Source organism: Pedobacter sp. KBW06 (genome assembly GCF_003852525.1).
Taxonomy (GTDB): domain Bacteria; phylum Bacteroidota; class Bacteroidia; order Sphingobacteriales; family Sphingobacteriaceae; genus Pedobacter.
Genome location: NZ_QAJL01000003.1, coordinates 1513358 through 1628700 on the forward strand (window position 1 = coordinate 1513358; position 115343 = coordinate 1628700).

The 115343-nt window shown below is 43.0% G+C and carries 90 protein-coding genes, 2 tRNA genes and 1 pseudogene (2 of these 93 running past the window's edge); 33 read left to right on the forward strand and 60 right to left on the reverse strand.

All coding sequences use genetic code 11. The annotated features are described in order from the left end of the window. From DBR43_RS21045 to DBR43_RS21055, 3 genes are all read right to left on the reverse strand, one after another. A protein-coding gene (locus tag DBR43_RS21045) for a nuclear transport factor 2 family protein (RefSeq protein ID WP_124584386.1) crosses the window boundary here: on the reverse strand, positions 1–732 show its 5' portion. Its footprint begins 384 nt before the window's first position; 732 of the gene's 1116 nt are visible here — the first part of the coding sequence; it begins with the start codon at positions 730–732; the stop codon falls past the left edge of the window. A gap of 105 nt (positions 733–837) precedes the next feature. After that, positions 838–1869: a helix-turn-helix transcriptional regulator gene (locus tag DBR43_RS21050; protein WP_124584388.1), complete on the reverse strand. Its 1032-nt coding sequence runs from the start codon at positions 1867–1869 to the stop codon at positions 838–840. A 126-nt stretch (positions 1870–1995) separates the two neighbouring features. Beyond that, positions 1996–3231 carry a thioredoxin family protein gene (locus DBR43_RS21055; RefSeq protein ID WP_124584390.1) on the reverse strand — a complete coding sequence of 412 codons (1236 nt, stop codon included), beginning with the start codon at positions 3229–3231 and terminating at the stop codon, positions 1996–1998. A 427-nt stretch (positions 3232–3658) separates the two neighbouring features. Here DBR43_RS21055 and DBR43_RS21060 point away from each other — a divergent pair. Continuing rightward, positions 3659–4626 (forward strand): annotated as a pseudogene (locus tag DBR43_RS21060) (PDDEXK nuclease domain-containing protein). A 111-nt stretch (positions 4627–4737) separates the two neighbouring features. On the opposite strand, the gene DBR43_RS21065 reads toward DBR43_RS21060, so the two are convergent. From DBR43_RS21065 to DBR43_RS21135, 15 genes are all read right to left on the reverse strand, one after another. Next, positions 4738–5883 (reverse strand): efflux RND transporter periplasmic adaptor subunit, encoded by a 1146-nt coding sequence (locus DBR43_RS21065; protein ID WP_124584392.1) that lies wholly within the window; start codon positions 5881–5883, stop codon positions 4738–4740. 13 nt (positions 5884–5896) lie between these two features. Further along, positions 5897–10255, reverse strand: a complete 4359-nt coding sequence (locus DBR43_RS21070) for a CusA/CzcA family heavy metal efflux RND transporter (protein ID WP_124584394.1) — start codon at positions 10253–10255, stop codon at positions 5897–5899. A 96-nt stretch (positions 10256–10351) separates the two neighbouring features. Continuing rightward, a complete protein-coding gene (locus DBR43_RS21075) occupies positions 10352–10693 on the reverse strand; it encodes a hypothetical protein (protein ID WP_124584396.1) in 342 nt (113 codons plus the stop codon). Between the two features lie 89 nt (positions 10694–10782). Beyond that, positions 10783–12384: an endonuclease/exonuclease/phosphatase family protein gene (locus DBR43_RS21080; RefSeq protein WP_158622566.1), complete on the reverse strand. Its 1602-nt coding sequence runs from the start codon at positions 12382–12384 to the stop codon at positions 10783–10785. A 22-nt stretch (positions 12385–12406) separates the two neighbouring features. Beyond that, positions 12407–13498 (reverse strand): alkaline phosphatase family protein, encoded by a 1092-nt coding sequence (locus tag DBR43_RS21085; protein ID WP_124584400.1) that lies wholly within the window; start codon positions 13496–13498, stop codon positions 12407–12409. Positions 13499–13501: 3 nt separating this feature from the next. Further along, complete coding sequence (locus tag DBR43_RS21090; protein WP_124584402.1) at positions 13502–14812, reverse strand: DUF5690 family protein; 1311 nt, start codon at positions 14810–14812, stop codon at positions 13502–13504. Between the two features lie 15 nt (positions 14813–14827). After that, the gene (locus DBR43_RS21095; RefSeq protein WP_124584404.1) at positions 14828–16060 is read right to left on the reverse strand and encodes an NAD(P)/FAD-dependent oxidoreductase; all 1233 of its coding nucleotides are present in this window, start codon (positions 16058–16060) and stop codon (positions 14828–14830) included. A gap of 29 nt (positions 16061–16089) precedes the next feature. Continuing rightward, complete coding sequence (locus tag DBR43_RS21100) at positions 16090–17250, reverse strand: TIGR03364 family FAD-dependent oxidoreductase (RefSeq protein WP_233603126.1); 1161 nt, start codon at positions 17248–17250, stop codon at positions 16090–16092. 6 nt (positions 17251–17256) lie between these two features. Continuing rightward, entirely contained in the window at positions 17257–18702 is a 1446-nt protein-coding gene (gene phnY, locus DBR43_RS21105) for a phosphonoacetaldehyde dehydrogenase (protein WP_124584406.1), read from the reverse strand. A 53-nt stretch (positions 18703–18755) separates the two neighbouring features. Beyond that, positions 18756–19997 carry a phosphonoacetate hydrolase gene (gene phnA / locus DBR43_RS21110; RefSeq protein ID WP_124584408.1) on the reverse strand — a complete coding sequence of 414 codons (1242 nt, stop codon included), beginning with the start codon at positions 19995–19997 and terminating at the stop codon, positions 18756–18758. Between the two features lie 114 nt (positions 19998–20111). Continuing rightward, the gene (locus DBR43_RS21115) at positions 20112–21608 is read right to left on the reverse strand and encodes a SusD/RagB family nutrient-binding outer membrane lipoprotein (protein ID WP_124584410.1); all 1497 of its coding nucleotides are present in this window, start codon (positions 21606–21608) and stop codon (positions 20112–20114) included. 5 nt (positions 21609–21613) lie between these two features. Then, positions 21614–24784 (reverse strand): SusC/RagA family TonB-linked outer membrane protein, encoded by a 3171-nt coding sequence (locus DBR43_RS21120; protein WP_124584412.1) that lies wholly within the window; start codon positions 24782–24784, stop codon positions 21614–21616. 321 nt (positions 24785–25105) lie between these two features. Further along, complete coding sequence (locus tag DBR43_RS21125; protein ID WP_158622567.1) at positions 25106–25627, reverse strand: CAP domain-containing protein; 522 nt, start codon at positions 25625–25627, stop codon at positions 25106–25108. A 50-nt stretch (positions 25628–25677) separates the two neighbouring features. Then, entirely contained in the window at positions 25678–26457 is a 780-nt protein-coding gene (locus DBR43_RS21130; RefSeq protein ID WP_124584416.1) for an Fpg/Nei family DNA glycosylase, read from the reverse strand. Positions 26458–26505: 48 nt separating this feature from the next. Next, on the reverse strand, positions 26506–26862 hold the full coding sequence (locus tag DBR43_RS21135) for a winged helix-turn-helix transcriptional regulator (RefSeq protein WP_124584418.1): 357 nt from the start codon (positions 26860–26862) through the stop codon (positions 26506–26508). A gap of 178 nt (positions 26863–27040) precedes the next feature. Between DBR43_RS21135 and DBR43_RS21140 the strand changes: the two genes are divergently transcribed. After that, complete coding sequence (locus tag DBR43_RS21140) at positions 27041–27982, forward strand: MBL fold metallo-hydrolase (RefSeq protein ID WP_124584420.1); 942 nt, start codon at positions 27041–27043, stop codon at positions 27980–27982. A gap of 57 nt (positions 27983–28039) precedes the next feature. On the opposite strand, the gene DBR43_RS21145 is transcribed toward DBR43_RS21140, so the two are convergent. Continuing rightward, a complete protein-coding gene (locus DBR43_RS21145; protein WP_124584422.1) occupies positions 28040–28633 on the reverse strand; it encodes a DUF4291 domain-containing protein in 594 nt (197 codons plus the stop codon). A gap of 81 nt (positions 28634–28714) precedes the next feature. On the opposite strand from DBR43_RS21145, the gene DBR43_RS21150 reads away from it, so the two are divergent. Then, complete coding sequence (locus DBR43_RS21150) at positions 28715–29272, forward strand: thioredoxin family protein (RefSeq protein ID WP_124584424.1); 558 nt, start codon at positions 28715–28717, stop codon at positions 29270–29272. 191 nt (positions 29273–29463) lie between these two features. On the opposite strand, the gene DBR43_RS21155 is transcribed toward DBR43_RS21150, so the two are convergent. The 7 genes from DBR43_RS21155 to DBR43_RS21185 form a co-directional block, all read right to left on the reverse strand. Beyond that, positions 29464–31536, reverse strand: coding sequence for a glycoside hydrolase family 2 protein (locus DBR43_RS21155; protein WP_199757098.1), 2073 nt, complete (start codon positions 31534–31536; stop codon positions 29464–29466). Positions 31537–31550: 14 nt separating this feature from the next. Beyond that, positions 31551–32990, reverse strand: a complete 1440-nt coding sequence (locus tag DBR43_RS21160) for an alpha-L-fucosidase (protein WP_124584426.1) — start codon at positions 32988–32990, stop codon at positions 31551–31553. 111 nt (positions 32991–33101) lie between these two features. Further along, complete coding sequence (locus tag DBR43_RS21165; protein ID WP_158622568.1) at positions 33102–35060, reverse strand: heparinase II/III family protein; 1959 nt, start codon at positions 35058–35060, stop codon at positions 33102–33104. Between the two features lie 25 nt (positions 35061–35085). Continuing rightward, positions 35086–36828 carry a RagB/SusD family nutrient uptake outer membrane protein gene (locus tag DBR43_RS21170; protein ID WP_124584430.1) on the reverse strand — a complete coding sequence of 581 codons (1743 nt, stop codon included), beginning with the start codon at positions 36826–36828 and terminating at the stop codon, positions 35086–35088. Between the two features lie 9 nt (positions 36829–36837). Then, on the reverse strand, positions 36838–39891 hold the full coding sequence (locus DBR43_RS21175) for a SusC/RagA family TonB-linked outer membrane protein (RefSeq protein WP_124584432.1): 3054 nt from the start codon (positions 39889–39891) through the stop codon (positions 36838–36840). A gap of 24 nt (positions 39892–39915) precedes the next feature. Further along, a complete protein-coding gene (locus DBR43_RS21180) occupies positions 39916–41556 on the reverse strand; it encodes a RagB/SusD family nutrient uptake outer membrane protein (protein WP_124584434.1) in 1641 nt (546 codons plus the stop codon). Between the two features lie 17 nt (positions 41557–41573). Beyond that, entirely contained in the window at positions 41574–44441 is a 2868-nt protein-coding gene (locus DBR43_RS21185) for a SusC/RagA family TonB-linked outer membrane protein (protein ID WP_124584436.1), read from the reverse strand. A 484-nt stretch (positions 44442–44925) separates the two neighbouring features. Between DBR43_RS21185 and DBR43_RS21190 the strand changes: the two genes are divergently transcribed. Then, positions 44926–49017: a two-component regulator propeller domain-containing protein gene (locus DBR43_RS21190; RefSeq protein WP_124584438.1), complete on the forward strand. Its 4092-nt coding sequence runs from the start codon at positions 44926–44928 to the stop codon at positions 49015–49017. 1 nt (position 49018) lies between these two features. Here the strand turns inward: DBR43_RS21190 and DBR43_RS21195 are convergent, their stop codons facing one another. From DBR43_RS21195 to DBR43_RS33540, 7 genes are all read right to left on the reverse strand, one after another. Then, entirely contained in the window at positions 49019–50035 is a 1017-nt protein-coding gene (locus tag DBR43_RS21195) for a glycosyltransferase family 2 protein (RefSeq protein ID WP_158622569.1), read from the reverse strand. Continuing rightward, a complete protein-coding gene (locus DBR43_RS33015) occupies positions 49938–50807 on the reverse strand; it encodes a hypothetical protein (RefSeq protein ID WP_158622570.1) in 870 nt (289 codons plus the stop codon). Before DBR43_RS33015 ends, DBR43_RS21195 begins: the two co-directional genes overlap by 98 nt. A 4-nt stretch (positions 50808–50811) precedes the next feature. Next, on the reverse strand, positions 50812–52320 hold the full coding sequence (locus tag DBR43_RS21200; protein ID WP_124584441.1) for a hypothetical protein: 1509 nt from the start codon (positions 52318–52320) through the stop codon (positions 50812–50814). Positions 52321–52326: 6 nt separating this feature from the next. Beyond that, complete coding sequence (locus DBR43_RS21205) at positions 52327–53457, reverse strand: TlpA family protein disulfide reductase (RefSeq protein WP_233603129.1); 1131 nt, start codon at positions 53455–53457, stop codon at positions 52327–52329. 106 nt (positions 53458–53563) lie between these two features. Further along, entirely contained in the window at positions 53564–53818 is a 255-nt protein-coding gene (locus DBR43_RS33535) for a TIGR04149 family rSAM-modified RiPP (protein WP_124584443.1), read from the reverse strand. Between the two features lie 126 nt (positions 53819–53944). After that, positions 53945–55612 carry a vitamin K epoxide reductase family protein gene (locus tag DBR43_RS21215; protein WP_124584445.1) on the reverse strand — a complete coding sequence of 556 codons (1668 nt, stop codon included), beginning with the start codon at positions 55610–55612 and terminating at the stop codon, positions 53945–53947. Positions 55613–55751: 139 nt separating this feature from the next. Then, positions 55752–55982 (reverse strand): HTH domain-containing protein, encoded by a 231-nt coding sequence (locus tag DBR43_RS33540; protein ID WP_124584447.1) that lies wholly within the window; start codon positions 55980–55982, stop codon positions 55752–55754. A 515-nt stretch (positions 55983–56497) separates the two neighbouring features. On the opposite strand from DBR43_RS33540, the gene DBR43_RS21225 reads away from it, so the two are divergent. Further along, positions 56498–57394, forward strand: a complete 897-nt coding sequence (locus DBR43_RS21225) for a lysophospholipid acyltransferase family protein (protein ID WP_124584449.1) — start codon at positions 56498–56500, stop codon at positions 57392–57394. On the opposite strand, the gene DBR43_RS21230 is transcribed toward DBR43_RS21225, so the two are convergent. Next, positions 57395–57859, reverse strand: coding sequence for a VOC family protein (locus tag DBR43_RS21230; protein ID WP_233603131.1), 465 nt, complete (start codon positions 57857–57859; stop codon positions 57395–57397). It lies immediately after the preceding gene. Positions 57860–57868: 9 nt separating this feature from the next. Next, a complete protein-coding gene (locus DBR43_RS21235) occupies positions 57869–58327 on the reverse strand; it encodes a GNAT family N-acetyltransferase (protein ID WP_124584451.1) in 459 nt (152 codons plus the stop codon). Between the two features lie 144 nt (positions 58328–58471). Between DBR43_RS21235 and DBR43_RS21240 the strand changes: the two genes are divergently transcribed. Beyond that, complete coding sequence (locus DBR43_RS21240) at positions 58472–59116, forward strand: hypothetical protein (RefSeq protein ID WP_124584453.1); 645 nt, start codon at positions 58472–58474, stop codon at positions 59114–59116. A gap of 111 nt (positions 59117–59227) precedes the next feature. Beyond that, positions 59228–59590: a hypothetical protein gene (locus DBR43_RS21245; RefSeq protein ID WP_124584455.1), complete on the forward strand. Its 363-nt coding sequence runs from the start codon at positions 59228–59230 to the stop codon at positions 59588–59590. Between the two features lie 141 nt (positions 59591–59731). On the opposite strand, the gene DBR43_RS21250 is transcribed toward DBR43_RS21245, so the two are convergent. Further along, entirely contained in the window at positions 59732–60178 is a 447-nt protein-coding gene (locus DBR43_RS21250) for a KTSC domain-containing protein (protein WP_073233468.1), read from the reverse strand. A gap of 207 nt (positions 60179–60385) precedes the next feature. Here DBR43_RS21250 and DBR43_RS21255 point away from each other — a divergent pair, with 207 nt between their 5' ends. The 5 genes from DBR43_RS21255 to DBR43_RS21275 are packed head-to-tail and all read left to right on the forward strand — an operon-like array spanning position 60386 to position 68040. After that, positions 60386–61069, forward strand: coding sequence for a response regulator transcription factor (locus DBR43_RS21255; RefSeq protein ID WP_124584457.1), 684 nt, complete (start codon positions 60386–60388; stop codon positions 61067–61069). 21 nt (positions 61070–61090) lie between these two features. Further along, positions 61091–62449, forward strand: a complete 1359-nt coding sequence (locus DBR43_RS21260; protein ID WP_124584459.1) for a sensor histidine kinase — start codon at positions 61091–61093, stop codon at positions 62447–62449. A gap of 58 nt (positions 62450–62507) precedes the next feature. Beyond that, positions 62508–63776: a TolC family protein gene (locus DBR43_RS21265; protein ID WP_124584462.1), complete on the forward strand. Its 1269-nt coding sequence runs from the start codon at positions 62508–62510 to the stop codon at positions 63774–63776. A 5-nt stretch (positions 63777–63781) separates the two neighbouring features. Then, positions 63782–64876 (forward strand): efflux RND transporter periplasmic adaptor subunit, encoded by a 1095-nt coding sequence (locus tag DBR43_RS21270; RefSeq protein ID WP_124584464.1) that lies wholly within the window; start codon positions 63782–63784, stop codon positions 64874–64876. A 29-nt stretch (positions 64877–64905) separates the two neighbouring features. Then, complete coding sequence (locus tag DBR43_RS21275) at positions 64906–68040, forward strand: efflux RND transporter permease subunit (RefSeq protein ID WP_124584466.1); 3135 nt, start codon at positions 64906–64908, stop codon at positions 68038–68040. Between the two features lie 60 nt (positions 68041–68100). Here DBR43_RS21275 and DBR43_RS21280 read toward each other — a convergent pair whose 3' ends face one another. After that, the gene (locus DBR43_RS21280) at positions 68101–69522 is read right to left on the reverse strand and encodes an alpha-L-fucosidase (RefSeq protein ID WP_124584468.1); all 1422 of its coding nucleotides are present in this window, start codon (positions 69520–69522) and stop codon (positions 68101–68103) included. Positions 69523–69695: 173 nt separating this feature from the next. On the opposite strand from DBR43_RS21280, the gene DBR43_RS21285 reads away from it, so the two are divergent. Further along, a complete protein-coding gene (locus tag DBR43_RS21285) occupies positions 69696–69947 on the forward strand; it encodes a hypothetical protein (RefSeq protein WP_124584470.1) in 252 nt (83 codons plus the stop codon). After that, entirely contained in the window at positions 69944–70633 is a 690-nt protein-coding gene (locus tag DBR43_RS21290; RefSeq protein WP_124584472.1) for an SRPBCC family protein, read from the forward strand. Before DBR43_RS21285 ends, DBR43_RS21290 begins: the two co-directional genes overlap by 4 nt. A 6-nt stretch (positions 70634–70639) precedes the next feature. On the opposite strand, the gene DBR43_RS21295 is transcribed toward DBR43_RS21290, so the two are convergent. Further along, complete coding sequence (locus DBR43_RS21295) at positions 70640–71374, reverse strand: LytR/AlgR family response regulator transcription factor (protein ID WP_124584474.1); 735 nt, start codon at positions 71372–71374, stop codon at positions 70640–70642. Between the two features lie 49 nt (positions 71375–71423). Further along, positions 71424–72437 carry a sensor histidine kinase gene (locus DBR43_RS21300; RefSeq protein WP_124584476.1) on the reverse strand — a complete coding sequence of 338 codons (1014 nt, stop codon included), beginning with the start codon at positions 72435–72437 and terminating at the stop codon, positions 71424–71426. A 200-nt stretch (positions 72438–72637) separates the two neighbouring features. Here DBR43_RS21300 and DBR43_RS21305 point away from each other — a divergent pair, with 200 nt between their 5' ends. Beyond that, positions 72638–75055, forward strand: a complete 2418-nt coding sequence (locus DBR43_RS21305) for an outer membrane beta-barrel family protein (protein ID WP_124584478.1) — start codon at positions 72638–72640, stop codon at positions 75053–75055. An 83-nt stretch (positions 75056–75138) separates the two neighbouring features. Here DBR43_RS21305 and DBR43_RS21310 read toward each other — a convergent pair whose 3' ends face one another. After that, complete coding sequence (locus DBR43_RS21310) at positions 75139–75609, reverse strand: hypothetical protein (protein ID WP_124584480.1); 471 nt, start codon at positions 75607–75609, stop codon at positions 75139–75141. Between the two features lie 101 nt (positions 75610–75710). Here DBR43_RS21310 and ychF point away from each other — a divergent pair, with 101 nt between their 5' ends. Continuing rightward, on the forward strand, positions 75711–76805 hold the full coding sequence (ychF, locus tag DBR43_RS21315; RefSeq protein WP_124584481.1) for a redox-regulated ATPase YchF: 1095 nt from the start codon (positions 75711–75713) through the stop codon (positions 76803–76805). A gap of 61 nt (positions 76806–76866) precedes the next feature. Here ychF and mgtE read toward each other — a convergent pair whose 3' ends face one another. The 5 genes from mgtE to DBR43_RS21340 form a co-directional block, all read right to left on the reverse strand. Further along, positions 76867–78240: a magnesium transporter gene (gene mgtE / locus DBR43_RS21320; RefSeq protein ID WP_124584483.1), complete on the reverse strand. Its 1374-nt coding sequence runs from the start codon at positions 78238–78240 to the stop codon at positions 76867–76869. A gap of 245 nt (positions 78241–78485) precedes the next feature. Continuing rightward, entirely contained in the window at positions 78486–79133 is a 648-nt protein-coding gene (locus DBR43_RS21325) for a nucleotidyl transferase AbiEii/AbiGii toxin family protein (RefSeq protein ID WP_233603134.1), read from the reverse strand. A gap of 1 nt (position 79134) precedes the next feature. Beyond that, positions 79135–79632, reverse strand: a complete 498-nt coding sequence (locus tag DBR43_RS21330; RefSeq protein ID WP_124584485.1) for a transcriptional regulator — start codon at positions 79630–79632, stop codon at positions 79135–79137. 73 nt (positions 79633–79705) lie between these two features. Further along, positions 79706–80368: a hypothetical protein gene (locus DBR43_RS21335; RefSeq protein ID WP_124584487.1), complete on the reverse strand. Its 663-nt coding sequence runs from the start codon at positions 80366–80368 to the stop codon at positions 79706–79708. Positions 80369–80550: 182 nt separating this feature from the next. Beyond that, a tRNA-Arg gene (locus DBR43_RS21340) sits at positions 80551–80622 on the reverse strand. Positions 80623–80831: 209 nt separating this feature from the next. Between DBR43_RS21340 and ccsA the strand changes: the two genes are divergently transcribed. After that, a complete protein-coding gene (gene ccsA / locus DBR43_RS21345) occupies positions 80832–84182 on the forward strand; it encodes a cytochrome c biogenesis protein (RefSeq protein ID WP_233603136.1) in 3351 nt (1116 codons plus the stop codon). A 39-nt stretch (positions 84183–84221) separates the two neighbouring features. Here the strand turns inward: ccsA and DBR43_RS21350 are convergent, their stop codons facing one another. The 4 genes from DBR43_RS21350 to DBR43_RS21365 form a co-directional block, all read right to left on the reverse strand. Further along, complete coding sequence (locus DBR43_RS21350; RefSeq protein ID WP_124584489.1) at positions 84222–84719, reverse strand: DUF1772 domain-containing protein; 498 nt, start codon at positions 84717–84719, stop codon at positions 84222–84224. An 80-nt stretch (positions 84720–84799) separates the two neighbouring features. Beyond that, the gene (locus DBR43_RS21355; protein WP_124584492.1) at positions 84800–85096 is read right to left on the reverse strand and encodes a hypothetical protein; all 297 of its coding nucleotides are present in this window, start codon (positions 85094–85096) and stop codon (positions 84800–84802) included. 150 nt (positions 85097–85246) lie between these two features. After that, positions 85247–85684 (reverse strand): SRPBCC domain-containing protein, encoded by a 438-nt coding sequence (locus tag DBR43_RS21360; protein ID WP_124584494.1) that lies wholly within the window; start codon positions 85682–85684, stop codon positions 85247–85249. A gap of 115 nt (positions 85685–85799) precedes the next feature. Continuing rightward, positions 85800–86363 (reverse strand): Crp/Fnr family transcriptional regulator, encoded by a 564-nt coding sequence (locus tag DBR43_RS21365; RefSeq protein WP_124584496.1) that lies wholly within the window; start codon positions 86361–86363, stop codon positions 85800–85802. Between the two features lie 148 nt (positions 86364–86511). On the opposite strand from DBR43_RS21365, the gene DBR43_RS21370 reads away from it, so the two are divergent. Both DBR43_RS21370 and DBR43_RS21375 read left to right on the forward strand, forming a co-directional pair. Next, the gene (locus DBR43_RS21370; RefSeq protein ID WP_124584498.1) at positions 86512–88983 is read left to right on the forward strand and encodes a YfhO family protein; all 2472 of its coding nucleotides are present in this window, start codon (positions 86512–86514) and stop codon (positions 88981–88983) included. Between the two features lie 289 nt (positions 88984–89272). Then, a complete protein-coding gene (locus DBR43_RS21375; protein ID WP_124584500.1) occupies positions 89273–91648 on the forward strand; it encodes an ABC transporter permease in 2376 nt (791 codons plus the stop codon). Here DBR43_RS21375 and DBR43_RS21380 read toward each other — a convergent pair. Continuing rightward, positions 91634–92605 (reverse strand): glycosyltransferase, encoded by a 972-nt coding sequence (locus DBR43_RS21380; protein WP_158622571.1) that lies wholly within the window; start codon positions 92603–92605, stop codon positions 91634–91636. The two genes, DBR43_RS21375 and DBR43_RS21380, sit on opposite strands and share 15 nt — an antisense overlap. Positions 92606–92827: 222 nt before the next feature. On the opposite strand from DBR43_RS21380, the gene DBR43_RS21385 reads away from it, so the two are divergent. Together DBR43_RS21385 and DBR43_RS21390 are read left to right on the forward strand one after the other, a co-directional pair. Beyond that, positions 92828–94456, forward strand: coding sequence for a dihydroxyacetone kinase subunit DhaK (locus DBR43_RS21385; protein WP_124584505.1), 1629 nt, complete (start codon positions 92828–92830; stop codon positions 94454–94456). A gap of 2 nt (positions 94457–94458) precedes the next feature. Further along, positions 94459–95529, forward strand: coding sequence for a serine hydrolase domain-containing protein (locus tag DBR43_RS21390; RefSeq protein WP_124584507.1), 1071 nt, complete (start codon positions 94459–94461; stop codon positions 95527–95529). Between the two features lie 3 nt (positions 95530–95532). Here DBR43_RS21390 and DBR43_RS21395 read toward each other — a convergent pair whose 3' ends face one another. After that, positions 95533–96051, reverse strand: a complete 519-nt coding sequence (locus DBR43_RS21395) for a GNAT family N-acetyltransferase (RefSeq protein ID WP_124584509.1) — start codon at positions 96049–96051, stop codon at positions 95533–95535. Between the two features lie 133 nt (positions 96052–96184). Between DBR43_RS21395 and DBR43_RS21400 the strand changes: the two genes are divergently transcribed. Further along, positions 96185–96616: a DoxX family membrane protein gene (locus tag DBR43_RS21400; protein WP_124584511.1), complete on the forward strand. Its 432-nt coding sequence runs from the start codon at positions 96185–96187 to the stop codon at positions 96614–96616. Positions 96617–96662: 46 nt separating this feature from the next. After that, positions 96663–97385, forward strand: a complete 723-nt coding sequence (locus DBR43_RS21405; RefSeq protein WP_124584513.1) for a siderophore-interacting protein — start codon at positions 96663–96665, stop codon at positions 97383–97385. Here DBR43_RS21405 and DBR43_RS21410 read toward each other — a convergent pair. After that, positions 97382–97810: a VOC family protein gene (locus DBR43_RS21410; protein WP_233603137.1), complete on the reverse strand. Its 429-nt coding sequence runs from the start codon at positions 97808–97810 to the stop codon at positions 97382–97384. The two genes, DBR43_RS21405 and DBR43_RS21410, sit on opposite strands and share 4 nt — an antisense overlap. A 128-nt stretch (positions 97811–97938) precedes the next feature. Here DBR43_RS21410 and DBR43_RS21415 point away from each other — a divergent pair, with 128 nt between their 5' ends. The 3 genes from DBR43_RS21415 (at position 97939) to DBR43_RS21425 (ending at position 100793) form a co-directional block, all read left to right on the forward strand. Beyond that, positions 97939–98919, forward strand: coding sequence for a GlxA family transcriptional regulator (locus DBR43_RS21415; RefSeq protein ID WP_124584515.1), 981 nt, complete (start codon positions 97939–97941; stop codon positions 98917–98919). Positions 98920–98930: 11 nt separating this feature from the next. Then, on the forward strand, positions 98931–99719 hold the full coding sequence (locus tag DBR43_RS21420) for a helix-turn-helix transcriptional regulator (RefSeq protein WP_124584517.1): 789 nt from the start codon (positions 98931–98933) through the stop codon (positions 99717–99719). Positions 99720–99839: 120 nt separating this feature from the next. Then, positions 99840–100793 (forward strand): nitrilase family protein, encoded by a 954-nt coding sequence (locus DBR43_RS21425; protein ID WP_233603139.1) that lies wholly within the window; start codon positions 99840–99842, stop codon positions 100791–100793. A 76-nt stretch (positions 100794–100869) separates the two neighbouring features. On the opposite strand, the gene DBR43_RS21430 is transcribed toward DBR43_RS21425, so the two are convergent. From DBR43_RS21430 to DBR43_RS21440, 3 genes are all read right to left on the reverse strand, one after another. After that, positions 100870–101943, reverse strand: coding sequence for an META domain-containing protein (locus tag DBR43_RS21430; RefSeq protein ID WP_124584519.1), 1074 nt, complete (start codon positions 101941–101943; stop codon positions 100870–100872). A 139-nt stretch (positions 101944–102082) separates the two neighbouring features. Then, positions 102083–102790: a DUF4198 domain-containing protein gene (locus DBR43_RS21435; protein WP_124584521.1), complete on the reverse strand. Its 708-nt coding sequence runs from the start codon at positions 102788–102790 to the stop codon at positions 102083–102085. A 15-nt stretch (positions 102791–102805) separates the two neighbouring features. Continuing rightward, positions 102806–104056, reverse strand: a complete 1251-nt coding sequence (locus tag DBR43_RS21440; RefSeq protein WP_124584523.1) for a PepSY-associated TM helix domain-containing protein — start codon at positions 104054–104056, stop codon at positions 102806–102808. Positions 104057–104440: 384 nt separating this feature from the next. Between DBR43_RS21440 and DBR43_RS21445 the strand changes: the two genes are divergently transcribed. Continuing rightward, the gene (locus tag DBR43_RS21445) at positions 104441–104863 is read left to right on the forward strand and encodes an SRPBCC family protein (protein ID WP_124584525.1); all 423 of its coding nucleotides are present in this window, start codon (positions 104441–104443) and stop codon (positions 104861–104863) included. Here DBR43_RS21445 and DBR43_RS21450 read toward each other — a convergent pair whose 3' ends face one another. The 3 genes from DBR43_RS21450 to DBR43_RS21460 are packed head-to-tail and all read right to left on the reverse strand — an operon-like array spanning position 104864 to position 108074. After that, positions 104864–106027 carry a TIGR03364 family FAD-dependent oxidoreductase gene (locus DBR43_RS21450; protein ID WP_124584527.1) on the reverse strand — a complete coding sequence of 388 codons (1164 nt, stop codon included), beginning with the start codon at positions 106025–106027 and terminating at the stop codon, positions 104864–104866. It abuts the gene before it with no gap. Between the two features lie 21 nt (positions 106028–106048). Further along, positions 106049–107386, reverse strand: coding sequence for a DUF5690 family protein (locus DBR43_RS21455; RefSeq protein WP_124584528.1), 1338 nt, complete (start codon positions 107384–107386; stop codon positions 106049–106051). A gap of 7 nt (positions 107387–107393) precedes the next feature. Further along, entirely contained in the window at positions 107394–108074 is a 681-nt protein-coding gene (locus DBR43_RS21460) for an HAD hydrolase-like protein (protein WP_124584530.1), read from the reverse strand. 146 nt (positions 108075–108220) lie between these two features. Between DBR43_RS21460 and DBR43_RS21465 the strand changes: the two genes are divergently transcribed. Further along, complete coding sequence (locus DBR43_RS21465; protein ID WP_124584532.1) at positions 108221–108697, forward strand: TspO/MBR family protein; 477 nt, start codon at positions 108221–108223, stop codon at positions 108695–108697. Positions 108698–108778: 81 nt separating this feature from the next. Beyond that, entirely contained in the window at positions 108779–109309 is a 531-nt protein-coding gene (locus tag DBR43_RS21470) for a hypothetical protein (protein WP_124584534.1), read from the forward strand. On the opposite strand, the gene DBR43_RS21475 is transcribed toward DBR43_RS21470, so the two are convergent. Beyond that, positions 109306–111708, reverse strand: coding sequence for a BamA/TamA family outer membrane protein (locus DBR43_RS21475; protein ID WP_124584536.1), 2403 nt, complete (start codon positions 111706–111708; stop codon positions 109306–109308). The two genes, DBR43_RS21470 and DBR43_RS21475, sit on opposite strands and share 4 nt — an antisense overlap. Between DBR43_RS21475 and DBR43_RS21480 the strand changes: the two genes are divergently transcribed. From DBR43_RS21480 to DBR43_RS21490, 3 genes are all read left to right on the forward strand, one after another. Then, positions 111699–112448: a TrmH family RNA methyltransferase gene (locus DBR43_RS21480; protein ID WP_124584538.1), complete on the forward strand. Its 750-nt coding sequence runs from the start codon at positions 111699–111701 to the stop codon at positions 112446–112448. The two genes, DBR43_RS21475 and DBR43_RS21480, sit on opposite strands and share 10 nt — an antisense overlap. 48 nt (positions 112449–112496) lie before the next feature. Continuing rightward, positions 112497–112567, forward strand: a tRNA-Cys gene (locus DBR43_RS21485). Positions 112568–112607: 40 nt separating this feature from the next. Next, positions 112608–112784: a spore protein gene (locus DBR43_RS21490; protein ID WP_069377966.1), complete on the forward strand. Its 177-nt coding sequence runs from the start codon at positions 112608–112610 to the stop codon at positions 112782–112784. 109 nt (positions 112785–112893) lie between these two features. On the opposite strand, the gene DBR43_RS21495 is transcribed toward DBR43_RS21490, so the two are convergent. Continuing rightward, entirely contained in the window at positions 112894–113922 is a 1029-nt protein-coding gene (locus DBR43_RS21495; RefSeq protein ID WP_124584540.1) for a quinone-dependent dihydroorotate dehydrogenase, read from the reverse strand. 241 nt (positions 113923–114163) lie between these two features. Here DBR43_RS21495 and DBR43_RS21500 point away from each other — a divergent pair, with 241 nt between their 5' ends. Beyond that, positions 114164–115343 carry the 5' portion of an ABC-F family ATP-binding cassette domain-containing protein gene (locus DBR43_RS21500; RefSeq protein WP_124584542.1) on the forward strand. Its footprint extends 737 nt past the window's final position, so the window shows 1180 of its 1917 coding nt (coding positions 1–1180); it begins with the start codon at positions 114164–114166; its stop codon lies beyond the right edge, outside the window.

A 115343-nucleotide genomic window follows, 5' to 3' on the forward strand; every position in this document is an offset into this window, starting at 1 on the left:
CCCCCCGCCGATATAATGTACTGCTTTGTAATTTCTATAGTCTGTTTCTGCAGGTTTTTGGGTATGCTCCATCGCGTACATAAAGCCCTGATCATACAGGTATTCTTTTTGTAAGGTATCAGAGGTGTTGATATATGCCAAAGGAATGCTTCCTCCTTCAGGGCTTAGAAAATCTACCGTATATCCTTCGGTAGCAAAAGTATGATAGGCATTGACAATTTCCGAGAAACTATTTCCTGTAGCAATCGCAGATTTTCCATAAAAATGTGCGTTAGATACAATAAACAAGATGCGTTTCCCCGATTTATTTGTCGGCATACTGCTGGCTGATTTACTGATGATTTTCCATTCGCCCTGAAGTTTCTTCAGTAAAAACATATCCATAAATTCCTGCTTCCGCTGTGGGATGAGTATCTCGGCCTGGGCGATGGCGATATCATTATAAACCTCTATTGAAATAACCCGCCCCAGGCGGCCATTAAACACCCCTTGTTCTCCTTTTTTAAACCATTGCGTATATTCAGCAGCAGGCACCAGCCATACCGGTTTTTCTTTATGACTTAGAAATAAATTAGCCTCCGGATAGAAAGCTTTGGCGATACTGTCAGGCAGGTTATAAGAAGTGCCTTTCAGATAATTTTCGATAGTTTTTTGAACAGCTGCCTGCTCAGATTGTGCGAATAGCAATGCTGCCTGTAGTATAAGCAACAAAGAAAGAAACATTTTTTTCATATACTTTTTGAAATTTTATTTTTCACAAAACTATATGAGGCAATGCCCTAAGTGATTACAAGTGTATAATAATGAAGTACTATTGTATAATTCCGGAGTAAAAACTCATGTTTCCACATAATTAGAAGGCGTGGTTCCGGTGATTTTTTTGAAAGTACTGTAAAAGGTACTGCTCGAATTAAATCCACATTCTATACCAACCGCGTCTATTTTTAAATGCACATCTTCTTTTAGTAGCCTCTTAGCTTCTTCCACTCTATATTCATTGATAAATTGATTGAAGCTTTTATTCAGGTTATCGTTTAGGAACTGCGATAAAAACTGAGGTCTTACATTCAATTCTTTAGCAAGTATGGTAAGGGTAAGATCAGGTCTTTTATAAACTTTTTGCTCCTCAAAAACAGTTGTTATTTTCAAAAGGATATTCTGGGCTAAACTTTCTTCTATCTTGTTCGAATAGCTTTCTTTTTTGAGGACGGAAACGTTGAGCGTCTTATTTCTTTCATAGAAAATCACCATAAGGGATAAATAAAAGATAAAGGAAAATGACAGGGCACCCGAAATGTAGGAAGTATACCTTGCGGTATAATAAGAAGCCCATATGACAAAAATACCAGATATTACGGTTAAGATCCACACTTCATCGTAACTCATCTGCCTGGAACGGTCAGCCAGTTTAGCAAATGTGGCTCTGGCAGAATAAAAGGCGAGTAAAATGAAGAATAACCACTGTGCATTGATCACATAGTACACAGGCTTCGTCCACCAAATGGTGTATCCTTCATAGGGAAACAACCAACCCAGAATAATCAGGAGCAGGAGCAGCCCTGCAAGGCTGTATTTTGCTATTGTGATGTTTAAGCGCTCTTGCTTTGATTTTACGTAAAAGAACAATAGTGGCCCAATTAAAAAACAAGCCGATAAGCCAATTTGCAGATAAATTTTAGACAGTTGAGGATGGAAATAAAACAATACTGATTTGCCCACCCTAATGCTCAAAGCAGCAAGCAACCCTCCTAAAAACACATCGGTATGCGTTTTTTCCTTTTTAAAAACCGCAAAATACAAACTCAAAACAACACCGTTAAAAGCACCGAGTGCGCTTAAAAAGAATAATATTTGCTTGCTAAAATTCATTTTTTTGAAAAAACATGGATGGTTTAGGCTCAGCCCTAAAATCGGGGTTTTATTATTGTAAAGGTATTAAAAAGCCCCGGATTTAAGGTCCGGGGCTTTTCCATTATCGTATAATATGATGTTGATCTATTTTTTATCCCAGGTTTTCTCTCCTTTTTGCATTTTGTCAAGGGTAGCCTGGTAAGTTGGTTTATCTGATGCCGGAACAAGGGCAATCGCTTTCTTTTGTATGGCGATGGCTTCGTCTTTCTTGCCCATTTTATAAAGCAGATTGGCATAGGTATCCAGGAAGGCAGGCTCTTTGCTTTGTGTGTCCTCCACACTTTTCTTGCTCCATGCCATGGCAGAAGCCACACATTCTGCGTCATGACAGTTTTCGAATACCGTCCAGGCGAAACTGTTCAACATGGAACCGTCTACTTCAGTGCCATATTTTTTCATATAGGCCAATACTGAAGTTTGAAATTTCGGCCAGTTATTTTTGCTTTGATAAAACTGAACCTGCAGCAGGTCAGTGGATTTGTTCAGGTCTACTGTAGGGTATTTTGATTTTGCCACCTTAATCAACGAGTCCAGGTTGGCAGAAGGTTTTCTCAAATGAGGATAAACTTCTTCCTGCAGGATCACGCCGCTCAGGACTTGATTTGATTTACCTTTACCCAGTACGGCATCAACTTTTCCAGGTTCTTTCAGCATCAGCTGAAATCCTTTGCTTTTGCTGCTTTTGGTAAACTTACCCAAAAAGTCCAGGTTGTCTTTAGTGTACAGGTTGCTTTGTGTTTCCAGGTAAGCTGCAGCTATTTTCCCTGCATTCTCCTGATCGTAAGCTTCCTCAGCAACAGAGGCCAATTGCTTTAAAGTCTCCGGAGCGGCATTGCCTGCTTCGTATTTTTTTAGCAGGGTATAATACTGTGTTTCCGGATTCAATGCTTTTTCCGCTTTGGCAATAAATTCATCTGCATCACCGCCACCTACAATCCGGTGAACCAGTTCGCCCTTAGGTGAAAAGATCAGAAAAGTAGGGTACGCCTGAATTTTATAAGCTTTATTGATGGCATCCGCATCGGCATACCAGCTTTTCACTTCTTCGTTATCGTCCTTGGTTTTATCGAACTGGACTTTTACATTCACAAAATTCTTATTGAAAAAAGTACCCATTTTCTCCTGAGGGAAGATGGTGCTGCTCATGTATTTGCAGGGACCACACCAGGTGGTAAAGCAGTCGACAAGCAGGTATTTATTTTCCTTCATTGCCTTTTCGCGAACCTGTGCCCAGGTCAGCCCATGTTCAAAATGTGTTCCTTTATCCTGTGCAAGCCCTAAGAAAGGGATCAGGAGAAATAATAAAATTAACTTCTTCATTTGATTGTTTTTTTATGATACGCCAGATTGTTTTTTCTAATACCCAAGATAACAACTCTCTATCATATAACGATATAGCTTTTAAACATTTAACGAAAATAGTCCAGATATCCCCCTTCTTCTAACCCTTTCTTCTCTTTTCAACGGAAAAATCACAAGAGAAACACAAAATATCCTATATAAACATAAAATTATTAAAAAGTAAAATAAAAAACACAAACACTGTGATATAACAAAATATATTACTCAACATTGCACTAAATAAACATTTATGCAAAGTGTTAAGAAACATCAAAAATAAATGAAACAACCTAAGCATCCAATCCAGGCAAACCCACTAAGAAACAATTTCCAGCCGCTTCTTAAAAACATTAAGGCCATTATATCGGAGAGTCAGAACCAGGTTGTCCAGAGTATTAACTCAGCGATGATTCTAGCCTATTTCCAGATAGGCAGAATGATTCTTGAAGATGAGCAGGCAGGAACTCAACGTGCAGCATATGCAAAGGAAACCATCCTGTGTTTGAGTAAAGAATTAACAAGCGAATTTGGAAAAGGCTATTCCACAGACAACCTTGAAAGGTGTAGAAAATTTTATACTACTTATCAGCACAGGATTTCCACATCGGTGATGCGGAAATCTTCCAGTCGATCAAAATCGGTCTCAGCGATCCGGAAATCAAAGAGTCCTGATCGAACGGAATTTCCATTTCGTTTAAGCTGGACGCATTATATTCAGCTCTTAAAAATTAAAGATGAAGATGAACGGAGCTTCTATGAAATTGAAGCCGCAGAAAACAACTGGTCAGTCAGAGAGTTACAACGGCAATATAATTCGGCGTTATTTGAACGACTGACCTTGAGCAAAGACAAGGAAAGCGTACAGAAGCTGATTAAAAAAGGGCAGATTCTTGAAAAACCAGCAGATGTTCTAAAAAGTCATTACGTATTGGAGTTTCTTGGACTAAAAGAAGATTCCGGATATTCTGAGAATGATCTGGAAACTGCGATTATCGACAAGTTAGCATATTTCATGTCTGAATTGGGAAAAGGATTTTTGTTTGAAGGCAGACAACGAAGATTCACATTTGAAGGAGACAGCTTTTTTGTGGACCTGGTTTTCTATAACAGACTGTTAAAATGTTTCGTTCTTTTTGATCTTAAAATTGGCAAGTTAACCCATCAGGACGTCGGCCAAATGCAGATGTATGTAAATTATTACGACAGAAAAATAAAGAATCAGAGGAAAACCCAACCATAGGCATTATTCTATGCAAAGAAGAAAACAGAACCATTGTAGAATTCACCTTGCCCGAGGATAATAAGCAGATTTTCGCAAAAGAGTATAAGGCTGTTTTACCGAGTAAAGAAGCACTAAGAAAGCAATTATTGTAATGCCGTTGTGCTTACCTGATCATCGGATGAAGCTCTGCTCCCGATATCGCAATAAAAAGGCCTCAAGATTTCCGCNNGCGGAAATCTTGAGGCCTTTAAAACGGATGAAGTTTACTCTCCCTCCTCTCCTCCGTTTTTCATCTTCATCAGGATCGCATAAGCGTTTTTCATGACAATATTCTTCGCAGGCAATGGGGATTTGATCTCTGTAAAACCTTCGCTTAAAATGCCAGGCTCCACAGCGATCATTTTGTACTGATGGTTTCCTTCGTCGGTAAATACATAAAACTTGTTCTCCCATTTTACAACCGCTTCATCAGGGACCGCAGTAACACTGGTATGGTTCAGCTTTACCGCAGCATTCAGATACGTTCCCGGCAACAACTCTTTGCCGTAGTTTTCCAGGTCACAATGTACACTGATGCTTCTGTCTTCTCCAATAGCAGGACTGATCAGATGAATCGTGGCCAGGTATTTTTTATCCGGATTTCTGTTTGTCGTACATACAATTTTCTGTCCTTCTTTAAGACTCGAAGCATCATTTTCCAAAACGGTCAGGTTCACATGAAGCTTCTTCGGGTTGATCAGTTCAAACAGGACATCCGTTGCATTTACATATTTCCCCGTATTTACATTTACTTTGGTGACATGCCCCTCAATAGGGGAATAAATCTGAATGCTGCGGGAAATATTACCTGCAGTTAAGGTAAGCGGGTTGAGTCCGATCAGCTGTAACTGCTCCGCTAATGATTTCACCATGATCTTTTGCTGATTAAAATCGCTTTCTGTCTGCTGAAAAAGTTTATCACTCGTCGCTTTTGTAGCATTCAGGCCTTTTTGTCTGATGTAATCTGATTCCGCAAACTTCAGTTTGTTTTTTGCCATCAGGTAATCCTGTTGCAGCTGTACATATTGCTGATCTTCGATCGTTGCCAGTACTGCGCCTTTGCGGACCATCATTCCCGGAATAAGGTTCGTCTTTCTGATATAGCCTCCTAATGGAATGCTGATGGAAAAGACATTTTCCGGTGGTACATCTACCAGTCCGTTTACGTTGAGCATGCTGCTCATTCCCCTTTTCTCAGGTAGCCCTGTGGTAATCCCTGCAATTTTTTTCTGCTCAGCAGTAAACTGAACCAGGTTCGTTTCCTGTTTAACTGCTGATTTCGGTGTTTCTTTGGCCGCTTCTTTTTCTGCATTTGTGCAGGACATAAAAAGGAGGAAAAGAGAGAGGCTTAATATGATGTTTGTCTTCATGATGATGTTCTTTTTATTTGCTGGCACTGATTCTTTCGATTTCAAAAGCAGCTTCGTTGAACTGCTGAACGGTATTAAAATATTCACTGCGGATCTGGATGCTTTGGTTTAAGAGCAGCGCCCAATCCAGGTATCCGATTTCGCCCGCATTGAGTTTCTGCGTAGCAGTAGCGATGATCGCCCTTGCATTTGGCAACAGCCTATCCTGGTAAGACCTGATGAGCTTCTGCTGCTGCTCATATTGCTGATGCGCTTCCTCCAGTTCCATGCTCAATTGCTGACGCGCCAGTTCCAGCTCCTGCTGCTTTTGAAGGATCAGCACATTTGAAGCTTTTATTCTGGATTTTTGTGCGCCGAAGAAGAGCGGAATTCCGATCCCCAGACTAACAGAAGAGAAGCGTTTGCTTCCTCCATAATACTGCTCCGTTCCCATCGCATTGGTTTGCCAGCCGATAATGCTCGCGTTGTTGTAACCGAGGCTAAGCGAAGGCAAGAGCCTGCTCTTCTCCAGCTGCATTTGTTGCCTGGACAATAGCAGTTCCTGTTCTTTTAAGCGAAACCCCGGATTTCCGTTTACCTCAGCAGCCGGGGAAACCAGGCCATAAACTGCCGCCTCCGGAGCAGGCTCCAGCTTTACACGGGCATTCAATAAGATATTGAAGCGGTTTAAAAGTAAACGGTAATCTTTTTTCAGCATCTCCAGCTGATTGCTGATCTGAAGTTTCTGGTTTTCCGCCATATTCAGCTCCAGAACATCCACGTCTCCCGCCTTATAGCGCTGCTTTGACTTCTCCAGGAACTCTGAGTAAACCCGATCTGCTTCCAGCAGGAGCTTTTCCTTTTCCTGAATAACGAGCAAGCCGTAATAACTCAGCTTCACACTGTTTTTCACATCCAGAGTCTGTTGCTGCAAGGCGATCTCACTGAGCTTTACATTGGTTTTAAGTACAGCCGATTGCCTGGCATATACTGCAGGAAATTCCAGGTTTTGGGAGATGGAGAACTTATGGTCATTTGCCAGGCTGTTAAACTTGCCATATTCAACACCAAGATTTGTTTTCTCCAGATCAAAGCTGCTTTTCTTTAAAGCCTGCTGATAGCTGACCTCTGTAGCTGAAACCTGTAAGGAGCGGTTATTTTTGCTTGCGGTATCCAGTGCTGCGGCTAAGGAGATCCGCTCCTGCGCTTTTACATTTCCAAAAACACCACAGATCAGTACCATGGCAGTGATCATTCTTTTTCCCGGTTTAAAATAGCCGAAACCTTTCTCAAATACGATATAAAGCATGGGTAAGACAAATAAAGTTAACATGGTAGAAATGATTAAACCTCCGATGACCACGGTGGCCAGTGGCTTTTGTACAGCACCTCCTGCCCCTGTGCTGATGGCCATAGGAATAAAGCCCAGAGAGGGAACCAGTGCCGTCATCAGTACTGCACGCAATTTAGATTTGGTTCCATGGACCACAATCCGTTTCACGTCATCCCATCCTTCCTTTTTCAGGCGGTTAAATTCTGAGACCAGCAAAATTCCATTCAGCACAGCGACACCGAACAAAGCAATGAAGCCTACCCCCGCCGAGATGCTGAAAGGAAGGTCTCTCATCCAAAGTGCGAAGATGCCGCCGATTGCGGAAAGCGGAATGGCCGTATAGATCAGGAGTCCCTGTTTTACAGAATTAAAAGCAAAATACAACAACAGGAAAATCAGAAAGAGCGCGATGGGAACCACAATGCTCAACCTTGATTTCGCGGCCGTCATGTTCTCAAAAGATCCCCCATAGGCGATGGTATATCCCTTTGATAAATCCAGGTCTTTGGCTGCTTTTCCCTGAAGCTCCTGAACGATCGACTGGACATCGCGGTCTTTCACATTAAAGCCGACAATGATCCTTCGTTTCGTATCCTCCCGCTGAATCTGATTGACCCCCTCCACTTCTTCAACAGAGGCCACCATGCTTAGCGGGATCTGCGTCCCATTACCGGTAGAGATCATCAGGTTTTTGATATCGTCTACGTTCTTGCGGGCATTTTCCGATAGCCGGACCACCATGTCAAAGCGTTTCTCCCCTTCATAAACCTGTCCTGCAATCTGTCCTGCAAAAGCAGTATTGACCACCCGGTTGACTTCGCCCACGTTCAGGCCGTATTTGGCCATGCCGTCCCGGTCATATCTGACCACCACCTGAGGCATCCCTGTTACCTGTTCTTCGTAAATGTTTACCGCACCTTTTACCGTTCCGATAATTTCGCCAAGACGATGTGCATACGCTGCAAGGGAATCCAGGTCCTCCCCAAAGATCTTACAGACCACATCCTGTCTCGCCCCGGTCATCAGTTCATTGAAGCGCATCTGAACGGGAAACTGAAAGCCTACCGTAATGCCCGGAACAGCTTCCAGTGCTTTTGTCATTTTCTCACTTAATTCCGGAAAAGATCTGGCAGAGGTCCATTCCTTTTTATCCTTTAAAATTACCATCATGTCTCCTGCTTCGAAAGGCATCGGATCGGTAGGAACTTCCGCACTTCCGATTTTGGTGACCACCTTTTGTACTTCAGGAAAATCCCTGATCAGTATTTTAGCTGCCTGCTGTGTCGTCTGAATTGTATTGTTCAGGTTACTTCCGGTCAGTAAACGGGTTTCTACTGCGAAATCCCCTTCTTCCAGCTGAGGAATAAACTCTCCTCCCATTTTACTCAGGACAAATAAAGAAAGTCCGAATAAGGAGATCGTCACCAGTAAAATGGTTTTTGGAAAACGAAGCAATGCGCCAAGTAAAGGCTGATATTTTCTTTCCAGCCAGATGATCAGCTTATCGGTCAGGTTTTTCTTATGCTGTAGTTTTTTATTCAGGAATAAGGCCGACATCATCGGGACATAGGTAATGGACAGTATAAATGCACCGAGAATGGCAAAGGCAATCGTGAAGGCCATAGGCTTAAACATTTTTCCTTCAATCCCTTCGAGCGATAATATCGGCAGGTAAACGATCAGAATGATAATCTGGCTAAACACCGCAGATTTGATCATAGCGCCTGTTGATTTGCTCACCTCTATATCCATCTGTTCCTGATTGATCCGGTCCAGTTTCCTGAAATGTTTGGAATGGGAGAAGCGGTGTAAAATGGCTTCGACCACAATCACAGAGCCATCCACAATGAGGCCGAAATCTATTGCCCCTAATGACATCAGGTTTCCGCCCACACCAAATTTGTTCATCAGAATGATCGCAAAAAGCATGGATAAGGGAATCACCGAAGACACGATCAGTCCGGCTCTGAGGTTCCCTAAAAAGAAGACCAGGACGAAGATCACAATCAATGCACCTTCCAGTAAATTGGTTTCCACCGTTTGAATGGCATTGTCCACCATTTTTGTCCGGTCCAGAAAGGATTCTATGACTACGCCTTCGGGAAGCATTTTCTGAATTTCAACGATCTTCTCTTTTACACGTTTTACAACCACGGAAGAGTTTTCGCCTTTAAGCATCATCACCACTGCTCCTGCCACCTCGCCCTGATCGTTATAGGTCATGGCGCCGTACCTGATGGCAGAACCCAACTGTACCGTTGCCACCTGACTCATCAGCACCGGCATGCCATTATTTAACTTTTTAACAACGATTTTCTGAATGTCTTCCGGAGTTTTCGTCAGTCCTTCGCTGCGGATATACAATACGGTAGGCCCCTTCTCTATATAAGCGCCCCCGGTATTTTCATTGTTCTTTTCTAAAGCATCAAAGATATCAGTGATGGTCAGGTTATAGGCTTTTAGCTGTTCCTGTTTAACCGCAATTTCGTATTGCTTTAATTTCCCTCCAAAGCTGGACACCTCGGCCACACCCGGTGTTCCGAGCAGCTGACGGCGAACAATCCAATCCTGTATGGTGCGGAGTTCCTGCTCGTCATATTTACCTTCATATCCTTTGAGTGGTCTGACCACATATTGATAAATTTCGCCCAGACCTGTAGATACAGGGGCCATCTGTGGTGCGCCGATTCCCTGGGGGATCTCCTGCTGCACCTGCTGTAACCGCTCGCTGATCTGTTGCCGGGCCCAGTAAACATCTGTTTCTTCATTAAAAACAATGGTAACCAGGGAGAGTCCAAAACGGGAAAAACTCCGGATTTGTTTCAGGCCTGAAATACTGCTGCAGGCCTGTTCTATGGGAAATGTAATGAGCCTTTCAATGTCCGGTGCACCAAGGGAAGGTGAAACGGTAATTACCTGAACCTGATTGTCTGTAATATCAGGAAGGGCATCTATGGGTAATTTTGTAACCTCGTAAGTACCCCAACCCATCAGGGCGAGTACAAACAAGCCAATAATCAGCTTATTCTTTACAGAAAAGCCAATGATTTTATTTAGCATAATCATGGTGTATTAATGAAACCGACAATATAAACCCTGTCTGATCAGGAGGAATAGCCCTGCAAACAATGGGAAAAAGAAAAAATTAATCTCGGTTTATGCCCTTGGTGGCTTAAAGAAGGTTCCCTGTTCGGGATTAGAATGCAGGTATTTTTGGATACTCCGGTTTTGATCTGCGATCAAAACTGAGCTTGCTTTCTGAATGGTGATTTTTCCTGCCGGAATCGCCAGGTGGATGATGGTAGGGCATTCTAACTTCTTAAAGGGAAGCTCCATATCCTCTTTTTGGTCGTCGTCGTCAATGTCCTGCCCCAGGTAATGCATGGCGATAAAATCCAGCACCCCGATCCTTTTATCCAGCTCATGGTGTCTTAAAAAATGAGACACCAGCTTTGGCATTTTAAATACTTCAATGAAAGAAGCATTTAAGATGAGCATGGGAAACAAGATGAATAAGCAGGCCTTTTTCACAGGGCAAATATAAGTCAACCTATTTAAAAAGCAAGGCCCGGCCTGCCTCATTCCCGTTACTTTTTCAATTGAAATACCGTCATCAATGCCGCATGGTCTGAAGGAAACATGACCGGGTGGTAATCAATGACCCTGGATTCGATGGGCTCAAGTCCTTTCCCTTTATAGTAAATGAAATCAATTCTATCCCTTAATCCATATAAATCCGTTGTTGGTGCCGCCCTGACTCCCCAGGTCAGTCCCGGGTTTGATAAAGGATTGACATGGAGCTTCCGATAACTATCGGTAAACCCTGCGTTGAGCATTTCCAGACTTTCAGGCCATTCTACCACCAGTCCGTAATGAATGGCCCTGGTTTCTTCCGTCCAGTCCAGGTGAGATCCCATATTGAAATCACCACCCATGATGACCGGCAAATGATCCGCATTTTTCAGATAAGGATTGATCTTTTTCAGGATCTCTTTTATTTCTGCATGCCGGGTTGGCCCTTCCTCTTTGATCAGGGTCTGTGCATCTTTTTTCTCTTGTCTGATGCTGGCATCTACATCCGGCAGGTAATCCAGCCAGGTATTCAGATAGACCAGTTTTTTATCCGGGCCTAATTTTAAGACGACCCCACCAAAATTAGAGGGATGGAACTCCCGGATCGTTTCCTCAACCGGGTAGCGGCTCATGATGGAAAGGTTGGCACTGATCAGGTAAAAATAATACCCCAGCGAATCGGCAATCACTGCTCCAGAGCCATAGGTTTCTATGAGGCCTACGACATCAGGATTCGTGGATTTGATGGTTTCAATCAGGCGTTCCAGTCCTACTGCCTGTCCGTACCGGTGCCCTCCATGCCAGATGTTCCAGGAAAAGACCTTCAGATGAGCAGGAGCGGGTGCCTCTTCTTTGATCAGATCCGGAAAGAACTGTAAATATTCCTTTTGCGCTTCAGCGGAAGAAATGGCGCGGTTCCAGACCTTTACTTCATCTACAAAGCCGTTAAAGGCATTCCATTGCGCATTCGATCCATATTCCCATTTCTCGTCCGAACCACCGGCGACTGTTGAGAATTTGGTTTCCAAACTGCCAAGGCCGGGTGTATTGTAGATTGCGATATTTTTTCCGTCCAGGTAAATCCAGACTTCATGTGTTTCTCTTTTGACGGTAAAAAGAAGCTGATGCCATTTGCCATCATTGATCCTCTGCCTTTCTGCAGTTGGTTTATAGTCATAACGTTGTTTTCCGTCGTTTAACAGCAGTGCCCAGGCTCCGTTTTCCTGGGTATAGATCTGCCATCCTATCGTGGAGCCGTCCTCTGCGATCTTATTTCCCATGATTGGCGTTCCCATCTTTGCATTCGCGATGGTTTTTACCCAGATCTGTACCGAGAAGGAAGCCTTTTCTGTGAATTCAGGCAAGCTTCCTTGGTCCAGCTTAACCGGCCTTCTCAACATCGCATTTGCAGAAAGGTCCAGTGCTTTTCCGCTCAGGCCTTTAGCATATTGCGATTGCTGCAAATCAACCCCATAATAGGCACTGTCTTTAGGAGTGATGTGTTCCTTAAAACTAAAATCATCAAAGTTCAGCCGATACCTGGGTTCCTGGGCCTTTGCCCTGTTCTGGCCAAAGGCCAGGGCTGAGACTAAGATCAGTACTAAATTTAGTCTCATTCCGGATTTCATGACCATCGTCTTATTTTTTCAGGATGCTTTCAATTGCCGCTCCGATTGGGTTCACCGAGCTGAATTCAAATCCCAGTAACTTGCCCATCGTTTTTGCCAGCTGGTCCTGATAAATCTGACCTTCCGTTTTCAGCTCTCCTAAAGGTTTAATCCCGGGGCCCATTGCAATCAGCCAGGTATCGTTGGCATGTGGAATGCTCGAGCCATGGCTTGTCCACTGGCTGCCTTCTCCCCTGCCATGATCCGGCATGATCATTAGCGTCGTTTTTCCTTTGTAAAAAGGATCGCTTTGCAGGTAATTCCATAAGCTGCCAATCATGGCGTCGATGTTTCTGGCAGCATCCAGGTAGAAATCATATTTATCCTCATGTCCGTATTCGTCCGTATCTGCAAGGTCCAGGTACAGCACTTTAGGATGTCTGGCTTTGAGGTAAGATTTTGCCAATGCATAAGTTGTGGCATCCAGGCGCTCTTCATTGCCCCATATTTCGGGCTCGTAATGCTGGATTTCATTGGCCAGTGTTTCTCCTTCGCTAAGGTTTTTTCCGCTGAGGTTCTCGCCGGGAAGGTTCACCAGCAAACCATTCCGGTTTCTGTTGATGATCCTGCCAACAGCGCCCCAGGAAGCAAAGCTGACCACTTTACCTTTATACCCTTTTTGCTGATCCAGAAATTCCAGGATGTTCCGGTTCTCATTGTCCGGATGTCCATTCGACTTCACTTTTGGATCTGCATAACCGGTCAGGTTTTCACTGCGACCAGGATAAGAGATCCAGTAAGGGTTTTTAACGTTTACCTTATTTCCCAAATCCCTGTTTCCATAAATTTGTCCGTTCTTTACGATCGTCGTCCACAGGAAGGGCATTAAACGCGTTCTTCTTTGCTGCAGGTCTTCAGACCAGTATTTTTTAAACCGTTCTGCGGAATCCTGAGAATTGAATTTCTTATCGAGCAGCAGTTCTTTTTCTGCTCCTTTGAAGACTTCTCTCCACCTCAGGCCATCGATTGAGATGATCATTATGTTCCCATCAGGAGCTTTACTTTGTGCAAGAGTTCCCTTTACGCAAACCAGTAACAGGAAGAATAGTATATTTTTTTTCATGTTTTATTTATTTAATGGGATCCGGTCCAGGATCCCGGTGATTGGTCCTTTAACCCCTATTTTCCGGTTAAAGAAGATGGCAGATAATATGAGCAGCAGCATGCAGATCACGGTAAGGAAATAGCTGAACTGCATGAGCACTTTTGCCCAGCTTAAATCCTTCATAAAAAATTCCTTGTAAAGCAAGAGACCAACGCTGCCCAGATAACCCGCAGAATCGCACATGTATACAAAGAAACCCGCATTGGCCTTGATCTTGAATAAAGCAATCATCCGCTCAAATAAGACCACCTGAATTGGTGTGTAGGCTAAAAACAAGCCCAGTCCAACCAGGAGCATCCAGAAAAAAGGGCTCAGCAGATGAAGGTGAAAGAGCAAGGTACTTCCACCGCTGATCATCAGGCCCAGTGCCACCAGATATTGGGTTCCCCAAAAGCCTTTGATGTTGTTTCGAATCAGTGATAAACATCCTATGGCAATCAACACGACCACTCCGCTGATGGCTTCGGTGAGCGAAAAGACGGTTTTATCCCAATGTGGTGCAATTTCATTCCAGATCTCTACGGAGAAATTATCCCGGAAATCCCGCATCGTGGTCAGCATTGTGTAGACCAGCCCAATGCCTAATATCGCCGGACCATATTCTTTTAAGGCCAGGCGTTTGTCTGCAGCCGTCATAGGAAGGCGTTCTACCCTTAATAATTTATCTGTCTCATCCGGTTCGGGAATTACGGAGAGCATCCATACAAATAAGAGGAAGGCAGGTAAAAAGAGTAAGCCCATGACACAAGGCATCCAGAATTCATTAATGAAGGGGAGCCATTCGTGTACCATAAAATAAATGGTTTTGATGATTCCTGAAGACACAATGAGACTGATGCTCATTCCCATGGCCAGCATCTCTGTGAAACGTCTTCCTTCGAGGTAGCTAAAAATAATGCCCCAGACCATTCCTAAAGGCAAACCGTTCAGAAACAAAAAGAAAAAGTTATAGGGATAAGGTACCAGGCCGAAGAGCAGCAGGGAAACTTCCGAAAAGAGGATCAGGCAGATGATGAGTTTTTTTCTTCCCGAGGCTTTGAGCTCAGAGATCACTTTGATGCCCAGAAATTTAGAGACCATATACCCGAATACCTGGGCAATGATCAATACGGCCTTATAGTCCAGATCCCAGAGGCTCATTCCGGCATACGTACCACTGGTAAAGGGCTTTCTGAAGGCATACATACAGAAATAAGTACCAAAGGCAGCAATCATACACCAGAACACAAAGAATACTTTGGAATGGCTCAGCAAATGTTTAAGTCGGTTCATTCTGATGGTTTAGGTTTAGCCACTTACTTTTGTTGATCTCGCACGCGCACATCTTTCCAGCCATTCCGGACTGAAAGCATCGACCTCCCCAAAGCGCTGAAGGTCAAAAGCAGAGAAGTCGTAAGGGTTTGCTTTTCCTGCTGCAAGTTCGGCAAATGCCAGTCCTACTCCCCCGCTCACGGAGATTCCTGCGCCCACACATCCGGTTGCCATCAACAGGTGATTTACACCGGGAGCAACGCCCATAGACAGGTTATTGTCCGGCGTATATCCGGAAAATCCGGCTACATAATACTTCATCCCGATATCGTAAACTTTGGGAAAGAAACGGGCCAGCTTGTCGATCACTTCTGAAAGGTCCTGAACGCCTTTATCAGGGCTAAAAGAGAAGTCATTGACATTCTGTGGAATCAGATCGGCGGAGACACTCAAAGAGTTCCGTTCCCTGATACCAAACAGCAGGCTGCCACCTTCCGGGCGTGCATAGGCCTGGGCATCCGGCAACAAGACAATCGGCGAATTTACCGGAAAAATATCATTCTTTTCTGTGATCCAATATTGGCTTCTGGTGGGGGCCATTGGCAAACTCACCCCTGCTTCACGGGCAAATTTTGGTGCCCATGCACCCGAAGCTACAATGGTGGTCCCGGCAGTGATGTCCCCTTCTTTGGTATGAACACCAAGGACATCATTGCCGTCCATGATCAGATTTATGGCTTCCAGGCCCTGAATAAATTCTGCGCCCTGCAGTTTCGCACATCTGGAGAAGAAGGTGCCCAGCAGATAGGGATCACAATAGGCTTCATCAGGCATATAGCCAATGCTCAATGCCTCATCTGTCTTTAGCCATGGCGACATTTGATGTGCTTCCTCCGGGGAGATATAATGCGCAGGCTGATTAAATTCAGCCGCAATTTCCATTAGTTCTTTCAGTTCTTTTTCCCTTGCTTCAGAAGCTGCGAGGTGAATCACGCCGCTGAATTTCATGTCCATAGATTCGCCCAGGATTTTCTCCATTTCGGCAACCACCTGATAAGTTTCGAGAGAAAGCGGGATAAAAGGCTTTTTAGCCCTGATTTTGGTCACCAATGCTGCAGCATGACTCGTGGCAGCATTGCAAAGTTCATTCCGGTCGAGCACGATAATTTTCTTTCCCGGATTGTTCCGGGTATAATAATAGGCGATGGCACAACCAAAGACACCTCCCCCAATGATCACCGTATCGGCGCTCTTATATTGTTTGTTCATACTCAATTTGGTTTTAAAGGTCTTGTTGTTTACTGGTATATCTTTTTAATGCTCGCTTCGGCATAGCCGGCAGCGGAGGTCATCCCCTTTCCGCCTATTGCGGTCCGAATGTGGATCCGGTCATCAATATCGTACTCGACGATTGGCCTGGTCTTGTGCTGGGGATAGAATCCCGCCCAGGTTTCCGAAATCTGACGGACATCAAAGTTCACAATACGCTGTGCTTCCCTGATCATCAGTTCATTCAGCTGGCAATTGATTTTGAAGCCAAGGTTGTCTGTTTCATTTACCTCCGCGTATTCATGGGAATCTCCGATAATGATGGAGCCATCTATCCCCTTTTTGAACAGGATATGGATGCCCCATTTTCTCAGTTCTTCCTGATCTTCGGGATTTGAGAGCTTTTTAAAGGAAAGACATTCCTGAAAAGATTCGTACCTTCTGATGGAGAGGCCAGTCAGGATATTTCCTTCCAGCTGTACTTCCGGCATGGGGAGGGTTTTCATCATTTGCAGCTTACAAAGCGTAATTCCACTTTCCTTAAACAGGTCGGCAAAAAGCAGTTTAAATTCCCCTCCGTTGCAGATCACCACTTTCTCTGCATGGATGACCTCTCCCGCAGCGCTGACCAATCTAACCTGATCAGCGAGCGCCTGACATTCCACAATTGCTGTAGCAGGTTTATAGCTGAGGTCAGGATATTTTCCGCTGGCCCAGGTAATCAGCCTGCGGATCATCTGATCCGGCTCTACACTGACTTCCTGAGGGAAGAAAAGTCCTCCTTTGCAGTATTCTTTGTCAAGAGATGGATATTTGGCGATACATTCTCCGGCAGATAACAATACCGATTTATAATCCGCCTGATCCATTTTGGTTTTTAATTCCAGGATTAGTTGCAGTTCTTCCTGATCAGAGGGGATATAGAGTGTCCCGTTATTGCGGACACTGATGTCAAATTCCTGCTGAATTTCTTTATAGAGTTCAGTTGCCCGCAAGGCGTAAGGGAACCAATCGGAGGCCATTCCTGAAGGCACCACCTGACCAAAATTCCTGACCGTAGCATTTACCGGATACTGGTCTTTTTCTGTCAGCAGGACTTTCTTTCCCATCCGGGCAGCATGGATCGCATGAAAGGTTCCGAGCACCCCGGAGCCTACAACTATTAAATCATACATCGGTGTTTTCATCATTTTATTTTACCAGGGCATAGAAAATGTTTTCACATAGGAGAAGCATTTGATCGCTTCTACCACTCCTTCTTTGATACCAAGACCGGAATCTTTGATTCCTCCAAAAGGAGAATTCTCTATCCGGTATCCCGGCACTTCGTTGATGTTGACGGTTCCTACTTTCAATTCTTTCACAAAGCGGATGGCATGGTCCATATTGTTGGTCACCACGCCGGAGGACAAACCAAAAGCAGTAGAATTAGACAAGGCGATGGCATCATCGACATCTGTGAAAGTCAGGATTGGCGCTAAGGGTCCAAAGGACTCCTGCACAACCATTTGCGCATCTCTAGGCACCTTCACAATCACGGTAGGTTCCAGCAGCGCACCATTGCGTTTGCCGCCAAACAGCACTTCTGCGCCTTGTGAAACCGCCATGGCGACCACCTTTTCCAAATAAATGGCGGAGGCTTCATCGATGACTGTACCTACTCTGGTTTCCGGATCTGCAGGATCGCCACAAGTGTATTCTTTTGTTTTTTCAACGAGGCGTTTGGTGAACTCATCAGCGATGCTTTCCTGAACCAGGATTCTTTTTACCGCAGTACAGCGCTGGCCGGAATTCCGGTATGCACCTTCGGCAGCCAGGCCAACGGCAAGATCCAGGTCTGCATCTTCCAGAACAATCAGCGGGTCATTACCACCAAGTTCCAGGATTACTTTTTTATAACCCGCAGTGGCTGCGATTTTTTTCCCTACCGCCACACTTCCCGTAAAGGATACCAGATCAACTTCCGGAGCCTGGACCAGGACTTCGGCTACTTCTTTGGTTTCCCCAAGCAATACGCTCAGCATGTATTCAGGTAATCCCGCTTCGTACAATAATTCCACGAAACGGATTGCCGTTAAAGGTGTTTTTTCTGAAGGCTTCAGGATCACCGGAGTTCCGGCCGCCAATGCAGGGGCAATTTTATGTGCCACCTGATTTAGCGGATGGTTAAAGGGGGTGATGGCCACAGCAAGCTTTAAAGGCTCACGAAGGGTAAATATTTTACGTTGTTTTCCATTGGGGGAAATGTCACAGGAATAGATTTGTCCGTCGTCTTTGAGGCATTCAATCGAGGCAAACAGCAGCACATCGTGTGCTCTTCCAATTTCATAGTTGGCTTCCCTGATGCACAAACCTGATTCCGCAGTAATCAACTGCGCAAATTCTTCTTTCCTCAGCAAGAGCAAAGCCCTTGCTTTGTCTAAAATGCTATACCTTTCATAACGGCTTAAAACGGGTCCTCCTTTGAGGGCAAGGGCTATCGCATTTTGGGTATCCGACTGGCTGGCCATTTCTACAGTGCCTACCAAACGCCCATCGTAGGGGCTGTTTACCGCTAACTGTTTTCCGGAAGAAACGGGTTGGGCAGCAACAAGGGAAGCTAGTTTAATGATATTATCAGTGGCGGTTAATTCTTCTTTCATATACTTATTTTAAATTGGATGCAGATCCCCCCTGCAATGGTGTCTGCTAAATATTAATGAGTACCATTTACGGTAAAATCAAATACATCGAAATTGCGGGGATCACCCTGTGCTTTCATTTTGTAGGTTGCATTGAGGGCATGAGAAACCACCAAAGGAACCATTTCTTCATATCTTCCGCCATGGGAACGCAGCGTTCCATCCAGGGCCTTCAGGTCGTGATCAGCAGGCGTTTTTCCGACTACCACATCACGTGCAGATAACACAAAAAGATCACCTGTCCTGTCTGCCGGTTGTTCCAGCAAGCGGCAACCTTTTTCTTTGTTGTACACTTCTGTAATGCCTGGTTGTGCCGCCAGCCATTGTTCTACTTCATTGATATCTGAATTGTTATTTACATAGACCAGCACATAAGATCCGAGTGCGCCATGGTGTTTCACATAAGGATCGGTAATCGGGCAAATCACGCGGAATCCGGCACCAAATTTTTCGGTCAGCATGGTTTCGATAAACAGGACATTTGGAGATCCATCAGCTTTCACTTTAGCGTTCATGCCATGATCTGCGGTAGCACCGATAATGGCGCCCATTTCCAGCATTTTTCCGATTTCCACATCCTGAGCTTCATAAAAGGCAAGGGATTCTTCCGTATCCGGAGCATAAGTATGCTGCATATAATCCGTCAGGGAAAGGTATAAGAAATCGGCCATGCCGTTTTTAATTAATGCCACCCCTGCACGCAGTACGAACAAACTGGCTTCGGCACTATAGATGGCAGGAGTTTTATGACCGATCACTGCTTCAGCATTTTCGATGCCATGGGTATCCAATTTTGCCTGGTCAGCTTTTTCTGCGGAGAAAGCAATGCCTTTCAACTGATAAGAAAGGATGTCGCGCAATTTCTCTTTTGCCGTGACCACCGCTACTTTACGGCCTGCGTTTGCTGCGGCAGCTAATAAAGTCTCTGCTCTGAGGTATTCAGAAGAGTTCATCATCACTTCCTGATCTTTTTTAACATCGTAAAAGAAATTACCGCAAATGCCATGCACGGCAGGACTAACCCCGGTAACGATCGAAGAGTTGTTGACATTGGTAAAAGAAGGCAAAGCACCACGCACCATCCCTCTATACCCTTGCAACACCATTTTTTTAAGGTTCGGCATCCTGTCGTGCGCCATGGTCATATCCAGATATTCATCTGCAGAACCATCCATGCAGATCACGACGATTGGTTTTGCAGGTGGGTTATAATCTATACCGTTGACTGAAAAGGGGGTTGTTGAGATATTGTTCATTTCTGTTTTATTTTATACTGATGATTATATTTTAATTTACGATTATGTTTTCATTAAAAAGGGAAGGACCGCGACCAAACGGTCCTAACCCAACGTACTAACCTAACTTATTTTTTATTTTAACAGCCACATGATCTGGTCTCTATCGTCTACTTCTGTTCCAAATTGCGCACGCAATGCTGCCCTGTAATTTTCTGTATTGTCCGTATTTTCGGCGGATGGATATGCCCATCTGACCGGAAGTTTAGTGACGCTGTTTACTCCTGAAAATTTAAATTCAGGAATTCCGGTACGGCGGTTCTGGAACCAGGCTTCCGCGCCTGAGTTTTCGGCCAGTGAAAGGTACATCTGCTCATGAATCAGTTTTAAGCCATCAGGACCTCCGATATAAGGGGCTTTGGCGCTCAGGTAATCTCCAATCGGCGCATTATAAAAAGCCATGGAAGCGGTGACGCCGTTGTCATAATGTGTTTTTGCATTCTCCGCAATCCAGCCTCTGTTTGCTGCTTCTGCAATGTTTAATTCCTGCTCTGAGTAGCCCAGAAAAATGGAAGGTTGACCAACGAAATTCCAGAACCTTTTCTCATTTGGTTTGGAAAGTTCTCCATTGTTTTTCCGTTGGTTATTGACAATTGCAGTAACCGCTGCACTTGCGCCTGTATATGAAGCAAAGTCTGCCCTGACAGCAGTTTCATTTGTAGGGTTGGCTGCCAGCGCTTTCGGTGTAGGATCGGCTACGACCTGTAATCTTGGATCCAGGTATTTTTTAAGCAGGTCGATATAAGTATCCACATACAAAACCCCTTCCCTTAAAATCCCGGTATTCGGGTTATAGGTTCCCCTAAAGCCATCCTCATCTCTGTGGCTGAGCTGCATGTTGTCGGCCAGGCTGCTAAACAAAGGATATTTCGCCGGGTTTTGAACGATATTCTGGAAGCGGCCTTTTACATTCAGCTCCGCATCACCTTCTTTTTTACTCAAAAGGATTAGCATTCTGATCGTGTAGGCATTGATTGCTTTTTGCCATTTTTTAAGGTCTCCGCTAAAATAAATATCACCGTCAACGGAAGCACCCGGATTGGCCAGAATGAAGGCTCCCAGTTCGTTGTTTGATTCGTCCAGCCATTTTAAGCATTGGATGAATACCGATTTTTGGGCATCATATTTAGGTTTTGGAAACTTTGCACCCTGCATTGCTTCTGATAGTGGGATGTCTCCCATTTGCCTGGTCATGATGCTATAGTAGTAGGCTTTTAAAAATTTAGAAAGAATCACGTAGACAGGCGTATTTGCTTTTTCTGCTTCCTGAATCATTTTTTCGATATTTCTCAACGCACTGTTTGCTGCTGAGGATGCTCCAAAATAAAAGGTTCCTCCTCCGTATTTATAGCTCAACGGCCCTGAGTCTGCGGTAGCAAAAGTATGGTATTGCGGGTCCTGATAAGCATCTGAAAAGGCGCTTACCGGAGCTGGGGTCACGGCAGTAAATAATAAACTCGGCGGTACGGAAGCCGGATTATTTGGATTTTCTCTTAACTCATCATATTTCAAACAACTGCTTGCTGTTACCAGGAGTAAACATAAGCCAAGCATTCTATATATAGTTTTCATTCGTATTAAAATTTAAGATTGATATTGAAACCGTATGTTCTTTGTGCTGGCTGCTGCAAATCCGTATCGCCGGTACTCATGCTGTAAGTATCGAGGTCGCCGAAAGTTTTGTCTTTGGTCCAGTAATATAAATTGCGGCCAACAAAGGATAGAGAAGCAGCCTTTAAAAATTTGTTTTTCAGGAATGCGGTTGGTACGTTATAGGTGAGCACAACTTCTCTCAGCTTGATAAAAGTTTTATCGATCACATTGTTTTGCCATGCCGCCATGTATTGTTTTGCCCAGGTCTGATAATCTACTTTATAATCATTCGGAGCAAATACCCTTGTGTCTGAAAGCATCTTTCCATCCGGATCATACTTCGCTTCTCCGCTTACAATTTTTACCCCGGGGATGAGCATTGTTCTGGGATCAGTACCATTTGCATAAGCAATATTCGAGAGTTCTCTTTCGGGCGCAATGGCATCAGGATGAGATCCTGATCTCCAGAGATCACGTTCAAATCTATCGTAGGTAATCCCACCAAACCTGCCATCCACCAGGAAGGAAAGAGAGATGTTTTTATAGCTGAATGTATTGTTCATACTCACAGAGAAACTCGTTTTCTGATTTCCGATATTCAGGTCATAGTCGGTAATCCTGGGCAATCCATCTGCGTTCATGATGAGTTTTCCATCCGGAGATCTTTCCCAATCCGAATACCAGTAATCATCCAGTCGCCCGCCAACAGGCGTTCTTCCTTCTTTTAACTGCGGACTTCCATCTGCAAGCGCTGGTAAAGATTTCAGGTAATCTTTTCCGCCATCTACATTGATCAGGGCTATCCAGGAGAAATTATCGGTTCTAACCGGAGTGGCATTGAAAGAGAAATCAAAACCTCTTCTTTGTGTGGTCCTACCATTCAACCTGATTCCCGTATACCCGGAGGTTTGAGAAAAGATTTGCGTAAAGATCTGGGGACCATAATTATTACTATAGTAAGAGAAGTCGAACCCTAACCTATCGTTCAGGAACCTTGCTTCTACTCCATATTCGTAAGTGGTATTGAACTCTGGTTTCAGGTTGGGATTGTCGATGATCCCCGGATAAGCTGCAATTGGTAAATTTCTATTCCGGCTACCGGTAGTGTAGGAATTCACGGCATTGTAAACGTCATAATCATCGCCATCATCTCCAATCTTATCACTACCTACTTTTGCATAAGCAGCTCTCAGTTTTAAGAAACTAATCGCCTTCGGTAAATGAAGCATATCACTAACCACTGCACTTAAAGATAAGGAAGGGTAAAAGAAGGTGGAATTTTTTGCAGGTAAGGTCGATGATTTATCCACCCTTCCGGTCATGCCCAGGAAGAGCTGATTTTTGTAAGCCAGGTCAATGGAGGAATAAGCACTGTAAATCCCTTTTTGATCTTTGTAGCTCGTAGGCAAAACTTTATCTGTAGAGTTGTCCAGTTTGAAAATCCCCGGAACAATCAGTTTAGTGGTAGCCGCATGTGCTTCTCTATTGCTTTTATAGAGTTGATTTCCACCAAGGGTAGCGTTTACATTAAAATTATCATTGAAAAAGTTGTCATGATATTTAAGGAGGAAATCTGTATTGGACTCCAGCATCCCAAATTCATTATGTCTGTATCTGCCACCACGATCGGAGATGTCATAATCATAGATATCCATAGAAATTTCTTCATCCTTAGTCAATGAATAGGTATTTAAACTGGTCCTGACATGAGCATCAAATTTATCGCTGATTTTGTAATTCAGTTTCAGGAAACCCAGGACATCATTTTTGGTGTAGGGCCTTTTCCACTCGTTGGCCAGCATGTATGGATTATTGTACCTCCAGTTCTCCACAAAGCGTTGTTTAATGCCTTCCTTACCAGGAACCCAGTAGTCTTTAAAATCCCTGATGTCGAAATGAGCTCCACCCCAGATGCTCAGGTTATAAATCGGCGAATGTGGCCCATAATTATTTCTCGGCAGGTTACTTGCATACTCATAGGTATGTTGTAATGACCCGTCTACAGACAGCCTGTCTGATAAGTTTAAATTTCCATTTAAGCGGAAAGTATTGATGTTTAGTTTGGCACCAGGTACCGATGCTTTTGAATATTTATAGGTATCGGACAGGGTAACACCACCGCTTTCACCTTTGCTTTGCACCGAGAAGTTATTTGAGGTAACCAGTCCGGTTTCCATAAAGTTCCCCAGGTTATCTTCGCCTCTGGAAAGCCATGGTGTAGGGATTCTTTTTCCCGTCGCCGCATCGATTGGAGAATCATATTGCGGCAATAAGCGTCCATCAAACTTAGGGCCCCATATCGAATAATCAAAGTCGTTGATTCCTCCGCCTCCGGGACCTCCCGTACCAAACGCATACTCCCCTGCATCACCGGGGCCATATTGTGTTTGTGCCTTAGGGATCCTGATGAACCCACCCTGAAAGGTGGTAGAAGAATTAAAGGACATCGTTGTTCCTTTAGCCGCGTTGCTGCTGCTTTTAAGACTGATCTGTACCGCACCGTTCAATCCTAAGGAGCCATATAAAGCAGAAGCTGCAGCTCCTTTTAAAACGGAAATATTTTCAATATCATCAGAACTGATGTTCCACATATCTGTGGTGGTACTTGGCACCCCATCAATTACAATTAAAGGTTTTTTCCCTCTTAAATACAATTTAGGATCAGAAAAGAAATCACTGCTGTTGGTTACCGTAAGGCCGGCGACTTTTCCCGTCAGCGATTCCACCACATTTGGGGAAATGGCTTTTTGCAAGGCATCTCCTTTCACTTCCTGAACTGCATAGCCCAGTCTCTTTTTCTCTTTTTTAATTCCCAGAGCGGTGACGACCACCTCATTTAAGTTGGCCTGATTGGGTTCAAGTTTCACATCGATCTGAGTTTGCGTACCAATAGCAATTTCTTTTGGCTGATAGCCGATAAAACTAAATACTAAAGTTGCATTTGCCGGTACTGCTAAACTAAATTTCCCATTGGTGCTGGTGGTACCACCATTCTTGCTTCCCTTTACCTTGATGGATACACCAGGCATCGGTTGATTGTTTTCGTCGGTAACCGTTCCGGTAACCGTACTTTGTGCGTAAGTCGCGCTTAGCGCTAACAGCCAAACTAACATCGTCAGCAGGCATGCTCTTTTTGCCGTGTAGAAAGATTTCATATTTTCAAAAGTTTAATTTGGCTAGACTTATGTTTAGTATTTATACAAAAAAAGAATAGTATTTGTAAAAACAATGTTAAGTAATGCTAAACTTTTAAAATATTTTTCCAGGCAAGGATTTAAGAAAAAATCACATAACTAATTGTAAAATAGTTATGTACAGCAATTAATTAAAATAAAACGGATTAACAAAAATTAAACGAAGAACTCTTATTTAGTATTTATAAACAACTAAATGTTAGTTATATATTAAGAAACCTATCCATTTCATCTTAAAAAGATCAATGAATAGGTTTCCCTATCTACCAGAAATTGTGGATTTTATAATTTTGCCGCCAGGTCCATCGTCCAGGAGTTATTTGCCCGGGCAACGCCGATTTCTTTTGCCCTGCTGTCCATGATATTTTTGCAGTGCCCCTGGCTGGTCAGCCAGTAAGCAACGACCCCTTTTTCATCCGTATTGATGATGGCTATGTTTTCTCCATAGAACCTGTAGGTATAACCAGCCGCTTTTATGCGGTCGCCGGGCGATTTTCCTTCTTTGTTTACATGGTCAAAGAAATTGTTCTTTACCATATCTTCGGAATGTAGCTTCGCGGCAAGCGCCAGCTGATCATTCCAGGTCAGGGCCGGAACGGCAGGCATCTTTTCCCCGCTGCAGTCACATCCTGTTGCCCTGATTGCATTCACGGCCTGTAACATCAGTGTATTGTTCAGGTTGGTACCGACATTGTCTTTCTGCGGGTTAGACTGATCGCTCTCCTCAGTGGAAGAGTCAGATTTTTTACAGTTCGAAAGCAGGCAAATCATTAAAAACAGCGGCAGGATCAGTAATTTTTTCATAGCAATCATCATGTAACAAAAACGCTACCTGTAGCCTTTAATTGCCCTGGCTAGCTAAAAAGTTCCTGTTCCTCTGTATAGTAGGTCTTTCTTGCGCCTGCTTTTTTAATGATGATTTCTCCTCCTGCAGGGCTTTTGCTGTGTTTCTGTGTATGAACTTTCAGGAAATCCCTGAACTCTCCTGTAATGCTTCCGGGATGAGCTTTTCTAATCTCTGCGATGGCATCGTTCAAGACTTCGACTATGGCCTGATGTAAATCTTTCAATTTTGCTTCCGGAATTTTTCCCGCAATTGAAAAGGGAGAAATCCCGGCCTTCCATAAGATCTCATCGGCATAAGCATTTCCAATGCCCCGGATTTTGTTCTGGTCCAGGAGAATGGCCTTTATTGCGGCCTTCTTTCCTTTGAATTCTTTGCTAAAGAAATCTGCGCCAACACTTTCATCCAGCGCATCAGGGGCATCCGCAGCGGAAGGATTTAAAGTCGGTGTTGCGATCTTCTGGAAATCAGACATCACCAATCCTGTTCCACCCTCGAAAAAAAGTTCGATGACAGGAGATTTGATCGCATGGTTTTCTTCAAAAAAATGAAGCTGCCCCCGCAGCATGAGGTGCAGGGCAAGTACATCTCCTTTTTCAAAGTTGAAATGTAGTTCCTTACCCGAACGGCTCACCGATTTGAGCTTCTGCCCGGACAGTACTGCTCTCAGTTCATCACTGGAAACATTTAATTTTTTATCGTTGGGGACTTGTACTGTAGTCAGTTTTTTTCCTGCAAGACGTTCGTCAAGATTTGCACTAAAAACTTCTAAATCTGGTAATTCCGGCATAGTTTAAGGATTAATGTGGGAGTAGAACAATCTAAGGGATTTAAAGTTTTAATCGTTGCTTACTGCCAGCAGCTCCATCACCAGTTCTTTATTTTCATCGCCCCATTTTTCCATTAAACGGACCACAGGAAGCAGTGATTCTCCAAATTCCGTTAAAAAATATTCTACTCTTGGCGGCAATTCGGCATATATGACGCGACGAACAATCTTGTGTTCTTCCAGTTCTTTTAATTGCTGGTTTAGCACTCTTCTGCTTGCAGCGGGATTCTGCTTTTGTAATTCTCCAGGTCTCCTCCAGCCATTGCTAATGTTATAAATCAGACAGGTCTTCCATTTACCTCCGATCACCTCCATGATCACAGATATCCCACAGTCTAAAGTTTTTGGAATTTTTCTCTCATACATAAGCATTCTTTTAGGGCTTCAAAAATACGAATTATTCCTGCCCTCAGACCTCATCAAGCCAATTGGGCGGAATTCCCCCCTATATGATTCGTAAGTACGTACTTGCAGGAAATCCGGGCCGGGTCTAGTTTTGCAGGGCATTCCTTCCGGAAATGTCTATTTATAATTTAAAAAAAACATGAAAAACTTATTTAGGTGCCTGCTCTCCATCCTGCTATTTAGTCAGCCCATCATCGCTCAAACTTTAAAAAAAGCGGAAAAAGCACAAGCTGGTTATTACCGGATGAAGTTTGGAGATTATGAAATCATTGCGTTATCAGATGGAACGCTTCCGCTTCCCGTTAAAAACATCCTGCTGAATACTGCTGAAGGGCAGGTCGAAAAATTACTGGCAAAAAATCACCTTACTAAACCCGAAGCATCCATTAACGCCTATCTCATTGTTACCGGTTCAAAACTAATCCTTATTGATGCAGGAACCAGCGAACTCTATGGCCCATCTTTAGGTTTCCTTCCCAATAGCATCCGGGCCGCAGGTTACCAACCCGAGGACATTGACATGGTCCTGATCACACACATTCATACCGACCATACGGGAGGACTGATGGATGGAAACCACATGGTTTTTCCGAATGCCAAAATTTATATCAGCAAGGCCGAGGTTGATTTCTGGCTGGGGAAAGGTCAGAAAGAAAAAGCAGCCAAAAGATTGGCTCCGTTCTTTGATGAAGCCCATCTGAAGGTTGACCCCTATTTGAAAGCGGGCAAAGTGGTAACTTTTAACTACGATCAGGAAATATTCCCGGGAATCCGACCAATAGCGACACCAGGCCATACTCCCGGTCACAGTTTTTTCTCTTTAGAAAACAAGGGAGAAAAAATGATGTTCTGGGGTGACATCATGCATGTGGCCGAAGTTCAGTTTTCAGATCCCGGGGTAGCCATTCTTTTTGATGTAGATCCGGCAGCTGCGGTATTACAGCGTAAAAAAGCTTATGCGGAGGCCGCTGAAAAGGGGTATTGGATTGCCAGTGACCATATTTCTTTTCCCGGAATAGGACATATCCGGGCAGAAGGAACCGGGTATGTATGGATCCCGATTTCTTACAGCTATCAATGATTTGTAAACTGGAGGATAAACCTGGGCCGTCTGTTGACCGCCGGGTTTAGGGGGAATTTAGCTCAACTTAATATTCAGGGCGATTGGATCAGGTAAAGGATACAACTGTTCAAGGGGCAACAGGCTTTTAGCTTCCTCAACTTTATTTTCAAGAAGCAGCCGGTGAATCCCTTTTGAATATTCCGTAATGTCTTCAATTTGCACGATCCAGTCTGCACAATATTTTTCGACGGCAATACCAGACAACCCGATCTGAATAGAGCGATAAGGCAATGCCTGCAGGAAGATGTCCTTTTCGGGATCCCATTGAACCCTCACCGGCGATCCCGATAGTTTTTCTTTCCAATCTTCCGGAGAAGCATGTACGCCGGCTTCAAAATGAGACAAACAAGCCTCTTGCAGTGCCCATTCAAATCCTGATCTCTTGATTTTAACAGCCAGGATATGTTCCTGATTTTCTTTAAGTGCCCATCCCGAACGGTACATCATCCAAAGAAAGGATGGCTTGATCCAGGTCATTCTTTCTTTTTTGAAGGGGGGAGAAACAAAGGTCTGGGCTGCGACTGCACTTTCCGCAATGTGGCGGTTGTAAGCCTGATAAACAGTGATCGTTTGCTCATCATTTAAGGCTCGGATTACTCTTTCATTCATTGTTATTTTTATATTTAATCATCCTCAAATCTAACCATTAGCTATAAAAATTTAACTAAATTAGCTTTAAAAAGATCCCCCATGAAAATTAAACAAGTATTATTTACGGTTTGTGCGCTGCTTTTTTTCGCGACAAGCTATGCACAGGAACCGGCAAAACCGGCTGATGTGATTCTCAAACAAGCGTATAAACAAGCCGCTAAAGAAAAGAAAAAAGTATTTGTCATCTTCCATGCTTCCTGGTGTGGCTGGTGTCATAAACTGGATACAGCAATGAATGATGCCAGTTGCAGGAAATTATTTAATGATAACTATGTGATCTCTCACCTGACGGTATTGGAGAACGATAAGAATAAAGCACTGGAAAATCCAGGAGCAATGGACTTTCTGAAAAAGAATGGCGGCGATAAACAAGGGATTCCTTTTTGGCTGGTTCTTGATGCAGATGGCAAAGTACTCGCTGATTCTCAGATCAGACCAGATGGAGCGCCTTTAACTACGCCAGGACAGAATATTGGCTATCCCGGATCAACAGAAGAAATTGCTGCTTTCCAAAAAGTATTGAGAAAAACATCAAAACTTACAGAAGCTCAGCTGAGCCTTATTGGCGAACGTTTTTCTGCACTGAAAGGGAAGTAGGTAAGGTCATGTTCGGTTACAATAGTTAACCGGAACATACCTCAGTCAGCCTAAAGATGTATCAGGAACGTCTTTTCGATCGAAAAGACGTTCCTGATACGTTCCTGATACGTCCATGGGACGTTCCAGTTAACTGTTGTGGTCGAACGAGGTACGAAGGAAGACAGGCAAATCTCCCCGCTTCCACAGGGTTACTTTAAATTCCAGTTTACCCGGTCGCTGATCTCGTTTTTACCGGCAATTGCTTCAATACGGTTACTTCCTTTTTGAAGTTTAACCTTTTCAAAAACATAGTGAACCGCAGTAGTACCCTTTTTTACACCCGTTATTTTTTTACCATTCACGATTAGTTCGGGTGTTCCTGTATTGGAATAAACCGTTACTGTCGTTAAAGCATTGACTCTTTTATTGTTCCGTCTGCCTGCGATGTATACCATAGGCTCCGGATTCCAATTCGCTTTATACCAGTAAAAGGCATCTTTCTTAACTTTTCTATCATAGGTAACCAGGCCTTTCATATTTCTTGCCGGTACCCCTCCCCCATTTGCAGGAGGCACAGCGAAGTCGAACATATTCCAGACATAGGAAGCTGCGATATATGGATGTTTCTCAATGATTCCCCATTGGATTTCATGGAACTTCTGCTGATAAGCTTCCGGCCAGAACTGCCCCGAAGGGTTGCCCGTATCTCTGCTCAGTTCTTCCTGCTGGTCAATATTTGCTTCTACTCCATATTCTGAAAGCACCAGCCTGTTGTCCGGGTATTTTTTCTCTAACCCTGACACCCATTGTTCCAGATCGCCAATATGACCTTCATACCAGCCATAATAGCGGTTCATTCCCTGGATATCTGCATTTAAGTTGGTAGGACGATCCATTTCTCCATAACCACTTACACTCACGGTATAACGGTCCGGATCTTCCGTTTTAGCGATATCATCCAGCTCTCTGGTTAATACTGCCGTATAATCGTCTGGTGTTTTTCCGTACACTTCATTGTGAAGCCCCCATACATAAATTGAAGGATGGTTATAATTCTGGCGGATCAGTTCCCTTAGCTGGTGCTGCGCATTTGCGGCTTCTTTTCCCGAAACGGCATTTACAAAAGGAATTTCGGCCCAGATGACAAAGCCCATGCTATCGCATTTGGAATAAAGATATTCAGATTGCTGATAGTGCGCAAAGCGGATGGAAGTAGTGCCCATTTCCCGGATGTCCTTTAAATCTGCTACATGTTGTTCGTTGGACAAGGCATTTCCCTCATCCTGTTTGTCCTGATGCCGGCATACGCCAAGCAGGCGGTAAGGCTCATCGTTCAGGAAAAAACCTTTGCCGGGTTTCATTTCAAATTTACGAATCCCTAAAGGCTGAGTCACCTCATCCAAAACCTCATTTCCATCCAGAACCCTGGCTACGAGTTTATAGAGGTAAGGATCTTTAATTCCATTCCATAAATGCGGATTTGTGAGGTTCAGACTTTGGCTAAAAATTTGTTCTCCCTGAGTAGAGACATTGATCGGGCTGTTTTCTTCCTTAACCAGTTTACCTGCTGCATCATAAATTTTTGCAGACAAGGTCAGCGCCGCCGCCTTATCTGATTTATTCTCCATCTTTACTTTCAGCTGAACATCAGCCGATTTTACCGAGACATTTTTCTGGCTAATGTAGATTCCCGGCGATGCAAAATCGGTTACGGCAATGTTTACTTTATTGGTTACGATCAATGAAACCGGGCGATAGATTCCTCCATAGATTGGAAAAAGACGGTTGTTAATTGGGATGATATCTTCCCTTTCCTGATTGTTAACCCGGACTTCAATTTTATTTTTCTGTCCATATTTCAAGGCGTAGGAAATGTCAAAGGCAAAAGCAGCATAAGATCCTTTATGTTCGCCGATGAATCGCTCGTTGACGTACAGGCGGGATTCCGATCCTACCCCTTCAAAGCGGATAAATATCCGTTTTCCCTTCCAATTGGTATCGACCTGCAGTTCTTTTCTATAAGTAGCATCTCCGGCATAAAAGCCATTTCCCGACTGGATGTCTTTGTCATTCCAGGTATGTGGAATATTTACATTTTTCCATTTCAAATCTGTTAAAGCAGCATCTCTCCGGTTGGCATCTTTTTTAAACTGCCAATCGTTATTTATGGCAATAACTTGTCTTGCCGCCTCTTTCGCCTTCGTCTGTGACCTGGCTGTGGTATGAAAAAGCACCATGGATGCCATCAATACCAACAGAGATCTCCCGCGTTTTATCATCATATCTGTATTTCGTTTTAAATTTTAGCTTTCTCGTATTTAGTCCCACTGTCCTGCCCTGCTTTTATGGTTTCCAGAACAATCACAAATGGTTTTGAAGGTGTATTTTTTTTCAGATGCAGGAAATATTCATCAGCACTGATCTCTTCCGGAATAAAACTTTCCTGTGCATCCGCCAGTATATATGCTTTTTTGATTGCCGTTTTTGAGGGCGTCTTTATTCTTAAAGCACCAGATAGCGGCACATTAAATACCAGCATATAGACCTTATCGGTACCGGTTTTTCTGGTAAAATAACCCCAATCCTGTTTATTGAAGCCTGCATATTCGCAATTGTAGATCGCTTCCTGATTAATTTTCATCCAATCACCAATTTCCTCTGCCAGTTTGATTTCTTCCTGACGGATAGAGCCATCTCCTTTAGGGCCGAAGTTGAGTACAAAATTACCACCCAATGAAACGCACCTGGCCGTCATCTCTATCAGCTCGTTCCCGGTTTTTAGGTGTCCGTTCCAGGCTGCATTATATCCCCATTGGTTTTCAGGGACGGTCATCACACAATCCCAGTCGTTGCCATGAACATCTTCTATTTTAGCAGGTATTTTTCTTTCCCATCCCTGCTCATAATCGCCCATCAATACACCGTTCGAATCAAAATGACGTTTTCCGTTCTCATCTGCCCTGAACCTGCTGCCAATGATGAGACCGGGACGAAGCCGACGCATTTCTGTTTCCAGTTCATCCGCAAAAGCAGCCTGTTTTACCCAGGATTTATCCCAGGTGCCATCAAACCACAAACCTTTAACCGTAGGGTAATTGGTCAGCAATTCAATCAGCTGGTTGCGGGTGAATTTTTTAAAGCGCTCAAAAGCAATGCTGTCCTCTTTGGTTTTAATGTCATAGCGCCAATCCGGATGATTCCAGTCCATCACGGAAAAATACAGGATCACATCGATTCCTTCCTGATCATAAGCATCCACTACCGCCTTTACGATGTCCTTTTTATAAGGGGAATTCTTTACGGTATATTTCGTGTATTTACTTGGCCACAGACAAAAGCCATCATGGTGTTTCGTGGTAAAAGTCACATATTTTGCTCCCATTTGTTTGGCTGTTTTTGCCCAGGCTTTGGCGTCAAATGCAGTTGGATTAAAACTATAGTTTAGCGAATCATAAGTAGATTTAGGAATTCCATCCCATGACCTGATCCATTCTGCGGCACCATTGTATTGTTTTCCTTTCCAGGCTCCGCCAGGGATGGCGTACAGTCCCCAATGGATAAACTGACCAAGGCCATAGCCTCTCCATTTTTCCATTGTTGCATCCGTTCTTTTTCCTACTCTATGTGCGCCATGCAGTAAGGCTATCTTTTCTTTTGTGCTGCTCTGCTGTGCAGAGAGCGGCTGTAAATTCATCAGAACTGAAAGTCCAAATGCTGCAATCATCAATCTTTTCATCAGTATATATTTGCTTTTTTTCGATCTTTTGCGATCATGATCTTGCCATACGCTTCGTTGTGTGATTGGTAAGGTCATGATGGTTTCTTTGTGGGTTGTAATTGGCTGATATTATTTTTTATAGAATTTAAGGACAACCTGATCCTTTAATGATTTACTTTTAAACCGGAGCTCCACCCGATATACTTTTTCGCCCCAGCTATTTTTAAGGCGCGGGTCTTCGAGCAATTTCTCTATGACCTTTACCTCAAATTTCGAAGGGTCGTATTTCAGGGCCAGGCCTGTTTTGCCGAAGGTCAACTCTCCCGGGCTTTGCTGTACCGGTGCCGCGGTCATAAAATTCAAGACCGAGGCTTCCTTAAATTTCTTCAGCTGATACGACTCTGTTAAGGTTAACATTTCTTTTGCCGGATAGAAATCCAGGTTACGCTTCCATTGTTTGACTTCCGCTGTTTCAGGATAAGCCGCAGCCAGGTCCAGATGCAGGTTTTCATGATCCGCTTCATGCGAATAGGTAAAATCCTTAGCCGCATATTTTTTTCCATCCGACTGTGGAATGCCGTTGATGACCGGGCAGTTGTGCCATTGAGACTGCAGGTTCCAGAGCTCATAACGTTGTTTACTAAATGTCTTGCTGGTATAGGTTCCCACCCCCACATCAATAATTGCGGGTTTCCCGTCCATGTATATGATAAAATTGCCAATATCATTGTGGTTATGGCTTTCGGCATTGTTCCCTCCTTTTATCGCCACAAACATTCCTTTGCTGCTTCCGGCTTCAGACCTCATTGTGAGTACCTGCAATTGTGGAAGTAAGGAAATTTTCGGATAAGCTGCGGTCGCGGGGATTTTCAATAAGTCGGCATAAATGGCTACCGACTGTACAAAATCCGTTACATCTCCGGATGGAAGTTCCTGGTGTTCCTGTTTAAACTGAAAAGCAGCAAACTGCTTTAAAACCGGGTCATTAAACAGCATTCCAAACTGATAGATGCTTTCAAAGTCAGGGGTAGAACGTGCCGTAGCATCGGCAAAATTCACCATGTAATCATCGGCGATGTGCATTTTATAAATATAATTGCCCATCTCATGAATCAAAGGCTTATCCTCCCAGTTGAGCTTGCCTTTAGTTGCACTATTTAACAAGGTTAATAATCTGATCAGTTTTCCTCCCGCTTCTCCCCAATAACTCGGGCCTTCATCACAGCCTCCATCCAGGGGATACTGATTCAGAAAATTATCGGTGCTGCGCATAATTTTCTCTGTAAATCTGTTCAGGGAATCCGGAGTTTGCATTGCCAGTAAAGCCGTATGCATACAATTGGTATTTACCCATGCATTCCAGTTGTTTACCGCATTTCCTTTGAAGCCCATCCACCAGAATTGATTGTATTTCATGTAGGGTTGAAAAATTCTTTTGTCCAGTTCAGACAAGATCCGTTTATTGATCACTTTTGAATAAGTATCCAGCTCCGGAGCCAGCAAATGATAAATCATGGCTACCGTTACTGCCGTACGTCCGGCATTCAGATCGATGTAGCCCTCTTCAGGATTAGGAAGGTCTGCACCTTCCTTTTGCACCACAATGTGTGCGGGTGCTACCCAGGTGCTTTCCTCCAATACCAGCCAAAGACCGTTGACCAGCTGAGGAATAAAGCGTCCTTTTCTTTCGATCAGCTCCCCGATGACCAGGTTTGATAATTTCCTTCGTCTTTCCGACTGCAATTGTTCGTAGTTTGTCCTTGTTCCGGTATGCTTATAGTCCAGGTAAAGGCTGGCAGGTAAAGAAGGCCAGACATACAAATTCGCCTGCTCCGCCTGTTTGACGAAAGCTGATTTTATGTGTTCCGGCAATGCATCAATCTTTTGAAAGGTTTGCAATTGCTGTTCATTTCTCCATTCCCCGATCTGATTGAAATCAACACCTTTTTTAAATGCTGTACTCAGCCAGTTTCCCGGTGTTTCTTTCTGTGCAAGCCCCAAATGGAAACTCAACATCAGCAGTACAAATAATATCCATTTCCCCGGCCTTAAACTACTTTTATTCTCCGCTGTTGTTTGAGTTTCCATAATTATATCTATCATTTTTATACGTTTACCATCCTGGGTTTTGGATGAACAAATTGTTTTTATTGATCTCTTTCAGTGGAATCGGATGGTAATACATCTGAGGACTATTAAATATCCTTGTTTCAAATGTGATCCTGTTCCCGGTAAAGGTACTGCCCGTTTTTGTCCACCTCATTCCATCCATTGGTCCATTTAACAGGGTTTCGGCAGTCTTCCATCTAAAGATATCAAAAAGACGGTGTCCTTCTTCAGCAGCGAACTCAATTCGTCTTTCATGACGGATTACCGTACGCATTTCTTCTTTACTCATCCCTCTGTTGATGGCAAAAGGAACCAGGCCTGCACGTTTGCGGATCGCTTCCACTGCATCATATACTTCTGAAGTTGGCCCCTGAAATTCATTGGTGGCTTCTGCAAATTCCAGCAGGATATCCGCATATCTGGAAACCACCAGTCCGATCTGGCTTGTTACGCCATAATTGCCTCCGGCATTCTCATTACAGAATCTTCTCCAAAGGTATCCGGTAACTGTATTGTAAGCTGCGGTACCCATACCATCTCCTGGTGCCAGTGCATAAAGATCTACCGGTTTTTTGGTTAAGCTCGTCCTGTCCAGCCAAAGTGCCTGATTATAAATCACCGTATAATAGAACCTGGGATCACGGTTCAGGTATGGACTTGTGGCCACATATCCTGATCCCTGCTCAGTGATCATTTTCCCATTGCTCATTGCATAATCGTCTACCAGTTGCTGGGTCGGGTTTCCGTAGTTTTGTCCGCCACGGGAAGCAGGCAACAGGTACTGCTCGTAAAAGCGTCCGGTATTCATCATGATCTGGAAGATGTATTCGGAATTTTTACGCTGGATGCCCATGTCATAATATCCATATCCTGGTGCCGTAGTATTGTCTTCTACCAGTCTGTAAAGACCGAGGTTCATCACCTCTTTAGCAGCATCGGCTGCTTTCTTCCAACGGCCTGCATCATAAGCTTCATAGCCAAGAAGTACCTTTACCGGTCCGGAATTGGGATTACTTTCATTAAAAAGCGGACTTGCAGCTGTCAGCAACAGCTTTGCTTTTATTGCAAGCGCTGCTCCTTTTGTAGGTCTGCCAAAATCCTCCGGAAGGTGTTCCAAAGGCAGGATGACCGCCACGTCATTGAGTTCTTTCTCAATATAGTTTACGTTTTCCGCAAAGCTGTTTCTTGGCAACAGGAAGTTGTCCTCAAGGTTATACTTTTTATCTCCAAGCAGCGGAACACCTCCAAATGTTCTCAAAAGATGAAAATAAGAATAAGCCCTTAAGAATCTGGATTCTGCCCTGAGCCTCGTTTTTTTCGCGGCAGAAAGCGGTGCACGTTCAATGTTGTCCAGGAAAACATTTACCCTCCTGATCATCGCATAGCAGCTGTTCCAGGTGCTCAGGCTAAATACGTTATCTGCTCCTCCTGCTACGTTTGCACGGTTGAACCCCTGAGAAAAGCCACTGGACCAGCGGGCTTCCCCATCATCGGAAGCATCGGAAAAAGCCCAGATTCCACCTCCGGTAATTCCATTTTGCATGAAATAAGTTCTGGGCAGGTCTCCGTATACAGAATTCAAAAACTGAATACTCAGGGCACTATCGGCAAAAACCGTTTGCTCATTGATTTGTCCTATATCCGTAGGATCCAGGAAACTTTTATCCGTTGCTTTTTTACAGCCCGCAGTCCACACTGCAAATCCTAAACCTGCAGTGATCATGATATATTTAACTAATTTTTTCATGGTTTCTTCTTAAAAAGTTACTTGTAATCCAAAATTGACAATCTTCATCTGAGGATAATTCTGATAGGCCTCCACACTTCCTCTTTTAGATTCCGGATCCACGTCATAAATTTTCAATTTATTAAAAGTGAGTAAGTTGAGTCCATTCGCATAAAATCTAACATCTTTCAATCTCAATCTTTGTGTAAACGGCTTCGGCAGGTGATAACCCAACTCCACATTTTTAAGGCGGAGGTAATCTGCTGGTCTCAGCCAAAATGTAGAAGCATCAAAACTCACACCTCCCAAACGGGGATATTCAGCAGTATCTTTTGTTTCCGGCGTCCAGCGTTTCAAATGAATTGCTGCGGGTATTCCATTGACATTTCCAATTTGAAGTAAGGTATTGGAACTGATGCTGCTTCCTGCTGCTCCCTGCAGAAGGAAGGAGAAATCGAAATCTTTATAGCTGAATCCGGCAGAGAAACCATAGGTCAGCTCCGGAGTTTCCGGTTTTCCGATGGCAGTGATGTCTTTTCCGTCAATGATTCCATCTCCGTTCACGTCCCTGTATTTCAGGTCACCTGGCATTACCGTCTTTCCTAACACTTTCGGACTGTTTGCGATATCTGCATCATCACGGTAGAAACCTTCTGAAATATAGCCAAACAACTGACCTACAGGACGTCCGGTTTTCTTCAGGTTTGCCGCCACTGCATCCGGTTCATCCCTGAAAAGAATTTTATTCCTCGCAAAGGAAGCATTGGCACGTATGAAATACTGAAAATGATCATTTACCGCGTTACGGTGATTGACTTCCAGCTCAAATCCCTTATTGCTCACCCTACCCAGGTTGACAGGTGGAAGGCTTAAGCCCGTATATCCGGGTACAGTTTCCCTATTGGTCAGGATATCATACCTCAGGTGGTCAAAATAGTCGGCCGTAATTTCAAGTTTGCTGTTGAACAACTTCATGTCGACACCAATATTTGCTTTACGTTCCTTTTCCCAACGCACATCGTTGTTTCCCAGCGTTCCCGGCGTTACTCTTGGCTGTCCCGTAGGGCTTTCCCCAAAATAATAGCCGCCCGGTGCCACAGCATACACCTCATTGTATAAGTACCTGTTTCCCTCTACCACATCACTTCCGACCGTACCATAAGAACCTCTGATTTTCAGGTAATTGACCACCTTTATATTGTCCTTAAAGAAAGCTTCTTCACTGATGTTCCATCCTCCGGAGATGGCAGGAAACAATCCAAAACGATTTTTCGCTTTAAAGCGGTCTGAACCATTATAACCCGCATTGAACTCAATTAAATAGCGTGACTTAAAGTTATAGCCCAATCTTCCGGCATAACCCTGAAAGTTACCCGGCGCATTGGATCCTTTAATGTCTCCGGTACGGTTCGTTAACAGTAAACCATAAACATTATGCTGTCCGAACTGTCTGTTGTAATTCAGGATGGCCTGAAAATTCAGCTTTCTGAAAGGTGCTTCATAATCTCCGCTACCCCGAACCAGTGGTTCAATCCTCAACAATTCAGGATATACCGGGTCCAGCGTACTTGTTCCCGGAATCAGGGTATACACCGGGAAACGCCCACGACCAAGCTCTCTGTTAAACTCAGATTTATTCGTGTAAGCCAGTACTCCTTTCAGGGACAAGCCTTCAGTGATGAAATCCAGTTTATGGGTAGCGCTCAAATTCAGGTTCAGGTCATTGCTGTAATTCCGTTTGTATCCCCCATATTCCAGGGCACCAACAGGGTTCAGTGAACCACCCCTCACCCCACCATAACTTCCGTCGGCATTGCGGACCGGATACACCCAGGGACCGAGTAATCCGCTCGAAATTCTACGCCAGAAAGGAAGTGATCCTCCCGGCATCGGATCCGGTAAATTAGGCTCATTGATTTCACTGAAGCGTGTAGAAAGGTCTAATTTCAGGCTTAGGTTTTTGTTGACATCCAGATCAACGTTAGATCGGATATTGTATCTTTTTAAAAAGTAATTGTTGTCAAAATCTTCTTTTCGTTTTACATCTTTAAGGATTCCATTTTGATAAAGGGAACCGGCAGAAATGAAATAACGAAGACTGTTTGTTCCCCCGTTGATGTCAATATTATTGCGCAACTGAACTGCGCTTTTTTTCATCACTTCATCGTACCAGTTTACATTGGGGTAGCGGAAGGGATCGTCGCCCCGGCGAAAATGTTCCAAAGCCTCATCGCTTACCAGGCCAGGATAGGCAACATTAGGATCCTGACCGGAATTAACCGCCTGTTCTTTCAACAATTGCAAAGACTGGTAAGAATCCAGTGACTTTCTTAAAATGGTAGGCATTTGCACACCAGCTTCTGTTCTGAAGGTAATCACTGCGGGGCCTTCTTTTCCTCTTCTCGTTGTAATTACAATGACCCCATTTGCTCCTTTAATCCCATAAATTGCAGTTGTGGATGCATCCTTAAGGATGGAAATACTTTCTACCTCATTCGGATCAATCTGGTTCAGCTGGGCATACTGGAATTCCACATCATCCACAATCACCAATGGAGTACTGCTGTTTCCGGCAAATGAGCTCACTCCACGGATATAGATATTGGCGGCATCTTTTCCCGGTTGTCCGCTGGTTTGCTGCTGGAACAATCCCGGTAATCTTCCGGCCAATGAGTTCTGGATACTTGCCGCAGGACTCTGGCGCAATTCCTTTCCACTAATGGTGGAAATGGAGCCGCTATTGGTGATTTTCTTTTGTTTGGCAAAGCCCACCACCACCACTTCATTCATCTGTGAATTGTTATCCAGCAGTGTTACGACAATGGCATGCTTATTTCCGATACTGATGGTTTGTACTTCATAACCGATGCTGCTTACTTTAATTTGCTTTCCGGTTATTTTCAGGCTAAAATCGCCGTTGTTGTTACTGAATGTTCCGTTTTTTTCATTTCCCGTTTCAGTAATCGTAGCACCTGGAATAGGACCGCCGTCTTTGTCGGTCACCCTGCCGCTCAGTACGATCTGTTGCGCAAATGCCACCGTGCCCAGGCATAGCATAAAGCATATAAGAATTATTTTTCTCATTATTTCTGTGTTTGTTTGGAGGAATTAATAAGTATATCCCGGATTTTGAGTCATGTTTGGATTGGTCTGGATTTCCGAGTAAGGAATTGGGAAAAGATAGTTTTTCGAAGCATCGAAAACTGCAGGAGCAATATCCAGGATGGTATAATTAAAAGTCCCGTCTGCATTTTTAACAATGTTCACTCCTTTCAGTGGAGCATTGAGCACCTGCTCCGCGATTTTCCATCTTCTGATGTCCCAGAACCGTTGCTCTTCAAAAGCCATTTCCACGCGACGTTCATTTCTGATCAGGCTACGCATCTGATCTTTCGTGATGCCAGCAGCGATGCCATACCTCGCATCCGTTCCTGCCGTAATTCCCGCTCTTTTTCTTATGGCTGTAATGGCGTTCATCACCTCGGCTACCGGGCCGTTGACCTCATTCACTGCCTCTGCATAATTCAATAAGATCTCTGCATAACGAAACAGCATGACATGATGACTCTGATTGCTGTAAACACCGGAACTTTCAAATTTACCCATGAATTTACGCAGGTAATACCCAGTTTTGGTCTGGACCCTGCTTCCTCCCGGGCGGTCTAAACCACCATTGAATGTTTCTACCGGTCTGTTCAGCCATTTCGTGGTATTGAACATAATTGTTGCCGCAAACCTGGGATCTCTGCCTGCGTATGGATTTGCAGCGTCGTATCCTGACCCCGTTTCCGTTGGCATTTTACCATTTTTCATTGGAAAAGCGTCTACCAGATTTTGCGTAGGACTTGTTGTTCCGTTGCCAATAGTATATCCAATCGGCCCGTTATTCGTTTCCACCGTCTGGTTTTGGCTCTGTTCCTTCATGAAAATAATTTCCGTGTTCTTCGTTGCATTAAACAGGGCAATGAAATCTGTTCCCAATGAGTAATTACCCAATTGCATCAGGTCTTTTGCCGCATCAGCGGCTGCCTGCCAGCGTTGCAGATCTCCGCCAGGGTTCGAAAGCGGGCTTGCACGATATAATAATATTCTTGATTTTAAGGCAAGCGCAGCCCCCTTATTTGCTCTTCCGATATTCTGATCAGCAACTACTGCCGGCAGTAAAAGGTCTTTTACCGCTTCGATTTCCGAAAGGACATAATCATAACACTCATCCGCTGTATTTCTTTTCAGATTGACATTATCGTTAAGGCCAAATATTTTATCGCCGATCAGGGGCACTCCCCCCCATCTCTTTACCAGTTCAAAATAAAAGTAAGCACGGAGGAAACGCGCTTCTGCTTTCCACTGGATTTTCAGTTCAGGAGTAGTGGGTACAATATCGATTTTGCTCAGGAACATATTCGCCCTGCGGATCCCCGCATAATTCCTTGCCCACTGGTTGTCTGGTACATTTTGTCCGGACACCAGTCCGGTTCTGTAGCCCTCTACCGGACTTCCATCTTCCGAAGAGACCGCATCATCAGTTCCTACATCCAGAAAATTCCCGATCACCCTGTTGTATCCGTCAGGTAATTGTGAATAGGTACCATTGAGAAACTGTTTCGCATAATCTGCATTCTTATCTATATTATCGAAAACCAGGTCTTCCCCGATTCTTTCCAGCGGTTCTTTTTCCTGGGATTTGGAGCAGGAAGCTATGATGGCAAGCAAGCTCAGTCCTGTAATTATATTTTTTATACGCTTCATTACTTTAAGGTTCAGGTTTAAAATTGTAGGTTGATTCCAAAATTGAATACGCGTTGGTTTGGATAATCCCAGGCAACGACTTCAGGATCTACTCTTTCCAGCGGGGTAATGGTGAGCAGGTTGCTGCCATTTACAAAGATTCTTGCCCGGTCCAGTTTTACAAAACTGATCCAGCGCTGCGGTAAAGAATAAGCGAACTCTACATTTCTAAGACGCAGGTAGCTGCCATTCTTCAACCAGAAAGAAGAGTTTCTTTGGTTGTTAATGTTGTTTCCAACTGTTAAACGCGGGTAAGTTGCGGTCGCTGCAGTTGCAGGTGTCCAGCGGTCCAGGTGATGGGCAAATGCCTGTCCGGAACCTCCAACTCCTACCGATTGAAATTCATAAGTTCCGGCTCCGTTTACAAAAACGTTTCTGTTGGCTACGCCATTCCATACCATAGAGAACTCAAATCCTTTATAGTTAAAGCCTGCTGTTAGTCCGTAAAAGATCGTTGGTTTGGTGCTTCCTATCGCCTGCTCATCAAAAACATTAATCACCCCATCTCCGTTCAGGTCCTTATACCTGATGTCGCCAGGGACCGCCTTATATCCGTCCACTTTGGCACTGTTGTCAATTTCTGCCTGATTGTTAAAAAAGCCATCTGCCACCATTCCAAAGGGCTGTCCTACCGGAAGCCCGGTTCTCTTCATCCATTCATAAGGTCTGATCACCTCGTCCATATAGTCGATCCTGCTTTTGCTCAGTGAGGCATTTCCATTTACAAACCAGTTCATGCTGCCTGTTTTACCGTAATAGCCTGCGGTTAGCTCTAAGCCGCTATAGGTTCGTTTTCCAATATTTTCATTAGGTCTTGTATTTCCCAGAACTGTACTTGCATTTGTGCCGCGTGGTTGTAAAATGCCGCTGTAGGCATTGTGGTAATACTCTGCGGTGAATTGAAGTTTATTCTGGAATGCAGAAATGTCCAGACCAAGATTCAGCTTATCTGCAGTTTCCCAGGTGATGTTGGGGTTGGCCAGAAGGGCTTCAATAATAGAACTGTTGCCGGTTGCCGGGTTGCCAAAATAAACCGTATTGGAAGAGGTATAGAATTGCTGATAAACGAAATTACCCGCCCCGCTATTGTCGGCTGTACGTCCGTAACTTCCTCTTAATTTAAGGGTATTCAAAGATTTGAAAGATTTCATAAAATCCTCCTTTGACATGTCCCATCCTAAACCTGCCGCAGGAAAAAATCCCCACTGATGATTGGTTGGATAGCGGTTCATTCCCATATAGGAAGAGGCCAGCTCCAGGAAATACTTTTTACTATAGTTATACTGAAATCTTGCGGCAAGCGCAGTATTGTCCATACTCAGATCAGAACCGTTTACAAAGCTATCCATGTTATAATTCAGGGAAGCGTTCAGTTCATGATTTCCAAAGACCCGGTCATAGCCTGTCATAAACTCCGTATAGATCTGCCTGTTCGTTACATTCTGGGAAGAGCTATTGTTCTGGGAGCCGTCTGTACCAAATTTAACGATGTCTGCCGCTCCTCCCGGTTTGGGGGTATACTGATAAACTGCGAAGGATTTGCTCCGGTTGATCAATTCAGAATAATAGGTATTAAAGGATCCTTTTCCCTGTACATACCATCCTTCCAGCAATTCGTCCAGCTTCTGTTTCAGGCTCAGGTCAACGCCAAGGTTGCGGTTGTAACTAGGTCTGTAGCCCGAACCGATCACCTGTCCGTATAAGTTATTGCCGAACTGTTGATTTCCTCCAAAAGAACCATCCGGATTTAACATCGGATACGCATTGTTTGGTGTTCTCAAAAGACTTGTATAAATCAAGTCTGAACCGGTAATATCTGTTAAGTAAGCATCAATGGCTCCAGGTTCATTTCCATTTCTGATTCTTCCAAAAACATTGAGGGAAAGCAACAGGTTTTTAGTAAGGTCAGCATCTATATTCGTTCTGAAACCATATCGTTTAAAGGAGTTATTGGTCTCGTAGGTGTTCCTTTTGGGATCAGAAACAAAGAAACCATCCTGATTCAGGTAATCCAGGTCTACAAAATAGCGGGCTTTTTCGTTTCCTCCTGAGAAGTTCAGGTTGTACCGCTGCAGGCTGGCCTGTTTTTTTAGAATACTGTTGTACCAGTCTACATTCGGATACAGGACAGGATCAGAGCCATTGCGGTATTTCTCTATTGCTTCGGCTGTGTATATGGGTTGTTTTCCATCGTTTGTCAATGCTTCATTAAAAAGTGTAGCATAGTCACCTGCGTTCAGAAAAGACGGGATATTCAACTGTTTCTGGATCCCTGTTTGAGCCGTGAAAGAAATCTTCCGGGGAGCAATACCGCCTCTTTTCGTCTCGATCAGGATCGCCCCATTGCTTCCCCTCATTCCATAAACAGCAGTCGCCAATGCATCTTTTAAAACGGAAACGGAAGCCACCTGCTCAGGGTTAATGCTATTCAGATTTCTGGGTACCCCATCTACGACGATCAATGGGTTTCGTCCCCTCAGAAAAATAGATGCCGCATCTTCTCCTGGCTTGGCCGATGGCTGAACCATCGATAAACCGGCTAGTTTACCATATAAAGTTCCCTCAATCTGTGCTACAGGGAAGCTGAGCAGTTCATCTCCGCTCACTATTCCCTGAGATTGTAACAGTTGTTCTTTGCGTTGTGTGCCAAACCATACCGGAATCTTGCTGGAAGGCAATTGAAAGGAATAAGAACTCCTGACTGCCTTTCTTGCAGAATCGTTCAATGCTTTCTTATTGAAAGTACTGTCCTGGGATTGGGCATACGCAGTCTGTTGAGACCATGCCGTTAAGCACAGCATCCCCAGCCCCAAATTTCTAAATGAATTGCGTAGTTTTTCTCTCATATATCTGGTTTTAAGTTTTGGTTGAGATCATTTGATATTACAGCAGTTAAATAGAGCCCTCCGTTGTTGCGACCAAACAACAATCGAAGGGCATTCAACCTAACCTTAGTTTTATAATTATTTTTGCAACTGCGAGCTGCGAATAATGATCATTACAGAATGATCAGGTACTAGCTACCTTGCGATTTCCTGATGTAGCCGGATTGGGGAAGAGTAAAAGTTTGTGTCATGGTTTGGAGGTTTTGGTTTGGTTAGTTGGTTAATTGACTTTTTGATCGGAAGACCCAATCTTGTTTTTTTGGTTGTACCAAAGCTGTAGGATAATTCTTTTTTAAAAGATGAATATTCTAAAGGAATAGGTAGAAAAATCAAAAAAAAGCGCATTCAGAAACAATTCAACAATATTTTGCAGATAATAAGAATGAATAATCGGATATTCACAGCTCAACAAAACCAATATTAACAGCCCTTGGGGGGAGCCGGTATGAAACTTATAAAAAGGAGCTTTGATCTGTCATGGCTCTGCTTTCTTATTTTATTGCAAGTCGCGGCCTATGCACAGAAAAGCATCCGTTTCAGTAACCTGACACTGGAGAACGGACTTTCTCAGAATTCTGTAATGGCCATTACCCAGGACCACCGGCAATTTATATGGTTTGGCACCAAACATGGCCTGAACAGGTATGATGGCTATCAGTTTAAGGTTTATAAAAATAACCCCAATGATCCGGGCAGTATTTCAAGCGATGAAATCACGTCCATTTTAACTGATCATGCAGGTGTTCTTTGGGTGGGAACCGTGAAAGGCCTCAACAAGTATGATGAGAAAAAAGATGCCTTTACCCGTATTAACGCCAATCCGAAACTCAAAAACAGCATCAGCAGCAATGCCATAGAGCACATTTATGAAGATAAAAAAGGACAACTCTGGATCAGCACATTGTATGGGGCCAACCTGCTCGTTAACCGGGAAGACAACAAATTCAAGACCTACCTGTTTAAGGATGCCCGTTCCAACAGGGGCGTAAACAACGTTTACGCAGCTTTGAGGGGCCCTGATGATCAGATGTGGTTTGCCACGAGCGATGGACTGATCCGCATGAACACTAAAAACGGACAATACCGGATCTACCGGCATGAGCAGGCAAAGGCAGGCAGCATCAGTTCCAACTACATTACGAGCCTGACTGCCGATGCACAGCAGAACATCTGGATTGGCACCGATAACGGCTTAAACCTGTTCAATAATGCCGATGGATCTTTCTCTGTTTACCGGCATAATGACAGCGGCAATTCACTTGTTCACAACGACATTCGTGAAATCATGCTCGACCAGCAGGGCATGCTCTGGATCGGGACCCAGGAGGGGCTGAGTATTTTCGACCCCGGCAACAAGCGCTTCAGCAATTATCAGCACAATCCGGAGTTAAAAGAAAGCCTCAGCCATAACTCTATTCACAGCATCTTTCAGGACCGGAACCACTGTACCTGGATAGGGACTTTTTATGGAGGTGTAAATATCGCTTACCCCTTCCCTACGGAGTTTCATGCTTATAAAAACAGTAAACTGCGGTCCAGCATCAGCAGCAATATCATCAGTTCCATTGTAGAAGATCAGTATCAAAACCTGTGGATAGGTACCGAGGGCGGCGGTTTAAACTATTATAACCGAAGCAACCAGACCTATTCAAATTATAAGATCAGTCTGAACAATAAACAAGGGCTCAGCTCCAATCTGATCAAAACCATTTGTAAAGACAGAAACGGAAATTTATTAATAGGGACCCATCACGGTGGCCTCAACATCTTTAATCCTAAGGACAAAACATTCAGGTCTGTCGTCAATGTGAAGGATACGAGTAACAACATCAGCACTGCCGAAATCATTGCCATTTGCGAAGACAGCAACCGCGACATCTGGGTGGGCTCTTATTCAGGACTCAATCTGATGAAATGGAAAAATGGGGAAACTGCGTATACGATAAAGAGCCCACTGGAGAAAAAGCTGCAGAACAAACACATACAGGTCCTGTTTGAGGATAGGGAGAAGAACCTTTGGATTGGTACGCAAGCTGGCCTGCATGCCTACGACCTAAACACCAGGCAACTGTATTCTTTCTTTAAAGACAAAAACAACCCGCAGAAACTTCAATCCGACTATATCAACTGTATCGTGCAAACCACATCCGGGAGCCTCTGTTTAGGTACTTATTTTGGTGGACTCAGCATTTACAACCCCAAGACAAAACAGTTTAAAACCTATACCGAAAAGGAGGGTTTATCCAACAACAATGTGCTCGGTGTGATTGAAGATGAAGCGGGAAGTTTATGGATCAGCACCGATAATGGTTTGTCAAAACTTAATCCGAAGACTGGAAAATTCAGAACCTATACCAAGAGTGACGGGCTTGCAGGTAATGATTTCAATGTCAGGTCTTATTTTAAAGACAGTAAAGGAGAACTCTTTTTTGGTGGTTATAATGGCCTGACTTCCTTTTTTGCTCAACAAATAGAAATCAACCGGTCTCAAAGCCCGATAATTTTTACCGGATTAAAGCTGTTTAACCTTCCTATTGCGGTAAATGGTCCTGATGAGCTGTTGAAAGAAAACATCAGCAGCAGCAAAAGCATCACCTTTGGTCATGATCAGAATCATTTTACACTTGGCTTCGCCTTGCTAAACTACGTCAAACCCGACAAAAACAGGTATGCTTACCGGCTGCTGGATTACGATAAAGAATGGAACTACACCAATGAACCGACTGCAACGTATTCCAACCTTCCCTCCGGGAATTATACCTTTATGGTGAAAGGAAGCAATAACGATGGCATCTCGGGTGCCGGCATTGCCAGTATAAAGATCCGGATCAAACCGCCCTTATGGGCAAGCTGGTGGGCCTATTGCCTTTATCTGTTGATCTTTGGTGTTATTCTGTTCCTTACCATCCGTTACATCGTGGTACGGGCACTATTGAAGCGATCTGTAGATTTACAACAGATGAAGCTGAGCTTCTTCACCAATATCTCTCATGAGATCCGCACGCCTTTAACACTCATTCTGGGACCACTGGAAAACTTATTAAAGAACACTCAGGACAATATGGAAGTCCACAGGCAGGTTATCCCGATCAAGAACAATGCAGACCGCTTAATGCGGCTGATCACTGAACTAATGGATTTCAGAAAGGTAGAAGCAGGACATTTAAAACTGACAGTCGGCCGGGAGAATATTGTGACTTTCAGCAAAGAGATCTTTCTGGCCTTCAGCCATATTGCCATCAGCCGGAACATTCAGTATACCTTTGAATGCACAACTGAATCTATTCCGCTTTATTTTGACAAGGCGCAATTGGAAAAAGTATTATTTAATTTGCTGAGCAATGCTTTTAAGTTCAGTGATGATGAGGGACAGATCAGGCTTTCTATTGTGGAGCATCCTAATTTTGTAACGCTGAAGGTAAGGGACAACGGAAAGGGCATCCCTTATGAAAGCCAGAATAAGTTGTTCAGCGACTTTTTCCAGGTAGATGCGCAGGGCTCAAGTCATATTGGTTCGGGAATAGGTCTTGCTCTTTCCAAAAGCATTGTGGAATCTCATCGTGGAAAAATTGGCATAGAAAGCCACCCCGCCGCAGCCGAAAAGGCCGGAGATACCTGCTTTACCGTAACACTTCAAAAAGGGAAGGCTCATTTTAAACCAGCAGAGCTGATGGAAACCATTGGCTATGACCTGGTCCTGGAAAGTCTGGCTCCTACCCTGCTGAACGATGATCCGACAACGGCAGAAGAGATTAAAAACACAGCGCAGCATGAAACTATTTTGGTAGTCGAGGATAATCCGGAAATCAGGCAGCTGATTTCCGGATTATTGAGCAAAAATTATCAGATCAAAGAAAGTGAGGATGGATCAAAAGGATGGGAAACAGCGATAGAACTTCTTCCTGACCTGATCATCTGTGACATCATGATGCCGGTAATGGATGGGCTTGAACTCTGCAGGAAAATAAAAGGCGACGAAAGGACCAGTCATATTCCGGTGATCTTATTGACGGCAAGGTCCACGCACATCCACCAGGTAAGTGGACTTGAGACTGGCGCAGATGCTTACCTTACCAAACCTTTCAGCACGGAATTACTGGCCCTCAATATCAAAAACCTTTTGAATTCCAGGGCCACCATGCGACAAAAGTATGGTCAACAAGTGACTTTACAGCCTCAGAACGTACTGATCGGATCGATGGATCAGGCTTTCATGACCAGGGTATTAAAGTATATCGAAGAGAACATGGCCGATCAAAGTTTTGCTGTTCCCGACCTCGCCATTGAAGTCGGGATGAGCCAACCTGTCTTATACAAGAAGATCAGGGCGATTACAGACCTCTCCGTAAATGATTTCATTAAATCTATCCGCCTAAAAAAGGCAGCTCTGCTTTTGGAACAAAACGTCTATACCATATCCGAAATCTCTTATCTGGTTGGGTTTAATGATCCTAAATATTTCAGCAGGGAGTTTAGAAAACAATATGGAGAAACGCCGAGGGGTTTTATCAATAAGCTCAAAGAAAATGAAAAGTGAGTTAAGCCATTTTGTTGAATAGCCGCTGAACTGCATCTATCTCTTCTACTTCCAGATTCAGCATATTTAAGGTCTCCATATAAAGTTCTTCCCAGGGCAGATCTCTCCCAGTTACGTTATTTATGTAGTTGATCAGCTGCCTTTCGATCAGCTGCTGAAAAGACTCCTGAAGTTTGATTTTATATTCCTCTGAAATCCAATCATTACCCAGTAATGGATGATAATAGTCTTTAAGGATTCTGCAAAAGCCAAACCGGGCAGCCTTTTTCTTTTCGTCCGACATGGGAAGGAAGCGATAGAAACTGTCATAATCGCCAGTCGCGAAATAAATAGCTGGTTTTTGAAGAACTGCTCGTAAATTAAGCTCAATATCCTGAAGCCGTTCATAATCTTCATTCCAGCCGCCTGTTTTTTGTAAAAAATCCTTCCGCCAAACCGGGGACATGGTATGCCAGGGAACCTGATGCTTCAGCAGCCGGTATATGATGTCTTCGATATTCGGATCCGGGTTGCTGAAGGTTCCTTTGATATTTTTATCATTATCAATAAAAGCAGTCTTAAACACATACATGTCATTTGATAAATTGGATTCAATAGCGAGCATTCTATTTTTCAGACAATCTTCTTCCAACAAATCATCCGCATCTAAAAACATCACCCAATTTGTAACTGTCTGTTTCAGGCCGAGGTTTCTACAACTATTTGCGCCTTTTTTTAGCGTACGATCTTTGCGTTTGATTAAGAGAAACCGCTTGTCATTTGCGATGTATTCCTGCGTCAAGTCAATTGAATGGTCAGTTGACCCATCATCTATAATTATACATTGCCATTCCCGATAGGATTGGAACTTAACGCTATTCAATGTCTCGATCAGATATCTTTCCGCATTGAATAGTGGAATTACCAGGGTAATGACCGGATTAATTGCAGGATAACTCAAAAGATCTGACATTGGTGTATAAAATGAATAGTAAATGTTTGCCCTTTTCGCTTTGCCAATAGGACTGATCTTCTTCATAACGAAGACGTGGTTGTGGAATAGAAAAACATACTTTTTCCCAAATGGCAATTGTGGAAGCATTTTTATATTTTTCATTCAGCGCCATTTTTAGATCCAGATAAGCCTTGGTTATTCTTTCTGTCCAATGGGAATTTTGATACTGCTTAACGCAGACCAGAAATTTCAGCAAACTAATCATTAGCCCTTCAGTGAAGCGGGTTGGTTCAGTGCCATTAAAGTAAATGATTAGCTTTTCAATCTGACTATAAAATGCCTCTTCAACAAGGGTTTCTATAATTCCAGATTCGGCCAGATAACTATACTTTAGTAAAATATTAATTTTCGTACACAGGTTTTCATCGTCAACAGGAACTTCAGACAAGAAAGCATTCAGCTTTTCTGTTAAGAGCTTCATACACTCAAAGTGACTGAATTTACGATAGAAATTATGGTTGGCGATGCCATCTGTAAACCTTTGCTGATAGAAGGTAACCAGCTCCAGCAGTTGGTCAACATTTGTTGGTTCACTTAAAATGGATTTTATAGTAAACTTATAAATGTTATCATCAACGTCCTCCAGTATTTCATCTACGTTTCCCCCGATATGTTCCCTTTGAATCAGAAAAGCGATAAGCCAGCCTAAACCAGTCACACCATTGTCAAAGGTGTAGTTGTTTATTGTGGTTACTTCTTCGGCCCAGCGATCCAGTAAGGCATTTGATGAACCCTGGTCAATTTTTGAGGGCAAAAAGCGGCTCAGCACCGAGTATGTATTTTCTTCAGAATGCATCTTTTCAGGTAAGATTAAAAGCCATCAGATCCATATCAGGATCGTTTATTAGCCCGACTGCAGTGTTAGATTTCTCCATCAACAATTTGAATGTATTCAGGCTTTCTTCGTTTAGTTCTTTCAGTTGGCCATTAATTAGCCACACAGACTTACCGATCGTCTTACATTCCATGTTAAACTTCCCGAGGTTCTCGTAAAATAAAGCGTCGTCCAGCATTTTGGAAAATGCGGCTACAAACAACTGGTCAATTTTATAGATCTGCCTGAAATGAAAGTTTTTCATTTGCCGGCGGTCTGATATCGGAGAGGAAAGTATTTCTGAGATTTTCGTTACATCAATTAACCGATTAAATGGCATCCATAATATCTTTTTTTTCTTATTTAACCGGGACTCAGAATCCTTGATCACCAGGCCATCTGCTCCGAAGAGGAATACCTCTATATCCAGATTCTTTGTGATATAGCATTTTATAATCTCGTATGTTTCCAGCAGCTGAGCGGATGGATATTCTGTTTCCAGTACGATACAACTGTCGGGGAAGCGGGTCCGCTGCTGATCTATTTCCGTTCTTCGTCTTTTGATCAGACGAACAATTTCATAACTGCAATTGCTATCCGGGATGCTGTTTAAGGCGTGATCATACCAGGGCATATAGTTCGCATATTCATTTTTTTTGAAAAATACTCCCTTCTCTTTAATATTACCTGAGTAATGCTGAATGGCGAGTTTCTTCCAACTCTCAATTGGACTATAGGGCCAGGAGAAATGCAGCTCCTCATGAATTTCTACTTTTTTATTAAAATACCAGAGGTTCCATAATACCGCCCACATGTCTGCACACCAGGCCTGAATTCCTCTTTTCTTACTTCGAAACTCTCCTTTTACTGGATATTCACGTTCCCATAGCTCATTATTAAAAGCTTTCATTGCCATATACAGCGACTCTGAATCTTTTTCTACCTTTTGCCAGAATTCTGAGGTGATGCCTTTTAAGATGTATTGTGCACCGCCTGCATTTGAATCTTCTCTTTTCAACAGCTCTTTTGAAATCCCTACCACTTCCAGCATCTGATCCAGTAAATCCTCCGACCCTACCTGTCTGATGTATTTTATATCGAGATAGTTACGGGTATCAGAAACATAACAGGCTTCGGTATTTTCAATATCTGGGATTTGTGGAATCCGGGAAAAAAGGATATCCGAATCGTGGTAAAACAAGACTTCTTCCTTCAGATAGGCATGTGTTTCAAAATGTTGCTTTAATATATTGGGCCGAATGGACGATGTATATACAGGTTTTTCCCGCAGATCCGGATAACAATAAAAATTCGCAAAGGAGTTGTGCTGCGTGATGAAGTTTTTAAACTCTTTTCTTAATCCCAATTTTTTATGGTATCCCACAAGTACATGGACCTGATCCCTGCTGATATTTAAGGACCGGAAATTTCTCAACTGAATTTCCAATTGCCATATAAAATAGATGGAATCAGGCTGGGCAGATATATATATCATCAGGTATCAATCCTTAAAAATACTTTTCAGCTTTTTTAAAAGCTCCTGCCCTCTCAAACCTCTGGCAATAACAACACCATTGGGATCCAACAGGAAATTATCCGGAATAGCCCGGATGAACAGGCTTTTGGCTACTGAATTATTAAGTCCTTTCAGATCTGAAACCTGCGTCCAGGTCAATTGATCATCCTGAATCGCTTTCAACCACAACGCTTTTGACTCATCCAGAGAAACGCCAAGGATATCAAAACCCTTTGCTGCAAACTGTTTGTGAGCTGCTATTAAATGTGGATTCTCTTTTCTACAAGGACCACACCAGCTGGCCCAAAAATCTACGAATAGGTACTTCCCCCTGAAATCAGACAATTTGACTGGTTTTGAAAGGGTATCAGGCTGTACAAAGTCGGGCATTGTCTTTCCAATCCCAACCAAATTATTAACCTTGATGCGCTGAACTGTTTCTTTCCCCAGATAAGTGTTTTTAATTTTAGCCGAAAGCCTGTTTATTAATTTCTCAACAAATGGATAGTCTGGCTCTGAATATCTTAGACGGTTATTGAGCAGGTATATGGAATAATAATTATTTGGGTGCTGAACAATAAAATTAGTCTCGATACTATCGACAAGCCGGGCACGAACCAGGCTGCTTACTGATTTCCCTGTATTTTGTTCCAAAGTTCTTAATGCCGCCCCATAACTTTCTCTATAAGCACGCTCGATCACTTCGGTATCCGAATTCCGGATATCGAATTTTTTAGAATTGGTAACCAGCCCTCTCGCCCCTTTCAGCAGCCAGCCCGTTTTTCCGGTAAAAGATATGATCTTTCCGGGCTCAACCCAAAAGGTGTAAACATAGCTATTACCCATAAATAAGGGATTGACCGTTTTAATCATCAAATTAAAGATCGTCGGTTCCGTGATGGTTCCTGTATACCTAAGCCTACGCTGCGCATCTAAAGAAACTGTATCGTACTTAACCTTACCTTTTTGAAAATAGGTAATGAAATAAGTTGCGTGCGGGACAGTATCTATTACACCGTTGACTGTAAATTTACCAGCGGATTGGGCCCTGGTTTCCACTTGTACAAACAGGACCAGCACAGTAGTCAGTAACATGGAGCATATTTTTCTTTTCATTCTAAATCAGCAAAATTGGAATCAAATCGTTAGCACTATCAGACCTAAAGGTAGTCAGAGACCGCCTTAAAATTTTAAAGCGGTCTCCTTTTCAGGCTATTTATCTTTAACCCGCTGTGCCGTCCCAGTCACAGTATCCATGATAGCTCGTGCCGCTAGAGTCGCAGCCCCCCATACAATCCTGCGGCTTTTGGCCCGGACTCGTTGGACAATCGACCTTACTGTTACAATTGCATTTTGACTCAGGAGGAACAGTTGCATCGGTTCCGTCAGTTGATCCACCCAATACATTTTTTAGCTGCTCACGGGATAATTGTTCCAATTCGTTTAGGTTCAGATTTTTTAGACTAATCTTTTTCATAATATTGTTCTTATTTGGTTTAGATGTTCATTTGCTCCTGAACATGATAGGAGGGCCTCTAAAAAGCGCCTTTTGTTTTGCACTGGTGTGGCTTGCAATCCCACCGGGCTTACTACGTAGTATTTTTTAGAACAGGTTTTTTAATTCGTCGATTCGATAATCATCTGGAAATTCATATCCATCGATGATTAAGGTGGGGGTTGCCCGAATTTTAAATTTAAAACACCATTCGTTCATTGAGACTGTTTTGTGTTGTTGTGCCATCAGCTCTCCATTGATAGGATACTTAGTGGAAAACGTGTCATAGTCCTTTATGGCGGCGCCGTACCAGTCATCCACAGCCCTCTCTGCTGCTTTTGCACCGTATTTTTCCTGAACGGCCAACAAATGCTGAGCTGGAATTGCTGTCGGATCGTCAGCTCTGCCGGAAGATTTAAAAATGATCCGAACTTTAACATCCTGGTTATTCCTGACAATATCTTCCAATATTGGGTGTGCCTTTGAGCATGGGCCACAGTAGGGGTTACAGACTTTTATAATTTCATGTTTTGCGTTGGGGTTTCCCATCACGATGCCCAGGCTTTCGGGAACCGGACTGAGGTATTTACCCTTTGAGAGGATTAAGCGGAAAACATCCGGATGAAAGCGCAATTTCTTCCATCGTTTCTGATAGTTCCTGCCATCACGGGCCTGTTTGATCAACGGGATCGCGTAATAACCGAGTAACAACATGCAAATTCCCAATACCACTGTTGCGTAAATGGTATAGCCTTCAATTGCGACAGAAAAATCGACTGCATACAGGAGAAAAAAGGACAACAATGCATTTAAGAACAAGATGCATTGTACCGCTAAACAAAGGGGGCACCATTGCTTAACGATTTTTGACTGGTAGTAGATTGAATATATGATATATGGACTTGCCAGTAGCGAAAGAATAGCCCACAGGTGATGGTAAGTGATTTGATTGGCAAACAGAATCTGACTGAGAAAAAAAGCAGCAAAATAACTCATGCCCCAGACAGACCAGCTAATTCCCATAAACATGGCGCCTGAGGAGCCTAAAACGGCATCACAGTTTGCCTTTTTTCCAAAACCACCACAGACTTGTTTGATAAAAGGATTATGTGCGTCAATTTCGTGCCAGAGCAGCAAGGATGAAATTGCTAATCCCGTAAAACTCGTGCATAAAAAAACGATACTTATCCAATTCAAACTTGAGGGACTGCTGTATAGTTTAAATGCGGTAAAAAAAAGAGCGCATATCATAAGGCAGGCAGGAATCCGTTTGATTGATTTTGCGACGCGCTCTTTTTTTTTATTTTCCGCATAAAAAACTTCGTCTTTTTTAGCTGTCCCATCCAGTAAGAGAATAATTTCCCTGTCTATTTTTTCAAAATCTAAACTGGAAATTTTAACCAATGTATGATCCAGGGGATTTAGGTATTCAATTTCTTGTTCGCTGGCAGCGGTAACTACTGTAAAATTAGCCTGGGCCCAATCTTCCTGTTGTATTGCACAAACAAAAGGAGTTTCAAAATCATGGTAAAAATGATTTCCTTTTTGGATTGCACCTGATGCGATACCATAGTCAAACAGCACGTCTTTAATTGTAAGAAGAGAGGGATATTCTACATGATTTAATATGCGGTATGCAAGATGGGCATCAGTTGCTTTAACCTGAAAGTACCTGATGATGAATTTTGTTGTAAGAAATAGGTTGTTCTCCTGGTTTTTATTTAAGATGGAGCCAATAGCTCCAATTAAGCCTGATTTTCGTACAAGTAATTTCATCGCCTACTATTTTATTTTAATTTCTACAATCGTTATACTACAATCGTAATAACATAAATATAGAGCTGGCAAATGCAATAAAAATGCATCGGAGATGCCATGTTGTATTATTGTAGTTACAACATGGCCAACACAAACCTTATGTTTGAATAAAACGAAAATTAAAGTAACCGGAACACTCGTAATAATAGCTTCCTCTATGGCGGCAATATTTTATTTCCGCACCCAGTGATTTCAGGATGTCTATATATTCGAATACGGTTCTTTTAGATATATTCATTTTTCTTGCAAGCATATCTGGTGTGCCGGTAGATTTACAATTAATGAGTTGGTCCAGATATTCCAATCTGTCAAAATAGTGCTTGGGCATGGAGCAGGTTAATTAGCGTTAAATTTGGTTAGTGCAAATCAGTTGAAATAGATTTACGTTAATCAAAACTCTAATTTCCTACATTGAAAAAAGGTGAATTTTCCAAGCATTTAGGTAGAAAATCCATAAGTACCAGCTGCTCCTCCATTATAAGAAAGCAAAAATATTTTTTTCTACCTGTCGTAGGGGTAAAAGCAAATGCTGTTGTCTTATAGACAAAGAACGTAATGCGCTGTCATGAAAAATCAATTCCGGCTAAATCCTTTCAAAACATCCGTTCGTGGATATATTTCCACATCTGGTCAATTTTTTTTCTATAACCGGAAAGTATGGATTAATTTCGCCCCAGTTGATTTTCACTGAAGAATAAAGACGTTTTAAATTAAAAAATCTAATGATACGATTAAAAATCATGACAATACTCACCGCAAATCCATATTTTTGGATCCTCAGCATCTTGCTCATTGCAATGGTGTTAATGATTGTTTTAATTGCTTATTTACTAAAGATTATCCATGAACCCTGCGAAGAATAATCCGCTAAAAAAATTCCTGCACGATTGCTCATTTCTCTCTGTTTGCTTTCCGGTTTATTTGCTTGGATTACTCCCGCTTCAGGTTGCCAATGGCACCATTGGAAAAATGCTTTATTTTCTCTCTTACCGGGTCTTCAGGTACCGTTATAGTGTCGTTTTACAAAATCTTTCCCGGGCCTTGCCTACAAAATCGTATGCAGAAATTCAGGAGATTTCAAAAGACTTTTACCGGCATTTATCTGCAATGATAGTGGAGACCACAAAATTATTTTCCATCAGCCGGGGCGAGCTTCGCAAAAAGGTAACGCTTTCCAACGTGGAAATGGTATTAGATTATTATCAGCAAAACAGAAGTATCATTGCTGTTCTTGGGCATTACGGCAATTGGGAGTACCTGAATATCCTGCCATCCTACCTGCCCTTTAGCGTTAATGCCATTTATAAGCCCCTCAGCAATCCTGTAATGGGCAAACTTATTCAGCACATCAGAACGCGCTTTGGAATGCGTTTAATCCCCGCAAATCAAGCATTAAGATATCTTTTGAAACAGAAAGGACAACCACAGATGTCGATTTTTATCGCAGACCAATTTCCGGGAATTAATGAAGATACCAAATTTGACTTCCTTCATCAATCAACGAATATGTTCAATGGTGCGGAAAAATTGTCTATCGCGACAGATGCCGTTGTTGTTTATATTGATATGAAGAGAAAGCCGAACAACTGCTGGGAGGTCAACTTTTCCCTGATCACAGATGCCGCCAGGGAAACCGGGGATCATCAGATCACCAGGTCCTTTGCCGGTAAGCTTCAGGAAACGATCAAAGAACATCCGGCTTATTGGTTATGGTCGCACAAAAGGTGGAAGGTCGCCTAACTAATGATCGTCATTCACTTCCAGCCAATGTCCGTCGGGATCCTGAAAATAGATCTGTTTGATCCCATCAACCCTTAAGGTAACAGTATTAGCTGCTCCTGCCCAATTTTCATAGGCAATATCCTTGGCCTTAATCTTTTCAATAAAGGTTTCTATTGAAGCCACACTGAAACACAGGTGCTCGTTTTTATCGAAGTTCCCCTTGCCTTTCGCTCCCTGAATCAAATGAAGCTGGCCTGCAGGACCTAAACTAAACCAGGTATGCCGGCCATCATGAAAAGGTTCAGGAATCTGGGTAAATTCAAAAACATCTTTATAAAACGTTGTGGATTTCTCCAGATCGGTAACATATACTGCAATGTGATTTAACCTTGCAGCTACTTGGTTTTTTTCGGTTTGTGCCATGGTTTTATGAAAAGGACTAAGGGCAATCAGGGCGGTAGAGATCAGGACAGTTATTTTCATTTTTTTTCTTTAAACTAAGTTTACATCACGGTCTAACCTGTACAGATCAAAACCCTCATCCCAGTAATCTTTCACTACTTCTCTAAGCTCCAGACCAAATTTTGCATAGAACTGATGGGCCAGCTGAGAGGTTCGTACAGAAACCGTCTTTATTCCTTCTATTTCTTTAATTTTTTGAATCCTGAACTTCGTTAATGCAGAGCCGAGGCCTTTACCCTGACTTTCAGGATGGAAGAAATCCCAGGATAACTTTCCTGTTTCCCCGTCTTCCGACAAATTAAAACCACCGCAGCCGAAAATTATGCCATCCAGTTCCACTACATAATAATTGTCGGCATGATGGTCTAAATAATCGATCAGATCGGCTTCCTCATTTGGAGAAAAATATTCAGGTATGTTTAATTTCAGCAATTCCACAATGCGGCTGCGATCGGCAGCTTCATGTTTTCTGATGACTATATTATTCATTTTAAATCATTGCTTGATGGTAAAAAAACAAAATAGCAAAACAAGATTAAGAACGGAAATTTCATGAATAAAAAAAGAGGCGGTAATTTTGTTATTCCATTGCTTTTAAATAGTTTTAGTCGCAAACCTCCTGAATAAGCATTAATGTATGAAATCGTAGAAACCGGTGGCGCAAACATTGGTTCTGGCCGGGCCACATGGCCATTTGCCAAATTGTTAGTGAATAAAAATGAGTTGCAATTAAATGCATCCATCATAGGCAACGTGTATTTCAGGCCTTCTGATGTGATCTCTATCGAGCCATTTACCTTATTTTCCGGGACTGGCATAAAAATTAATCACCGGGTTAGCGGATATAGTGAAAAGGTTATCTTTTTAACTTCCGGTAGCCGCGACTTGATCAAACGAATTAACGATACCGGATTTTTGAGTAACTCCGATACCATACCTGCAGAAGTCGAGGCCAGGATCAATAAGTACCAATCAAGCGGAAGCTTTCCAATGAAATGGTCAGCGGTGATTGTTTTCGTTGTTGTTTGGAATTTATTATTTCTAGGCGATCTGCTTGGTTATTTTAAAAACACCAGCAATCACTTACCTATTGGAATGGGCGTACAATTGGCCTTAGCATTTGCCTTTTTGTTTGCCCTGACCACTCAATTATCAGCGCCTTTTAGCCGGCTTGTATTAAAAGATGGCCGTAAAGCAGAAGAAATTAAATCATTTCTGCTTTTTTTAATGTTGATCAGCGGATTGATGTTTATCCTATTTTCGTTCATCACAGGTTAGCATCAAAAAAATATTTTCATATAAAGACCTTTAAATAATTTTACATTAGTTTTTTTTAGATTTTGTAGCGTCTTATTGAGTTGCCACGTTATAGGGATAAAATTAATACTCATGAGAAAATACTCCATTTATGTCACGACGGTCTTATTGTTTATATCAATGATTCTCGTTTCCTGTAAAAAAGATGCCCAGCATATGGAAAAGGGAACACGTTTTATACAAAAAAACGCGGCCCCGGGCTTTGGGTCTGGGGATGAAAACAGTCAAGCCATAATTCTTACGCTTTATCCTCGTGGTGAAGCTAATTTAATACCAGGAGGAGACGTCGGTTTTGCTTCAAAATATAAGATCAGGGGTAAAAAAATTACCGTAGAGATCCTACCTCCCAATGAGCCATTAAAGCTTCGCTTCACCGTCGTTTCTGAAAAAGAGTTACGTGGAGAAAAAGGGCAAATTTTAAGACTGGATGAGTAGATTTACCAGCATTAACAGACATTTTAGTCTTTATTATCATCAAGTATAGTAAAAACCTGCCGTAAAAAAGGGGTTGCAAAGCAAAAAGCCTGTAACCCCTTTTAAGGAGATTTAAATATATAATGTCGCTAAAAACTGCGCTTATGCAGTTTGTAACTTAGCTATATTTCTGTAAGGGAATGAAGTAAAGATATGACGACGTGCAAATCTACCAGGAGAATCTGCATTTACCAGCTTCACATAGATCGCTTTAGGAACACCGAAATATTCATAAGCACTGCCATCCAGGAAATGAACCGTCAGGACTAAACCAGCCCAGGAATAATCCGCAATTCCGCAGGTTGCAGTAGTTTGAGTATATTCCTCGATAGAAAGCTCTAAAGTTTCAGGAGCGATACTTACCAAAAAGTGATAAGCTTCGATGATTTCCTTACTTTTAACTTCTGCTTCCACTTTGGCCTCTTCACTATCCTGGAATTTATCAGGATGCCAATCTTTCATCAAATTCCTGTAAATGGTCTTCAATTCTTTTAATTCGGTATCCTTTTGTACACCCAATAGTTTTCTGTAGTCAACAATCTTCTTCATAAATGTGTTTAATGGCAATTATTGTCTTTGAAAAGCAGCATAATTTTAAGCGCCACAGATGCTCCAGGGAAACAATTTTTGCAAAGGTACACTTTTTTATACGAAAGAAAGATTAAGATTATATTAACAAAGTAATTGATAACCTGGCAGATAAGGAGAACAACTTTTAAATTACCTTTGCAGCTACAACAATAACCATTTTCAGCTATGTTTAAAATTGGGTTAGCAGAAGACGACCTTAAAATAGCCGGGCTCATTAAAACCGGACTGGAAGAACAGGGATACCTCGTTACCATTGTTTCCAATGGAGAAGAGGCCCTTCAAACTTTCAAAGAAACAGATTTCAACCTGGTTATCCTGGATGTGATGATGCCTGGGATGAACGGGATTGCCGTTTGCAAGTCGCTCCGCAGCGGGAACAAGGACCTGCCTATCCTGATGCTTACGGCATTGGGTTCTATTGACGACAAAGTAACCGGTCTGAATTCCGGAGCAGACGATTACCTCGTCAAACCTTTCCATTTCAAAGAGCTGCTGGCCAGAATTGAGGCCTTACTGCGCAGACAGCATGTAGCTACCGGACAAGACAAAGACGATCACCTGCTCAGCTTTGACGACATCAGTCTGAATACCTATAGCAAGGAAGTAAAAAGGGCCGGAATCCTCATTGAGCTGACAGCAAAGGAACATACACTACTGGAATTGTTTCTCCGGAACCCAAACCGCCTGCTCTCCCGGCAATACATTGCAGAAAACGCCTGGGACATCAGTTTTGATACCGGCACCAATGTAATTGATGTATATGTTAACTTTCTTCGCAACAAAATCGAAAAGGGTTTTTCAAGAAAACTGATCCATACTAAAATTGGGATGGGCTATATTCTCAAATAACGTTTGAGCCAAATTCAACAGATGAAACTTAAAGACCGCCTTTCCCTATACTTCACCCTGATCAGCACCTTAACCCTGCTTGGTGTCTTATGTGCGGTATATTTTACTTTTATCAAATTCCTGGAGGCCGATTTCTTTGACCGCTTAACGGACCGCACCATGGTAACGGCAAAACTCTACCTGGAAGCGGATGAAATCTCAGCGGACTCACTCAATACCGTCAGAAATCAATACCTGGAAACCTTAAACGGAGAAGTAATCCGTATTTATAACTCTAAAAACAGCGCTACATTTATTGGGGACGACCAGCAATACTGGAGCAATGAGACCATTAATAAGGTCAGAAAGCAAAAGAAAATGCAGTTTCTTGATGGAAAAAGACAGGTGGTGGGAATCTTTTATAAAGACAATCAGGGGGATTTTGTGATTCTGGCCTCTGCCATTGACCAGAGTACCTATTCCCGGATAGACAAACTGCAAAAGATCATGGTGATGATTTTTATCGTCATCTTTATCGGCTTGCTGCTCTCGGGAAGATGGATTGCGAAGAAGATATTAAAACCACTGGACCTTTTCATAGATGAAGTGAAACAGATCAAATCCAACAACCTGCATTTCAGGGTTCAGGAAGGAAAGAACAAAGATGAAATCAACCTGCTTGCGCAGAATTTCAATAACCTGATGGAGCATCTGGAACAAGCTTTTGTATTGCAGAAAACATTTGTGGCCAATGCTTCACACGAACTAAGGACCCCGGTTACAAGGATGATGATCGGTGCGGAAATTGCCTTATCACAAGAGCGACAAATTACCGACTACCAAAAAGCATTGGCTTCGGTGATGGAAGATGCAGAAAAGATGGACAATATCATCACCGGCCTGGTTAGTCTTGCTCAGGCAGATCTGGAATTTGGTGCTCCAAAGCTGCAGGACATCAGAATAGACGAAACACTTTGGGTCCTGGCTGAGGAATGGAACCAGAAGCCAAAAGGTAAACTGACCGTGGATATCCTGAATATGCCGGAAGATCCGGCTCAACTCCTCATAAAGGCCAACCCCACCCTTTTGGCCATTGCCTTGAACAACATCATCTCCAATGCCTTTAAATTCTCCGATGATCAGGACGTCCATTGCGCGCTGGATATTCAGGCCGAGTTCATTCACCTTTCCATTACCGATCATGGGCCCGGAATTCCTAAAGACCAACAGGAAGATATCTTTAAGCCTTTTTACAGCTCGGCAGCTGAAAGCAGGCACCAGGGTAACGGAATGGGCTTATACATGGCCCATAAAATCATCAGCCTTTTTAAAGGAAATCTCAGTGTAACGTCAAAAAAGGGAGATGGCACCTCCTTTAAAATTAGTTTCCCTAAATTTTAATCCCATTTTAACTTCCCTTTAATTCGGGTTTAATTCCCTCCGGATAGATTTGCCGGAGATGAAAAGACAATTAATTCTGACCGGCATTCTTTTACTCGGACTTGGTATGGCGGGCAGGGCTCAGGACAGCCTGAAACTCAGTCTTCCTGAAGCAGAGAAAATGTTTATAGCAGGAAACTATGAGCTGATCGCGCAGCAATACCAGACGGAACAGGCAAAAGCAGATGTCATTACCGCCAAACTGTTTGACAACCCGGAAATCAGCTATGAAAATCAGCTGTACAATCCGGTCACCAAAAAATTCTTCCAGAATTCTTTACCCTCCGGACAATATAACGTACAAATTTCACAGCTCATTAAACTGGCCGGAAAGCGGAATAAAAATATCCAGCTGGCCAATACAGGGATCAAACTGAGCGAATATGCTTATTTCGACCTCATGCGCAGTCTGCGTTTTCAATTGAGAAGCAATTTTTATAAAGCTTATTATGCACAGCAATCCGCCATCGTTTACCAGCAACAAATCAAATCACTGGAACAACTGCTGGCGGCTTCCGAGCAACAACTCAAAATGGGCAATGTTGCGTTAAAAGACATTATCAGAATAAAATCACTTGTGTATAACCTCAAAGGAGAATACACCACGCTGCTCAATGAAATTGAAGACACAGCAACAACTTTGAAGCTGATGACCAATATCAAGGCCAGCACCTCTTTGTCCTTAACCGCTCCTTCGGAGGAAGAACAGGATTATTCCCTGCAAAAACAACCTTATCTGCAGCTGCTCGAAACGGCAAGAGCCAACCGGGCCGATCTTCAGCTGGCAAAAACCAGCATCACACAGGCGGAACACAACCTGAGCCTGCAAAAAGCAATGGCGGTTCCCGATGTGGAAGTTTCCCTCACTTACGACCTGCAAGGCAGTGCACCAAATCATTATACCGGCTTAGGCATCAAAGTCCCGCTTCCTTTATTTAACAGAAACCAGGGCGAAATCAAAAAGGCAAAGATTGCCATTACTGCTGGAAATGTAGCCCTGAAACAACAGGAAGCGACGCTGGAAAATGAAGTTTATAACAGCTATAAATCAGCCCTCAGAACCGAAGCCCTTTATCAGGGCATGGACCGGAACTTTGGTCAGGACTTTACAAAACTCATCACGGAGGTCAACAAAAACTTCCGGAGCAGGAACATCAGCCTGGTAGAATTTATCGATTTCTATGATTCTTATAAAGAAAGCACGCTGCAGCTGAATCAACTGAAATACGAACGAATGAATGCCAAAGAAGAAATCAATTACGTCACCGGTGCTAACATTTTTAAATAAGTAACATGCAAATCCTCATAAAAAACATCAGCAAACTTTCCCTGATCGGACTGGTTATCCTGGGCCAAAGCTGCACCAGCTCCAAGGAAGCTCCCGTAGCGGAGAAATTTGCCGTTACCGATTCATTAATCAACAGGCTCCTGATTGACACCGTACAACAGGCCAATAACCGGACAGACCTGAGCTTCTCGGCAAAAATCACGGCCGATGAAGAACGTAAAGCAGAGATCTTTCCCATGGTAAGTGGTACCGTTCGTAACGTATCCGTAAAACTGGGTGATAAAGTAAGCGCCGGACAGGTCCTCGCCACGATGGGCAGCACCGAAATGGCCGGATTTGACAAAGAGGTAATCAGCGCCGGGGCAGAACTCAGGAATGCAGAAAGAAACGTCAAACAAATCCAGGAATTGTATAAAAGCGGGCTCTCTTCGGGCAGGGAACTGGAAGAAGCGAAGAACGACCTGCTGATCAAACAGGCAGAAGACAAACGTGCTAAGGCTACGTTGAAGCTGAACGGCGGAAACAACAATGGCAATTATGCCATCAAATCCCCATTGACTGGTTTTATCATCGAAAAAAATGTGACCTCCAATATGCAATTGCGCCCGGACAACAACAAAAACCTCTTTACTGTTGCAGACCTTTCTTCGGTCTGGGCCATGATCAACATTTACGAATCAGACATTTCCAGAATAAAAGAAGGTGACGAAGTGAGCATCTCGATCCTCTCCTACCCTGAAAAAGTTTTCAAAGGAAAGATTGATAAAGTGTACAACATGATCGACAATGAGAGTAAGGTAATGAATGCAAGGGTCAGCATTGCCAACCCGGGTTACCTGTTAAAGCCAGGAATGATGGCCACCGTGCTGATCTCCGCAAAATCCGGCATTGACCTTCCCGTGGTAAACTCCAGAGGCATCATTTTCGATGAAAACAAAAGCTATGTGCTGGTGGTAGATGCGGCAAAAAAAGTACGCATCCAGGAAGTAGAGATTGGCCGTAAAACGGTAGATAAGGCCTATATCAGTAAAGGACTAAAAGCCGGCGACCGCATTGTGGCATCCAAACAGGTATTCTTATACGAGAGCCTTAAAAATTAACCTGTTCATTTTCACAAAAAACAGCTGTAATGAATAAATTCATTAAAACCGTCATCGGTTTTTCGCTAAAAAATAAATACTTCATCTTTTTTGCCACTTTTATTCTAATTCTGGCGGGGTACCTCAGTTTTAAGCATACCACCATTGAGGCTTTCCCTGATGTAACGAATACCAATATTACCATTATCACCCAATGGCCGGGCCGAAGTGCCGAAGAGGTGGAAAAGTTTGTGAGCAGGCCTTTGGAAATTGCCATGAACCCAACGGAGAAAAGAACGAGCATCCGCTCTTCTTCTCTATTTGGTTTATCTATTGTAAAAATCACTTTCGAGGACGATGTAGATTATGCTGCTGCAAGGGTCCAGGTGAACAACCATATTGCTGAAGCAGATTTGCCTGAGGGCTTAAAGCCGGAGGTACAGCCACCCTATGGGCCCACAGGAGAGATCTTCAGGTATACTTTGAGCAGTGACAAGAAATCAGTGAGGGAACTGAAAACCCTGCAGGACTGGGTGATCCAGCGGGAACTTTTATCAGTGCCCGGTATTGCCGACGTGGTGAGTTTTGGCGGTGAGGTAAAAACCTACCAGATTACCGTAGACCCGCAGAAAGCCATACAATATGGCGTGAGCGCGGCCGAATTATTTGAAGCCGTTTCCAAAAGCAATATCAATGTTGGCGGCGATGTGATCGTACAAAGCGGACAGGCTTATGTGGTCCGCGGAATTGGAATCCTCAACAATATTGATGAAATAAGAAATGTGGTAGTGGATAACTTTAACGGTACTCCGGTATACGTTAAAACCATTGCAGATGTCGCAGAGTCGGCCCTGCCGAGATTAGGACAGGTAGGCCGCGATCACGATCCCGATGTGGTGGAAGGGATCGTGGTCATGCGCAAAGGAGAAAATCCAAGCGAGGTGATCAGCAAACTCAAGGAAAAGATCAAGGACGTAAATGAAAACATTTTACCGGCAGATGTAAAGATCAATCCTTTTTACGACCGGGAAGACCTGGTCAACTATGCCACGCATACCGTGATGGGCAATATGATGGAAGGGATCATTTTCGTGACCCTGATTGTATTCCTGTTTATGGCCGACTGGCGTACGACATTAATTGTATCCATCATTATTCCATTGGCACTGCTTTTTGCATTCATCTGCCTAAAACTGAAGGGCATGTCGGCCAATCTGCTTTCCATGGGGGCGATTGACTTTGGAATTATTATCGATGGGGCGGTGGTCATGGTCGAGGGCATATTTGTTGCCCTTGACCATAAAGCCAAAAAGGTGGGCATGGAGAAATTCAATGGCCTGAGTAAACTCGGACTGATCAAAAAGGCCTGTTTAGAAAACGGAAAAGGAATTTTCTTTGCCAAGCTGATCATCATCACCGGACTGCTGCCCATCTTTACTTTTGAAAAGGTAGAAGGAAAAATGTTCTCTCCCCTAGCCTGGACGCTAAGCTTCGCCTTATTGGGAGCCCTGCTCTTGACCTTTACCCTAGTGCCGGCAATGGCAAGTGTGTTGCTCCGGAAAAATGTAAGGGAGAAACACAACATCTTTCTGGAATTCCTGACCAAACATGTGATCCGTTTCTTTGATGTCTGTTTTAAATTCAGGAAACTGGCCTTCGGAGTATCTATGGTGGTGTTGGTCCTGGGCTTATTCAGTTTTAAGTTCCTGGGAACGGAGTTCCTTCCTACCCTGGATGAAGGCTCAATCTATGTCCGCGCAACGGGTCCATTGAGCATTTCCCTGGATGAAACAAAAAAACTGTCCAATGACATCAGAAAGATTTTTTTAAGCTTTGAAGAAGTGAAACAGGTGATGTCGCAAACCGGGAGACCCAATGATGGAACCGATGCAACCGGCTTCTACAATATGGAATTTCATGTAGACATCTATCCCAAAAAGGAATGGAAGCGAAAGGAAACCAAAGAACAGCTGATTGAACGCATGCAGGAAAAACTGAAAAGCTTCCCGGGCATCAGCCTGAATTTCTCGCAACCGATCTCCGACAATGTGGAGGAAGCCGTTTCGGGTGTTAAGGGCTCTATTGTAGTCAAGCTCTTCGGCAACGATTTTAAATTCATAGAAAAAGAAGAAGAAAAGATAGAGAAGATTCTGAAAACGGTAGAGGGCATTGAAGATTTAGGTATCCTGAGGAACCTGGGTCAGCCGGAATTGCAAATCAACCTGGATCAAAAGAAAATGGCATTGTATGGGGTGAGCACTGCCGATGCGAATGCGGTAATTGAAATGGCCATTGGAGGTAAGGCTGCCACCCAGATTTATGAAGGGGAAAGAAAGTTCGACCTGATCATCCGCTATCCGGAAGATTTCAGAAAAGATGAAAGTTCGATAGCCAAACTGAGGATTCCCACCCTCGCCGGTGCGAAAGTTCCTCTGGGAGAGATTGCCAGCATCAGAAAGATTACCGGACCAAGCATGATCTACCGCGATAAGCATCAGCGCTATGGTGCCATCAAATTCTCCATCAGGGGAAGAGATATGGGCAGTGTCATTGCGGAGGCTCAGGCTAAGGTAAAAGCAGAGATCAAATTGCCTAAGGAATATAAAATGGAATGGGCAGGAGATTTTGAAAATCAGCAAAGGGCAACCAGCAGGTTATCACAGGCAGTTCCGATCAGCTTGCTGCTCATTTTCTTCATCCTTTTTGTATTGTTTGGAAACATCAAGGATTCCTTACTCGTACTGAACAATGTTCCTTTTGCAATGGTGGGTGGAATTTTAGCCATCCTTGCTACAGGAATTAATTTCAACATCTCTGCCGGAATTGGTTTCATAGCCTTGTTCGGGATTTGCGTGCAAAACGGAGTGATCCTGATCACCAGGTTTAAGAGCAACATTACGGAGTTGAAACACCGGCCCGACTGGAGTTTTGCCGATGCCATAAAAGATGGGGTAGCGAGTAGGATGCGTCCGGTAATCATGACTGCATTGATGGCTGCCATTGGACTGATGCCCGCAGCCTTATCTACAGGAATAGGCTCTGAAGCCTCAAAACCTTTAGCTATTGTGGTGATCGGAGGATTGATTACTAACACTTTATTCAACCTTTTTGTCTATCCGATTGTGTTTTACTGGGCCTATAAAAAGAAAGTGAATCATTTACAATCAGCAATACCACAGGCATAAAGATTTATCGATACATAGATATATCAACATCTTGATATATCTATGTATTTGTTGCAATGCCTATAAGTCCGGTGCCTTATATACAGCTATTTCCGACAGCACCGGACAGGCATTTGCCTCCAGTACATTGATTCTGATTTTAGTTGTCTTTATCGTGGCAAAAGAAAGAATCCTTTTATGACCTATCGTAGTTTGCTGCAATAAAGGTTTAAATTCTTTTCCATCCAGGTATTCTACGGAGAAGGATTTGATGCGTTGTCCCAGGGCAATATATTCCTGAAGTACGATGCGGTTCAGTTCCGTTGCTTTTCCAAGGTCAATTGTTAAAGTCGCTGTTTTTACCTGATCTGATGTTGCCCAGTAAGTACTGGTCTTTCCATCCGTCAGGTTTTGCGCAAGAAACTGTTTCCCTGTTCTTGTATTGCTGGCCAGTACTTTCTTTCCTTTGGCAAGGTTCGTCTTAAAGCTCGCATCAATGGCTTTTTTAAATTCCATTAAGCGTGTGGAATCAGTTGGATGAATTAATCCGTCACGATCTACCGGAACGTTTAACAACAGGTTACTGTTGCGTCCCACTGAACTCTCATAAATAGACATCAGTTCTTCCAGGGTTTTCACTTTATTGTCTGTTGAAGCGCTATAAAACCATCCTGGTCTGATGGACACGTCTACTTCAGCAGGAATCCAGTATTTACCATTTTCATTCCCGGTATTCAGGACTGCCGATGCGGGTGCAGCAGCTCCAACTCCAAAACCATCTGTATTCAATGTTGCCCAATTGGTTTCCCCGGCAACACCTCTTTCATTTCCCATCCAGCGGACATCGGGGCCGATATCGCTAAAAATGACTGCTTGTGGGTTATGGGTACGGACCACACTGTTAAACAGCTTAAAGTCATAGGCCTGATCTTTCTCATTGGCTCCTTTTGCACCATCAAACCATTGTTCAAAAACAGGTCCGTATTGCGTATGCACTTCTTTTAATGTATTGGCGAAGATCTGATTGTATTCAGGGGTACCGTACTTGGGGTGGTTGCGGTCCCATGGCGATAAGTACACGCCAAATTTCAGTCCATATTCCTTACAGGCTGCAGAAAGCTCTTTCAGTACATCTCCTTTTCCATCTTTCCAGGCACTCTCCCTTACGGTATGCGTGCTGTACTTACTCGGAAACAGGCAAAAACCATCATGGTGTTTGGCGGTAATGATAATGGCTTTCATCCCTGCCTCTTTTGCTGTCCTTGCCCACTGGCGGGCATCCAGTTTTTTGGGATTAAATATTTTAGGGTCTTCATCTCCATGTCCCCATTCTTTGTCGGTAAAAGTATTGGGGCCAAAATGGATGAACATATAATATTCCATGTCCTGCCAGGCTAGCTGGTTTTTATTGGGGATGGCACCAAAAGGTGCAGGCGCCTTTTGTGCAAACCCGCCTGTGGTTAGCAAAAAGGAAAACAATAAAGGCATCGATAACTTCTTCATACAATAAAGGTTCGTTTGTGGTTAGCATTGGAGCTTTAAAATTGCAACATATTAGCCGTCGGAAATTCATTTCTTTTGTCATTAAATTAAATGATTTTGGCCTGAAGACAACATCAATACAAACACAATGCGGGTTCGTTTGTTGTTATATCTGCAAACTAAACCAGCAGAAGATGAAACAGCAGCATTCACATCCGGAAGAATTCGAGATACTCGTTACCATAGACGGGACGGATACCCGGATTATGGTAAAACCAGATGAGACCAGCGATGGCGCTCCCTACTTTATCTGCGACCTTTCCGGCAATACCATTACCCAATTGAGAGAAGAAAACGATGGCAACTGGGAACAACTCTGGGGGAAACTGGACCATCATACGGTCACGTTAATCGGAAAGGCAATTAAATACAAATTAACGATATGAACACACACCTGAAATTACGATCTGGCAGGTTCTCTATTGAGAAGCACCAGTATGAAAACATTGGATGGTCGGAACGGATGGTCTCCATGTTTTTGAGCGGAGCTTTGATCAGCTGGGGATTAAGAAAGCCATCCAAGGCTAAGTTTTTATACGGCGCTTATATGGCTTACCGTGCAGCCAGCGGAAGGTGCCTGCTGTACGAGCAACTGGGCATAGATGCCAAAAGGCCCCGTGCGGTAAATATCAGGGGCGAATTTGAGATTGAAAAACCAGCCTCAGAGGTGTATACCTATTGGCGAAACCTGAACAACCTTCCGGGAAGCATCAGGCATTTATTAGACGTGAAGGTGATTGATGAAAACCTGTCGCATTGGAAATCCAATGTCTTGGGCAATTTATTCTCGATTGACTGGGATGCGGAGATCGTCAAAGATGAACCCGGACATTTTATTAGCTGGCAATCCTCTGCAGGTGCCCTGATCCATCACGTAGGAAAAGTGGAGTTCACACCCGGACCCGACGGACGGAGTACTATTTTAAAAGTAACCCTGTCTTATCGCCCTCCTGCAGGTGGGGTAGGCATTGGCCTGGCTAAACTCATGAACCCCTATCTGGAAGGTCTGTTAAAAAAAGAAATTAAAAGCTTCAAACATACCATTGAAAACAGAACCCCCGTTTATACCTAAATCCGGCTATTTTATTTCGCGGATCACCTTAAAAAATTCGTCCCTATAGGTTTCCCCTACCGGAATGATATTCTCTTTAATAAAGATGGAGTTGCCATCGATCATCCGGATTTTATCTATGGCTATGATATAAGATTTGTGCACGCGATAGAACCTCGTTTTAGGCAGATAGAGTTCCATTTCTCTTAAGGTTAAATAAGTGATGATGCGTTCTTCTGCCGTAAAAATGGAGATGTAATTCTTTAGCCCCTCAATATAGAGAATGTCGTCATAACTGACTTTGATAAACTTATTCTTGCTTTCTCCTTTGATAAACATATAATCGGTTCCTGCAGTTGGGGTTTGAAGCAAGGCCATGTTTTCGCTTTCTGCAACCGGGGCAGGCGGATGAAATAAGACTTCCACTTTTTGAACCGCTTTATAGAAACGTTCAAAAGAGATGGGCTTCAGGAGGTAATCAATCACATCGTGTTCAAATCCATCCAATGCATATTCAGGATAAGCGGTGGTGAGGATAACTTTACATTTATGTCCGCAGATCTTCAGAAATTGAATTCCCGTCAGTTCAGGCATTTGTATGTCCAGAAAGACCAGGTCTACTTTCCCCTCCTGCACCATGGTTAAAGCTTCAAATGCATTGGTCGTTGTGGCGATCAATTCCAAAAATGGCAGTTTACGAATATGGGTGGCTAGTATCTCAGAGGCATAAGCCTCATCATCAACGGCAATACAGCGAATCATCGGTTATTTTTTGGTAATGGTAAAATATTCATTAAATATAGAGAATAAACTACAGTTCAATTCTCAGGTTGACCTGATACGATTTCCCATCATTATGGACTTCCAGGTCATGTTTACCTGGATAAATCAAATACAACCTTCGTTGTACATTGATCAAACCAATCCCACTGGAATGGTCTTTCTGGTTCTGGTTAATCTTATTAAAAACGCTCAATTTCAACTCCTGCCGGATCACTTTAATTTCTACGCGAACAGGATTTTCCGGATCATTCAATACCCCATGCTTAAAGGCATTTTCTAAAAATGGGATGAGCAGCAATGGTGCCATCCGCTGCTGATCAGCAAGCCCCTCCACCTTAAAATTGACGTAGAAAAGCGGATCAAAACGCATTCTAAATAGCTCTACATAACTCTCCAGATAGTCTACTTCTTTGAGCAGACTCACTTTGCCATCGGGACTTTCAGTCAGCGTATACCGCATCAGATCGGAGAGCCTGATCACCGCCTCTGCCAGTTTATCGGAAACCGGAAGGGCAAGGGAATAGATATAATTCAGGGTATTGTATAAAAAATGAGGATTGATCTGAGATTTAAGAAAGGACAATTCTGCTTTTTCGGCTTCCCCTCTGAGCTGCTGGTTCATCTTCTCATTTCTGAAGGCATTCTGGGTACTCCAAACCGCTGCGGGAATTACAATATAGGAAGTTCCATAATATAGATTGTCCAGGATATAGTATAGCGTCGTCGTACCTGCCCCATAATTACCAAACCCAAAAAAATGTCGGTTTAATACTTCTTCCAGCAAATAACGCAGGGAGATAAACATGGCCATGGTGAATGCAACTCCGGCAATCAGCTGTGGAATTTTCGATTTACGGAGATAACAGGGATATATCCAAAGGTAACAGATATAAAATTCCAGGACATGTAGAAAATTCATAGTCACACCAAAATGCCAGCTCCCATCCTTCCAATTGTCTTTGAGGATATCGCCGACGTGATAATAGCCCAACAACAGCGCCCAGCAAAGTATATGTATGAGCACCTGCTTTTTTGTATTCATGCCATAAAACTAATAAAAGTCATTCTTTATTTTATTTTTCTTATCCCAACCCCATCTTTAATTACCCCAGCCCTCCCTTTTGGCGGACGAATGGCGCCTGATCAGATTTAAACGGTTTGCATAATACTTCAGGGGGTTGGGATCATTTAATTTAAGAATCAGCGCATATTGAGTCCATTTGATCAAACAATCAAACAACCATGCGTAACCATTTAAAACTCTACCTACCCTTCTTATTCTTATTGCTGATCAAAGTCAACGCCTTTAGCCAAAGTTCAAAATTAAGCGGCAGCATTCTTAGCGCAACAGATGGCAATGCCGTAGAATTTGCATCCGTTGCATTGATCCAATTGCCGGATTCCACAAGAGCAGGCCTTGGCATGAGCAATGAAAAAGGAGTGTTTTCATTTGAAAACATCAAACCCGGAACTTACCTCGTTAAAGTGATTGCAGTAGGTTATGAAAGAACCCAAAGTAAAACCTTTGAGCTTGGCAACATCGCGATGGTATTGCCTGCCCTGAAATTGAAGGGTTCGGTAAAGACTTTAAAAGAAGTAGGCATCATTGCTAAAACACCTTTAATTGAACAACTCGCAGACCGTACGGTTCTGAATGTAGAACAGATAAATACGGCAGGAGACAATGCATTGGATGTGTTAAAAAGAGCACCCGGTGTTAAGCTCGACAAAGACGACAACATCATCCTCAAAGGCAAAAGCGGGGTAAATGTCATGATAGATGGCAAAATGAGCTATATGTCGGGGCTGGAACTGAGTACCTATCTGAAATCTTTACCCGGCTCTGTGATGAGTAAAGTGGAACTGATTTCTAACCCTCCTTCCTCTTTTGATGCTGCCGGATCTGCCGGAATCATCAACATCAAGTTAAAAAGAAATAAGTTACAAGGCTTTAACGGAACTGCAAATATCGGCGCAGGGTATGGCGAATATGGAAAAGGATATGGTGGTACCACCATAAACTACAACATTGGAAAAATCAGCACCTATGCCCGCTTCAGTTATGGTTATTACAATTCCTTTAACCGGCTCACCATGAACCGCAAGATTGGAGATGAACAATTCAACCAACGCAATTTCTGGCATCCGATTACCAAAAGCAGTGACTATTCTGCAGGAGCCGATTATTATATCAACGACAGGCATACGGTTGGTGTATTATGGAAAGGTTCTTCCGCTCCCTATACGACCAATAGTGAGAGCCGTTCCATTAACTACAATGCGGCAAACCAACAAATGGGGAGTGTGTATTCTCAAAACCCACAGGACAATACCTCCGGGAATTATGCCATTAACCTGAACTATCGTTTTAAAATAGACACTGCAGGCAGAGAACTTGGTTTTGATCTCGATCAGGTCAACTATGACAATTCCAGAACAGAGCAATATTTTAACAGTTATTTTGACGCTGCCGGAAGCCGGATCGGAGAAATCGTCAATCTGAGAAACAAAGGATTTGGTGATGTGAACATCTATGCCGTTAAAATAGATTATGTGCATCCCTTCTCCAAAACACTTAAAGCAGAAGCCGGATATAAAAGCAGCTGGGTAAAAACCAATAGTGATGTCAGTTTCGATTCCCTAAAAACATCCAACTGGATAAACGATCCCAAACGCACCAATCAATTTATTTACCGGGAGAACATCAATGCCCTTTATTTATCCTTCGGCCAATCCTTTAAGCAGCTGGAGTTGAAAGCAGGATTGCGGGCAGAACAAACACTTGGAAAAGGAGCTTCTTCCGGTACCCAGGAAAAGATAGACCGTAAATACTGGCAACTCTTCTCTACTTTTTTCGCTTCCTGGAAGATCAATGAAAACCACCAGATTCAGGGAAGTTATGCGCGCCGCATCAACCGGCCATCCTACTCAGATTTAAATCCATTTGCCATCTATTCTGACCCTTATACTGCTATAAAAGGAAATCCACTCCTGCTGCCTTCATTTTCCAATAATATTGAACTCAATTACCACATTAAAAGTTTTAGGGTAATTACACTGAGCTATGCTAAAAGTACAGATGTGATTTCCCCGGTAATTTATCAGAATAACCAGACCAAAGAAAGCATCAGCGTGGATGAAAACCTGGGCAGGGCACAAAACCTCTACATCGCTACCGGAAGTCCTTTTGACCTGACGAAATGGTGGAACAACAATACCGAAATATCCTTTGCTTATGACGATGTAAAATCGGCGGTACAGGGCAGAGCCTATAACACTCATAAATTCAGCTGGTCGGTCAATACTGAGCAGACCTTTACCCTTCCCAAAGACCTCCAGTTCACTTATACGTTCTATTATGGCTCCCCTTCGGTTTCCGGATTATACCGCTCGCTGGAATATTATGGAATGGGTGTTTCGGCCAGAAAAACCTTTATGAATAAAAAAGCAACGGTTAGTTTAAAAATCACTGACATTTTTGACACGAATAAATTCAGGGCCAATCTTCGCTATAACAATGTGGATACCTATTGGCAAAACCAGTGGGAAAGCCGTAGGATCAACCTGACTTTGAATTACAAATTTGGCAACATGAAAGTCAAAAATGCAAGGACAAGAAGTACCGGCACTGCCGATGAGGAACGCAGGGTTAAGAATTAAACGTCCGGTAATCTATTGTTTTAAAACAGGAACAGCCGGCTATTGCCGGCTGTTCCTGTTTATCGGAAAGCTTTGGTAATTGCTTAGCTGACCCCGATACTCGCTACCACAGCGAATAAAATTCCAACGATATAAAAACTGAGGATAACAATCGTAAATACTCCCCAGAACTTAAAGAACGACTTCATTTTGCTCATCGCCACACCTAAATTCTGCTGATCCAGAAACAAAACTGCCTTTTGTGCAGCGGTAGCGTATTTAAACAACATTAGACTCGGGTAAAAATAAATGAGTGCAATGAATAAATAGGTTATTGTAATTGCTGCCGGAGCCACCTGAGTTAAAGGCGACTGACCGCCCATCATGGTCATCGCAGAGATTACTGAAGGCATAAAAAATGCGAATATGATGATCAGTACGCAAAAAATAAATCCGATAATGGATAAGAATTTAGCCCATTTAGCCGTCTCATAAATATAGCTGCGGATGTCTTCTGTAACTATAAGGGTTTCATTTTCTGCTTCAAGGGGTTCTTTTTCTTCGAAATCTTCCATAAGGATCGTGTTAATCTTTAAATACTTTTTAGATACCCTAAACATAAAGATTATTTTTAAAAAATTGGTAGCTTTGCGCCAAAACTATAAAAATATCATTCATGGCATTACAATGTGGTATAGTTGGTTTACCAAATGTTGGAAAATCCACCTTATTTAACTGTTTATCGAACGCAAAAGCTCAAGCGGCTAACTTTCCTTTCTGTACAATCGAACCTAATATCGGCGTAATTACTGTACCCGATGACAGGTTGACTAAATTGGCCGAACTGGTACAGCCCAACCGTATTGTTCCCAATACTATTGAGATTGTGGATATTGCAGGTTTGGTAAAAGGGGCTTCCAAAGGGGAAGGTTTAGGAAACCAATTTTTGGGTAATATCAGGGCTACAAATGCCGTGATCCATGTATTGCGTTGCTTTGACGATGGAAATGTGATCCACGTAGATGGTTCTGTTGACCCGATTCGCGATAAAGAAATCATTGATACTGAATTACAGCTTAAAGATTTGGATACCGTTACCAAACGGATTCAGAAAGTAGAGAAAATGGCAAAAACTGATAAAGATGCCAAAAGAACTTTCGACATTTTAAGCGTCATCAAAGCACATCTTGAAGAAGGTAAATCTGCCCGTTCTGCAGCTGTTGCAGCAGAAGATTTTGAATTCATTCAGGACCTGGGTTTATTGACTCAAAAACCGGTAATGTATGTATGTAACGTAGATGAAAACTCTGTGATCAACGGAAATGCATATGTAGACCGCGTTAAAGAAGCTGTAAAAAATGAGAACGCTGAAGTATTGGTGATCTCTGCGAAAATAGAATCAGAAATTGCTGAACTGGAAAGCTACGAAGAGCGTCAGGAGTTTTTAGCTGACCTTGGTCTTACCGAGTCTGGTGTGAACAAGCTGATTGTTGCTGCTTACCGTTTATTAGACCTTTACACGTACTTCACTGCAGGTGTTCAGGAAGTAAGGGCATGGACGATCACTAAAGGATTCACAGCCCCACAAGCTGCTGGTGTAATCCACACTGACTTTGAAAAAGGATTTATCCGTGCGGAAGTCATTAAATATATTGACTTTGTAACCCTGGGTTCAGAGGCTGCCTGTAAAGATGCCGGTAAATTAGGTGTCGAAGGTAAAACATATGTAGTGGAAGATGGAGACATCATGCACTTCCGTTTCAACGTATAATTACACGTATTAAAAAAGAAAGGCCGGATGATCATCCGGCCTTTCTTTTTTAAGTTATTTTTTAGAGCAGCACTCCCGTCAGGAACATCACTGCAACTGAGAAGTAAATGATCAGACCCGTTACGTCAACCAGTGTTGCTACAAAAGGAGCAGAGGAGGTTGCAGGGTCAGCGCCGAGTTTCTTTAAGATCAGGGGAAGCATAGAACCTGCCAGTGATCCCCATAGCACCACCCCAACCAGGGCAATGCCAACGGTAACGCCAATCAGCGCCCAGTGCGGCCCGTACATATCGGTAAAGAAAGTCCAGACGAAGATCCTGAGGAAACCAATGGAGCCGAGCACAATCCCGAGCATCAGCCCTGAAATGAGTTCCCTCCGCATCACCCTCCACCAATCGCCTACCGTAATCTCTCCCAGCGCCATGGCCTGGATAATCAGGGTTGAAGCCTGTGAACCACTATTTCCTCCACTGGAAATGATCAGCGGAACAAACATGGCCAGGATTACCGCCTTTGCAATGTCGGCTTCAAAATGTCCCATGGCCGTTGCGGTTAACATTTCTCCAAGGAAAAGCACCACCAGCCAACCGATTCTTCGTTTAAACAAACCGAAAATCGGCATATCTAAATAGGGTTCATCCAATGCCTGGGTACCCCCTATTTTGTGCATATCTTCTGTATATTCTTCGTTTGCAATCCATAGGATATCATCTACGGTTACAATCCCAAGCAATACATTATAATCATCCACAACGGGTAATGCCACCCGGTTGTTCATCCTGAAAATATTGATGGCTTCTTCCTGATGGTCGTTTGCTTTTAAGGCGATCAGACGCTGATCTGTCAGGTCCCCGATTTTAGCCTCCGGATCTGCCAGGAGAATTTCCCTGATCCTGATGTCGTCCAGCAGCACCCCGTCTTTATCGATCACATAGATGACATCAATGGTCTCCGAATTCTTACCATAACGTCTGATGTGCGCCAGTACGCGGGAAACCGTCCAGTCTTTCTTAACTGCTACATAGTCTGGTGTCATCAGCCTTCCCACACTGTCTTCTTCATAACCCAGCAAAGAGAGTGCTTCGACTCTGTCTTTGGCAGGCAACAGAATGATCAGCTTTTTCACTGCGTCGCCTTTCAGCTCGCTGAATAAGGAAGTACGGTCATCGGGAGGCAGCAGGTTAATCAGCTCTGCAAGTTTATTTCCGGGAAGTTTTTTAATGATTCTTTCCTGAGTCGGAAAGTCTAGGATTCTGAAAACATTTACGGCCCTTTTGATGGACAATGTATCAATAAATGTGACTGCATGTTGGGGAAGCTCGTCTATTAAATGCTCCACATCCGAAATATTCAGGTCGTCCAAATATATCTTCAATTGTGCATTGTCTTCCTGCTCTAAGAGCTTTACGATTTCTTCAACAATCATTTCTTCCATAAACGCCTTTTCTTTTACATGATTTTCATCACCATTACAATTGTTCTTTACCCCTTATGAAGCCATTTTCCTGCCATGGTTTCATTTTTGCAAAAGTGCTTTTTTATTTTTGAAAAACGGCCTTAATGGGGGAATATAATTCCCGCTAATAAAATCAGGGAGATTCGCTCATCTAATTCCTTGATTTATAGAAAATAAAGAGGAAATAGCGAACCTTGCGTTAGGATTTTCCAAGGCTATAAGTTCTAAAACAGGACAGCCTGTTCTATATCCTCTTTAATAAACACCCACTCTTTTTCACGTAAACAGATCGGATCAAAATCCTGATCAGCAGACTGGAAGTTTATAAAATTGTCAAGAATGAGTTTTGGATCATGCGTCCACTCATATCGTTGCCTATGTAAATCTATCATAGCTTTGATATTATACCTTGCTAACAGCTCATGTAAATCCCAGAAGTCTTTTTTGCGGCCGCCACGTTGAATAACATCTATTTTCATTGCTATAATTTCTTCAACTGTAGCGACTCTTATTCCCTCTTGCTCAATTGCACCCTGAAAAAACGGGTCCATGGAATAATAAACATCAAGCTTAATAGCTTCGTCAGAACTACTACCGATCAGATATGATTTTCCCAATCCTGGATTCCCTCCAAAATCACCCACAACGTAATTAAAATTACTTTGTAAATAACTGTCAATTGCATCAAAATCAATTGATCTGTAAGTAGCATCGGTGAACAGATCGATATCAATTGAAATCCTGTGTCCTAAATGGAGACTTAAGGCCGTGCCTCCAACTAGTCTGAATTCAAGAAATTCATTCGCTTGCATTAATTTGAGCAAAGCATCCTTTAATTCATCACTGACCGTATTCCAATAAAGCATATCCATACTATTTGTTCTGGCCGAATAGCGTTAGGCTTCCGGAAACAGAGGTATTTCCAACAACTTCATTTACTTTATCATTACCGTAAAAATCCAGAATGACTTGCTTTTCTCCCGAGTCTCCCCGTTCAAATATTCTTCTGATAATCGGCTTGTACTGTTTCTCCCAATCGAGCTTGCGCATGTCAGTATCCCAAAAAAGGGCTTTACGAAAAAGACTCAAATCAGGATGCCGCTGAATCCGTTCTTTAAGTTGCTCATTTTTAATCGCGTAATAAGCTTGAAGGAGATACATCGTTCCTTCTTCAAAACCGAGTGCACGGTCTATTTTTAAAGACACTTCAGGAGTAAGATTACGTTTCCCCTTTGTAATGTCATTAATGGTTTGTGGATACTCCGGCAAGGAAAGTGCAAACGGACGTTTCTTAAGTTGTCTTTTCTTAAGCTCACGTTCCAATATCAATCCGGGGTGGATCCCCTTATATTTCTCCAATGACATTTCCATAAACAAATATAAACAAATTTGTTTACAAATGAATTAGCTATCAGAAGGCTTTAAAACTAATAATACTATCGAATTATACATCGTGGCCCCAAATCAACAACTTGTCAATATCGTCGATGTTTAGGCCCTCATCAATGTTTATTTTAATGATCCTGTTTGCGAATATTTTCAATTCTGTTCTTACTCGTTGTATTGCTTCTTTAAGTTCAGCTCTTTCAAATTCTATCTGAACTACAGGCGGAGGTGGAACAAAATATTCTCCAAACTCCTCAACAGTAAAATCAAAGATTATTTTATCGGTGATATAACTTATACCGGGCTCCGGATGTCCCTGATAGAAAAAAGGTTTATCATCTGTAAGCAGGCCTTCCCAATATTGAATGACACTTAAGTCACTACAACATTGAGGGAAATATTTATCTTGTCCATCAATATGTAAAACATAGCCACCAAAAAACGGGCTTGCCTGTTCTCTTGCATATTTCCCGTTTCTCATTTCTTCGGTGTGATCTTTCGTGAGCTTAATCAAATTGTTATCGCTAATGTCCTTCAACCGGTAAAATGATGAACCAGGAAGGTATGCTATAAGCCTATCCTTAAAACCCGCCTTTTTATAACAGTCATCATTATATTTATCCCAGACTTCAAAGTTTCTCCAATAAGGAGATTGATCAGGACTCTTTATGTTCTGGTTATGATATCCGATTTCGATTACTGGAATTAACTCTATTTTCATTGGAAGCATATTTATGCTGTTGGCCCTTCATCTTTCATAACACATGTGTTCATGTAACCTGAACAATCAAATTTATTGAACGAAACTACCTGTTTGCAAATCATCGAAAAGAAATAAAAGTGGAGGCAGAAGCTATGGCAAAAAAAAAGTTAGTTCTAATTTAAGAACTAACTCTATCAGTGTGCACTCGAAGGGATTCGAACCCCCATCATCAGAACCGGAATCTGACATTCTATCCATTGAACTACGAATGCATGGATTTTCAAGATTGCAAATCTAAGAAACTATTTCGGATTACAAAATGGATATTGGCATCGTAGTTTCGTCTTATTTTTGCCATAAATTCAGATCCTCTTATTTTTCTGCCCTATCAAAACCATCTTTGCCGAAGTTTAGGGAAAATCCATCGCCTCGCAACTTTAACCTTTCTGCCGGGTGCTGAAAATGAATAAGAAAAATAAGAATGATTAAAAGTTTAGGAAAAATACTCTTCTCCACCCGTACAATGGGTGCCATGCTGTTGTTATATGCTTTTTCCATGGCCATGGCCACATTTGTAGAAAACGATTATGGAACAGCCGTAGCCAAAGCATTGATTTATAACTGCTGGTGGTTTGAACTCATCATGGTGATCCTGGTGCTTAACTTCATCGGAAATATTGGAAGGTATCAACTTACACAACGTAAAAAATGGCCGCTATTGGTCTTTCACCTTGCGTTTATCGTCATCTTTATTGGCGGATACATTACCAGGTACATCAGTTTTGAAGGATCTATGCACATCCGCGAAGGTGAAGCGAGTAATGAAATCATTTCAGATGCTACTTTTTTCAAAGTACAGATCGGAAAAGACGATCAGGCACTGGCCTATGATGATGTTCCGGCTATTTTAATCTCAAATAACATCCCTACCTATCTTAAACCATTTAAAAAAACCTTTAAAGCCGAATACGACTACAACGGAGAACGGGTAAAGATGAAGGTCATTGACTTTTATGCAAGGGCTCAGGACTCCCTGGTTCGTGAAGCTTCAGGCAGGCCTACCCTACACCTGGTGGTCCTGGAAAATGGAAAAAGAGTGAACAAATACATTCCCTCAGGAAGCGTTCAGCTGATGCAGAACATGCTGGTGAGTTACAATAAACCAACTCCGGGTACCATTAACATTGAGGATGCCAACGGCGCCCTGCAAATCACCTCTCCCTATCCGGGAAATTATATGGTGATGGCTACGCAGGAAAAGAAAACCGTAGAAGGAAATACTGCGCCGCAGGCTTTCAATTTAAGAAGTCTGTACACCATTGGTGCTTTGGCATTTGTGGTTCCGGAAGGACCGATCCCCGGACGGATCACGTATTTTGAAGGGGATAAGAAGAATCATGAACACGATCCGGACCTGGTAAAACTGGAAATCACCACTTCAAATGCAAAAGATACCGTTTCTTTTTACGGCGGAAAAGGCATGACCAATTTCCAGCATCAAAGTGAGATCGGCGGACTGAGAGTTTCTTTAGCCTACGGATCAAAAATATATAAATCTCCTTTTACGCTTAAGCTGGTTGACTTTAAAATGGAAAAATACCCGGGAAGTAACAGTCCTGCTGCCTATTCTTCCGATGTCATGATTCAGGAAGAAAGTGGCGAACGCCCTTATAAAATCTTTATGAACCATGTTTTAGACCATTCCGGATACCGCTTCTTTCAGGCGAGTTTCGATGATGACGAAAAAGGAACCGTACTTTCTGTGAATCATGATTACTGGGGCACAAACGTGACTTACATCGGTTATACCCTGCTTTTCCTTGGTATGTTTGTGACTTTATTCTGGAAGGGAACACATTTCTCTAAATTAAATGAGCAGTTGAAGACCATTTCTAAATCCAAGACCCTGATCTTATTGCTGTTGTTCCTGCCTCTGGGTGCCGCTTTCAGTCAGCAAACAGACCAGAAGATAGACATGCATGGTAAGGATGGAAAAACACCTATGCCAGCTGCCGGGATGCCCCAGGCAGAACATGATCACGTACATACAGAAGGTGATGGTCATGACCATGGCCCTGCCAGCCCTGCTGATCAGGCGGCACAACATGTCCATGATAAAGATTACATGGCGGATGTACAACAGCTTTTATCCGCCAAAAATGCAAATGCACAGGAATTTGCTGCTTCCATTAAAATTGACAAAGCCCATGCAGATAGCTTCGGATACCTGCTGGTGCAAAATATAGACGGACGGATTGAGCCTATCAATACCATGGCCCTGGAAATCCTGAGAAAATTACACCGCAAGGACCGTTTCTATAACCTCAGTGCAAACCAGTTCTTCCTTTCTGTTTCTACCTCTCCTTTTATCTGGATGAATGTTCCTTTGATTAAAGTAGGGACTAAAGGCGGTCCGGAACTGCTTAAAGCAGTGAAGGCAAACGAAGAGGGCTATACTTCAATGATCAATTTACTGAGCATCAGTCCGGAAGGAGCCTTACAGTTTGTGTTGAAAGACCAATACTTAAAATCATTTGCGAAGAAACCTGCCGAACAAGGCGGTTACGATAAGGATGTCATAGACCTTAATGATAAACTGCAGGCGATGCAACAACTGATCGATGGTCAGTACCTGCGGATTTTCCCTATTGCCGGCGACACCAATAATACCTGGATTGCCATGCCCCCTACCGATCCTTCCAACAAAGCGATCGTATCCAGCGCATTGGATCCTTATGTGAAGAGCATTAAAACGGCAGAACAATCCGGAAACTGGGACGGTGCAAATATTGCCTTAAATGTCATTAAAGACATCCAGCTTAAATTCGGAAAAGATGTGGTGCCCTCTCAGTCAAAGATCAACTGGGAAGTGAGTTACAACTCCTGGAACATCTTCCTGAACCTTATGATCACTTATGCTTTATTAGGAACAGTAATCCTGACACTGGCATTTTTCAAACTCTTTAAATCTTCCAAAATGCTGGACAGGCTGGTGACTTTCACCTTAATCCTGATCAGTGTTGCCGCCCTACTTCAGGCAGTAGGCCTGGGCGCAAGATGGTACATTTCCGGACATGAACCATGGAGTAACGGTTATGAAGCCGTTTTATTTATCAGCTGGATTGGTGTCTTATCCGGTTTGCTGATGTACAGAAACAGCAATGCCTTTATCCCTGCTGCCGGATGTCTTATCGCGGTGATTCTAATGGGATTTGCTCATGGAGGATCACAAATGAACCCGCAGATAACCCCATTGGTTCCGGTACTTAAATCTTACTGGCTGATGATTCACGTAGCCATCATCACCTCCAGCTATGGCTTCTTTGGCCTCAGCGCGCTCCTGGGCATGGTTGTACTGGTGCTTTACATCATCGACAGCAAAAAGATCAGCGCCAAAGTAAAAGCCTCGGTAACAGAGCTTACGATTGTAAATGAGATGTCGCTGACGGTAGGATTGTTCCTGCTAACCATAGGTACCTTTTTAGGAGGAATCTGGGCCAATGAAAGCTGGGGACGCTACTGGAGCTGGGACCCTAAAGAAACATGGGCTTTCATATCGGTAATCGTTTATGCCTTTGTCATGCACGTGCGTCTGATCCCAAAATTAAAGAGCAAGTACCTGTTCAACCTGCTTTCATTGCTGAGTTTTTCTACGATCATTATGACCTATTTCGGTGTAAATTATTACCTGACAGGTCTGCACTCTTATGCACAGGGTGATCCTGTTCCGATCCCATCATGGGTATACATCACCATGGCGGTAGTCTTCCTTTTAGCCGTGGTGTCTTATAAACGATACCAGGCCAGGAATACCAAAAAGGTCAGCAAATAATAACTTAGCGCCTATGCAAAACCTGCATAGGCGTTTCTTTTAGCCAGAGGTCCTGCTCCGGTAAACCAATGCGGCAATCACCAGCATCACCGTCAAAACCGAAGCGACCGTACGAATGCGGTGAAACCTGTTCCATGGGATCTCAAATTTTTCTCTTTGTATGGCCATATCTTTGGCAGAAGCTGATGATAAGTTGAACCGGTCGAGGGCCTCATTTAGGGGCACATTCCCAAACATGGTTAACCCGAATACAGCGATCGTATAAACAAATGTTGTGGCCAGCAATAACCAAAAGCTATCCGTTATCCCTACCCTGAACTCAAGCCAGGTACTCAGCGGCAGGAGCAACAGTGTTCCCATAAAACTGCTCAGAAACAAAAGGTTTTGTATTTCCTTATTGATAGACTGCATGGCGGCCAAATAGCCTCCATCAGACAGCCTGGCCAAACCTGGATTTACTGCACAGGAAAAGGCATAGAAAAACCCTCCCGTGAGGGCGGTTAATGTTGCGGTCAGGAGGAATATTAAATCAGCCATTTCATTTTATCTTTAACTGAAGTTAATCATCTTCCTGAAGATAAAATAGAACAAAACCGACCAAGGGCAAATTGCCTCGACTACTTAGTCTGCACTTTCTCGTATTTGTAAGCGAACATTCGTCCACTCGCCCTGTAAATACTATCCTTTTGTTTGTTCTTCTGACTTTCTGTTAAAGCAACGAAATCAGTGCTTACGTAGACGGAATTAGGGGCAATCACCATATCTGTAGAACCCACCAGTGCAGGTCCTTCCTTTGTAATTGCGCCCCGGTAAAGGTCACGTTTCCAGTTATAAACGGTATTATCGTCTGAACTATCCTTTTTACATCCCCATGCAAAAACAACCAGTCCTGCCATTAAAAAAGTCCATCTCATTTGTTTCCTGTTTTTAATTGTAAAATGGAACCTTGTCAGGTTCATATTGTATGTGTTTCCCAAAAATATTCGGGAATAACTAAAAAACAGAATTTCCAGGATTGATTTAACATACTTTAACAGGAGCTCAGGACCGGGTAGTTAAAACCATCAGTTCCTTTCTGCCAGTTCTTTCAACTTCGCATTCATTTCCATAAACCCTCTCCTGGTATTGTTGTCCAGCTGTTTGGCGAAAAGTGAAACCAGGATCCCTTTGAAATGCTCGCTTTGAATCAAAGTCGTGGTTCCATTTCCATGGTCAATCAACTCAAATTTATGCTCTCCATCGAAAAGCCCGGAGAACAGCAAATTCCCAATCCACCGAAATTCCTTATTGGCTTCGAATGCCAGAACCCTTGGTTTAAAAGTCATGCTTTTTGCTTCCGGTGGCTCAATCCTTACCACCAGCCGATTACCAACAGTACCATCGCCCTTAATTGACTTGATAAAAGGGTTCCAGTCCGGGTACTGATCAAATGCAGTTAAGATTGCCCATACACTTTCCGGCCTTGCATTGATTAAGATTTCTGTTTTAATTTCCTTTGTCATCTTTAGAATTTCATAAAGTAAACTGTTGGCAAACAGGAGCTGAATTTCCTGCGCTGCGAACAGGACAAAGGTCAGCAGGAAGCATCAGCTTCCACTTGACAAAAATCAAGAACATTTATTTTTTCCTGATCCGGCTCAGTGTTTCCGGTGTCATCCCCAGCATAGAAGCAATGTATTGCAATGGAACCTCATTAAAAAGACTTTTATTCTGCTCAAAAAACAGCGCATACCTTTCTTCGGCAGTCATAGAAAGATGGGTAAAAATCCGGTCCTCTATAGTGATAAAACACCGGGCAATGAACAATTTTTCCAGTTCATGCCATTTGGGCATCAAAACCCCGATCTTTTTGTAATCTTCTCTTTTTATGGTAAACAACACGGTATCTGTCAATGCCTGAATTGTCCAGCGGGCAGGCTTTTCAAAGATGAATCCGGAGAGGTCAGTTATGAAAGATCCTTTCGTAGAAATCCATTGCGTCACCTCCTTATTTGCCGTCTCTACAAAAACCCTTAAAATACCGGTTTGTATAAAGCTTAACCTATCGGCAGCTTTCCCGGTCAACAGAAAATAATCGCCCTTTTTTATCATTTCCGGTTTGAACAAAGAACTGATCTCTGCCAGTTCCCCTGCTTCCGCCACGCCGAAATAAGAATTTACATACTGTTCAAGCTCTGTCATAATTATCGTCTGTCAATGGGTTAGATCCAGGGTTCATAAAATACAAATATATCCCTGCGAAAAAGGATCAGCAAATATCTCTATAGAAACAGCGCTTTTAATTTTTGTATTATTGCGGCAATAAAAAAGAAACCAAAGGACACCAATTATGAAAACCTGGCTACAAAGAAACTACCTTCACCTGCTCATTCTTTTCCTTTTTCTCGCCATCAGTTTGATCTACCTCAGCCCTGTACTACAAGATAAAGTCCTTTATCAGGGAGATGTGATAGAAGCGCAAGCCATGTCAAAAGAGATCATGGAGGTAAAAGCGGAGACTGGTAAAGGGCCGTTATGGACCAACTCCATGTTTGGTGGAATGCCTGCTTTCCAGATCTGGGTTCAATACCCATCCAATGTCAGCAGTTATGTGGTTAACTTTTTCAAAACCGTCTTCCCGAATCCGGTAGACACGGTCTTTTTGTATTTAGCAGGTGCTTATCTCCTATTTTCTGTTTTAGGCCTCAGGCCCTGGCTCGCCGCAGGAGCGGCAATTGCCTTTGCATTCTCTTCCTTTAACTTCATCCTGATTCAGGCCGGGCATGCGAACCAGGCATTTGCCATCGCTTTTTTTGCACCCATCCTTGCCGGAATCATCCTCACATTAAGAGGAAAACATTTGCTTGGCGCATCCCTGACTGCCCTTTTCCTGGCTGTAGAAATCAGGGCAAATCACATCCAGATGACTTACTACCTCTTCATCGCCATACTGATCCTGATCGGCTTTGAACTCTATCATGCCATTCAGTCAAAAACTACGCAAAGCTTTTTCAAATCCATTTCCTATCTGGCAGCCGCAGCAATTGTTGCCATCGGGGTAAATGCAGGAACCTTATGGACTACCTACGAATATGGAAAAGAATCTATCCGTGGAAAAGCCAACCTCAGCAAAGCAAATCAGCCCATACAAGATGGTCTTGATAAAGAATATGCCTATTACTGGAGTCAGGGTGTAGGGGAAATGATCACTTTTCTGATTCCGGATGCCTATGGTGGTTCCACCTCCACACAACTTCCCGTTAAAGGATCTGAAGTTGTAAAAACCCTGATCAAAAACGGACAGCCTGAAGATCGTGCTGAAGATTTTGTCAAGCAACTGCCCAGCTATTGGGGGGAGAAATCTACCACTTCCGGACCATGGTACATTGGTGCCATCGTCTGCTTTTTAGGTGTTTTCGGTCTGTTCATGCTGAACGACAGAATGAAATGGTGGGTTTTATCCGCTTCCTTTCTGTTTATGTTTTTATCTTTTGGCAAGCATTTTCCACTGATTTCCGATCTGTTCTTCGACTATGTCCCGCTTTACAATAAATTCCGTTCGGTAGAGTTTACCCTGATCATTCCCTGTCTGCTGATCCCTATCCTGGGTTTCCTGGCTGTAAAAAAAGCGACTGAGGGAGAGGAAGAGCTGCAAAAGACACAAAAAAACCTATTGAAATCTATCTATATCGTGGCTGGCTTTTTAGTCTTGTTCCTGCTCATCCCCACCCTTTTTTTTAGCTTTAGTTCTTCTGCTCATCCACAGCTCATTCAAAAGCTCAACGAGATCACCGGCAGTCCGGCCTTTGCAAATGAAATAGGAAATGCACTGATCAAAGACCGCATTTCAGTAGCCAGGGCAGATGCCTTCAGGTCCCTTGCTTTTGTATTGATTGCAGCTGGATTAATCTGGTTAATTTTAAAAAAGAAAATCAGTCAGCAGATTGGTTTTATGGTCCTTACCCTGATCATCCTCATTGATGTCTGGGGAATTGATAAAAGGTACCTGAACGACCGCAGTTTCATCGATGCAGACCTGATGGCTTCACACTTTGACCCGAGGTCTGTAGACAAACTGATCAAAACCGATAAGAGTTTAGATTACCGGGTGTTTGACCTTTCCCGTGGCAATCCGCTTGGCGATGCGACACCTTCAATTTTTCATAAATCCATCGCCGGCCGTCATTCTGCCAGACTCCAGCGATATCAGGAAATGCTGGACAGGCAATTCAACAAAACCATAAATGAGCCGATCCTGGATATGCTCAACACGAAGTACCTGATTGTTCCAGACACGGCAAGGGGCATCTCAGAAAAAGCCATCCAAAGGCCTACTGCCAGTGGCAATGCCTGGTTTGTTCCTCAGGTAAATTTTGTCAAAAATGCAGAAGAGGAAATGGACGCAATCAGTAATTTCGATCCTAAGAAAGATGCTTTTATTCATCAGGACTTTCAACCGCAGGTTGACCAGCAAAAGCCGGGCTTCGATCCGCAGTCCGAAATCAAACTGATCAGTTACCATCCGGACAATTTAGTATACCGCTACCAAACCGATAAAGCGGCGATGGCCATCTTTGCAGAGATCTGGTACAGCAAAGGCTGGAAAGCTTATGTGGATCAACAGGAAATCCCCTACTTTAGGGCGAATTATATTTTAAGGGCAGCGGTATTGCCCGCAGGAAAACATGAACTGGTCTTTAAATTCGAACCAAAATCTTACTATTGGGGGGAACGGATTTCCCTGCTTTCCTCTATCCTGCTGGTCGGCTCCTTAATTACTGCACTTGTACTTAATATCATCAGGCCAAAACCATTGGCCTGAAAAAATTCAGGGGGCAATACCACCGCATAGGGAAAGCGCATCCCTGCATTGCATTTCTTTAAAACAAGGGGTGGTAGTCAATGACAGGTTTTATGCGAATACCAGCTGAGCATGCAGTCAAGAAGGCATCAGCATATTTTAAGCAGGATGTGCGTTTATGTACACCCGAACTGTCCGTTTCCGAACAGGCAAATTGCAATAAACGGCTTTAAGAGCAAATAGATTAAGTTATTAAACCAGAAAACAAAGATGGCATACAATTCGCAAAACCCAGAAAAAAAGACACCACATGTTCAGAATAAACTTAAAAATTGCATTAAGAAACCTTTGGAGAAGTAAGGGATTTACTTTAATAAACGTAGGCGGCCTGGCCGTTGGGCTGGCCTGCGCCCTGATGTTACTGCTATATGTGGGCTATGAATGGAGTTACGACAAACAGTTTGCGGATGTCGACAGAACCTATTTCACCAGGCTTAACCTAAAAATCAACGGAAAACTCAATACCACAGTAGCCACCCCCAATAAACTTGCAGCCACTGCTCTACAGACCATCCCCGGCATTGAAAACGCCGCCAGGATTGCAATGGCAACGCCAGACAAGCTCTTTAGCCATAAGCAAAACAATTTCAAATTGAAAGGGCTTACCGTTGATCCTGCTTTTTTAAAAATATTTGACTATCAGTTTATTTATGGAGATGCGAATTCTGCTTTAAAAGATCCAAATTCCATCCTCCTGACCTCTTCAACGGCAAAAAGGCTTTTTGGAAATGAGAATCCTATCGGACAAAGCGTGATGTGGGATAATCGTAAACCATTAAAAGTTGCAGCAGTTATCAAAGACCTTCCAAAAAATCAAAGTATTCAGTTTGACATCCTTCAAACCTGGGCCCTTTTTGAGCAGGAAAACCCTTCGGAAAAAGAAAATGGATGGGGAAGCATCACCTGTATCACCATTATCAAACTAAAGGACAAAAAGACTTTTGCCGCTGCAGATGCTGCGGTAAGAAAACTGATTTACTCAAAGGACAAAGAGACAGACCTTGAAGCCTTTCTCTTTCCCTATTCCAAATACCATCTTTACGATGAATTCGAGAATGGAAAAGCAACGGGCGGAAGAATAGACCAGGTTAAACTCTTTGCTTTTCTTGCCTTTTGTGTATTACTGATTGCCAGCATCAATTACATGAACCTCTCTACTGCCCGTTCTGAAAAACGTGCCCGTGAAGTGGGAATCCGCAAAGCGATGGGCTCCTCAAGGTTCAACCTGATGGGACAGTTTATCCTGGAATCCCTGCTTTTGTCTTTCGCAGCCATGCTGATCGCTTTTGTACTTTTAGAAATTTTCCTTCCTTATTTCAACAACCTGCTGAACATACAGATTCAGATCAATTACCATTCCTATCTGTTCTGGGCTACATTGGTTGCCATGGTTTCGATTACCGGACTTCTTGCAGGCAGCTATCCTGCTTTCTATTTATCTTCTTTCAGTCCGACAAAAGTTTTGAAGGGTTCTAAAGGAAACGGAGGATCTTCCATGTCGATCCGGAAAGTCCTGGTGATCGTACAGTTTAGCCTTTCGGTCTGCATGATCATCTGTGCAATTGTCATCTATACCCAGATCCAGTTCATGAAAAACAAACCACTTGGATTTGAGCGTGATAGCTTAGCACAAGTGGACATTGAAGGAGAATGGTCCAAACCAGGGAAGCTTGATCTTTTTAAAACAGAATTAAAGAAAGCCGGCGCGATTGTATCCGCAACCGAATTTGCCTCTACTTTTACTGAAGGAGGAAGCATCACCGGAGCCATCAGCTGGCCTGGAAAAGCGGCGAACGACAATTCTGTCATCGATTACAGAAGTACAGGTTACGAATTCACCAGTACCATAGGCGGCGGACTTGTTGCCGGCAGGGACTTCAGCCCTGAATTTGTGGCAGATACCTCCACCTCTGTGATGCTCAATGAACAGGCGGTAAAAACAATGGGGCTTAAAAATCCGGTGGGTACACGCATTAACTGGGGAGATAGCCCGGCGCTAACGGTCATTGGCGTGGTAAAAGATTATTCCAATGAAGCTATCGGACGGAAACCAAAGCCCACCTTATTTTATTTTAACCCTGCAAAAAGCCAGATCTTGTTGTTGAGACTGAATCCTTCGCAACCCCTGAATAAATCTGCACAGCTCATCAGGACCATCAGCAACCGCCTGAACCCGGCATACCCGGCAGAACTAAAATTCATTAGTCAGGGAATGGAAGAGCAACTCCGAAATGAGAAACTCCTCAGCGCCCTATCTAATATTTTCGGTGGATTTGCCATTCTGATCTCCTGCCTGGGGCTCTTAGGTCTTGCTTTATATATGGCCGAACAGCGAAACAAGGAAATCAGCATCAGAAAAGTACTTGGTGCCGATTTGAAAAACATCCTGATCCTGCTGAATAAAGACTTTATCAAGCTCGTGATTTTCTCTAATATGATTGCCTTTCCCCTGGCCTATATCTTTGCAAAAAACTGGCTCAGTAAATATGACTACAAAATAGACATCGCCATCTGGCCTTTCCTCATTGCAGCGCTGCTCTCTCTCTTTATTTCAGTATTAACCGTGAGTTTGCAGACCTTCAAAGTAGCGAAAGCCAATGCGATAGATGCCTTAAAATACGAGTAATTCCGGAGCGGCTGAAGGGATCATCAGCTGCTCATTAAATTCATTTTCAAAGATCCCAAAAAATGAATTCTCGACCTCTTCTGCTTTCCATTGGTTATGCCAATGGTAAGCATAACATCCTGTAAAAAATTTCTTGTAAGAATCTATATCGAATTTATTGATAAACTTCCGGTCAAAAGGTTTGAAGAAGTCCGGGAAATCCTCAAGCGGACTGTTCTCCAGTCCTTCTCCCTGCCATACCGGGTCAAAAAAAGCACAGGGAAAAACATATAAGTCTTTCAGCAGTGCATCCGAATAATTCAAAATTACCCAGGGCAAGACGGTATGTTTTGCGATGCTCTTATGCAGGATATAGGTAGAAATTAAACTCTGACGGTTCAGCCTCAGTAAAGCACTGTTGGCAAAAGGTTGTGATTCCCATGCATAGCAAAATTCCGAATCACGAAGACTCCCGAAATCTTTAAGGAACATCACGTCCAGATCAAAGTATACCCCGCCATATTTAAACAGCACTAAAAACCGGAATCCATCTGACCGTTTTGCTAAATTTTCGGACTCCGTCACCAGGTTCTTGTTATTTTTCCATGGCGTCTCTTTCATTTCCAGAAACGGATCATAAGACCGGACTTCGATTAAAGGCAGAATTGCTTTTAACAGCGGATTCTGCTCATGATTTTCAAATCCATTATCCTGATCAAGCCAAAGGATGACCCGGCACTTACTCAGGTCCTGGGTACACAGGAACGATTTGATAGAGAATGCCTGTTTGCGTCCTATAGCTCCAAACCAGTAGCAATGATAAATTGTCTTCTCTGCCTCTTTTTTCTGCGGCGTAAATCCTGAGGCATCCAGGTCAAATCCATTTTCAAGACTTGTCAGTGCATAATCGTTGTCTTTATAAAGCTGCAGCTCTTTAAGGTGTCGCCAGTTCTGAATACTTCCGCCTGTCTCTGGCATAGATTCGTAATCGTTAGCGGGTTTATTTTTAAAGTTTCTTATAATTTTCTGTAGCTTTTTTAGCATCTGGGAAGTATCGGCAGGTATTTAATGGGCCGCAAAACTAAGCTAATTTTAAAGAGCGCCGAATTAAGCGCCGAGTTTTTTTCATAAAAAGTCATATTTTTTCAAAAAACCCCAGGAAAGTACACCAAATACCTATCTTGAGAAAAAAAATAAAGCATGAAATTCTTCATAAATGAAACTGATCAGATTGTAAACGAAGCGATAGAAGGATTATTAACCAATCCGAAATTAGCCAGACTGGACTCCTTTCCTGAAGTAAGGGTGGTGATCCGCAAAGGCTGGGATAAATCAAAAGTGGCCATCATCTCTGGTGGTGGCTCCGGACACGAACCTGCGCATGCAGGCTTTGTTGGCAAAGGCATGTTAACCGCAGCCGTATGCGGAGATATCTTTGCTTCCCCGACAGTGGATGCGGTATTGTCTGCCATCCTTGCCGCTACCGGACCAAAAGGTTGTCTGCTAATTATAAAGAACTATACCGGCGACCGCCTCAATTTCGGTCTGGCAGCAGAACAGGCACGTGCACTGGGATATGAAGTTAAAACTGTTACCGTAGATGACGATATTGCACTCGGTAAAGAAGTAAAAAAAAGAGGCCTTGCAGGAACCCTGTTTGTCCATAAAATTGCCGGACAGCTTGCTGAAGAAGGAAAATCTCTGGAAGAAATCGCTGCTATTGCCCAACAGGTGATTGACCAGACCGCTTCTATAGGCCTTTCTTTAACAGAATGCCAGCACTTAGGGCAGGAAACCAGTTCCCGGTTAAATGACAACCAGGTAGAACTTGGACTGGGAATCCATGGTGAACCCGGCATCGAAGTGATTCCTTATGCTAAAGCAGATCATCTAATGGCCCTGGCCATTGGAAAACTCGAAGCAAATTTACCAGACACAAATGGCCGTTATGCCATGATTTTCAACAATATGGGAAGCGTAAGCCCAATTGAAATGAGCCTGCTGGTCAACTCCTTCCGCAAAACAAAACTGGCCGCAAAAATAGATTACATGATTGGCCCGGCAGCCCTGATGTCTTCGATCAATATGAGTGGTTTTTCTGTATCCGTTTTATTGCTAAATCCGGCAATAGAAAAAGCTTTACTGGCAGAAGCGGAGCCCGTTGCCTGGCAGGTACAAGCCTTTAAAAAACCTGCTGAAGTCAGCAGTCCAAAACTTCCGGAAACCATACCCTACTCAGCTTCAGCCAATGATCAGGTGTATCAGTTGATCAGCGAAGTGGCGCAGCTGCTGGTTTCTGTTGAAAAGGAAATCAATGCCCTGGATGCCAAAGTCGGCGATGGAGATGCAGGATCCACCTTTGCACTCACCGGCAGAAGATTGCTGAGCGTGATCGACAAACTTCCGCTCAATGATACCGGAAAGTTACTGCTCAGTATTGGCAGGATTCTGGCCAGAGAAGCCGGAGGGTCCAGCGGTGTCTTATTGTCCATCTTATTTACTGCTGCCGGAACGGCTTACACCAAATCTCCCGAACTGGGAAAATCACTCCTGGAAGGATTGCAAAAAGTAAAGGATTATGGTGGTGCACAAACCGGCGACCGTACCATGATAGATGCCCTACAACCTGCTTTTGAATCGCTTGCCAATGGAGAAACAACGAAACTTGCCGCTCAATATGCGCGTGAAGGCGCGGAACATACCAAGAGCATTATCAATACCAAATTCGGCCGTTCCTCCTACCTTTCTGAAGAAGTGTTGAGAAATGTCCCGGATCCCGGAGCCGAAGTGATCGCCAGGGTCTTTGAAAAGATTGCCTTACAAAATTAAACATGAAAGTTAAACTGATCGTTTTCGCCTTATTGATATCAGGCACATTTAAATCTTTTGCACAGGTAAAAAGTAAAGACCTTTTATCACAGCTGACAGACTCGGTAAAACATCCCGCCTTTAGCGGGGTTCACAGCATCTTAATTGTCAAAGGTAAGGACCTGCTGTATGAACAATATTTCAACGGATATGCCCGGGATTCGCTCCACGATACCCGTTCTTCTTTTAAATCCATCGCAAGCTTATTGATGGGCATTGCGATCGACAAGGGATTCATCAAAAGTACCTCACAAAAGATGCTGGATTTCTTCCCGGAATACCCTGCCTTGAAAAATGATCCCTTAAAAAAAGACATCACGATTCAGCAATTGCTGGACATGCGGGCAGGCTTTGATTGTGAAGAATTCAATGGCACAAAAGATTGCGAAGAACAGATGGAACTGACCAGAGACTGGGTAAAGTTTTCCCTGGAGGTTCCGATGAAACACCCGGCGGGAACAGTATGGTCTTACACTTCTATTGAGCCCGTCATCATTGGGGGAATTATCCGGAAAGCCACTAAAATGTCGGTCACAGATTTCGCAAAAAAATACCTCTTTGCCCCCCTGCAAATCAGCAAATACCGGTGGACACTTGATGCTGCCGGAAATCCCAATACTGCGGGTTCCTTTTTTATCCGCCCTGTTGATATGATAAAGATCGGGCAAATGGTCCGTGACCAGGGAAAATGGAAAGGGAAACAGGTCATTTCTAAAGAATGGATAAAAAAATCAACCGTCTGCGACATTCCCATTCCTGATTTCTCCAACATGAAATATAGCAAAAGCAAAACCGGAATTCCGCAGCCCACTTTTTATGGCAGTTACTGGTACCGGGAAAAGCTTAAAACCAAAAGCCTGGAGGAAGAAGTCCTGTTTGCCTCCGGTAACGGCGGACAATTTATGTTCATCTCAAAAAAGCTGGACCTTGTAGTCCTGTTTAACCAGGGCTATTATGGCAATGCGAAAGCAAAAAGGGCTTTCGACCTTATGGTTCAGTACATTCTTCCCGCTTTCGAAGCCAAAACCAAATAGCGCCTATTTCAAATCAAGCTTCATCAGAAAATCGGTTTGTTCATCTCCTCCCAATTTAAAAACATGGGTACCGAATTGAACAAACCCATTTTTTTGATAAAAAGCGATTGCCTTCCCGTTTTCTTCCCATACGCCAAGCCAGATGTAGGCTTTACCCGCTTTTCTGGCAATTGCGATGCTGTGTTCAAAAAGAAGCTGTCCGATTTTCATCCCCTGAAACTCCTGCAACACATAAATCCTCTCGATCTCCAAACCCTGCTCCATATTTGGTTCCGTTTGCGACAACCCGGTATTTACTTTTAAATAACCGGCAGGCTGATCCCCGAGCCATACCAGATGGAATCCGGAATCGGGGTTATTGATTTGGGCCAGTAAACTTTCCAGACCAAAGTCTTTATCAAGATAATGCTGCATGTTCTCTGCCGTATTCTGTGCAGCATAAGTTTCCAGAAAGGTTTTTCTGCTGATCTCCTGCAACAGCGCAACATCTGAGGCTTCGACCTTTTTAAATCGGGTATTCATCAAGTAATGACAATTTATGTAAAGGATAAAGGGTATAAGGCAAAAACTCCTGATTTAGTAAATATAAATCCTGAATTGATAAACAGGGCTGATCCTGCTCCCTGTACTTTTACAAAAATCGCATAATGAATTCATGGAAACAAGAACCCGCATCATTACCATCTTCACTTATATCGTAAGGGCCTTACTGGCTTACGTTTATATTCCTCACGGACTGGAAAAACTCTATACCAAAATCAATGTACAGGAATATATTGATTTCAAGCTCGGCCAGGACTTCATCAACTTCTACCTGATCTGGGAAAAAAGCGGATACATCTGGATCATTGGCATCGCGCAATTCCTTGGCGGATTGTTCCTCCTGTTTAAAAGGACCTATCTTTTCGGAGCGGTATGGCTGCTTCCCATCTCTATCGGCATGTTTTGCTGTCATGTATTCATCTCTCATGCTGAAGAGTTCCTGATCTTCGATGCACTGGTACTGGCCCTTAATCTTTACCTCATTTTATTGCATTTCCGCTCATTGACAAACACCTTTTTTAAGCCACAAAATACCTGGATCTAAGCCCCGGAATAAAATACCTCTGTCAGAACTCATTAAATAATTTGATATGCCCAGAATGCCCAAATGGTTAGCTGATTTTTCAGAAAAAACGTTTAAAGCAGCTTACAAACAAACCGTGATTACTGAAGTTGAATATTATGCCCCTAAGCTAAAAAGAATAAGGTACCAGGGCGATGCACTCAAAAGCATCGAATGGAAACCCGCACAGGAAGTGGAGTTCAGGGTTACCGATACCGAATACCGGCACTATACCCCTATGTACTGGAACAAAGAAAAAGGATATACCGATGTCTTGTTCTACCTTCATGGTAAAGGTCCCGGAAGCTCATGGGCATCCGAATTGAAAGTAAATGACGAGCTCCTCCTGATTGGTCCCGGTGGAAAATTTATCATCCCGGACAACAGTTCGCAAATTGTCATGATGGGTGATGAAACAACATTGAGCACTTTCTATGGCATGCAACAGCAACTGCCGGGGGGAGTAACCAATATCCATTGCCTCATCGAATGTGAAGCCGAAGCGATGGGCTGGCCGGAAAAGATTGGCATGAAGGCCATTCCCCTGCAAACCATCCCCTCATTTCCGGGAAGAATCCAGGAAGAATGGCTTCGGCAGCACCTCCACACGGCCGATTCTGCTACGGCTTACTTCCTGAGCGGCAATGCCAATACCATAAAAAATCTGCGCCGCATCCTGGTCTCCACCGGAGTTCCAGGTGCACAAATCAGGATGAAACCCTATTGGCTGCAGGGAAAAAAAGGCCTTTAGCCCGTCTGTTGCTGACGCTGATCAAAATGCAGCAACCAATTGTTTCCATACCGGTCCTTCAGGTCGCCAAACAAAGCTCCCCAGAAACTATTTTCCAAAGGATGGGTCGCTGTACCTCCCACTGCAAGACGTTCATAGCAACTGCGGACTTCAGCTTCCGTACTGCAATTGAGCATCATGGAAACGGCATTTCCCTTCAGCAGGCCTTCGCTTCCCACCATATCTGAGGCCATAATCCTGATCAGTCCATTGGTCAGTGTAGCATGTAAAATATAACCTTTCATCTCTTCCGGCATCTTTTCTGATAGCGGCGATGTTCCAATGGTTTGAAAGCTCAGTTCTCCACCCAGGCAGGACTGGTAGAAAGTCATCGCCTCCCTGCAATTGCCTGCAAAAGTGAGATAGGAGTAGATAGATGTCATCATGATTAAAATAAATTACCGGTTCAAACTTAACAGGAAGTGGCAAAAAACATCTTGTGTGAAAACGACAATTAAAGGGGTTGTTTACGACAATAAAACACGATATATTTGATATCAAATCGAATGCACAGATGAAACATATTTCAATTTTAGTTCCTGAAACAGCCGTCATCGAATCTATTGCCGATCCGGGTTACCTCTTCAGGATGGTCAATGAGTTTCTGGAATCTTCGGGAAAGCCGGCCCTGTTTCATGTACAACTGGTGGGTTTATCCAAAGAGACCAGATTGAACAACAGCCTCTTTTCTGTCCACGCGGATCAATTGATTACTGAAGTCAAAAAAACAGACCTGATCTTTATTCCCGCATTGAGCGGACATATGAAAACCGCTTTGGAGCTGAACAAAGACTTCCTTCCATGGATCATTGACCATTACCATAAAGGAGCTGAAGTCGCTTCCCTCTGCATCGGTGCTTTCCTGCTCGCTTCTACAGGTTTGCTGAAAGGAAAGCAATGTTCTACCCATTGGCTTCATGCCACAGAATTCCGGGAAATGTTTCCTGATGTCACCCTGGTTGATGGCAGCATCATTACCGAAGAGCAACGCATCTACTCCAGTGGGGGCGCCAATTCCTATTGGAACTTACTGCTTTATCTGGTAGAGAAATATACCGACCGCGATACGGCAATTCTGGCTTCCAAATTTTTCGCTATTGATATAGACAGGGAAAGTCAGGCTGCATTTATGATGTTCCAGGGGCAGAAAGACCATGAAGACATCGAGATTAAAAAGGTTCAGGAATTTATAGAAAGTAACTATCAGGATAAAATTACCGTAGACCAGCTGGCCGGCATGTCTGCTCTGGGCAGAAGAAGTTTTGAGCGAAGGTTCAGTAAAGCCACCAACAATACCGTAGTGGAATACATCCAGAGGGTAAAAATTGAAGCCGCAAAAAGAAGTTTTGAAAGCAGTAGAAAGAACATTACCGAAGTGATGTTCGATGTGGGGTATACGGATACGAAAGCCTTCCGCGACGTGTTTAAAAAGATTACCGGCTTAACCCCGATAGAGTACAGGAATAAGTATAACAAGCAGGCCGTAATGGCTTAACAACAGCTCCTATGCAAATCTTCCCATCCCCTCATCTTTCCAATATGATCAAACACTTTCTCATTATCGAAAGTGATCATGTGGAACTGATGGAACATCATTTTTTTCCGGATGGCAATTCGGGGATGGTTTTTCATTATGGAGATCCCTTTGTTCAGCATCCCGGGAGCTTTATCTATGGACAGGTGAGCAAATTCAGGCGCATCCGGTCGGCGGGTAAAATTGGAATGCTCGTGGTCGTCTTTCAGCCTCATGGAAGCCATCTGCTGCTGGGAATTCCCGCCAGTGAGCTCAGCGACGAAATTTGTACCCTGACTGACTTCTGGGGCGCTGAAGCCCGGATTTTAGAAGATCAGGTCCTCCATGCAGCCGACAATTCGAAGCGGATTGAAATTCTGGAAGACTTTCTGAGTAAAAAATTAAGCAGCTGCCTGGAGACAGATCCGCTGATCCGGCAAAGTCTGGAACTGATTTATAGCCATCACGGCTTAACGCCGATAAATGAATTGAATCAACTACTCCAGGTCAGCGAACGGCAGCTGGAAAGAAAATTCAAAGAGCACATCGGAGTTTCTCCTAAAAACTTCTCCAATATTATCCGTTTACAGTTCTTTTTAAAGCTGTTCCGGACTAAGTCCCCGGAGCAAAGCCTCACTGACATTGGGCACGAAAGTGGTTATTACGACCAGGCGCACCTCATCCGGGAGTTTCGGAAAAATGTAGGGCTCAGTCCCGGTCAGTACATCTTTAAAACAAACCGCCTGGCGGTCAACCTCGTCCAGCTTCCCCCTCTTTTATAAGCGGATTGTAAAGCTCCTGTTCCTGTCGGCTTTGTACAATTTCCTTTGCTTATTTTCCAATACGTTTGCCTTCATATCTTTTCCTGTTACCGCAACAGGCATTATTAAATAAAAATCAAGATGATGAAAACATTGAAAATTGCAACCGCACAATTTGAAAACCGCAGCGGCGACAAGGCCTATAACCTGGAACGCATCAATGAACTCTCTGCCCGCGCGGCAGCCTCAGGAGCCGATGTCATTTCCTTTCATGAGTGCAGCATTACCGGATATACCTTTGCCAGAACCCTCAGCAAAGCACAGATGCTGGAACATGCAGAGTTGATCCCCGATGGCCCTTCTATCCAGAAACTAAAAGAAATTGCGGCTGAACATCAGATTGTAGTGCTGGCAGGATTGTTCGAAAAAGACAGCAATGATGATCTTTTTAAGGCCTATGTAGCTGTAGACAAGAACGGGCTCATCGCCAAATACAGAAAACTGCATCCTTTTATTAACCCGCACCTGAAACCCGGGAATGAATATGTCACCTTTGATCTTTTCGGATGGACATGCAGCATCCTGATCTGTTATGATAACAACATTATTGAAAATGTCAGGGCAACGACCTTAATGGGTGCACAGATCATCTTTATGCCCCATGTCACGATGTGTACCCCTTCTACCCGTCCGGGTGCAGGCTTTGTCGCACCTGAATTATGGGAAAACAGGGCAAATGACCCAACCTCTCTGCGTGCGGAATTTGATGGCCTGAAAGGCAGGGCATGGCTGATGAAGTGGCTTCCTGCCAGAGCTTACGACAATGCGGTTTACGCCATTTTCTCCAATCCGATAGGCATGGATGACAATCAGCTGAAGAACGGATGTTCCATGATTATTGATCCTTACGGTGATGTAATTGCAGAATGCCGCGAGCTGGGCAATGACATTGCCATCGCTTCAATTACGCCGGATAAGCTGGAAAAGGCCGGTGGGTTCCGCTATAAAAATGCGCGCAGGCCCGACCTGTACCGGGACATCATCGGACAGGAGCATGAACCAAACCAGCAGGTTACCTGGATGACCAAAGCCTGATCCCCTATCGATCAAAACATAAAAGGGGCAGTATAAATTATCCTGCCCCTTTTACATCTGTTCTATTATAAATCGCTTATCTGGTCAGTCCAAACATCAATACCAGGTGATTGTTCTGGTAAAGGTTTAAGGTCTGGTCAGCGACATCAAAGCTGAAATCTTTAGTTCCCAATATGCTCAGAAACTTATTTTCCAAAGCACTCAGTTTTTGATCTAAACAAGCACGACGGGTACTTGCTGCCGGACCAAAAGCAATGGTCTTGCTTCCTGCTTCGTAAGCACCAACGTAGTTGTTACAACCAGAGTTGCCATTGAAACGTTTCTCTGCAAGGTTGAAGTTGATCGTTACCGGTGATTCGGTCTGGGTCTCTCCGTTCATTTGAATCAGTCTCCATTTATTACGTCCAATAAACTTCCAGATGTCATTTGAGCCATCGTCTGCCGCTCCTTTTCCGTTACTGAATTCTAAAGCTTTTACGCCTCCTTTATAGAAAACCATGGTATTGCCATTGTTTGCAACCCTGAAAGTCTTAGTGTTTAATGTTTCTGTAAATTCATGCTCCAGTTTATTCACTTTTTCATCCGGACAAGCCATTAATGTAGAAGCTACATTTCCTATCGTGATCAGCTTACTTTTCTGATCGTAACTGAAAGCACCAAAGATGCCGTTACATCCTCCGGAACCAGAAAACTTATTGCCTTTAGGATCTAAAGACAGGTGAATTCTACCTCCTTCTACCGCTTTTCCATTCATGTTCACTAAAGTCCATTTTTGATTTGCAACAGCGGCAAGCGGATCTTTGCCGGCATTATTAACTGCTATTTTCTGCTTTTTGATTACCTTTTTTAATTTGTAGGTATAAATGGACGCATCGGCAGGTACATTCTTTCTTTTAGTACGAATTACAGAAAGCGTATAACGGTAACCTTCCTGATGTTTGAAGCCTTCAATCTCTCCGTAAAATAACTCCCAGTTTTTACTATTCTTATATTTTACCTGTAAACAATTCATTGGGGCAACTCCCGTGCAGGAAGCCCTGTCTTCCTTCACCATCAGTCTGATAACTTCAGCTGCCATAGTGCTGGAAATACTTCCGAGAACGATTAATAAGGACAAAATTCCCTTTTTTGTAATGATACTTTTTAACATTGTGTGTGTATTTATATTGTGTTTTTAACCTTTGTCCATTTAACCGGACGTCAGTATGCTTACAATTCTCACACCAAATTCGAAACAAAAAGGGCGGCCACCATTGGTGACCGCCCTTTTCAGGAGCTTCAAAGTTCAATTAGTTCACCGCGATACTCAATGTTGCCACACGTTGAATACTTTCAAATGCCTGTCCTTCTACTTTTTCATTATTGCCTGCTTCCAGGAGATAGGTACCTGGCCATTCCGGTGTAAAAGTAGTCTTTCCATCAGCACCTGTTTTCACTTGTTTCGTCCATCCTTTCGGGGCGAAAACAGATACTTCCACATCCGCTGTCGGCTGCGCTTTGAAATGGCTGCTTAAAGTGACTGCTTTTCCTGTCTTCAGACTGGCCAAAGCATCTACAAACACGCCCAGATCTGCTTTATTTGCAAGGGCAGTATTACCTGTGTTTGCTTTACCTACACTCACCAATGCAGCTGCATTAAACTGATATTGTTTTTTACCGGCGATTTGTTTTACCGTATGACTGATACTTAAGGTATACACCCCGTCTGCTGCCGGAGTAAAGTTTGCCACAAAATGATCTTCTTTTGGAGTCACTTTCAGTTGCTCTTTCTCTCCCTGAGGATTGATCAGCCAAAGGCTGAATTCTTTCGTATCCGACCACCAGTCGCCCAGTTTCTCAGGTTGGCTTTCTCCGGGTTCACCATAGAAGATTTTCACTTCCTGAGCCGTTCCCTTTTTGCCATTTGCCGCTGTTTTAATAAACAAGGCATGCGCAAATAATTGATTTACGCTGAACATCAGGGCCAGCGATAATACGAGTGTTTTTAGTTTGTTCATTTTTTTATTTTGTAATTAGGTGATACTTTCTTCCACAACCGCCATCTTTCTAGCGCTGGGTTTAGCTGCTGCCGTACCTGGCTTCTTTGGTTTCTTTTTTCGCTTGCCCCACCAGATGATAAATCCGGTAATGGGTAAGGAAGCGCCGATCAGTGCGCCAAAAAAAGCAAGAATTTTACCCGGCAAACCCAATATCGAGCCGACATGGATATCGTAGTTCATTTTTCTGATTTTCGCCGGGAAAGAGGCTTCTGAGAATTTCACATCATAAACCGGATGTGCAGGAAACTCTTTTAAGGTATGCCGGTCAAAAGCAAAACTCATGTTGTCATAATACCTTCCGGCAGTGGGATAGATATAAATGTTGATCGTGGACTTTGCATCCGTGGTATCCGGATAGCCATAGTAAAATCCCTGTGCTTCCGGAGTTTTGGTAATCACCTTTTTCCAGGCCAGGTCCATTGCCGCACGGGAAGTATAAAACTTGTTGGCCTGCAGGGAATCAGATTTTACGTCCTTATAATCCGGCAGGCTCTGCCCCGCTGAAGTCACCCAATACAAACCTTTGCTATACCATTCAATTCCGTAAACCATCCCGGTTAATGCAATGGCGAGCAGCACCAGCAAAGAATAAAATCCGAGTACATTATGAAAATCATAGTTTACCCGTTTAAAAGAGGCACCCCATTTAATCTGGAAACTCCTTTCCCTGGTACTTTTGGTCCATTTCTTTGGCCACCACAAAACCATTCCTGTGATTAAAAGGAAGACAAAAATCAGGGTGCTGTAATTCACAATCGGTCGTCCGATCTTATAAGGCATCCATAAAAACCGGTGTCCGCTCAGCACGAAACTGAAGAAGTCGGTCTCTCCCTTTTCCTTGATTTCTTTTTTAATGAGTTTCCCGGTGTATGGATTGATGTAAAGCGTGATGTTCCCTCTTCTTCCTTCTCCCAGTCCGACAGTAATCGCTTTACCTTGCTGGTAAGTGGCATAACTTACCTTCTTATCCGGATAAATTTTCGCAGCCGCATCGGATAACTGTGAAGGTGTTAAAACAGGTTTATCCTGTCTGGCAATATTCGTTTCCGGATTTAAGACCGACTTAATTTCATCTATGAACACGTAAAGGCAGCCCGTTACGCAAACAATCACCATCACGATTCCGGTTACCAATCCCAGCCAAAGGTGAAGCCAGGCAGAGATCCTGTAGAATAAGGAACGTGGGTGTTTTTTCTTTTTAGGGCTGGTAGTTTTGGCTATCATGAGGTTAAGGCTTCTTCACCGTCAGGTGATCCGTCATACAATTAGTGCTGTACGGCTTTTATCTAAAATTTTTGATTTCTGTTTTTCCCGTAAATTAACACCTGCAAACACCAGGCATCAATTCTGTGATGATTAGTTCATTTATTAACGTTCGCAAATATAGCCTTATTTAGAATAGGTACAAATAAAGATTAGATTTATATCATTGTTTTCTCAGGTAGCGGACGCTATTTGATCATACAAAGCATATGGGCCTTATTTATCCGGCTGTTCCAATTTTATCTGAGCTTTCAATTGGGATGCTTTGTCTTGAATCCCCCTGAAACAATTCCGTTTTACCCCTTTTAACCGGACCGTATTCGGCTTACCTTTAAAGAAAAAAAAATGGCTAACATAGAACACATCAATGTATTAAAGGCACCTATAGCAAAGGTATACGAGGCATTAACTACCGAGGAAGGACTGGCAGCGGTATGGACCAGCGAATTGAAAGTAAAACCTGAAGTTGGGTTTATCAACACGTTCAGCTTTGGTGCTGAAACAGATCATTTTGAGATCAAAGCACTTGTTCCCAACCAACGGGTGTTGTGGTACTGTATAGATTCCGATCCTCAATGGATAGGAACAAGTGTTTCTTTTGATTTGGAAGAAAAGAGAGGAAAAACATTCGTCACCCTGAAACAGACCGACTGGGTAGAAGTAACGGAGTTTTACAGGCATTGTAATTACAACTGGGCCTTTTTCCTATATAGCCTTCAATGTTATTGTGAAAACGGAAAAGGCATTAATTATCAACAGCGCTACTGATCAGATCCCCAGGATCTTTTTTAAACTTGCTTCGGTATAACCGGCACTTGCCGTCATGCCTTTACCACCAATACATGTACGGATGTGGATACAGTCTTCAATATCATATTCCAGGATATGTTCCGTAGGATGCTGCGGATAAAATCCGGCCCAGGTTGTAGCCATATCACGGAGGTTGAAGTTGACAATCCGTTCTCCTTCTTTCAGCATCAGTTCATTGATGTGTTGTTTCACATTAAAGCCAAGTTCATCAAAATGATTCACATCGGCATATTCATGAGAATCCCCGATGATAAAGCTCCCGTCTTCGGCTTTTTTAAACAACAGGTGAATTCCCCATTCTTTAAGTTCGCGATAATGTTCCGGAATGCTTAAATTTTTGAAGGAAGGACAATATTCTTCAAAACTCTCATACCTTCTGATGGTCAAACCTGTCAGGATATTCCCTTCAAGTTCCACTTTCGGCATCGGAACCGTACGCATCATCTGAAGCTTACTGATCACTTGTCCGCTCTTTTCAAATAAAGCAGGAAACAAGAGTTTAAATTCATAACCGTTACAAAGTACCGCCTTATCAGCGGTATAGACCTCTCCTCTGCTCAAACGAACTTCAGCTCCTTTTCCATTGGCAATACAATCTACCACCGGCGAATTGCAGAGCAAGGTATAGTCTTCAAATTTTCCGCGCATGAACTCCTGCAGGCGATAAATCATTGCAGTTGGGTCTACACTGATCTCCTGGTCAAAAAGCAAAGCTTCTTTAGCGTAACTACTTCTTATGGCAGGGTATTTAGTCAGAATTTGTTCTTTTCCCAGCAATTGCTGCGAATAACCCAAAGTATCATAATGTGCTTTCAGTTCATGAATCAGATTTTGTTCCTCCTCATCAGAAGCAATGTATACACTTCCGTTTTTTCTTACAGAAATGTCAAACTCCTGCTGAATTTCCTGATAGATTTCCAGGCCGCGGACGCCATAGTCAAACCAGACACCCGTCATCCCGGAGGGAATCACCTGACCAAAATTTCTTACCGTAGCGCCTACCGGATAGTTGTCTTTTTCCAGTTGCAAAACCTTCTTTCCGTTTTTCAAGGCATGGTAAGCATGAAAGGTGCCTAATATTCCACCTCCAATTACAATCAGGTCATAATGTTTTGTATTCATTTTTAAAATTTTATTGATGATTTATTCTGCTCCCCTTTTCACCTCCAGGCTCAATCCGGAGAGGGTAATATTACTTTCTTTTTTCTTATTCTTTAAACTTTTCTGGCGGAAATACAGGAGAGACAACATGCTGCAGCTGACCCCGACAACGGCTGCGATTACCGCGCTCTGCCTGAAAAAATGACCCCAGCTGATCTCTGCATCTCCAAACTCTTTGAACAACAAAATACTCACACTTCCCAGGTATCCGATAGAATCTGCCACATACATGACGAAACCGATATTGCTCTTGTAATGGAAAGTAGCGATCATGCGCTCAAAGAAGATGGCATTGTAAGGAATATAAGCCATGTACAAGCCCATTCCCACCATCACCATCCAGACTACCGGGCTAATGTAATGTGCATCAAAGAGCAGGGTACCAATTCCTGTCAAGGCACATCCTGCGATGATCATTCCATGAATGATAATGAAAGCTTTCAGGTTGTTCTTTACCAGGATCAGCATGCTCACCAGGAACAAGACCACCAGGGCGATGAAGCCATCTATCTTGGTATAGATATGGTTGTCCGTTACGCCCAGGTCATGCCAGATCTCGACTTCAAAATTATCCCTCAGGTCGCGGATAACGGTCAGTACCACATAGATGATTACCGTAAGGATAATCCCGGGCAGGAAGTTCAGGATAAACTTTTTACGCTGTGCAGCATCCATGGGTGCCCTTTTGGTCCTCAGCAGCTGGTCTTCTTTGGTTGGTGGCGGCATGAGTTCCAGAAAGCCCACAAAGAGCAACAATGGAATCACAAACAACAAGCCTGTACAGAAAGGCATCCAGTACTCATTTACCGGGAACACGGCCATAATGGTCCTTGCCACTGTTTTTATAAATCCCGAAGCAAAGATCAGGCTGACGGAGAGGATTGCCCCCATAAACTCGGTATTGCGCCTTCCTTCCAGGTAGCTGAATACCAGTCCCCAGATCATTCCCAGGGGAAATCCATTGATAAACAGGAAAGCAATGTTCCAGGGAGCCGGTACCAGCGCAAAACCCAGTAAGGCAAACCAGGAGATGCCAATCAGTTTCAGGATACTCCTTCCCCTGTTCTTCCCGGAAGATTCTGCAATAAAGCGAATGCCATAAAACTTGCTGAAGGTATAGCCCAATACCTGGGCAATGACCAGCCATACTTTATAATCGATCCCCAGATAGCCATGTCCATCAAAGGTGCCTGCCGTAAATGCTTTACGAAAAGCATACATACTCGTATAACAACCAAATGCTGCTAAGCCGGCCAGTATGGAGATATGACTATACGACCATCCGGCAACCTTGTTCCGGCAATGCTGTAAGAGGCTCATCCTGGTATTATTGACTAATGATTTCTAACACTTCGGCAATATCATCGATGATATGCGTAGGATGGTATGGCAGCAATTCATCATGGGTAAATGCACCTGTGGTAATCCCAATGGTATACCTGCAACCCGAATTTAAGCCTTCGTTTACATCCACTTCTGTATCTCCTACCTTAGCCACTTCCATTGGATCTGAGATGTTTAATTCTGCCATGATCTTTTTGATCATATCCGGATAAGGCCTGCCATTGGTCACTTCGTCACTGGCAACCATATAATCAACGGTATCTTCCCATTTCAGACGGGAGATGATGATGTCGGCGATATCTCTCGAAAAACCAGTATCCAGGCCTATTTTAATGCCCATTTTTTTCAATTGAACAAAAGTATTTTCTACATTGGGAAGAGGAACCACATCGGCCGAGGTCTGGTAGAAATCAATCATGAAAGCCACAAAATCGGCGTGGATCTCCGCAATCAGTGCCGGAGTGATTTTAGTTTGATCTGACTCTTCCTTTTGAAGGATCATTTCTATAGCAATGGGTTTCTCATAACCCATCATTGGATTTATTACTTCAATATTTACTTCATAACCATGCGCTTTCATGGCTTGCTGAAAGGCCAGACCTACGTAATTCTTATCTTTTACGGTGGTACCGGCCATGTCGAACACTACTAATTTTATAGACATCTTAGAACATTTATTTGTTCTGCAATACTAAACTTTGTTTATTAACACTAAACAAAGTTTAAGTTAAGGAATTGTTAGGTTTATTTAAATCGCCCGGATAGAATCAAAATCTTAGATTTGCGTTGTTCACCTTATAAAATATACAGATGAAGTTCAATCCGATCGCTTTTGTCGTTAACCTGGCCATCCCTTTAGCTGCAGGCGCAGTGGGCAGCATACTCACGCTAACCTCCGTAAAAACATGGTATCCCACTTTGGCTAAACCTTCTTTTAATCCGCCCGACTGGCTTTTCCCTCCGGTATGGACTTCTCTATTTATCCTGATGGGATTTTCCGCTTACCTCGTGTGGCAAAAAAGGGAACAGGTGGCTCATTTTCCAAGAACCATTGCGGTTTACTTTATCCAGATCGTATTAAATATTTTGTGGTCTTTCCTGTTTTTCTATGCCCATTCTATCGGTGCCGCATTATTTGAGATCTTCGCTTTGCTGATCGCAATTGTGATCAATGCCAGGGTATTTTATAAAATCGATAAGACTGCAGGCCTGCTTTTTATCCCCTATTTTTTATGGGTATGTTTTGCAAGCCTGCTGACTTACAACATTTTCATTCTGAACGGATAATTTATTGAGCAAGACCTGAAAACCTAAGTGCTTTTGCTACATTTGGGAGATTTTTTATTATCATCAATGATTTGTAGCCTAATGAAACGTATATCCTTATTGTTTTTTCTATTCCTGGCCTATGCTTCTGCTTTCGCACAAAATGCAGACATCAATAACTTTATCGTTAAAGAGAGTTTGCTTAAAAACAGCAAACTGGCCATCATCGCCGCTGATTCACTGGATCATCCGATAGAAAAAATTAATGGGGTATATACCTTTACAGTAAGTGGTTTTACACAGTCTATTACCTTCAATGATGGGGTTGCGGTATTGCCTCTGCAACTGGAAAGGTCTGCTTTTGTATACCTGAAACATCAGAATGATAAAGGCACACACAGCAAGCTTTTGTATGTCTACAAAAAGGACGGGACACTAAACCCTTATACGATCAACAGCATGTGGCTGATCCTGTTTCCGGTGATCCTGGTATTCCTGGCCTTTGCCTTCAGAAAGTTCATCATTATCGCAGTGATCCTGTTGCTGGTTTTCTTCTACTTTAACCATAGCAACGGACTGAATGTATCAACTTTCTTTGAGACGGTCTTTGACGGCCTGAAAAAGATGTTCTAGAAAGGCATCCCTATCCCGAAATTGTATTGTACAAAGCGATAGCTGTCCGGATCATTTTTAGCCTTATATGCAGCCTTGAATGCCCTGCCTCCGCTAAAGAATTTGTTGATTACCCATTGATCTGATCCTGTAAATTGCGGGTCTTTAAGTTTAAGTCCGACATCAAAGCGGAATACAAAGTATTGTACATCGTAGCGGAAGCCCATACCGGTACCGATGGCAATTTGTTTGCCCAGGTTTTTAAGCTGGAAAACTTTTTCCGGATTTGAGGGATTGGACAGGTCCCAGACATTTCCCATATCCAAAAATACTGCCCCTTTTAGTTTCCCACCAAAGAACCTGTTAATCAGCTGATATCTATATTCCAGATTTGCTTCCATATGCATTTCACCCAACTGATCGAGTCCAAATAATGCCCTTCGTGCAATTGCACTGGGAATACTATCCCCTCTGTTATAATTACCAGGTCCGAGTGTTCTCGCCTGCCAGGCCCTTACCCCTGAAGAACCTCCGGCAAAGAAATACTTCTCAAGAGGAACTTCTACAGAGTTTCCATAAGCGTAAGCTAAACCTGCGTTTAATCTCGCTACAAACTGACGCTCTCCACCCAATCCTTTATACCAGCGTATGTCAACCTCCGGTCGGAAATACTGGGTATAGGGCTGTCCCAGAATTTTTGCCGGATTATCATTTTTAGGATCGCTCTTAGTTCCGGCAAGCTTTGATATCGCTTGCAGCAAATTGCCGGCAACATCAACATTCCCACGGAAGTAGACAAAATTCTTATTACTTAGCAGCTTATCTGCATTTAAGGAATAAGTATATTTTATCCCAAGCGTAATGGCTTTCCTTTGCAACAATTGAATCGCGTAGAAATTATTTAGGTAGATATTTGCACCTTCCGGGTCATTTGGGTCCTTCGGATCAAAAAGTAATTTACCAAACCTGTATTCAAAATTTAAAGGGGTAAGCGAGTGTATTTTTGATTTTGTTTCAATAAATTCATAAGTCAGGGAAGTTTGAATTACCCTCCGGGAAAAAAAGTCCTTCTGTAAAGCGTAAACATAACTCGCAGAAAAAATAGTGTGTGGCATTCCACCTTTACCAGTCACATACTTAGAGAAGAAGGGGGCCATCAGTCTGGGAACAGATAAACTGGTACTTATGGAAAAATCGCGCTGATAAATATCCCCAAAGAGGCCTCCACCCTGTCCGATTCTGGACTGCAAACCTCCTTTTACCTGAAATTCAAACTTTTCTGCACCTCTGAAAAAATTATTGTTGGTATACGTATTACTCAAAGTAAAACCAACTGTTCCCCCATTAAAAGGAACCTCCCCCTCTACTCTGTTGCTCATGATTTTCTGAGGAATCAACTGAATAAAAGGGTTCACTTTATTGGAACTGTCTTTTGCTTTCTGATACTCGATCTTTACATTCTTAAAAACATTCAACTCGTACAAACGATTAAAGGTGGTCGTTTCATTCCGAATGTCATATTGTTCTCCCTGACGCAAAAAGTTATACCTGACTACAGGATTCCTTCTGAATTTTTTAGAAAGGTCAGTATACCTTAATCCATTAAAAATCCGCTTATTTAAAATAATCGTATCCGGATATCCGTCTGAATTTGGGGCAATCAGCAAATTCGTCTCTCCAATCGTATATTTCACATGGTGAGGCTTATCCAAAGGATTGTCAATCTGCAGGGTCACCTTTGCTTTACTGGCGTTACTGTTAGAGTCGACCAGGTATTTCACATAAGGCTTTGCAAAATCGTAATATCCATTCTCTTTCATCAGCTGATAAATCTGATCCCTTTCATGTCCGAGGGAGTCGTCATCATAACGCATCCCTTTTTTAATATGGGTAAACAAGTCTTTCTTCGACAGATACAAGCTTTTAACGGCAGAATCCGGAATCTCATATTTGATCTCGCTAATCGAAAACTCAGGGCCTGATTTTGTCGTAAAAAGCACTTCTGCTTTCTGATCCTTAACTTTAATATCAGATTTCACCTTAGCCATGAAATAACCTTTGGAAACAAGGTATTTTTCAATCTGGTTACGGGAGATTTCTACCAGCGCACTATCCAGAATCGGAGGCGGACTTCCGATGGCTTTAATGTTACTCGTCTTATACCGTCCGTTCTTGGTGTTGAATATATTATACAAAAACACATTGATTCCGATCGTTGAAGTAGGCCGGATGTCTTTTTGAATATAGTTGTAGGCTTCTTCTTCGAAACTCTTATTTAAGCTGTCTATTTTGACCTTTTTAACGACGGATTGATAGTCTTCGATGTATTTTGTTGAGGAACATCCTGCAGCAAAAACAATAATAAGTAGTAATATTGCACGAAACTGAACATTCTTTTTATAAATATAGTATGCTTTCAAAATCTCAAATAAGTTTTATTAAATCGTTACATCAAAAAAAGTACCGTAAAGAAAATGGGATATTTATTATTGAAGGTATAAAATCTATTGCAGAATTTATTCAATCTTCATACCAGATTCATAGTATCTATTATCTGGCTCAATATCAGCCGCTGCTTCCTGCTTTACCGGCAAATATAAAGTTATTTGAAGTAAACAACGCTGAACTGGATAAGATTAGTACGTTACAGACGCCACAGGGAATTCTCGCCCTGGTCAATATTCCTAAAAATCCGGAACTGGATGTCAAACAACTTCAAAATACTTTTTCTTTAGTACTGGACGACATACAGGACCCCGGCAATCTGGGCACCATTATTCGTACTGCAGACTGGTTTGGCTTTAAGCAGATCATTTGTTCCAGGCATACCGTAGAAGTTTATAATCCGAAAACCGTTCAGGCGACAATGGGTTCTTTAAGCAGGGTAAATATTTTTTACCAGGACCTTCCCCCCCTTCTGTCGGCCACAAAGGTTCCGGTCTTCGGAGCGGTATTTAATGGCAAAAGTATGTACGATACAGATTGGGGAACGGAAGGACTGGTCATTTTGGGCAATGAAGGGCAGGGAATTTCCCCGGAAATCATCGAACTCATTACTGATCCGGTCACAATTCCGAGGATTGGAGGAGCAGAATCTTTAAACGTAGCTGTTTGTGCTGCAATACTATGCGCAGATATTAGCAGAAATTTTCAAAAATAAATTGCATACTAAGTTATAATTACTATTTTTGCATCCTGAATTTCAACAGGTCGAGTGGCCGAGTGGCTAGGCAGAGGTCTGCAAAACCTCCTACAGCGGTTCGAATCCGCTCTCGACCTCAGATTTATAATAAATTAAAAAATTAAAGGTTTACACACCATGGCAGTTACGAGATTAAAAAGAAAAGACAGAAGAAATAAGACTTTCGCTAAATTAGACGTGAAAAACTTAAAGTTAGCTACAAACATCGAGTTAGGTAGCCGTTCTAAACAATCTACTAAAGACCAATTGGCTAAAAACAATGCGGTCCTTGACAAACTTACTGCAAAAGCATAAGTTTCTGTTTTTTAAAACACAAGAAAAAGACCTTAGGATATCCTAAGGTCTTTTTTTATGCCTGTTATTTTCTGCAGGTCAATTCAGGTATCAAAAGCAAAGAACCCGTTTAAACGAGTTCTTTACAGATTTTCTTCACTACACCCGGTCCTTCATAGATGAAGCCCGTATAAAGCTGCACTAAGGAAGCACCAGCTTCCAGTTTATCTTTCGCATCCTGCGGAGAGTGAATCCCTCCTACCCCGATGATCGGGAATGCTTTATTTGATTTTTCAGACAGATACCTGATCACCTGTGTAGAGCGGACCGTAAGCGGCTTACCACTCAGGCCTCCGGCTTCGCTGAGCACCTTATCAGTGGTACGCAGTCCAGATCTGTCAATTGTTGTATTCGTTGCAATCACGCCCGCGATACCGGTCTTCATCACAATCTCTACAATATCGTCCAGCTGTTCATTGGTCAGGTCAGGCGCAATCTTTAACAGAATCGGTCTACAAACCTCATGTGTCTGATTTCTTTGCTGCAAAGTATTCAGCAAATGCATCAGCGGTTCCTTTTCCTGCAGCTCCCTTAAACCCGGAGTATTCGGCGAGCTCACATTGACCACAAAATAATCCACCACATCGAATAAACGGTCGAAACACTTGATGTAATCATTTACCGCTTCTTCATTGGGGGTACTTTTATTCTTTCCGATGTTTCCACCGATCACGATGCTTTTATCTTTATCCTTCAGGAGCCTTAAACGCTCCGCCAGGGTATCTACTCCTTTATTATTGAAGCCCATTCTATTGATGATGGCTTCATCTTCGGGAATCCGGAACATGCGGGGCTGCTCATTTCCGGGCTGCGGTAATGGCGTAACCGTTCCTACTTCTATAAAGCCGAAACCCAGATTACTCAGTGCCTCTATGTATTCTCCGTTTTTATCAAAACCTGCAGCAAGCCCGACAGGGTTCCTGAATTTAATCCCAAAGACTTCACGCTCCAGACCTTTGATGTTCACATCAAAGCTGCTGCGTAAAATTGTTCTCCCAAACGGGAAATGATTGTGGAACCAATTCAGCTGTTTCACCACAAAATGGTGGACTTTTTCCGGGTCAAACTGAAAAAAAAGAGGTTTAATTAGACGATACATTTAACGAATATAGAAAGGGGTTAGACAAAACGCAAAAATACGCAGTAATGTTAACAAAACATCAATACTGCGCATAAAATTCCCCCGCATTAAAGCACAGAACTTTATACCCGCTCCGGATAAACGCATAAACATGCAGAAAACAGGTATTTAAACGCCATAAAACAGGGAAAATAAATTACAAAACCATAGCGAATAATATACCAGTGAAAAGCAAACAAAATTGTATTTTTGCAGCCAAATGATTTCAATAAACGACTTAACATTCCTGATAGGCTCCAGAGCTTTATACGACGAGGCAAACTGGCACATTAAACCAGGCGAAAGAATTGGATTAATCGGAGCCAACGGAACCGGTAAATCAACACTTCTAAAAATAATAGTTGGAGAGTACGGCCCCTCTTCAGGCAGTATTTCCATGTCGAAAGACCTGAAAATAGGCTACCTGAACCAGGATTTACTTTCTTACGACTCACACCATAGCATTTTACACGTAGCGATGGAGGCCTTTGAGCGCCAAAATCAACTTCATGATGAAATTGAAGACCTCTTAAAAAAGATTGAAACAGATTATTCTGAAGAAGTTTTAAACAAACTAAGCGATAAACAACAGGAGTTTGAAGCCCTGGATGGTTACAGCATAGAATACAGGGCAAATGAGATCCTTGCAGGTCTTGGTTTCAGTACCGCAGATCAGCACAGACCATTGAATACTTTCTCCGGAGGATGGAGGATGAGGGTAATGCTTGCAAAGATCCTTTTGCAAACCCCGGATATCCTTTTACTGGATGAGCCTACCAACCACATGGATTTACCTTCCATCAAATGGCTGGAAACTTATCTATTGAGCTTTGAAGGTGCAATTGTGATTGTTTCTCACGATAGGTACTTCTTAGACAAAGTGGTGAACCGTATTGTAGAATCCCGCAAAGGGAAACTAACGCCTTATGCAGGAAATTATACCTTCTATCTGGAAGAGAAATCCCTTCGCGGAGAGATCCAGAAAGGAGAATTCAAAAATCAGCAGGCAAAGATCAAACAGGAAGAACGCCTGATCGAACGTTTCCGTGCCAAAGCTTCAAAAGCAAAAATGGCGCAATCAAGGATGAAAGCCCTCGATAAAATGGAGCGTGTGGAAGATGTCGATGACGACAATCCAACGGTAAACTTCCAGTTCAAATTCTCTAAACCATCCGGCCGTCACGTGATCCGCGTAGAGGAAGCTTATAAAAGCTATCCGAACGTAGACATCCTTGAAAATGCGGAAGGTCTGATTGAAAAAGGAGATAAAATCGCTTTAATCGGTGCCAATGGTAAGGGTAAATCAACCTTGTTGCGGATCATCGCAGGTGCGGAAGCCTTTGACGGTAAATGTGAAACCGGTCATAATGTAACCACCACCTTCTTTGCACAGCATCAGC

Bases quoted from the DNA above. Each gene is read 5' to 3' on its own strand.
- DBR43_RS21050 (WP_124584388.1), bottom strand. From the start codon at position 1,869: ATGAATTTTAGCAAGCAAATATTATTCTTTTTAAGCGCACTCGGTGCT.
- DBR43_RS21055 (WP_124584390.1), bottom strand. From the start codon at position 3,231: ATGAAGAAGTTAATTTTATTATTTCTCCTGATCCCTTTCTTAGGGCTT.
- DBR43_RS21065 (WP_124584392.1), bottom strand. From the start codon at position 5,883: ATGAAGACAAACATCATATTAAGCCTCTCTCTTTTCCTCCTTTTTATG.
- DBR43_RS21070 (WP_124584394.1), bottom strand. From the start codon at position 10,255: ATGCTAAATAAAATCATTGGCTTTTCTGTAAAGAATAAGCTGATTATT.
- DBR43_RS21075 (WP_124584396.1), bottom strand. From the start codon at position 10,693: ATGCTCATCTTAAATGCTTCTTTCATTGAAGTATTTAAAATGCCAAAG.
- DBR43_RS21080 (WP_158622566.1), bottom strand. From the start codon at position 12,384: ATGAGACTAAATTTAGTACTGATCTTAGTCTCAGCCCTGGCCTTTGGC.
- DBR43_RS21085 (WP_124584400.1), bottom strand. From the start codon at position 13,498: ATGAAAAAAAATATACTATTCTTCCTGTTACTGGTTTGCGTAAAGGGA.
- DBR43_RS21090 (WP_124584402.1), bottom strand. From the start codon at position 14,812: ATGAACCGACTTAAACATTTGCTGAGCCATTCCAAAGTATTCTTTGTG.
- DBR43_RS21095 (WP_124584404.1), bottom strand. From the start codon at position 16,060: ATGAACAAACAATATAAGAGCGCCGATACGGTGATCATTGGGGGAGGT.
- DBR43_RS21100 (WP_233603126.1), bottom strand. From the start codon at position 17,250: ATGATGAAAACACCGATGTATGATTTAATAGTTGTAGGCTCCGGGGTG.
- phnY (WP_124584406.1), bottom strand. From the start codon at position 18,702: ATGAAAGAAGAATTAACCGCCACTGATAATATCATTAAACTAGCTTCC.
- phnA (WP_124584408.1), bottom strand. From the start codon at position 19,997: ATGAACAATATCTCAACAACCCCCTTTTCAGTCAACGGTATAGATTAT.
- DBR43_RS21115 (WP_124584410.1), bottom strand. From the start codon at position 21,608: ATGAAAACTATATATAGAATGCTTGGCTTATGTTTACTCCTGGTAACA.
- DBR43_RS21120 (WP_124584412.1), bottom strand. From the start codon at position 24,784: ATGAAATCTTTCTACACGGCAAAAAGAGCATGCCTGCTGACGATGTTA.
- DBR43_RS21125 (WP_158622567.1), bottom strand. From the start codon at position 25,627: ATGAAAAAATTACTGATCCTGCCGCTGTTTTTAATGATTTGCCTGCTT.
- DBR43_RS21130 (WP_124584416.1), bottom strand. From the start codon at position 26,457: ATGCCGGAATTACCAGATTTAGAAGTTTTTAGTGCAAATCTTGACGAA.
- DBR43_RS21135 (WP_124584418.1), bottom strand. From the start codon at position 26,862: ATGTATGAGAGAAAAATTCCAAAAACTTTAGACTGTGGGATATCTGTG.
- DBR43_RS21140 (WP_124584420.1), top strand. From the start codon at position 27,041: ATGAAAAACTTATTTAGGTGCCTGCTCTCCATCCTGCTATTTAGTCAG.
- DBR43_RS21145 (WP_124584422.1), bottom strand. From the start codon at position 28,633: ATGAATGAAAGAGTAATCCGAGCCTTAAATGATGAGCAAACGATCACT.
- DBR43_RS21150 (WP_124584424.1), top strand. From the start codon at position 28,715: ATGAAAATTAAACAAGTATTATTTACGGTTTGTGCGCTGCTTTTTTTC.
- DBR43_RS21155 (WP_199757098.1), bottom strand. From the start codon at position 31,536: ATGATGATAAAACGCGGGAGATCTCTGTTGGTATTGATGGCATCCATG.
- DBR43_RS21160 (WP_124584426.1), bottom strand. From the start codon at position 32,990: ATGAAAAGATTGATGATTGCAGCATTTGGACTTTCAGTTCTGATGAAT.
- DBR43_RS21165 (WP_158622568.1), bottom strand. From the start codon at position 35,060: ATGGAAACTCAAACAACAGCGGAGAATAAAAGTAGTTTAAGGCCGGGG.
- DBR43_RS21170 (WP_124584430.1), bottom strand. From the start codon at position 36,828: ATGAAAAAATTAGTTAAATATATCATGATCACTGCAGGTTTAGGATTT.
- DBR43_RS21175 (WP_124584432.1), bottom strand. From the start codon at position 39,891: ATGAGAAAAATAATTCTTATATGCTTTATGCTATGCCTGGGCACGGTG.
- DBR43_RS21180 (WP_124584434.1), bottom strand. From the start codon at position 41,556: ATGAAGCGTATAAAAAATATAATTACAGGACTGAGCTTGCTTGCCATC.
- DBR43_RS21185 (WP_124584436.1), bottom strand. From the start codon at position 44,441: ATGAGAGAAAAACTACGCAATTCATTTAGAAATTTGGGGCTGGGGATG.
- DBR43_RS21190 (WP_124584438.1), top strand. From the start codon at position 44,926: ATGAAACTTATAAAAAGGAGCTTTGATCTGTCATGGCTCTGCTTTCTT.
- DBR43_RS21195 (WP_158622569.1), bottom strand. From the start codon at position 50,035: ATGAAGAAGATCAGTCCTATTGGCAAAGCGAAAAGGGCAAACATTTAC.
- DBR43_RS33015 (WP_158622570.1), bottom strand. From the start codon at position 50,807: ATGCATTCTGAAGAAAATACATACTCGGTGCTGAGCCGCTTTTTGCCC.
- DBR43_RS21200 (WP_124584441.1), bottom strand. From the start codon at position 52,320: ATGATATATATATCTGCCCAGCCTGATTCCATCTATTTTATATGGCAA.
- DBR43_RS21205 (WP_233603129.1), bottom strand. From the start codon at position 53,457: ATGAAAAGAAAAATATGCTCCATGTTACTGACTACTGTGCTGGTCCTG.
- DBR43_RS33535 (WP_124584443.1), bottom strand. From the start codon at position 53,818: ATGAAAAAGATTAGTCTAAAAAATCTGAACCTAAACGAATTGGAACAA.
- DBR43_RS21215 (WP_124584445.1), bottom strand. From the start codon at position 55,612: ATGAAATTACTTGTACGAAAATCAGGCTTAATTGGAGCTATTGGCTCC.
- DBR43_RS33540 (WP_124584447.1), bottom strand. From the start codon at position 55,982: ATGCCCAAGCACTATTTTGACAGATTGGAATATCTGGACCAACTCATT.
- DBR43_RS21225 (WP_124584449.1), top strand. From the start codon at position 56,498: ATGAACCCTGCGAAGAATAATCCGCTAAAAAAATTCCTGCACGATTGC.
- DBR43_RS21230 (WP_233603131.1), bottom strand. From the start codon at position 57,859: ATGAAAATAACTGTCCTGATCTCTACCGCCCTGATTGCCCTTAGTCCT.
- DBR43_RS21235 (WP_124584451.1), bottom strand. From the start codon at position 58,327: ATGAATAATATAGTCATCAGAAAACATGAAGCTGCCGATCGCAGCCGC.
- DBR43_RS21240 (WP_124584453.1), top strand. From the start codon at position 58,472: ATGTATGAAATCGTAGAAACCGGTGGCGCAAACATTGGTTCTGGCCGG.
- DBR43_RS21245 (WP_124584455.1), top strand. From the start codon at position 59,228: ATGAGAAAATACTCCATTTATGTCACGACGGTCTTATTGTTTATATCA.
- DBR43_RS21250 (WP_073233468.1), bottom strand. From the start codon at position 60,178: ATGAAGAAGATTGTTGACTACAGAAAACTATTGGGTGTACAAAAGGAT.
- DBR43_RS21255 (WP_124584457.1), top strand. From the start codon at position 60,386: ATGTTTAAAATTGGGTTAGCAGAAGACGACCTTAAAATAGCCGGGCTC.
- DBR43_RS21260 (WP_124584459.1), top strand. From the start codon at position 61,091: ATGAAACTTAAAGACCGCCTTTCCCTATACTTCACCCTGATCAGCACC.
- DBR43_RS21265 (WP_124584462.1), top strand. From the start codon at position 62,508: ATGAAAAGACAATTAATTCTGACCGGCATTCTTTTACTCGGACTTGGT.
- DBR43_RS21270 (WP_124584464.1), top strand. From the start codon at position 63,782: ATGCAAATCCTCATAAAAAACATCAGCAAACTTTCCCTGATCGGACTG.
- DBR43_RS21275 (WP_124584466.1), top strand. From the start codon at position 64,906: ATGAATAAATTCATTAAAACCGTCATCGGTTTTTCGCTAAAAAATAAA.
- DBR43_RS21280 (WP_124584468.1), bottom strand. From the start codon at position 69,522: ATGAAGAAGTTATCGATGCCTTTATTGTTTTCCTTTTTGCTAACCACA.
- DBR43_RS21285 (WP_124584470.1), top strand. From the start codon at position 69,696: ATGAAACAGCAGCATTCACATCCGGAAGAATTCGAGATACTCGTTACC.
- DBR43_RS21290 (WP_124584472.1), top strand. From the start codon at position 69,944: ATGAACACACACCTGAAATTACGATCTGGCAGGTTCTCTATTGAGAAG.
- DBR43_RS21295 (WP_124584474.1), bottom strand. From the start codon at position 71,374: ATGATTCGCTGTATTGCCGTTGATGATGAGGCTTATGCCTCTGAGATA.
- DBR43_RS21300 (WP_124584476.1), bottom strand. From the start codon at position 72,437: ATGAATACAAAAAAGCAGGTGCTCATACATATACTTTGCTGGGCGCTG.
- DBR43_RS21305 (WP_124584478.1), top strand. From the start codon at position 72,638: ATGCGTAACCATTTAAAACTCTACCTACCCTTCTTATTCTTATTGCTG.
- DBR43_RS21310 (WP_124584480.1), bottom strand. From the start codon at position 75,609: ATGGAAGATTTCGAAGAAAAAGAACCCCTTGAAGCAGAAAATGAAACC.
- ychF (WP_124584481.1), top strand. From the start codon at position 75,711: ATGGCATTACAATGTGGTATAGTTGGTTTACCAAATGTTGGAAAATCC.
- mgtE (WP_124584483.1), bottom strand. From the start codon at position 78,240: ATGGAAGAAATGATTGTTGAAGAAATCGTAAAGCTCTTAGAGCAGGAA.
- DBR43_RS21325 (WP_233603134.1), bottom strand. From the start codon at position 79,133: ATGGATATGCTTTATTGGAATACGGTCAGTGATGAATTAAAGGATGCT.
- DBR43_RS21330 (WP_124584485.1), bottom strand. From the start codon at position 79,632: ATGGAAATGTCATTGGAGAAATATAAGGGGATCCACCCCGGATTGATA.
- DBR43_RS21335 (WP_124584487.1), bottom strand. From the start codon at position 80,368: ATGAAAATAGAGTTAATTCCAGTAATCGAAATCGGATATCATAACCAG.
- ccsA (WP_233603136.1), top strand. From the start codon at position 80,832: ATGATTAAAAGTTTAGGAAAAATACTCTTCTCCACCCGTACAATGGGT.
- DBR43_RS21350 (WP_124584489.1), bottom strand. From the start codon at position 84,719: ATGGCTGATTTAATATTCCTCCTGACCGCAACATTAACCGCCCTCACG.
- DBR43_RS21355 (WP_124584492.1), bottom strand. From the start codon at position 85,096: ATGAGATGGACTTTTTTAATGGCAGGACTGGTTGTTTTTGCATGGGGA.
- DBR43_RS21360 (WP_124584494.1), bottom strand. From the start codon at position 85,684: ATGACAAAGGAAATTAAAACAGAAATCTTAATCAATGCAAGGCCGGAA.
- DBR43_RS21365 (WP_124584496.1), bottom strand. From the start codon at position 86,363: ATGACAGAGCTTGAACAGTATGTAAATTCTTATTTCGGCGTGGCGGAA.
- DBR43_RS21370 (WP_124584498.1), top strand. From the start codon at position 86,512: ATGAAAACCTGGCTACAAAGAAACTACCTTCACCTGCTCATTCTTTTC.
- DBR43_RS21375 (WP_124584500.1), top strand. From the start codon at position 89,273: ATGTTCAGAATAAACTTAAAAATTGCATTAAGAAACCTTTGGAGAAGT.
- DBR43_RS21380 (WP_158622571.1), bottom strand. From the start codon at position 92,605: ATGCCAGAGACAGGCGGAAGTATTCAGAACTGGCGACACCTTAAAGAG.
- DBR43_RS21385 (WP_124584505.1), top strand. From the start codon at position 92,828: ATGAAATTCTTCATAAATGAAACTGATCAGATTGTAAACGAAGCGATA.
- DBR43_RS21390 (WP_124584507.1), top strand. From the start codon at position 94,459: ATGAAAGTTAAACTGATCGTTTTCGCCTTATTGATATCAGGCACATTT.
- DBR43_RS21395 (WP_124584509.1), bottom strand. From the start codon at position 96,051: ATGAATACCCGATTTAAAAAGGTCGAAGCCTCAGATGTTGCGCTGTTG.
- DBR43_RS21400 (WP_124584511.1), top strand. From the start codon at position 96,185: ATGGAAACAAGAACCCGCATCATTACCATCTTCACTTATATCGTAAGG.
- DBR43_RS21405 (WP_124584513.1), top strand. From the start codon at position 96,663: ATGCCCAGAATGCCCAAATGGTTAGCTGATTTTTCAGAAAAAACGTTT.
- DBR43_RS21410 (WP_233603137.1), bottom strand. From the start codon at position 97,810: ATGATGACATCTATCTACTCCTATCTCACTTTTGCAGGCAATTGCAGG.
- DBR43_RS21415 (WP_124584515.1), top strand. From the start codon at position 97,939: ATGAAACATATTTCAATTTTAGTTCCTGAAACAGCCGTCATCGAATCT.
- DBR43_RS21420 (WP_124584517.1), top strand. From the start codon at position 98,931: ATGCAAATCTTCCCATCCCCTCATCTTTCCAATATGATCAAACACTTT.
- DBR43_RS21425 (WP_233603139.1), top strand. From the start codon at position 99,840: ATGATGAAAACATTGAAAATTGCAACCGCACAATTTGAAAACCGCAGC.
- DBR43_RS21430 (WP_124584519.1), bottom strand. From the start codon at position 101,943: ATGTTAAAAAGTATCATTACAAAAAAGGGAATTTTGTCCTTATTAATC.
- DBR43_RS21435 (WP_124584521.1), bottom strand. From the start codon at position 102,790: ATGAACAAACTAAAAACACTCGTATTATCGCTGGCCCTGATGTTCAGC.
- DBR43_RS21440 (WP_124584523.1), bottom strand. From the start codon at position 104,056: ATGATAGCCAAAACTACCAGCCCTAAAAAGAAAAAACACCCACGTTCC.
- DBR43_RS21445 (WP_124584525.1), top strand. From the start codon at position 104,441: ATGGCTAACATAGAACACATCAATGTATTAAAGGCACCTATAGCAAAG.
- DBR43_RS21450 (WP_124584527.1), bottom strand. From the start codon at position 106,027: ATGAATACAAAACATTATGACCTGATTGTAATTGGAGGTGGAATATTA.
- DBR43_RS21455 (WP_124584528.1), bottom strand. From the start codon at position 107,386: ATGAGCCTCTTACAGCATTGCCGGAACAAGGTTGCCGGATGGTCGTAT.
- DBR43_RS21460 (WP_124584530.1), bottom strand. From the start codon at position 108,074: ATGTCTATAAAATTAGTAGTGTTCGACATGGCCGGTACCACCGTAAAA.
- DBR43_RS21465 (WP_124584532.1), top strand. From the start codon at position 108,221: ATGAAGTTCAATCCGATCGCTTTTGTCGTTAACCTGGCCATCCCTTTA.
- DBR43_RS21470 (WP_124584534.1), top strand. From the start codon at position 108,779: ATGAAACGTATATCCTTATTGTTTTTTCTATTCCTGGCCTATGCTTCT.
- DBR43_RS21480 (WP_124584538.1), top strand. From the start codon at position 111,699: ATGCTTTCAAAATCTCAAATAAGTTTTATTAAATCGTTACATCAAAAA.
- DBR43_RS21490 (WP_069377966.1), top strand. From the start codon at position 112,608: ATGGCAGTTACGAGATTAAAAAGAAAAGACAGAAGAAATAAGACTTTC.
- DBR43_RS21495 (WP_124584540.1), bottom strand. From the start codon at position 113,922: ATGTATCGTCTAATTAAACCTCTTTTTTTTCAGTTTGACCCGGAAAAA.